Origin of the sequence: Paraburkholderia kirstenboschensis (assembly GCF_032806925.1) — a bacterium.
GTDB lineage: Bacteria > Pseudomonadota > Gammaproteobacteria > Burkholderiales > Burkholderiaceae > Paraburkholderia > Paraburkholderia kirstenboschensis.
This window is the reverse complement of record NZ_CP136512.1, coordinates 2,594,730-2,709,728: the sequence shown is the minus strand read 5'-3', so window position 1 is coordinate 2,709,728 and position 114,999 is coordinate 2,594,730. Positions and strand designations below refer to the sequence as shown.

98 protein-coding genes, 4 pseudogenes and 1 riboswitch (1 of these 103 cut by a window edge) are annotated in these 114,999 nt (G+C 63.4%); of the genes and pseudogenes, 40 read left to right on the top strand and 62 right to left on the bottom strand.

What is annotated here, in order from left to right:
• Window positions 1-52 precede the first annotated feature (52 nt).
• Window positions 53-325, bottom strand: coding sequence for a DUF1488 family protein (locus RW095_RS21105; protein ID WP_128586116.1), 273 nt, complete (start codon window positions 323-325; stop codon window positions 53-55).
• A 212-nt stretch (window positions 326-537) separates the two neighbouring features.
• Here RW095_RS21105 and RW095_RS21100 point away from each other — a divergent pair, with 212 nt between their 5' ends.
• Complete coding sequence (locus tag RW095_RS21100; RefSeq protein WP_317018123.1) at window positions 538-2,031, top strand: MDR family MFS transporter; 1,494 nt, start codon at window positions 538-540, stop codon at window positions 2,029-2,031.
• 107 nt (window positions 2,032-2,138) lie between these two features.
• Here the strand turns inward: RW095_RS21100 and cobM are convergent, their stop codons facing one another.
• Genes cobM through cbiE form a run of 4 tightly spaced genes read right to left on the bottom strand, consistent with a single transcriptional unit; the run spans window position 2,139 to window position 5,965 of the window.
• Window positions 2,139-2,864 carry a precorrin-4 C(11)-methyltransferase gene (cobM, locus tag RW095_RS21095; protein ID WP_317018121.1) on the bottom strand — a complete coding sequence of 242 codons (726 nt, stop codon included), beginning with the start codon at window positions 2,862-2,864 and terminating at the stop codon, window positions 2,139-2,141.
• A 28-nt stretch (window positions 2,865-2,892) separates the two neighbouring features.
• Window positions 2,893-3,615, bottom strand: a complete 723-nt coding sequence (locus tag RW095_RS21090) for a cobalt-precorrin-6A reductase (protein ID WP_317018120.1) — start codon at window positions 3,613-3,615, stop codon at window positions 2,893-2,895.
• The gene (locus RW095_RS21085) at window positions 3,612-4,700 is read right to left on the bottom strand and encodes a cobalt-precorrin-5B (C(1))-methyltransferase (RefSeq protein WP_317018118.1); all 1,089 of its coding nucleotides are present in this window, start codon (window positions 4,698-4,700) and stop codon (window positions 3,612-3,614) included. The genes RW095_RS21090 and RW095_RS21085 overlap by 4 nt, the downstream gene beginning before the upstream one ends.
• 5 nt (window positions 4,701-4,705) lie before the next feature.
• Window positions 4,706-5,965 (bottom strand): precorrin-6y C5,15-methyltransferase (decarboxylating) subunit CbiE, encoded by a 1,260-nt coding sequence (cbiE, locus tag RW095_RS21080; protein ID WP_317018117.1) that lies wholly within the window; start codon window positions 5,963-5,965, stop codon window positions 4,706-4,708.
• 83 nt (window positions 5,966-6,048) lie between these two features.
• A riboswitch (cobalamin riboswitch) is annotated at window positions 6,049-6,236 on the top strand.
• 82 nt (window positions 6,237-6,318) lie between these two features.
• On the opposite strand from cbiE, the gene RW095_RS21075 reads away from it, so the two are divergent.
• From RW095_RS21075 to cobJ, 4 genes are read left to right on the top strand one after another with little or no spacing between them, the layout of a single operon-like run.
• On the top strand, window positions 6,319-7,878 hold the full coding sequence (locus tag RW095_RS21075; RefSeq protein ID WP_317019919.1) for an oxidoreductase: 1,560 nt from the start codon (window positions 6,319-6,321) through the stop codon (window positions 7,876-7,878).
• Window positions 7,879-7,887: 9 nt separating this feature from the next.
• Window positions 7,888-8,514 carry a precorrin-8X methylmutase gene (locus RW095_RS21070; RefSeq protein WP_317018115.1) on the top strand — a complete coding sequence of 209 codons (627 nt, stop codon included), beginning with the start codon at window positions 7,888-7,890 and terminating at the stop codon, window positions 8,512-8,514.
• Window positions 8,515-9,255: a precorrin-2 C(20)-methyltransferase gene (locus tag RW095_RS21065; protein WP_128588580.1), complete on the top strand. Its 741-nt coding sequence runs from the start codon at window positions 8,515-8,517 to the stop codon at window positions 9,253-9,255.
• The gene (cobJ, locus tag RW095_RS21060) at window positions 9,252-11,009 is read left to right on the top strand and encodes a precorrin-3B C(17)-methyltransferase (protein ID WP_317019918.1); all 1,758 of its coding nucleotides are present in this window, start codon (window positions 9,252-9,254) and stop codon (window positions 11,007-11,009) included. The genes RW095_RS21065 and cobJ overlap by 4 nt, the downstream gene beginning before the upstream one ends.
• A gap of 12 nt (window positions 11,010-11,021) precedes the next feature.
• Here cobJ and RW095_RS21055 read toward each other — a convergent pair whose 3' ends face one another.
• On the bottom strand, window positions 11,022-13,646 hold the full coding sequence (locus tag RW095_RS21055) for an AAA family ATPase (protein WP_317018113.1): 2,625 nt from the start codon (window positions 13,644-13,646) through the stop codon (window positions 11,022-11,024).
• Window positions 13,643-14,785, bottom strand: coding sequence for a metallophosphoesterase family protein (locus tag RW095_RS21050; RefSeq protein WP_317018111.1), 1,143 nt, complete (start codon window positions 14,783-14,785; stop codon window positions 13,643-13,645). Before RW095_RS21050 ends, RW095_RS21055 begins: the two co-directional genes overlap by 4 nt.
• Before the next feature lie 246 nt (window positions 14,786-15,031).
• On the opposite strand from RW095_RS21050, the gene RW095_RS21045 reads away from it, so the two are divergent.
• The 4 genes from RW095_RS21045 to RW095_RS21030 all read left to right on the top strand — a co-directional run bounded on the left by RW095_RS21045 (window position 15,032) and on the right by RW095_RS21030 (window position 20,587).
• Entirely contained in the window at window positions 15,032-16,312 is a 1,281-nt protein-coding gene (locus tag RW095_RS21045) for a DUF445 domain-containing protein (protein WP_317018110.1), read from the top strand.
• 164 nt (window positions 16,313-16,476) lie between these two features.
• A complete protein-coding gene (locus RW095_RS21040) occupies window positions 16,477-18,426 on the top strand; it encodes an AI-2E family transporter (RefSeq protein ID WP_317018108.1) in 1,950 nt (649 codons plus the stop codon).
• Window positions 18,427-18,617: 191 nt separating this feature from the next.
• On the top strand, window positions 18,618-20,390 hold the full coding sequence (locus RW095_RS21035) for an FAD-dependent oxidoreductase (RefSeq protein ID WP_317018106.1): 1,773 nt from the start codon (window positions 18,618-18,620) through the stop codon (window positions 20,388-20,390).
• Entirely contained in the window at window positions 20,387-20,587 is a 201-nt protein-coding gene (locus RW095_RS21030; protein ID WP_317018105.1) for a hypothetical protein, read from the top strand. The genes RW095_RS21035 and RW095_RS21030 overlap by 4 nt, the downstream gene beginning before the upstream one ends.
• 93 nt (window positions 20,588-20,680) lie before the next feature.
• Here the strand turns inward: RW095_RS21030 and RW095_RS21025 are convergent, their stop codons facing one another.
• The 3 genes from RW095_RS21025 to RW095_RS21015 are packed head-to-tail and all read right to left on the bottom strand — an operon-like array spanning window position 20,681 to window position 23,701.
• A complete protein-coding gene (locus tag RW095_RS21025) occupies window positions 20,681-21,655 on the bottom strand; it encodes a 2-dehydropantoate 2-reductase (RefSeq protein ID WP_317018103.1) in 975 nt (324 codons plus the stop codon).
• 4 nt (window positions 21,656-21,659) lie between these two features.
• A complete protein-coding gene (locus RW095_RS21020) occupies window positions 21,660-22,451 on the bottom strand; it encodes a class II aldolase/adducin family protein (RefSeq protein WP_317018102.1) in 792 nt (263 codons plus the stop codon).
• Between the two features lie 50 nt (window positions 22,452-22,501).
• Window positions 22,502-23,701: an amino acid aminotransferase gene (locus tag RW095_RS21015; protein ID WP_317018100.1), complete on the bottom strand. Its 1,200-nt coding sequence runs from the start codon at window positions 23,699-23,701 to the stop codon at window positions 22,502-22,504.
• Between the two features lie 177 nt (window positions 23,702-23,878).
• On the opposite strand from RW095_RS21015, the gene RW095_RS21010 reads away from it, so the two are divergent.
• Window positions 23,879-24,820: a LysR family transcriptional regulator gene (locus RW095_RS21010; protein ID WP_317018099.1), complete on the top strand. Its 942-nt coding sequence runs from the start codon at window positions 23,879-23,881 to the stop codon at window positions 24,818-24,820.
• A 33-nt stretch (window positions 24,821-24,853) separates the two neighbouring features.
• On the opposite strand, the gene RW095_RS21005 is transcribed toward RW095_RS21010, so the two are convergent.
• The 5 genes from RW095_RS21005 to RW095_RS20985 all read right to left on the bottom strand — a co-directional run bounded on the left by RW095_RS21005 (window position 24,854) and on the right by RW095_RS20985 (window position 32,092).
• A complete protein-coding gene (locus tag RW095_RS21005; protein WP_317019917.1) occupies window positions 24,854-25,672 on the bottom strand; it encodes a helix-turn-helix transcriptional regulator in 819 nt (272 codons plus the stop codon).
• A 143-nt stretch (window positions 25,673-25,815) separates the two neighbouring features.
• Window positions 25,816-26,943 (bottom strand): hybrid sensor histidine kinase/response regulator, encoded by a 1,128-nt coding sequence (locus RW095_RS21000; protein ID WP_317018097.1) that lies wholly within the window; start codon window positions 26,941-26,943, stop codon window positions 25,816-25,818.
• A gap of 9 nt (window positions 26,944-26,952) precedes the next feature.
• Window positions 26,953-27,579, bottom strand: a complete 627-nt coding sequence (locus RW095_RS20995) for a chemotaxis protein CheB (protein ID WP_317019916.1) — start codon at window positions 27,577-27,579, stop codon at window positions 26,953-26,955.
• 10 nt (window positions 27,580-27,589) lie between these two features.
• Complete coding sequence (locus RW095_RS20990; protein ID WP_317018095.1) at window positions 27,590-28,435, bottom strand: CheR family methyltransferase; 846 nt, start codon at window positions 28,433-28,435, stop codon at window positions 27,590-27,592.
• Between the two features lie 42 nt (window positions 28,436-28,477).
• On the bottom strand, window positions 28,478-32,092 hold the full coding sequence (locus RW095_RS20985) for a response regulator (protein WP_317018094.1): 3,615 nt from the start codon (window positions 32,090-32,092) through the stop codon (window positions 28,478-28,480).
• A 251-nt stretch (window positions 32,093-32,343) separates the two neighbouring features.
• Here RW095_RS20985 and treF point away from each other — a divergent pair, with 251 nt between their 5' ends.
• Window positions 32,344-34,218 carry an alpha,alpha-trehalase TreF gene (gene treF, locus RW095_RS20980; protein WP_317018093.1) on the top strand — a complete coding sequence of 625 codons (1,875 nt, stop codon included), beginning with the start codon at window positions 32,344-32,346 and terminating at the stop codon, window positions 34,216-34,218.
• 37 nt (window positions 34,219-34,255) lie between these two features.
• Here treF and RW095_RS20975 read toward each other — a convergent pair whose 3' ends face one another.
• The 3 genes from RW095_RS20975 to RW095_RS20965 all read right to left on the bottom strand — a co-directional run bounded on the left by RW095_RS20975 (window position 34,256) and on the right by RW095_RS20965 (window position 36,999).
• The gene (locus RW095_RS20975; RefSeq protein ID WP_317018091.1) at window positions 34,256-35,152 is read right to left on the bottom strand and encodes a MipA/OmpV family protein; all 897 of its coding nucleotides are present in this window, start codon (window positions 35,150-35,152) and stop codon (window positions 34,256-34,258) included.
• A gap of 418 nt (window positions 35,153-35,570) precedes the next feature.
• Entirely contained in the window at window positions 35,571-36,314 is a 744-nt protein-coding gene (gene msrA / locus RW095_RS20970) for a peptide-methionine (S)-S-oxide reductase MsrA (RefSeq protein WP_317018089.1), read from the bottom strand.
• A gap of 157 nt (window positions 36,315-36,471) precedes the next feature.
• On the bottom strand, window positions 36,472-36,999 hold the full coding sequence (locus RW095_RS20965) for an Lrp/AsnC family transcriptional regulator (RefSeq protein ID WP_317018088.1): 528 nt from the start codon (window positions 36,997-36,999) through the stop codon (window positions 36,472-36,474).
• Between the two features lie 160 nt (window positions 37,000-37,159).
• Between RW095_RS20965 and RW095_RS20960 the strand changes: the two genes are divergently transcribed.
• Window positions 37,160-38,176 (top strand): 1-aminocyclopropane-1-carboxylate deaminase, encoded by a 1,017-nt coding sequence (locus tag RW095_RS20960; protein WP_128596931.1) that lies wholly within the window; start codon window positions 37,160-37,162, stop codon window positions 38,174-38,176.
• Window positions 38,177-38,236: 60 nt separating this feature from the next.
• On the opposite strand, the gene RW095_RS20955 is transcribed toward RW095_RS20960, so the two are convergent.
• Window positions 38,237-39,127 (bottom strand): LysR family transcriptional regulator, encoded by an 891-nt coding sequence (locus tag RW095_RS20955; RefSeq protein ID WP_317018086.1) that lies wholly within the window; start codon window positions 39,125-39,127, stop codon window positions 38,237-38,239.
• A gap of 181 nt (window positions 39,128-39,308) precedes the next feature.
• Between RW095_RS20955 and RW095_RS20950 the strand changes: the two genes are divergently transcribed.
• A complete protein-coding gene (locus RW095_RS20950) occupies window positions 39,309-40,034 on the top strand; it encodes a pirin family protein (protein ID WP_317018084.1) in 726 nt (241 codons plus the stop codon).
• A gap of 182 nt (window positions 40,035-40,216) precedes the next feature.
• Here RW095_RS20950 and ahpF read toward each other — a convergent pair whose 3' ends face one another.
• The 3 genes from ahpF to prpR form a co-directional block, all read right to left on the bottom strand.
• Window positions 40,217-41,809, bottom strand: coding sequence for an alkyl hydroperoxide reductase subunit F (ahpF, locus tag RW095_RS20945; RefSeq protein WP_317018083.1), 1,593 nt, complete (start codon window positions 41,807-41,809; stop codon window positions 40,217-40,219).
• 166 nt (window positions 41,810-41,975) lie between these two features.
• Window positions 41,976-42,539 (bottom strand): alkyl hydroperoxide reductase subunit C, encoded by a 564-nt coding sequence (gene ahpC / locus RW095_RS20940; protein ID WP_020067922.1) that lies wholly within the window; start codon window positions 42,537-42,539, stop codon window positions 41,976-41,978.
• Between the two features lie 123 nt (window positions 42,540-42,662).
• Window positions 42,663-44,663 (bottom strand): propionate catabolism operon regulatory protein PrpR, encoded by a 2,001-nt coding sequence (gene prpR / locus RW095_RS20935; protein WP_317018081.1) that lies wholly within the window; start codon window positions 44,661-44,663, stop codon window positions 42,663-42,665.
• 207 nt (window positions 44,664-44,870) lie between these two features.
• Here prpR and RW095_RS20930 point away from each other — a divergent pair, with 207 nt between their 5' ends.
• The 3 genes from RW095_RS20930 to RW095_RS20920 all read left to right on the top strand — a co-directional run bounded on the left by RW095_RS20930 (window position 44,871) and on the right by RW095_RS20920 (window position 48,047).
• Window positions 44,871-45,752, top strand: a complete 882-nt coding sequence (locus RW095_RS20930) for an isocitrate lyase/PEP mutase family protein (RefSeq protein ID WP_317018080.1) — start codon at window positions 44,871-44,873, stop codon at window positions 45,750-45,752.
• Window positions 45,753-46,142: 390 nt separating this feature from the next.
• The gene (locus RW095_RS20925) at window positions 46,143-47,582 is read left to right on the top strand and encodes an MFS transporter (protein WP_317018079.1); all 1,440 of its coding nucleotides are present in this window, start codon (window positions 46,143-46,145) and stop codon (window positions 47,580-47,582) included.
• An 84-nt stretch (window positions 47,583-47,666) separates the two neighbouring features.
• Entirely contained in the window at window positions 47,667-48,047 is a 381-nt protein-coding gene (locus tag RW095_RS20920; RefSeq protein ID WP_317019915.1) for a GNAT family N-acetyltransferase, read from the top strand.
• A gap of 42 nt (window positions 48,048-48,089) precedes the next feature.
• Here the strand turns inward: RW095_RS20920 and RW095_RS20915 are convergent, their stop codons facing one another.
• From RW095_RS20915 to RW095_RS20900, 4 genes are all read right to left on the bottom strand, one after another.
• Window positions 48,090-48,977 carry a 2OG-Fe(II) oxygenase gene (locus tag RW095_RS20915; protein ID WP_317019914.1) on the bottom strand — a complete coding sequence of 296 codons (888 nt, stop codon included), beginning with the start codon at window positions 48,975-48,977 and terminating at the stop codon, window positions 48,090-48,092.
• Window positions 48,978-49,033: 56 nt separating this feature from the next.
• Window positions 49,034-49,513 (bottom strand): nuclear transport factor 2 family protein, encoded by a 480-nt coding sequence (locus RW095_RS20910; protein WP_317018077.1) that lies wholly within the window; start codon window positions 49,511-49,513, stop codon window positions 49,034-49,036.
• 132 nt (window positions 49,514-49,645) lie between these two features.
• On the bottom strand, window positions 49,646-51,094 hold the full coding sequence (locus RW095_RS20905) for a nicotinate phosphoribosyltransferase (RefSeq protein WP_317019913.1): 1,449 nt from the start codon (window positions 51,092-51,094) through the stop codon (window positions 49,646-49,648).
• Window positions 51,095-51,242: 148 nt separating this feature from the next.
• A complete protein-coding gene (locus tag RW095_RS20900) occupies window positions 51,243-51,542 on the bottom strand; it encodes a hypothetical protein (protein WP_317018075.1) in 300 nt (99 codons plus the stop codon).
• Between the two features lie 1,413 nt (window positions 51,543-52,955).
• Here RW095_RS20900 and RW095_RS20895 point away from each other — a divergent pair.
• Window positions 52,956-54,413 (top strand): sigma-54 dependent transcriptional regulator, encoded by a 1,458-nt coding sequence (locus tag RW095_RS20895; protein WP_317018074.1) that lies wholly within the window; start codon window positions 52,956-52,958, stop codon window positions 54,411-54,413.
• A 388-nt stretch (window positions 54,414-54,801) separates the two neighbouring features.
• Entirely contained in the window at window positions 54,802-57,501 is a 2,700-nt protein-coding gene (locus RW095_RS20890; protein ID WP_317018073.1) for a mechanosensitive ion channel family protein, read from the top strand.
• Window positions 57,502-57,527: 26 nt separating this feature from the next.
• On the opposite strand, the gene RW095_RS20885 is transcribed toward RW095_RS20890, so the two are convergent.
• The 5 genes from RW095_RS20885 to RW095_RS20865 are packed head-to-tail and all read right to left on the bottom strand — an operon-like array spanning window position 57,528 to window position 64,366.
• Window positions 57,528-59,792, bottom strand: a complete 2,265-nt coding sequence (locus RW095_RS20885; RefSeq protein WP_317018071.1) for an ATP-dependent DNA helicase — start codon at window positions 59,790-59,792, stop codon at window positions 57,528-57,530.
• Window positions 59,789-61,603, bottom strand: a complete 1,815-nt coding sequence (locus tag RW095_RS20880; protein WP_317018070.1) for a VRR-NUC domain-containing protein — start codon at window positions 61,601-61,603, stop codon at window positions 59,789-59,791. Before RW095_RS20880 ends, RW095_RS20885 begins: the two co-directional genes overlap by 4 nt.
• Window positions 61,604-61,660: 57 nt before the next feature.
• The gene (locus tag RW095_RS20875) at window positions 61,661-62,248 is read right to left on the bottom strand and encodes a LutC/YkgG family protein (RefSeq protein WP_317018069.1); all 588 of its coding nucleotides are present in this window, start codon (window positions 62,246-62,248) and stop codon (window positions 61,661-61,663) included.
• On the bottom strand, window positions 62,235-63,626 hold the full coding sequence (locus RW095_RS20870; RefSeq protein WP_317018067.1) for a lactate utilization protein B: 1,392 nt from the start codon (window positions 63,624-63,626) through the stop codon (window positions 62,235-62,237). Before RW095_RS20870 ends, RW095_RS20875 begins: the two co-directional genes overlap by 14 nt.
• Window positions 63,623-64,366 (bottom strand): (Fe-S)-binding protein, encoded by a 744-nt coding sequence (locus RW095_RS20865; protein ID WP_317018066.1) that lies wholly within the window; start codon window positions 64,364-64,366, stop codon window positions 63,623-63,625. Before RW095_RS20865 ends, RW095_RS20870 begins: the two co-directional genes overlap by 4 nt.
• A 492-nt stretch (window positions 64,367-64,858) precedes the next feature.
• Here RW095_RS20865 and RW095_RS20860 point away from each other — a divergent pair, with 492 nt between their 5' ends.
• From RW095_RS20860 to RW095_RS20845, 4 genes are all read left to right on the top strand, one after another.
• A complete protein-coding gene (locus RW095_RS20860) occupies window positions 64,859-65,092 on the top strand; it encodes a hypothetical protein (RefSeq protein WP_087754404.1) in 234 nt (77 codons plus the stop codon).
• 129 nt (window positions 65,093-65,221) lie between these two features.
• The gene (locus tag RW095_RS20855; RefSeq protein WP_317018063.1) at window positions 65,222-65,455 is read left to right on the top strand and encodes a hypothetical protein; all 234 of its coding nucleotides are present in this window, start codon (window positions 65,222-65,224) and stop codon (window positions 65,453-65,455) included.
• A gap of 128 nt (window positions 65,456-65,583) precedes the next feature.
• Window positions 65,584-65,817 carry a hypothetical protein gene (locus RW095_RS20850; RefSeq protein WP_201702970.1) on the top strand — a complete coding sequence of 78 codons (234 nt, stop codon included), beginning with the start codon at window positions 65,584-65,586 and terminating at the stop codon, window positions 65,815-65,817.
• A 128-nt stretch (window positions 65,818-65,945) separates the two neighbouring features.
• Window positions 65,946-66,179 carry a hypothetical protein gene (locus tag RW095_RS20845; RefSeq protein WP_317018061.1) on the top strand — a complete coding sequence of 78 codons (234 nt, stop codon included), beginning with the start codon at window positions 65,946-65,948 and terminating at the stop codon, window positions 66,177-66,179.
• 506 nt (window positions 66,180-66,685) lie between these two features.
• On the opposite strand, the gene RW095_RS20840 is transcribed toward RW095_RS20845, so the two are convergent.
• From RW095_RS20840 to RW095_RS20830, 3 genes are all read right to left on the bottom strand, one after another.
• On the bottom strand, window positions 66,686-67,414 hold the full coding sequence (locus tag RW095_RS20840; protein ID WP_317018059.1) for a FadR/GntR family transcriptional regulator: 729 nt from the start codon (window positions 67,412-67,414) through the stop codon (window positions 66,686-66,688).
• Window positions 67,415-67,558: 144 nt separating this feature from the next.
• Window positions 67,559-68,746: a pyridoxal phosphate-dependent aminotransferase gene (locus tag RW095_RS20835; protein WP_317018058.1), complete on the bottom strand. Its 1,188-nt coding sequence runs from the start codon at window positions 68,744-68,746 to the stop codon at window positions 67,559-67,561.
• 150 nt (window positions 68,747-68,896) lie between these two features.
• Entirely contained in the window at window positions 68,897-70,378 is a 1,482-nt protein-coding gene (locus RW095_RS20830) for an RNA polymerase factor sigma-54 (RefSeq protein WP_317018057.1), read from the bottom strand.
• Window positions 70,379-70,871: 493 nt separating this feature from the next.
• On the opposite strand from RW095_RS20830, the gene RW095_RS20825 reads away from it, so the two are divergent.
• Window positions 70,872-71,210 carry a BON domain-containing protein gene (locus RW095_RS20825; protein ID WP_128589548.1) on the top strand — a complete coding sequence of 113 codons (339 nt, stop codon included), beginning with the start codon at window positions 70,872-70,874 and terminating at the stop codon, window positions 71,208-71,210.
• 115 nt (window positions 71,211-71,325) lie between these two features.
• On the opposite strand, the gene RW095_RS20820 is transcribed toward RW095_RS20825, so the two are convergent.
• On the bottom strand, window positions 71,326-71,775 hold the full coding sequence (locus RW095_RS20820) for a ferritin-like domain-containing protein (RefSeq protein ID WP_128589546.1): 450 nt from the start codon (window positions 71,773-71,775) through the stop codon (window positions 71,326-71,328).
• Window positions 71,776-72,169: 394 nt separating this feature from the next.
• On the opposite strand from RW095_RS20820, the gene RW095_RS20815 reads away from it, so the two are divergent.
• Window positions 72,170-72,424, top strand: coding sequence for a hypothetical protein (locus RW095_RS20815; protein WP_317018055.1), 255 nt, complete (start codon window positions 72,170-72,172; stop codon window positions 72,422-72,424).
• 117 nt (window positions 72,425-72,541) lie between these two features.
• Here RW095_RS20815 and RW095_RS20810 read toward each other — a convergent pair whose 3' ends face one another.
• The 5 genes from RW095_RS20810 to RW095_RS20790 all read right to left on the bottom strand — a co-directional run bounded on the left by RW095_RS20810 (window position 72,542) and on the right by RW095_RS20790 (window position 75,253).
• Entirely contained in the window at window positions 72,542-73,123 is a 582-nt protein-coding gene (locus RW095_RS20810; protein WP_317018053.1) for a hypothetical protein, read from the bottom strand.
• 82 nt (window positions 73,124-73,205) lie between these two features.
• A complete protein-coding gene (locus RW095_RS20805) occupies window positions 73,206-73,550 on the bottom strand; it encodes a DUF1488 family protein (RefSeq protein ID WP_087754887.1) in 345 nt (114 codons plus the stop codon).
• On the bottom strand, window positions 73,547-74,113 hold the full coding sequence (locus tag RW095_RS20800) for a DUF4142 domain-containing protein (protein ID WP_128596948.1): 567 nt from the start codon (window positions 74,111-74,113) through the stop codon (window positions 73,547-73,549). Before RW095_RS20800 ends, RW095_RS20805 begins: the two co-directional genes overlap by 4 nt.
• A gap of 57 nt (window positions 74,114-74,170) precedes the next feature.
• Window positions 74,171-74,722, bottom strand: coding sequence for a type 1 glutamine amidotransferase domain-containing protein (locus RW095_RS20795; RefSeq protein ID WP_317018051.1), 552 nt, complete (start codon window positions 74,720-74,722; stop codon window positions 74,171-74,173).
• 183 nt (window positions 74,723-74,905) lie between these two features.
• Complete coding sequence (locus RW095_RS20790) at window positions 74,906-75,253, bottom strand: chemotaxis protein (RefSeq protein WP_317018049.1); 348 nt, start codon at window positions 75,251-75,253, stop codon at window positions 74,906-74,908.
• A gap of 155 nt (window positions 75,254-75,408) precedes the next feature.
• On the opposite strand from RW095_RS20790, the gene RW095_RS20785 reads away from it, so the two are divergent.
• From RW095_RS20785 to RW095_RS20765, 5 genes are all read left to right on the top strand, one after another.
• Window positions 75,409-76,746: a DNA topoisomerase IB gene (locus RW095_RS20785; RefSeq protein ID WP_394365111.1), complete on the top strand. Its 1,338-nt coding sequence runs from the start codon at window positions 75,409-75,411 to the stop codon at window positions 76,744-76,746.
• A gap of 244 nt (window positions 76,747-76,990) precedes the next feature.
• Complete coding sequence (locus tag RW095_RS20780; protein ID WP_128596952.1) at window positions 76,991-77,506, top strand: PRC-barrel domain-containing protein; 516 nt, start codon at window positions 76,991-76,993, stop codon at window positions 77,504-77,506.
• A 196-nt stretch (window positions 77,507-77,702) separates the two neighbouring features.
• Entirely contained in the window at window positions 77,703-78,122 is a 420-nt protein-coding gene (locus tag RW095_RS20775; protein WP_317018048.1) for a DUF3175 domain-containing protein, read from the top strand.
• A 110-nt stretch (window positions 78,123-78,232) separates the two neighbouring features.
• Entirely contained in the window at window positions 78,233-79,552 is a 1,320-nt protein-coding gene (locus RW095_RS20770; RefSeq protein ID WP_317018046.1) for a cation:proton antiporter, read from the top strand.
• Window positions 79,553-79,628: 76 nt separating this feature from the next.
• Window positions 79,629-80,201: an FUSC family protein gene (locus RW095_RS20765; RefSeq protein WP_128589817.1), complete on the top strand. Its 573-nt coding sequence runs from the start codon at window positions 79,629-79,631 to the stop codon at window positions 80,199-80,201.
• A 15-nt stretch (window positions 80,202-80,216) separates the two neighbouring features.
• On the opposite strand, the pseudogene RW095_RS20760 reads toward RW095_RS20765, so the two are convergent.
• A pseudogene (locus RW095_RS20760) lies at window positions 80,217-81,289 on the bottom strand (AraC family transcriptional regulator).
• Window positions 81,290-81,405: 116 nt separating this feature from the next.
• Between RW095_RS20760 and RW095_RS20755 the strand changes: the two are divergent.
• Window positions 81,406-81,756, top strand: a complete 351-nt coding sequence (locus RW095_RS20755) for a carboxymuconolactone decarboxylase family protein (RefSeq protein ID WP_317018044.1) — start codon at window positions 81,406-81,408, stop codon at window positions 81,754-81,756.
• 135 nt (window positions 81,757-81,891) lie between these two features.
• Here the strand turns inward: RW095_RS20755 and RW095_RS20750 are convergent, their stop codons facing one another.
• Entirely contained in the window at window positions 81,892-82,944 is a 1,053-nt protein-coding gene (locus RW095_RS20750; RefSeq protein WP_317018043.1) for an aldo/keto reductase, read from the bottom strand.
• Window positions 82,945-83,213: 269 nt separating this feature from the next.
• On the opposite strand from RW095_RS20750, the gene RW095_RS20745 reads away from it, so the two are divergent.
• Both RW095_RS20745 and pdeR read left to right on the top strand, forming a co-directional pair.
• Window positions 83,214-87,848, top strand: coding sequence for a DEAD/DEAH box helicase (locus RW095_RS20745; protein WP_317018041.1), 4,635 nt, complete (start codon window positions 83,214-83,216; stop codon window positions 87,846-87,848).
• A 206-nt stretch (window positions 87,849-88,054) separates the two neighbouring features.
• Window positions 88,055-90,058, top strand: a complete 2,004-nt coding sequence (pdeR, locus tag RW095_RS20740) for a cyclic di-GMP phosphodiesterase (RefSeq protein ID WP_317018040.1) — start codon at window positions 88,055-88,057, stop codon at window positions 90,056-90,058.
• Between the two features lie 52 nt (window positions 90,059-90,110).
• Here the strand turns inward: pdeR and RW095_RS20735 are convergent, their stop codons facing one another.
• The 3 genes and pseudogenes from RW095_RS20735 to RW095_RS20725 form a co-directional block, all read right to left on the bottom strand.
• The gene (locus tag RW095_RS20735) at window positions 90,111-90,998 is read right to left on the bottom strand and encodes a crotonase/enoyl-CoA hydratase family protein (protein WP_128596959.1); all 888 of its coding nucleotides are present in this window, start codon (window positions 90,996-90,998) and stop codon (window positions 90,111-90,113) included.
• A gap of 401 nt (window positions 90,999-91,399) precedes the next feature.
• Window positions 91,400-92,504 (bottom strand): annotated as a pseudogene (locus RW095_RS20730) (malate/lactate/ureidoglycolate dehydrogenase).
• Between the two features lie 68 nt (window positions 92,505-92,572).
• Window positions 92,573-94,036: a M20 family metallopeptidase gene (locus RW095_RS20725; protein ID WP_317019911.1), complete on the bottom strand. Its 1,464-nt coding sequence runs from the start codon at window positions 94,034-94,036 to the stop codon at window positions 92,573-92,575.
• 281 nt (window positions 94,037-94,317) lie between these two features.
• Between RW095_RS20725 and RW095_RS20720 the strand changes: the two genes are divergently transcribed.
• Window positions 94,318-94,629 (top strand): superinfection immunity protein, encoded by a 312-nt coding sequence (locus RW095_RS20720; protein ID WP_317018038.1) that lies wholly within the window; start codon window positions 94,318-94,320, stop codon window positions 94,627-94,629.
• 32 nt (window positions 94,630-94,661) lie between these two features.
• Here RW095_RS20720 and RW095_RS20715 read toward each other — a convergent pair whose 3' ends face one another.
• The 17 genes and pseudogenes from RW095_RS20715 to RW095_RS20635 all read right to left on the bottom strand — a co-directional run bounded on the left by RW095_RS20715 (window position 94,662) and on the right by RW095_RS20635 (window position 109,987).
• On the bottom strand, window positions 94,662-94,931 hold the full coding sequence (locus tag RW095_RS20715; protein WP_317018036.1) for a YodC family protein: 270 nt from the start codon (window positions 94,929-94,931) through the stop codon (window positions 94,662-94,664).
• A 463-nt stretch (window positions 94,932-95,394) separates the two neighbouring features.
• Entirely contained in the window at window positions 95,395-97,014 is a 1,620-nt protein-coding gene (locus tag RW095_RS20710; protein ID WP_317018035.1) for an MFS transporter, read from the bottom strand.
• Window positions 97,015-97,045: 31 nt separating this feature from the next.
• Complete coding sequence (locus RW095_RS20705) at window positions 97,046-97,696, bottom strand: TetR/AcrR family transcriptional regulator (protein ID WP_317018033.1); 651 nt, start codon at window positions 97,694-97,696, stop codon at window positions 97,046-97,048.
• 658 nt (window positions 97,697-98,354) lie between these two features.
• Window positions 98,355-98,675 (bottom strand): hypothetical protein, encoded by a 321-nt coding sequence (locus RW095_RS20700; protein WP_317018032.1) that lies wholly within the window; start codon window positions 98,673-98,675, stop codon window positions 98,355-98,357.
• Between the two features lie 85 nt (window positions 98,676-98,760).
• Window positions 98,761-99,152, bottom strand: a pseudogene (locus RW095_RS20695) (ester cyclase); the annotation flags it as partial.
• Window positions 99,153-99,378: 226 nt separating this feature from the next.
• Window positions 99,379-100,446 (bottom strand): TadG family pilus assembly protein, encoded by a 1,068-nt coding sequence (locus RW095_RS20690; protein ID WP_394365110.1) that lies wholly within the window; start codon window positions 100,444-100,446, stop codon window positions 99,379-99,381.
• Window positions 100,439-100,867: a TadE/TadG family type IV pilus assembly protein gene (locus tag RW095_RS20685; RefSeq protein ID WP_317018029.1), complete on the bottom strand. Its 429-nt coding sequence runs from the start codon at window positions 100,865-100,867 to the stop codon at window positions 100,439-100,441. Before RW095_RS20685 ends, RW095_RS20690 begins: the two co-directional genes overlap by 8 nt.
• Window positions 100,864-101,730 (bottom strand): tetratricopeptide repeat protein, encoded by an 867-nt coding sequence (locus RW095_RS20680; protein WP_317018027.1) that lies wholly within the window; start codon window positions 101,728-101,730, stop codon window positions 100,864-100,866. The genes RW095_RS20685 and RW095_RS20680 overlap by 4 nt, the downstream gene beginning before the upstream one ends.
• Entirely contained in the window at window positions 101,727-102,674 is a 948-nt protein-coding gene (locus tag RW095_RS20675) for a type II secretion system F family protein (RefSeq protein ID WP_317018026.1), read from the bottom strand. Before RW095_RS20675 ends, RW095_RS20680 begins: the two co-directional genes overlap by 4 nt.
• Window positions 102,671-103,663, bottom strand: a complete 993-nt coding sequence (locus tag RW095_RS20670) for a type II secretion system F family protein (RefSeq protein WP_317018025.1) — start codon at window positions 103,661-103,663, stop codon at window positions 102,671-102,673. The genes RW095_RS20675 and RW095_RS20670 overlap by 4 nt, the downstream gene beginning before the upstream one ends.
• Window positions 103,660-105,072 carry a CpaF family protein gene (locus RW095_RS20665; protein ID WP_394365109.1) on the bottom strand — a complete coding sequence of 471 codons (1,413 nt, stop codon included), beginning with the start codon at window positions 105,070-105,072 and terminating at the stop codon, window positions 103,660-103,662. The genes RW095_RS20670 and RW095_RS20665 overlap by 4 nt, the downstream gene beginning before the upstream one ends.
• A complete protein-coding gene (locus RW095_RS20660) occupies window positions 105,069-106,289 on the bottom strand; it encodes an AAA family ATPase (RefSeq protein WP_317018023.1) in 1,221 nt (406 codons plus the stop codon). The genes RW095_RS20665 and RW095_RS20660 overlap by 4 nt, the downstream gene beginning before the upstream one ends.
• 15 nt (window positions 106,290-106,304) lie before the next feature.
• Complete coding sequence (locus RW095_RS20655; RefSeq protein WP_317018022.1) at window positions 106,305-106,676, bottom strand: CpaD family pilus assembly lipoprotein; 372 nt, start codon at window positions 106,674-106,676, stop codon at window positions 106,305-106,307.
• A 15-nt stretch (window positions 106,677-106,691) separates the two neighbouring features.
• Complete coding sequence (locus tag RW095_RS20650) at window positions 106,692-107,999, bottom strand: type II and III secretion system protein family protein (RefSeq protein WP_317018020.1); 1,308 nt, start codon at window positions 107,997-107,999, stop codon at window positions 106,692-106,694.
• Window positions 108,000-108,179: 180 nt separating this feature from the next.
• Complete coding sequence (cpaB, locus tag RW095_RS20645; protein WP_317018019.1) at window positions 108,180-109,214, bottom strand: Flp pilus assembly protein CpaB; 1,035 nt, start codon at window positions 109,212-109,214, stop codon at window positions 108,180-108,182.
• A 14-nt stretch (window positions 109,215-109,228) separates the two neighbouring features.
• Window positions 109,229-109,720, bottom strand: coding sequence for an A24 family peptidase (locus RW095_RS20640; RefSeq protein WP_317018017.1), 492 nt, complete (start codon window positions 109,718-109,720; stop codon window positions 109,229-109,231).
• 93 nt (window positions 109,721-109,813) lie between these two features.
• Window positions 109,814-109,987, bottom strand: a complete 174-nt coding sequence (locus RW095_RS20635; RefSeq protein ID WP_317018016.1) for a Flp family type IVb pilin — start codon at window positions 109,985-109,987, stop codon at window positions 109,814-109,816.
• 707 nt (window positions 109,988-110,694) lie between these two features.
• Between RW095_RS20635 and RW095_RS20630 the strand changes: the two genes are divergently transcribed.
• From RW095_RS20630 to RW095_RS20600, 7 genes and pseudogenes are all read left to right on the top strand, one after another.
• Window positions 110,695-110,958 carry a GmrSD restriction endonuclease domain-containing protein gene (locus RW095_RS20630; protein ID WP_317018014.1) on the top strand — a complete coding sequence of 88 codons (264 nt, stop codon included), beginning with the start codon at window positions 110,695-110,697 and terminating at the stop codon, window positions 110,956-110,958.
• 39 nt (window positions 110,959-110,997) lie between these two features.
• Window positions 110,998-111,201, top strand: a pseudogene (locus tag RW095_RS20625) (erythritol/L-threitol dehydrogenase); the annotation flags it as partial.
• A gap of 347 nt (window positions 111,202-111,548) precedes the next feature.
• Entirely contained in the window at window positions 111,549-112,382 is an 834-nt protein-coding gene (locus tag RW095_RS20620) for an ABC transporter substrate-binding protein (RefSeq protein ID WP_317018013.1), read from the top strand.
• A 49-nt stretch (window positions 112,383-112,431) separates the two neighbouring features.
• Window positions 112,432-113,151 (top strand): amino acid ABC transporter permease, encoded by a 720-nt coding sequence (locus RW095_RS20615; protein WP_317018011.1) that lies wholly within the window; start codon window positions 112,432-112,434, stop codon window positions 113,149-113,151.
• Between the two features lie 22 nt (window positions 113,152-113,173).
• Window positions 113,174-113,821 (top strand): amino acid ABC transporter permease, encoded by a 648-nt coding sequence (locus RW095_RS20610; protein ID WP_317018010.1) that lies wholly within the window; start codon window positions 113,174-113,176, stop codon window positions 113,819-113,821.
• Window positions 113,818-114,570: an amino acid ABC transporter ATP-binding protein gene (locus RW095_RS20605; RefSeq protein WP_317018008.1), complete on the top strand. Its 753-nt coding sequence runs from the start codon at window positions 113,818-113,820 to the stop codon at window positions 114,568-114,570. The genes RW095_RS20610 and RW095_RS20605 overlap by 4 nt, the downstream gene beginning before the upstream one ends.
• Window positions 114,571-114,650: 80 nt before the next feature.
• Window positions 114,651-114,999, top strand: the 5' portion of a protein-coding gene (locus tag RW095_RS20600; RefSeq protein WP_317018006.1) for an IclR family transcriptional regulator. Its footprint extends 413 nt past the window's final position; the window shows 349 of its 762 coding nt (coding positions 1-349); the start codon lies at window positions 114,651-114,653; its stop codon lies beyond the right edge, outside the window.

The following is a 114,999-nucleotide window of genomic DNA, read 5'->3' as shown; positions in this document are numbered from 1 at the left end:
AATGACAATGACAATGGCAATGACAACGGCAGCGGCAGCGGCAGCGGCAATGCTAAGGGCCCGTCTTGTCGAAGTCGCGCGTTTCGAGCTCCACCGATTGCCCGCCGTTTTTTTCCAGCACCCGCTTGGTAGCCTTTTCAATCTGCGCGCGATTGGCCTCGAACGTACCTACGAGGTCGTGAGCCGACGGCCCGCCGTTACCGAAATGGTCGTTTAGCGCGTCGAGCGATACGCTGCACCAGACGCCTTTTCCATCGACATTGGCCTCGAAGGCGACGCGTGCCGCCGCCACCACTTCACGGCGTCCGGTGAATTCGATCCTCATAATGATCCTCCATGTGTCGAAAGAACCTTGTAAGTCGCAAGTGCTGTGCCAAACGGCGCAGAGCGCCGATGCCGCCGCTCGCGTGCGAAGATTCTGTGCAAGGTGCATACTCGGGGTCGGCCGCCTCCGAACGGCCGTGCTCATGCGTCGCAGCGTGCAGGTCAAGCGCCAGGCGGCCGGACGCACCCACTATTCTGATCCAACTTCGTCCCATGTCCCGCAATCCGCAATCGTCGCGTCCCTTGGTCATTGCCGCCGTGATGGCTTCCATGGCGATGGTCGCCATCGAAGCCACCATCGTTTCCACCGCCATGCCGCAGATCGTCGCGCAACTCGGCGATCTGCATCTGTATAGCTGGGTATTTTCTTCGTTCCTGCTCGCGCAAACGGCCATGACCGTGGTGTTCGGCAAACTCGCCGATCTGTACGGCCGCAAGCCTGTCATGCTGGCCGGCATTGCGATCTTCCTGATCGGCTCCGTGCTCGCGGGCTTCGCATGGTCGATGCCGGCCATGATCGCGTTCCGGCTGATTCAAGGCATCGGCGCGGGCGCGATCCAGCCGGTCACGCTGACCATCGTCGCGGACCTCTACCCTGCGCGCGAACGCGGCAAGGTGCAAGGTTATCTTGCAAGCGTGTGGGCGATTTCAGCGGTCGTGGGACCGATGGTCGGCGGCTTCATCATCCACAACTTGTCGTGGGCGTGGATCTTCTGGATGAACGTGCCGATCGGCGTCGCATCCGCAGCAGGGTTTATCGCGTTTCTCCGAGAGTCCGAGCGGCATGCTAGCCCTTCCATCGACTTCGCGGGCGCGGCGCTCTTCATGGCCGCGATAGCCGCGTTGATGACCGCGCTTACCTGTGCCGGCGACGACGACCTCGCGCATGCATCGATGGCCGGCGTCGCATTCGTCGTGTGCCTGCTGCTGTTCGTGCTGCAGGAGCGCCGCGCAAAAGAACCAATGATCTCGTTTGCGCTATGGAGCCGCCGCCCGATTGCCGCGTGCAACGGCGCGACCTTGCTGTCTGGCATGATCCTGATGGGATCGACCACGTTCCTGCCGATGTACGTGCAAGGCGTACTCAATCGCTCGCCGGTGATAGCGGGCCTCGCGCTCACGATGATGATGGTCGGCTGGCCGGCCGGCGCCACGCTCGCCGCCAAGTCGTTTCATCGCATTGGCTTGCGGCGCATGCTGATCGGCGGCAGTGCTTTTATTCCGGTCGGCGCGGTGCTGCTGCTGTTTCTCGCGCCTGGCGGCTCGCCGCTCGTCGCCGGATTCGGCTCGCTGATCATGGGTTTCGGCATGGGCACCTCGAGCGTCAGCTGTCTCATCCTGATCCAGGAAATCGTGAAGATGGATGAACGCGGCAGCGCAACGGCGTCGAACCTGTTCTCGCGCAATCTGGGGAGCACGCTCGGCGCCACGCTGTTCGGCGCGGTGCTCAACTTCGGGCTGAGCCATTCGCATGGCGTCGCCGTCGTCACGTCCGACCAGCTAAAAAGCCTGCTGCAAAACCAGGCCGCGAGCCTTGGCAGTGGCGAAGCGATCCGCATGGTGCTGCATCAATCGCTGCACCTCACGTTCATTTCAATCTTCGCAATTGCGATTTTCGTGGTGTTGCTGCTGACTCTCGTGCCGACGATCACCATCGGCGCGGAGAAAAAGATGCCGCTCGAAGCGCTCGCGCCGCTTGAAGATTAAGCCGCTGGCGGTAGCTGGTTGCGCGGTTCGCCGTTGCGCAAGTGCGCGTGCGCCGTGTATGTGGAATGGGCGACGCGCGAATGCAAGGGATACCGCCGTCTCACACGTCACGCTTTCGCGTACAGCGTCGAATTTGCAAAGCCTTCGGCCGCGAGCACCTGCCCGACCAGAATCAACGCGGTGCGCTCGATCTGCGTGGACTCTACCTTGCCGAGAATGTCGTCCAGTGTGCCCGTGATCTTTTCCTCGTCGGGCCAACTCGCGCGATAGATCACCGCGATCGGGCACGCGCCGCCATAATGCGGCCGCAGTTCTTCGACTATGCGCGCAAGGTGCCGCACGCCGAGGTGAATCGCCATCGTCGCGCGATGCCTTGCCAGATCGGCCAGCTGTTCGCCTTCGGGCATCGTCGTTTTCGTTGCGTAGCGCGTGAGAATCAGCGTCTGCGAAATGTCGGGCAATGTGAGTTCGCAGCCGAGCGCCGCCGCGCAAGCAGCCGTTGCAGTCACCCCCGGTACGATTTCGTAGGGAATCGCGAGCTCGCGCAACCTGCGAATCTGTTCGCCGATCGCGCCGTACAGCGCCGGGTCGCCGGAGTGCACGCGAGCTACGTCCTGACCTTTGTCGTGCGCGCTTTTCAGTAACGCCACGATGTTATCGAGGTCGAGTTCGGCCGTGTTCACAACCTGCACCGCCGAATGCCCTTCGAGCACTGCAGCCGGCACTAAAGAACCCGCATACAGAATCACGGGACAACTGCGCACGAGACGCTGCCCCTTCACCGTGATCAGTTCCGGATCGCCGGGACCGGCGCCGATAAAAAACACCGTCATTCAATACTCCATGATTCAAACGGACGACTCAAACTGACAGATGCAGCGCTTCGAGCAACTCCGCCACGCTTTCGAATTCACGATCCGCTGCGGGCAATGACGGCCGACGCAGCATCACGACGGGCAAGCGGCGCTCACGTGCGACTTCGAGCTTGGCCTCAGTCGCGCTGCCACCGCTATTTTTGCTGACCACGACGTCGACGCGTTGCAACGCGAACAGCGCACGCTCGCCTTCGAGCGTAAACGGTCCGCGCGCCGCGAGTATGCGGGAGCGTTCCGTGTCTGCGTGCGAGTCGAGACAGCGCACAAGCCAGAATTGATGCGCGGGAATTTCGTCGAGATGCGAGAGCGGTTCGCGTCCGAGCGTGAAGAGCGGCCGCCTGAATGGCGCGAGCGCCGTTGTGAGTTCGTCCCAGCCGCCGACGATGCGCCAGTCGTCGCCGGCACGCGGCTGCCACGCCGGTCGACGCAGCGCCCAGCACGGCACCCGCGCGTGACGAGCCGCCTTCACTGCGTTCGCGCTGATCTGCGCCGCGTAAGGATGCGTCGCATCGATCACGAGGCCGATGTCTTCATCTGCGATGTATCGCGCCATGCCTTCGCTGCCGCCAAAGCCGCCGACCCGCACGCTGCATGGCAGATCGTCGGGCACCTTGCCGAGTCCCGCGAGACTGTACACGTCGCGGGAAGTGAGCTGCCGGGCGATCCGCAATGCGTCGCCGGTGCCGCCGAGCAGCAGGACTCTCGTCATCGCGCGACTCCGATCAGCTTGCCCGCGCGGTCGATTGCAAACATCTCGACGTTCACCTGCGGCGGCACGATTTCGCGTGCGACGGCAAGCGCGTGCGCGCAGACGATATCGCCGAGCGGCACCTGCTCCGCATGCGCTAGCGCGACCGCTTGCTGGCTCGTATTGGCTGCGCGAATTGCGGATTGCAGCGCGTCGTTCGCACCCTGTTCGGCGGCCCATTCGGCGAGCCGTTGCAGATCGATGCTCGAGTTGCGGCTATGCAGATCGAGATGGCCCGCCGCGAGCTTGCTCAGCTTGCCGAAGCCGCCGCAAATACTGAGGCGCTCGACCGGCGCGCGCTTCATATGCTTGAGCACCGCGCCGACGAAGTCGCCCATTTCGATCAGTGCAATGTCGGGTAATCCGTAGTGTGAGCGCATCGCGTCTTCGCTCGCATTGCCTGTGCACGCGGCAAGATGCGTGTAGCCGTTAGCGCGCGCAACGTCGATGCCCTGATGAATCGACGCAATATAAGCCGAGCACGAAAACGGCCGCACGATGCCGGTCGTGCCCAATATCGACAGGCCGCCCACAATCCCGAGCCGCGGGTTCATCGTCTTGAGCGCAAGCGCTTCGCCGTCTTCAACGCCAATGGTCACTTCGAAGCCGCCGCCATATGCATGCTCGCTGGCGAGTTCTGCAAGATGCTCGCTCATCATTTTGCGCGGCACCGGGTTGATCGCCGGCTCGCCGACGGCGAGCGTCAGCCCCGCGCGCGTCACCGTGCCCACGCCCGGTCCGGCTCGGAACACAACGCCTGGCCCGGGGACCAGACGCACGCGCGCGAACACCACAGCGCCGTGCGTGACGTCGGGATCGTCGCCGGCATCCTTGATCGTGCCGGCTTCTGCGCCGTCATCGGTCAGCCGGCAGAAGACGAGCGGCATCGGCACATGCTGGCCTTTGGGCAACACGATTTCGGCTACCTCGCTGACCACACCCGCGAGCAGCAGACGGGCCGCCGCCAGCGACGTCGCGGTTGCGCAACTGCCGGTCGTGTAGCCGCTGCGCAGCGGCGCGGGTTGTTCGGGCGTTTCGTCGCGCATTAGCGTCACGCCGGTGAAGCAGCGTTGGGGTAGCCAACAACACTCTGGGCACCATCGGCAGCGCAACGCTTCACCACGTCGAACAAGGTGATCGGCAGCGCCTGCCGCCACGTATCGAATCCGCCGAGCGGTTGAGCGTCCGAAAGCGCGATTCGCGTGAGCGTGCCGCCATATTTGTCGCGCCATGCTGCGAGCGCCGCCTCGCCTTGCAACGTGACCGCATTCGCAACCAGCCGGCCGCCGTCGCGCAAATTTTCCCAGCACGTTTCAAGCACGTCCGGCACCGTCACGCCTCCGCCGATAAACACCGCGTGCGGCGCGGCCAACCCTTCGAGCGCTTGCGGCGCACGGCCCGCCACGAGCTGCAGTCCAGGCACGCCCAACGCATCGCGATTGTGCTCGATGAAGCGCTGACGCTCCGCGTGCCCTTCGATCGCGATCGCCCGGCAAGTCGGATGCGCGCGCATCCATTCGATGCCGATCGAGCCGCTCCCCGCACCCACGTCCCACAACAATTCGCCGGGCGTCGGCGCGAGTCGCGCGAGCGTGATCGCTCGCACATCGCGTTTGGTGAGCTGGCCGTCGTGACGAAACGCGTCGTCCGGCAAGCCGCAGGTGAGCGGCAGACGCGGCGCGCCTTCGGTGGCGCGGCATTCGAGCGCGACCAGATTCAGCGCGGCGACATCGCCCGCGGACCATTGATCCGCGCGGCCGTCGATGTGCCGCTCGTCGTCGCCGCCAAGATGTTCTAGCACGGTCATCCGTGTTGCGCCGAAACCGCGCGCGTTCAGCAGATCGGCGAGCGCGGCGGGTGTGCGCCCGTCCGCGCTGAGCACGAACACGCGGGCGCCGTCGTGCAAACAAGCGTTCAAGGTGGGCAGCGGCCGCCCAACCAGCGACACGGTGGCCACGTCCTGCAACGGCCAGCCGAGCCGCGCGGCAGCGAGCGATAACGACGACGGCGCGGGCAACACGCGCAGTTCGTCGGCCGGCAACTGTCTAGCCAGCGTCGCGCCGACGCCGAACAGCATCGGATCGCCGCTCGCCAGCACGCACACGGAGCCGCCGCGCTCGGCCAGCAGCGGCGCGAGATCGAACGGGCGCGGCCACGCGGCGCGGCGCGCGGCCAGCCGCGCGGGCAACATCGACAGATGACGTTCGCCGCCGTAAATCACCGACGCTTCGAGCAACGCACGCCGCGCGGGCCGCCCCAAACCGGCGAAGCCGTCATCGCCTATGCCCACCACCGTCAGCCACGCCGACATGCACCCTTCCTCATTTTGTATCTCAAACAATGCACTGCGCCACGCCGGTCAAAGCGTCCAGCCTCGTTGTGCTATCCGAAAAAAGGCATAATACAGCCGCCGGTGCCCTTCGGGGCCTAACAGGGAACACAGCGGGAACATTGCCGCTGTGGCTGCCCCCGCAACTGTATGCAGCGAGTCCGCCTGCGCTTGGCGCCACTGGTTCAACCGGGAAGGCCGCGGCGGACGACGACCTGCCAGCCAGGAGACCTGCCGGCGAGACTGTTCGTGCCAGCCAACATCGGGCGGGGTGTACCGATGCCGCAGCAATGCCGCTTGATCGCTTGCTCGGGCCGTCGCGCGACGCTAACCCGGTGTCCGTCTTGAATCCAGCTTCGCCCTCCACCGTCTTGCCTGACGCGGCATCTGCGCTGCGGCCCTCGGCGTGTCCGGGCCTGCTGCGGATCGTCGCCGCGCGCGATGGCGGCATCTGCCGGATCAAGCTGCCAGGCGGCGAGTTGAGCGCGGCTCAGGCCGAGGCAATCGCGAATGCGAGCGCGCAGCATGCGGCGGGCGCAATCGAACTGACGAATCGCGCGAATCTGCAGTTGCGCGGCGTTCGTGCCGGACATGAAGCTGCGCTTGTTGCCGCGCTACTCGATGCGGGGCTCGGACCGAGCGCTGCAAGCGGCTCTGCAGGAATGGGCGGTGCAGCGCCGACCGATTCCGCCGCAGACGATCACGATGGAGATCGAAACGCGCACGCACTCAAAGCATCCGCTGCTGACGACGTGCGCAACGTCATGATCAGCCCGACTGCGGGACGCGACCCGTCCGCACTGTTCGACACCAGACCTCTGTGCACCGCGCTTCTCGCGCTGCTGCAAAGCGAAGCGCGTTTCGCGGCGCTATCGCCGAAATTCGCGTTGTTGCTCGACGGCGGCGAGCGGCTCGCAAGAGTGGACCACCCGCATGACGTGTGGCTCGCGGCGGCGCAAGATTCTGGCGGTGACGTGCGCTTCATATTTGGACTTGCGGGCTGCCCGTCCGTTGATGCAAGCGCGAGCGCGAACACGCACATCGGCGGGAACTCGACATCGCCGTCACCATCATCAGGCAAAGCTGAGGGCTCGTCTGAAAAACCGCATGCGGATGCGACAGGCGCGTTGGCCTCGGTACTGCCCTCGCAAGTTCCGGCGCTCGTGCGCGCGCTGCTGCATACGTTTCTCGATCTTGCCGCTGCCGACGCCACGCGTATGCGCCATCTGCTCGACACGCATTCGGCGGACGCAATATTGCAGCATGCACAAACGTACGTGGATTTTCCATTGACACGCGACGCGACGCTCGCCGACTGGCGCCGCAGCACGACCGCCGATGCTTCATTGCGCCTCGGCGCACACACGCAACGCGTCGCGGATACTTGGCATGCCGGCGGTCAGCCGCCGCTCGGCCGCATCGACGCGGCCACACTGCACGGCCTCGCCGCACTCGCGCAACAACACGGCGACGGCACGCTGCGCATCACGCCGTGGCAAAGCGTATTGCTGCCCGACATCCGAACGCCCGCAGTGCCCGCGGTGCTTGCGGCGCTGAACGCGCTGGGCCTCGCATGCGATTCCGCCGATGCCATGACACGCCTGATCGCGTGCGCCGGTTCCACCGGCTGCGCGAAAAGCCTCGCGGATACCAAAGCCGATGCATTGGCTCTCGCGAAGCGCCTGCCGGCCGGCGTCGACGTGCATTTGAGCGGTTGTCCGCGCTCGTGTGCAGCCGCGCATTGCGCACCGTACACGCTGCTCGCCGCGGCGCCCGGCATCTACGACCTTTTCCGACGCGACCAGGGCCCCGGCTTCGGTCAATGCGTCGCGCGCCAACTGACAGTCGAACAGGCCGCCGATACGCTCGCGCGCCTTGTCCGAAGCGACACATGAGTGACACCGATGCTTGATTACATTCGCGACGGTCAGGAGATCTATCGCCAATCTTTCGCGACGATCCGCGCCGAAGCCGACCTGTCGCGCATTCCCGCCGACCTCGAAAAACTCGCGGTGCGTGTGATCCACGCTTGCGGGATGGTCGATGTGATCGACGATCTCGCGTTCTCCGATAATGCCGGCACAGCAGGCCGCACGGCGCTCGCGCAAGGCGCGCCGATTCTCTGCGACGCCGGCATGGTCGCGCAAGGCATCACGCGCGCGCGGTTGCCGGCGAACAACGACGTGATCTGCACGCTCACGCATGAGCGAGTGCCCGCGCTCGCTCGCGAACTCGGCAATACGCGCTCGGCCGCCGCGCTCGAATTGTGGCCCCCGCATCTGGCCTGCAGCGTCGTCGTGATCGGCAACGCGCCGACTGCCCTCTTTCATCTGCTCGATATGCTCGACGCAGGCGCGCCGAAGCCCGCGCTGATTCTGGGCTTCCCGGTCGGCTTTGTCGGCGCGGCGGAATCGAAAGCGATGCTCGCCGCGAACAGCCGCGGCGTGCCGTATGTCGTCGTGCATGGCCGACGCGGCGGCAGTGCGATGGCTGCGGCCGCTGTCAACGCGCTGGCAACGGAGGTTGAATAAATGACAGCGCAACAACGTGCAGGGCGTCTGTATGGGCTCGGTGTCGGTCCCGGAGATCCGGAACTCATCACGCTGAAGGCATTGCGTCTGCTCAAGGCGGCGGCCGTGGTCGCCTACTTCGTGGCGAAGGGCAAGAAGGGCAACGCGTTCAGCATCATCGAAGCGCATTTGCACGACGCGCAGCAGCAACTGCCGCTCGTGTATCCCGTCACGACCGAAGCGCTGGAGCCGCCGCTGTCGTATGAAGCGATCATCGCCGACTTCTACGATACCGCCGCTGAAATCGTCGGGGCACATCTCGATGCGGGGCGCGACGTCGCCGTGATCTGTGAAGGCGATCCGTTCTTCTACGGCTCGTACATGTATCTGCACGACCGGCTCGCGGCGCGCTATGAGAGCGAAGTGGTGCCGGGCGTTTGCTCGATGCTCGGCGGCGCGGCCGTGCTCGGTGCGCCGCTCGTATATCGCAACCAGAGCCTGTCGGTGCTCTCGGGCGTGCTGCCGGAAGACGAACTGCGCCGCCGTCTCGCGGATGCGGACGCCGCTGTCGTGATGAAACTCGGGCGCAATTTCGACAAGGTGCGGCGCGTGCTCGGCGAACTCGGGCTCGCGCACCGCGCGCTGTACGTCGAGCGGGCGACGATGGGCAACCAGCGCATCGTCCCGCTCGCCGAGGTGGATCCGATGGCGTCGCCGTATTTTTCGCTGCTCGTCGTGCCGGGGGAAAAATGGCAAGGATGATGCCGCCCGCCATCGTCATTCTCGGCGCGGGTGCGTTGGATACCGCGCGGCGCATTCAGGCGCTGTATGCGGATTCGCAGGTGCATGCGCTGCAAGGCCGTGCCGAAGCCGATGTCGCCTACACCGAACTGAGCTCGCATCTACGCGACCTGTATGCACGGGGCACGCCGATTGTCGCGCTGTGCGCAGCCGGCATCGTGATTCGCTGCGTGGCGCCGCTCCTGTCGAACAAGGGCGCCGAGCCGCCGGTGCTTGCCGTCGCCGAAGACGGCAGCGCGGTCGTGCCGTTGCTCGGCGGCCTCGCCGGCGTCAACGTGATGGCACGCGAGATTGCCGCCGCGCTCGCTGTATCGCCTGCAATCACCACGAGTGGCGAGTTGCGCTTCGACACCTGTGTGCTCAATCCGCCGGATGGTTATGCGCTCGCCGATATCGGTCAGGGCAAGCGTTTCGTGTCGGACCTGCTCGCTGGCGAAAGCACGCGCATAGAGGGCGAGGCGCCGTGGCTCGACGACGCGCAACTGCCGCGCTCGCCATCGGCGCGGCTTGCGATTCGCGTCACGCCTCGCGCATGGACTGGACGCGAGGACGAGCTCGTGATTCATCCTCGCAGTGTCGTCGCGGCGGTGGTGCCGAGGGCTGTGGCTTCAACGCCCGCACAAGCAGACAGCCCCGCAGCGTCAACCGCAAGCAAGAACGCCGCCGCCGAAATCGCGGCTCGCGTGCACGCGTCACTCGACGCCCACGGCCTCGCTCCTCTTTCGCTTGCGGCATTGCTTGCGTCGTCGGAACACATGGCCGAACCGGCGCTCGCCGAAGCCGCGGCGGCGTTGAATGTGCCGCTACGTTTCACCGAAGCCAATGCAGGAAGCAGCAACTCACCGGAGAGCCTCCTGCACGCCGCCCTGCGCATTCCCTACGAAACCCTGCACGACGATCGTGTGCAAGGCATCGCCCTCGCTCTATCGCCGTTGGCGGTCGATCCCGACACGATAGGACGGGCGCGCGGCCGGCTGACGGTAATCGGCCTCGGCCCCGGCAGCGCGGAACTGATGGTGCCCGCGGCGCGCACGGCGCTCGACCGGGCCACCGATATTCTCGGCTACGAAACCTACGTGAAAATGGCCGGCCCGCTGCACGTCGGCCAACGAGTACACGGCACCGATAACCGCGAGGAGATGCAGCGCGCGCGCCATGCGTTCGAACTCGCGAGCGCGGGACGTTCAGTGGTGATGGTGTCGTCCGGCGACCCGGGCGTATTCGCGATGGCCGCGGCCGTGCTCGAAGCGCTCGACGCCTCGGAGAACAGCGAGTGGGCCGCTGTCGAGCTCAGCATCGTGCCGGGCATATCGGCGGCAATGGCTACCGCCGCGCAAGCCGGCGCGCCGCTCGGCCACGACTTCTGCATGCTGTCGCTGTCGGATAATCTGAAGCCCTGGAGCATCATCGAGAAACGCTTGCGGCATGCCGCGCAAGCGGACCTCGTCATGGCGTTCTACAACCCGATCTCGCGCGCACGTCCGTGGCAACTCGATAAGGCGCTCGATATCGTTCGTGAATATCGCACGGCGCATACGCAGGTCGTGCTCGGCCGCGACATTGGCAGACCGGGTGCAACGCTGCGCACCGTAACGCTGGGCGAACTGCGTTCCGCGGATGTCGATATGCGCACGATGCTGATCGTGGGCTCCTCCACCACGCGCCGCTTCACCAGGGGCGCGCAGTGGGTCTACACGCCGCGCTGGTACGAGTAAGCGAACTGATAATCACGCCGCGGCCTTCATATCGTCGATGGCGCGCTGCCTCACGCCCAGGTCGTCCCATAGTTCCGGATGACAGGTGAACACCAGAATCTGATGCCGCGTGGCGGCGTCGATCAGCGCCCGCTTGATCGCGTCCCGCCGTGCAGCGTCGGTATGCACGGCTGCATCGTCGAGCATCAGCAACGTGGGCCGGCCGGACGCCTTCAGCAGATCGGCATACGCGAGCCGCGTAAGAATGCCGAGTTGCTCGCGCGTGCCGAAGCTCAACGCTTCGAGCGTATCGGCGCGACCATAGCGATCGAGCGTCGCGGGACTCAGATCGTCGCCGAGCGCGATGGTCGACTGCGGAAAGATCCGCTTCAGATAATGGCCGAGCCGTTCCGTCAACGGCGCGCGCAATTGCGCCACCGCCGCATCGCGTTCCGCGACGAGCACTTCGTCGAGCAGACTCAACGCGCCGGCGCGCAAGCTCAGTTCGTCCTTGCGGCGCGTGGCCTGCTCCACTTTCGCGTCGAGCGCTGCAAGACGCTCACCGAGCCCCGACGCGCCCACTGTCTCCAACTGGCTGCGCAAACGCGTGATGCTGACCTGCCGCTCGTGTTGATCCTGACGCGCAAGTTCCGCCGACGCGCGATAGCGCTTTGCCTCGGCCGCCGGGTCGTCCAGACGCACGGCATCGAGTTCGCGCTCCCGTGCTTCGCGCTGCTTCGTCAGCGCCTCGACCTGCACGCGTTGTTCGACGATCTTCGCCTGCCACTGTGCGCGGTTGCGGCAGAACGCTGCGTCGCTCAATTGCGCTTCCTTGCGCTGCAATTGAAGCGCGAGCGATTCGGCCGTCGCAATGCCGGTGGAACGCTTCTCGGTTGCCTCGTTCAGTATCTTGCGGGCGCTCTCCAGCGTGGAGGCCGCGATTTCGGCGCTGCGCCGCGCTTCGTCGAGCGGCAGCGCGGCCGAAACGTCGGGCAAACTCGTCAAACGCTCGTTGGCGGCCTGCGAGCGCGCGGCGGCCGAAGCCAACGCGGCTCGCAGCGCGTCGATGCCCTGCGGTGCGTACGCTTCCAGCACCTTCGCGTAACTCTTCTGCTGCGCGACGAGCGCCTTCCACTGTTCGTGCCTCGATTCGGCCTCAGCGTGCGAAGCCACGCCGAGCGCTTGCAACAACTGTGCATGCTGCGCTTCGAGCGCGGCGAGTTCCGACAATCGCGCGGGCAGATCCGACACGCCCGGAATCACGCGCAATTCGCCAAGCTCGCCGAGGCCGATCCGCTTTTCTTCGTCGACACGCAATACGCCCGCACCGCTGATGGACTCATCGCCCACCGTAATCGTGCCGCTCAACCGGTATTCGATGCGCGTCATCGCCGCTTCGGTTCGTGCACGCAACACGGTCAGCGACGCATCGAGCGCAGCGAGGCGCTTGAGCTTCGCCTCGTCGATTTCAACGGCGGCTGCGGCGCGCGCGGCTTCTACGAGCGCTTCGTTGGCTTCGCTCGCGGCGGCAATGGCCGCTTCGAGCCGTTCCAGTTCCGCGCGATAAAGACCGATCTGGTTGCGCAGATCCGCGGCGCTCACCGCCGCATTCGCCAGTTCGAGCGCGCGGTTTGCATCGGTAAAAGCCTGCTCCAGTTGCGCGACGCGGCTTGCCGCCTGTGCATATTCCGTCTCGACCGTCGCCACGTTCGCGCGTGCCGTGTCGAGTTGCTGACGCTCGCGCGCCACCGCCGTTTCCAGTTCCACCGCGGCCTGTTCGTGCTGCAACGGCAGCGCGAGTTCAGCCTCGCTGACTTTCAACGCCTGCACGAGCCCCTGAACGCTGCGCTCCAGTTCCGCAGCCGCATCGGCGCGCTGTTGCGCCAGCACGGCCTTCTGCTCGTGAAGCTCCCAGGGCCGCTTGCGTTCGGTTTCTTCGAAGGCCTGCTGCTGCGCGGCAAGTCGTGCGATGTTTTCATCGAACTGTTCGCGTTGCCGGTTCAGATCGTCACGCTCCGCGATCAGCGCGGCGAGCGCGGCTTCGGCTTCCGCGAGCGGCCCCGTGGATTTCTGCGTGCGCGCGGTCAGCAGTTGCCGAAGCTCGCGTTGCACGGCGGCGATCAACGCATCTTCGCCAGCCGATTCGCGGCTACCGGACAATTGCGACAACGCATCGCGCAGATACTGCGCCGCGTGACCGGTCGAGTCACGCATGTCCTGCGTGCCGCCCTGCTGCACCCACAGCAGACCGGGAACGCCCGCGTTTTCCGCCTTCAACGGCCCGCGCGCGGCACGCGAAAAGCCGAGCAATGCGGCCAGCTTGTCTTCCGCTTCGTCTTCACCGAATACGGCCTGGCCGATCTTCAACTCACAGCGCTGACGCGTGACGAACTGCTTCGCCAGGCGGCATGCGACGCCGTCGAGATCGAAGCTGACTTCGACCGACGGCTGCCCGCTCGCCTTGCCCCAAGGCAGCAACTCCTTCAGATGCGAGGCCTTGTAGCGTTCGAGAAACACCGCACGCACGGCCTCGGCAATCGTGCTCTTGCCGGCCTCGTTCGGCCCCACGAAAAGATTGAGACCGGGCTGCAGGTCGTCGATAAAAAGACGTCCGGTGAACTGTTTGAATTCCTGTATCGCGATGCTCTGAAGCTTCATGCGGACCTCGCCTCACGCGGCAATTCGCGTTGAAAGCGCGCCAGCAGCAATAAAGCCTCTGCCGCGCGCTTGACCTGTTGCGGGTCGGACTGCGGGTCCTCCTGCATGCCGCGCAAACGCGCGACGACTTTGGCCAGATAGCCGCTTTGCGCGCCGAGTTCGGCGAGATCCTCGGTAGTAGGCAGCACTTGCAAACCGCTCAGATCGACACGCAATGCACGCACGCGCGCGCGGGTTTCCTCGACGGCGACATGAAGCGCTTCGGCGTCGGCCAGCGCGGCCGTGCCGCTCACGGAGACGCGCAGCACGTCGCTGCCGCCCAACGTGGCGAGGCGCGCCTTCAGCGAGTCGACATCGGTCGGCACGGAGATCGATTCGTCCCAGCGATGCCACTGATATTGACCGACCCGCACCGCGTCGACCAAGGGTTGCGCGCCGGGCTCGCTCAGCGTGACGTCGAGCATGAAGCCGGGATCGTTCGCGCGAAAACGGTCCTGCTCGTGCGTGCCGGCGTACCAGGTGCGCTCGTCGACGCGAAAGTGGCCGTGCCAGTCGCCGAGCGCCAGATAGTCGAGGCGCGCGCTCGCGGCGCGCGTCGGCGAAATCGGGTTCGACGAGTCGATGCCTTCCTGCAGAATGCCGCTCACGCTGCCATGCGCAAGCCCCACACGGTGATAATCCGGCGGCGTTTCGACGGTATCGAAGAAGCCGGTGGTGTCGTCGTAAGTGATGCGCTGCGTGAGCGGCGCGCACAGCACCGCGCAACGGCATGCGTCGAGCAACACGACGCCGGGCGCGAGCACGAGGCGCACGTTCGGCGGCACGCAATTCAGGCGCTGTGCACGCGTCCAGACGCTTTCCACGAGCGCCGCGTCGTGATTGCCAGGCAGCATGATCCATGGGCCCGTGAAGGCTTGCAGCGCGGCGAACAGGCGGCGGATTACCGTGTCGGACACCGTCTGCAGGTCGAACACGTCGCCCGCCACCAGCACCGCGTCGACCTTGCGCGCGGCTGCGTCGTCGGCGATGCGGCGCACGGTGTCGAAGCGCGCCTGTGCGAGATGCGCTGCCTCGTCCGGCTCGAACTGGCCGAACTGCGTGCCGATCTGCCAGTCCGCGGTATGCAGAAACCTGATCACTGTGCCTCCATTGCGTTCAAATGCATTGCCGCGTGGCGCACGCTGCTCGGGTCGCCGCCGCGGTTCAACCTTGAATGTTACCGCGCCGGCGGGGCAAAAAGAGACCAATGCGGCCGGATCGCGGTCAAGCGGCGCCATTCCGCGCTGTGCGGCATCATTCACCCTCATCCAGCAAGACTCGACAAGCCTCACACAACGCGGCGCACGGCGCTAAACTCGCGTTTCCCGACCCTGGCTCTCTCGCCGATGAACAAAGCACTCGAACTGAAGAAGGCCAAACGCACACCGTTGCTGCTCCTCGCCGCGGCGGCCTGCGTTTTCGTCGTCACGGCATTGATGCCGCGCGGCGTCTGGATCGACGGTATCAAGGCAGTGGCCGAAGCCGCCATGGTCGGCGCGCTCGCCGACTGGTTCGCAGTCGCCGCGCTGTTCAGGCGCGTGCCGATTCCGATGGTATCGGCGCACACGGCGATCATTCCGCGCAACAAGCACAAGATTGCCGACAACCTTGCCGTGTTCGTACAGGACAAGTTTCTCGACGTGCCGTCGCTCGTCGGCCTGATCAAGAAACATGATCCGGCACAGAGCATCACGCGCTGGCTGACCGAGCCCGCCAACACCGCGCGCCTCGGCGATTACGTGGTGAAACTGACGAGCGGCATTCTCGATCTGACCGACGACGTGCGCATCCAGGTGTTCATCAAGGACGCGTTGCGCGATGTGCTCGCGAAGGTCGACCTTTCGCAGTCGATGGGCGCGATTCTCGACACGCTCACCAAAGACGGCCGCCACCAGGAACTGCTCGACGCCGGCATCGAACAGGTCGTCGCACTGCTGCGCGAACCGCAGGCGCGCGAGTTTATCGCGGAACGTATTGTCGATTGGGTAAAGAGCGAGTATCCGACGATGGAGAAGATCCTGCCCTCCGCGTGGCTCGGTGAGAAAGGCGCCGAGGCTATCGCGAACGCGGTGAACCGGATGCTCGAACAGATCAGCGAAAACCCCACGCACCAGTTGCGCCAGAAGTTCGACGACGCCGCGCACAAGCTGATCGTGAAGCTTAAAAGCGATCCGGGCTTTCTGCAAAAAGGCGAGGAATTCAAGCGTTATCTGGTGGAAGGCGAAGCGCTCGCCTCCTATGTGAAGGACATGTGGGGCGAACTGCGCGCGTGGCTCAAACGCGATCTGCAAAGCAGCGACTCGGCATTGCACGCGCGAGTCGTCGCGGCGGGTCAATGGGTGGGCCGCGAGCTCGCGAACGATCCGGCGCTGCGCCAGTCGCTCAACGATCACCTCGAAGAAGCGGCACGCGCAATGGCGCCCGAGTTTGCGCAATTCCTTACACGGCATATCAGCGACACCGTGAAGAACTGGGACCCGCATGAGATGTCGCGGCAGATCGAATTGAACATCGGCAAGGACCTGCAATATATCCGCATCAACGGGACCGTGGTCGGCGGCTTCATCGGCTTGCTGCTGTATGGAAGCTCGCTAGTGTTCGACTTGCTGCGCATGCATATCGGATGAGCGGCCCATTGTGGCAAAGCGCGACGCAAAGCGCCTACAATCCGGGCATATGGTTTGCTTAGCCGCAGTGGCCCATATGGCACCATGCCGCCGCCGCATTTACCGCGCGCGAGACTAGAAGCGATCGCGGAAGCGGCCGCGCCACTCAAACGGACAGTGTGCTCATGAAAATATCCTTACCGCCGCATGGGCGGTCGAATCGCGTTTATCCGCCTGCCGCTCCGAGTTTGCATGGTCTTGCGTCGGTGATTACCGGCGTGGTCGTGGTTTGCGCGCTTTACTTCGGCCGCGCGGTGCTGATTCCGATCACGCTCTCCGTGCTGCTCAGTTTTTTGCTCGCGCCGCTCGTGCAGATGTTGCGGCGGCTGCATATGGGGCAGTTGCCGTCCATCTTTATCGCGGTGCTGTTCGCGTTGGCCGCACTGCTTGCCGTGGGGGCGCTGATCGGCGCGCAGCTCGTGCAACTGGCGGGCGACCTGCCGCAGTACCAGGTCGCGATCGAGCGGAAGATCGAGACAGTGCAGGAGAAAACGATCGGCCGCGCCGATTCGCTGATGAGCCGCGCGGCCGCCACGCTGCAGCGTGTTGCGCCTTCAAAGCCGCCGCCGCGCCCTACCGGCCGCGCGGCGCGCAACGCGCCCGCCGTGCCCACGCCTGTCGAAGTTCACGAGCCTTCGCCCACGCCGTTGCAGCTCGCACAGCGTGCGCTTTCGCCAGCCATCGCGCCGATTGAAACCACCTTCATCGTGCTGGTGGTGACGATCTTCATTCTGCTGCAGCGTGAGGATCTGCGCGACCGGCTGATCAGTCTCTTCGGCTCGCGCGACCTGCATCGCACGACGACTGCGATCAACGACGCCGCCGTGCGCCTGAGCCGCTATTTCGTCGCACAACTCGGCGTGAACCTGAGCGCGGGCGGCGTGATTGCGATTGGTCTTGCGATCATCGGCGTGCCTGGCGCGCTGCTGTTCGGCGTGATCGCGGCGCTGCTGCGCTTCGTGCCCTACATCGGCATCTGGATCGCGGCGATTCTCGCGGTGTTTCTCGCCGCAGCCATCCAGCCGCAATGGACGATGGCGGTCTACACACTGATTCTCTTTATCGTCGTGGATGTGGTGGCCGGGCAGATCGCGGAGCCGCTGCTGTATGGACACCGTTCGGGGCTGTCGCCGCTCGCGGTCGTCGTCGCGGCTATTTTCTGGAGCTGGCTGTGGGGGCCGGTCGGCCTCGTACTGTCCACGCCGCTCACGCTGTGCGTCGTGACGCTTGGGCGCTACGCCGATCGTCTGAACTTTCTCACGGTGCTGCTCGGCGACCAGCCGGCGCTCACGCCCGCGCAGAACTTCTATCAGCGGCTTCTCGCCGACGACCCGCATGAGGCAATCGTGCAGGCGGAGCGCCTGTTGCGCGAGATGTCGCTGATCGACTACTACGACACCGTCGCGCTCGAAGGGCTCAAGCTCGCACGCAACGACGCGATGCGCGGCGTGCTGATGCCCGACCAGTTGGCGCGCGTGAACGAAGCGCTCGTGGACATCGTCGAAAATCTGGAAATCGCCGATGGTTTGCCGGATCGGCTGATCCGCGCCGAGTCTCCAGAGGCGCTCCTCGCTGCTTCGTCAGCGGATCTTTCCGAGCGGCACGACAGTCCGACGCGAGCGCATTCTTCGGCACATAGCGACAGCGAAAAAACGGCGGTGCTTTGCGTGCCGGGACGCGGCGCGTTCGACGAAGTCACGACGGCCATCGCGGTGCAACTGCTCGGCCGCCTCGGTTTCGCGCCGATCATGGCGACGCACTCGGGCTACCGCAGCGCGCACGCCGACGAGCCGAGCTACAAGAATGCGCCGATCATCTGCATCGTTACGCTCGACGCTCCTGAATCGCCGCCGTATCTGCGCAATATGCTTCGACGCACACGCGAATGGCGGCCGAGAGCGGCGCTCGTGGTCGGCGTCGGCGGCACTGCTGAAAACAGGCATGAGACAAGCGTGGGCGCGACTGCCGCTTCACATTCGGCGCCGACCTTCCGCGCGATGATCGAGGAATGCCAGGTGGCCGCGTCGTCGCTGCACACGCGTCAGCATTCGCACGTCGCGGGCGGCGCAGATTGAGCGTCGCTATGGACCAACCGCGCGCCGACTCGGCGCTGATAAAAACGTGGCGCGCCTGTACCCAAAATGAGGACAGGCGCGCGTAAGCGCTCCTCCATACTTCGCTTACCGCTTTTTTTGTATCGCCCCGCGTCTAAAAAACTCAATGACGCGGCGCACGTGAAAATGCGGCGAAAATCGAGGAGACATGCATGACGCGCAGCTTCAAACCCTACCCCTTTGCGCCGCGCCACTACGATGGCGCGGTGCCCCCGCTCATCGACGGACACGATCCCGTGCGGCGGCCCGTGGCGATAGTCGGCGGCGGCCCGGTCGGCATGACGCTCGCGCTTGCTCTTGCCCGGCAAGGCGTGCGCTCGGTGCTGATCGAGGCCGACGACAGCGTATGCACCGGCAGCCGCGCCATCTGCATCTCACGGCGCAGTCTGGAGATACTCAAGCGCCTTGGCGCCGTGCAGGGCTTCCTGCAAAAAGGTCTGCCGTGGACAGGAGGCCGTAGCTTCTATCGCGACGCAGAAGTGTTCCGCTTCACGATGCATCAGGACGAAGAGCAATCGTTGCCGCCGATGATCAACATCGCGCAATATCAGATCGAACAGTTCCTGCTCGACGAACTGGAGCGGCACGCGGATCTGATCGACATCCGCTGGCAAACTCGTGTGACCGGCATCGAGCAATCCGATGGTTCCGACGCTCAACGCGGCGCAACACTGGCGCTGCGCACCGGCGACACCACGTGGCGCATGCACGCCGATTGGGTCGTCGCGTGCGACGGCGGGCGCAGCACCGTACGGGAAGCGCTCGGCCTGAAGCTCACCGGCACCACGTACGAAGGCCGCTATGTGATCGTCGATATCGCATTGCACAGCGAACGCGCGACCGAACGCCTCGCCTATTTCGATCCGCCGTCCAATCCGGGTTCCACGGTGCTCGTGCACAAACAGCCGGACGACGTATGGCGCATCGACTACCAGCTTCGCGACGACGAAGATCCACAAGCGGCCGTCGAGCCGGACAACGTCATTCCACGCGTTCAGAGCGTGCTCGACGCAATGGGCGAACGAGGCGAATGGTCGCCGATCTGGATTACTGTCTACAAGGCAAACGCGTTGACGCTGGAGCGTTATCGCCACGGCTCGGTACTGTTCGCCGGCGACGCGGCGCATCTAGTGCCGATCTTCGGTGTGCGCGGCGCGAATTCTGGCATTGACGACGCCGACAATCTCGGCTGGAAACTCGGCTGTGTGGTCAACGGCATTGCATCGCCCGACCTTCTCGACAGTTATAGCGACGAGCGCGTGTTCGCCGCGCGCGAGAACCTGAGCTACGGGATGAAAAGCACCGAGTTCATGGCGCCGCCCACGTTCGGGTTCGAGTTGATGAGAACAGCGGTGCTCGGGCTTGCCGAACATCATGCCGCCGTTCGGCCGCTGATCAATCCGCGGCAAACGCACCCGATCGCGTATGTGGAATCGCCGCTCAATCGCGTTGCAGCGGACTGCGCGCAAACAGCAGGCGCAGTGCACGCGGCGAGCCAATTTGCTAGCGGTCCCGCGCCGGGCAGCGTATTACCGGAGTGCAGGCTGAAGCGCATCAGCGATGGCAAGACGACCGATATACACGTTACCGATCTGCTGACACCCTGCTTCACAGCGCTGCGCTTCGGCACGGACTCGTCGCAAGATGCCGAGTGGCAGCGCATACAGGACGATCTGGCGAGCCGTGCGATTCCGTTCAAAACGATCACCGTCGTCGACACGAACGTCAAGCTGGGCGCAGACAGCACTGCCGTTATCGATCACAGCGGGCGCCTGCATCACATGCTCGACGCAACACCGGGCACGGTCTATCTGATCCGCCCGGATGGCCACGTGCTCGCCCGCTGGCGCAATGGCAGCGCAGTCGCGACACACAGCGCGCTTATCGCCACACTGAACATTCGGAGCAAGGAGAGTCTGTCATGATCGATAGCGGCCTCGAGCGCATCTACACGACGCTTTGCCAAACCATCACGGCCGAAGGTGAAGCGCAGGCTCCGCTCTATCTCGCCCGCCTCGCGCTGCTCTGCATGACTGAACTCGATGACACGCAACGCGCTTTGTCTCTGATCGAGGCGGCTCGACTGCCTTCGCCCGGGGCAGTCACGGCGACGGCTGCATAGCTTGAAAAGAGCACGACGAACCCGGCGCAAAAAAGCCGCCGCGAGTTGCCCCGCGGCGGCCTTCTTCAGCGAAGCATTACTGCTACACCGGATTCAGTACAAACCCAGCGTACTCGCATGCAAACGCGCGAGACCGAGCAGCGCGTCCGTGTATGGCGTTTGAACACCGGTCAGTTGTCCGAGTTCGCGCACCGCGCTCACGAGTGCGTCCAGTTCCACGGGCTTGCGCGCCTGCACGTCCTGCAGCATCGACGTTTTCATCGCACCGAGTTTGAGCGTGACCGCATGCCGATCCTGCGGCGCCTGATCGATCGGAATGCCGAAGCGCGCGCCGATCTCCTTCGCTTCGAGCATGACGCTCGTGACGAAGTTGCGCACCAGCTCGTCGCTGAGAATGCGGTCGGTGGTCGCGCCGGTCATTGCGCTGATGGGGTTCATCGTCATATTGCCCCACAGCTTGTACCAGACATCGCGCTGGATCTGCTCCGACATCGACGCATTGAAACCCGCGGCGACCAGCGCTTCGGTCAGCGCCTTGACGCGTTCGCTCGGCCGCCCGGCAGCCTCGCCGACGATCAACCCATTGCCCTGATGATGCCGGATCACGCCAGGCGCCTCGACGAGGCAGCTCGCATGCACCACGCAGCCCACCGTCTGCTCGCCCGGAATCGCCTCGGCGATAGCGCCGTCGGGATCGACGGACTTGAGCCGCTTGCCGGCGAAATTGCCGCCGAGCCCGTCGCAGAACCACCACGGCACGCCGTTCATCGCCGTGAGCACGATGGTTTGCGGCCCGAGCAGCGGCGCGATATGCGCGGCCACCGACGCCATGGCAGGACCCTTGACCGCCACCACCACGAGATCCTGAACGCCGAGTTCCGCTGGATCTTCAACCGCTCTCACGCGAACAGCCCGCGTCTCGCCGCCTTCGATCAAACGCAAGCCGTGCTCGCGCAAAGCGGCGAGCGTCGCGCCGCGCGCCACCGCGCCGAGATCGTGGCCTGCTTGCGCGAGCTTGACGCCCATCCATCCGCCAATCGCGCCTGCGCCGTAAATCACTGCTTTCATTGATTCAGTCCCTGTAACTCGCGTCGATGCGCTCCACGCGCCGCACCAGCGCATCGTACACATCCTGCCCCGCGCCGTGACGCGGATCGAACTGGAGCGCGTCGCGCGAACAGCGGATCGCCACTTCTTCCGGGACCGGCCGGGCCTTGCCCATCGAGAACGTCGCCATCTGAATTTCGCACGCGCGGTTCAGTGTCCAGAGAATCGCAAAAGTCTGCGGCACCGTGCGGCCCCACGCAAGCAGTCCGTGGTTGCGCAGAATCACTGCCTGCCTGTTGCCGATATGTTCGACGAGCCGCGGCCCTTCTTCCGCATGCACGGTGATGCCCTCGAAATCGTGATACGCGATGCGATCGTGCAACTGCGCGCTGTAAAAATTGGTCTGCTGCAAGCCGTCTTCGAGGCACGCCACCGCGACGCCCGCCGTGGTGTGTGTGTGCATCACACAATGCGCGTCGGGCACGCCTTCGTGGATCGCCGCATGCACGACGAAACCGGCCGGATTGACCGGATAATGCGAGTCGTCCAGCACGCGGCCCTGGGCGTCGATCTTCACGAGATTGCTCGCCGTGACTTCGCTGTAGTGCAAGCCGAACGGATTGATCAGGAACTGGCGCTCGCCGCCGCTCACGCTCGCCGGCACGCGCAACGTGATGTGGTTGTAGATCATCTCCGTCCAGCCGAGCATGTCGAAAATGCGGTAGCACGCAGCCAGTTGGACGCGCGACTGCCATTCGGCGGGGTGCATGTCGGTACTCTTCGGCGCACTCGCCGCTGGCATATCAAGTGTCGTCATCGATCTCTCCATGGGTATCTGCTGGCTGCGCGCGGTGCTTGTCGCCGCCGTTATGCGCCGGACACGACGGCAGCAATGGACGACGCCACGTAGTCCGCATTGCGCGCATTCAAGCCGGCCACGCACATGCGCCCTGAGCGCAGTACGTACACGGCGTGTTCGTTGCGAAGACGCTCGACCTGGCTAACGGTCAAGCCCGTATAGGTGAACATGCCGCGTTGCGCCACGTAACGTGCACGCATCACTTCGTCGACGCGGCCGGCGAGTCCCGCGTGGATCGTGCCGCGCATCGCAAGAATGCGTTCGCGCATGGTGGCGAGTTCCGCTTCCCACGAAGCGCGCAACGACATATCGGACAGCACGTTCGCGACGAGGCGCGCGCCGTGCGTCGGCGGATTGCTGTAGTTCGCACGCACGGCGGACATCAGCTGACCGAGCACACGGCTCGCTTCGTCGGCGTTCTTGCAGACAACGCTCAGTGCGCCGCACCGCTCGCCGTACAGCGAAAAATTCTTCGAGAACGAATTGGCTGCGATCAGCGGTATGCCGGCCTCGGCCAGCATGCGAACACAAGCGGCGTCTTCTTCGAGGCCCGCGCCAAAGCCCTGATAAGCCATATCGACAAACGCGATCAGCTTGCGACGCTGCAATACCGGCACGAGCTCGGCCCATTGCTCGACGCTGAGATCGACGCCGGTGGGGTTGTGGCAGCACGCATGCAGCAAGACAATGCTGCGCTCGGGCAAACGGCCGATGGTGTCGATCATATCGGCGAAACGCAGGCCGCCCGTCTGTTCGTCGTAATACGGATAGGTGTTGACCGTTAGACCCGCGCCCTCGAATACGACCCGGTGATTCTCCCAGCTCGGGTCGCTGATCCACATTTGCGAACCCGGAAAATAGCGCCGCAGGAAATCGGCGCCGACCTTGAGCGCACCGGAGCCGCCTATGGTCTGCAACGTCGCGATGCGACCAGCGGCGCGCGCTTCGCTGTCCGCGCCGAACACGAGCGCCTGTGCGGTCTCGCGATAGAGCGGCAAGCCCGCCATCGGCAGATAGGAACGCGGGCCGATTGCGTCGAGCAACGCGGTTTCGGCGCGGCGCACCGCGTCCATGACGGGCAGCTTGCCCGCGTCGTCGAAATAGATGCCGATGCTCAGGTTGACTTTGTTCTGGCGTGGATCGAGCTGGAAGTCTTCGTTGAGGCTCAGAATCGGATCGCCGGGATAAGCGGGGATATCTTCGAACATGGCATTTCCTTGAAGGAGCCCTGAGGCGGTGCCGACATTGCGTCGACGGCCGGGCGAGACTGAAAGTCTAAGCGTCTTTTTGTGCTCCCGTCGATTGGGACAAGTGTCGATCAGCGCGCCTCGATCCACAATCAACGGATTTTTCACGATTCGTAAGTTTTTCTTTAGAATCGGGTCATGGCACTTACTCGCGTCACCATCCGTCAATTCGAGGCGTTTCTCGCCATTGTCGATCTTCACAGCATCGGCGCGGCGGCGGAGCGGCTCGGGCTCACTTCGTCGGCAGTCAGTCAACTGCTCGCCGAGCTTGAAACCGAACTCGGCTTTCGCCTGTTCGACCGGACCACGCGGCGCGTGAATCTGTCGAGCGCGGGGCAAGACTTCCTCGCGTCGGCGGAATCCGTGTTGCGTCACGTGCGCGCCGCCGCCCAATCCGCCGACGATATCCGTAACCGCGCCGCCGGCATCGTTCGGATCGGCGCGCCGCTTGTGCTGGCGTCGACTGCGTTGCCCGCGGCGATCGCCGAGTACGCGCGCGACAAGCCGAAGGTAGTCGTGCGCATTTGCGACACGGTGGTCGAGCAACTCGTCGAGCGTGTGGAAAGCGCGGACGTGGACCTCGCGGTCGGGCCCGACAGGCAAAGCGGTGCACGCGTGCGCCGCGACTGCGCGTTCGCAAGTCCATGGGTGATGTGGTGCGCGCCGTCACATCCGCTCGGCACGCGGCGGCGTGTGCAGTGGCAGCAGTTGCGCGATATACCTATCGTCGCTACAGGCCGCGATCACGAACGCGCGGTCGACCAGATGCTCGCAAATCTGCCGGTCGAGGCGCGCATCGTTCCAGTCGATGTGGTGGACAACGTCACCACCGCTTTTGGCATCGCTTCGCGCGGACTGGCCGTGACGCTCGCGCCGGCTTACGTCGCACCGCTTGCGCGCACTTTCGGGCTGGTGATGAAGCGGATTGTCGAACCGGAGACCATCCGCGAGGTTTGCGTGTATCGCTCGACCGAACGCGCGCTGTCACCGCCCGCGGCCGGTTTTGTGGATTTCCTGTTGCCGTGGCTCAAACGCTGGGATCGCGAGACGCAAGCCGATGCGCGCGCAAGACGCGGTTGAAAATGCGTGACTACAGCGCGCAAAATAACAATCTCAGCCACATTGCGGCGCCATGCACAGCGCGAACAGTTGCCGCTGGCTGGAGATGCCGAGCCGCACATACGCGCGCTTCTGATAAGTGATAACGCTCGTGGGCTTCACGCCCATCTGTGCGGCTATTTCCACTGCTGTCGCGCCTTCGAGCGTGCCGCGCAGCACGTCGAGCTCGCGTGGCGTAAGCGCGGGACAAATTTGTCTGATGCGTAAGAGCATTGCCGCTGCCGGGCCTTCCTGATGCGGCCCATGAAGCGCGTAATGCCCTTTCGCTGCGTGCGCAAACAGATGCGCGAGACTTTCGACGCGTTCCATCTCGCCCGCGGTGAACGTGCCGTATGCGCGGTCACGGTACAGATTGATTGATAGCCACACGCTTTCCACAGGTTGCACGAGCAGCGACAAGCGGTCGGATACGTTGGGCTGCGAGTAGCACGCTGCGTGATACGCTTCGTTCGAGATTTCTTCGCTTTGCTGCTGATGCAGAACTAGCGCGTCGTGCGATCGCGCACTACTCGCGCTTCCAATAATCGCCCTATTACCGTCCAGTGCGTAAAAGTGCGTCGCGTAGCGGTCCGCAACGTCACGCAGAAAACGTCCACCCCGATGATCGGCGGCGGAAATAGTGCGGGGTCGCGCGTCGAGTTCATACGCAAAGACGGTGCACTGCGAAACCGGCAGCATATCGCCTACGGTTTTGAGCATGCTGGCGGCGAGTGAGTCAGCGTCGCTGTGCGAAATCGACATGACGAGTTCGGCCGCACGCGCGGTGCTGATCTGTTCGCTTTGATGCGGCGGGGAAATGCGCCATGAACGCATGATGGCTTCGTACTCGCGCGGCGTGGGTTGGGTCTGCCAAGCGTAGCACAGCGCGGCGTTGGCATCGGTGCTCGCGCGGACCATGCGCCGAGCACAGTATGCGCAGCGCCGTTGCCGCATAGGCGCCGCATTTATCGTCGCGCTTATTTCCCTGAAAACGAGCCGCGTTGCAGCGTTACCATTCGCGGCAGTTCGATCGTGAAGACCGTGCCGTCCGCTTCGTCCGACTTGACGCTGACACCGCCGCCGTGCATCCGCGCAATTTCCTGCACGATATGCAAACCGAGCCCGAGGCCCTCGCGCGAGCGGGAGCCGCTGTTATTGGGGCCGAAGGCCTTGAACAGATGCGGGAAAACCTCGGGCGGAATGACGCCGCGGTTGGCCACCTTCAGGCGGACGAAGTCGGCGGCTTCGCCGTCCACCTCGACGCTGACGTCACCGCCCTCCGCGCCATGGTGCAGCGCGTTGCTCACGAGATTCGACACGGCCTGCCAGACGAGATCGGTGTCCCACGCGCCTGCCGTATTGCCGCGGCTCGTGAAGACGATACGCTTGCCGTTCTCGCGCGAAGCGAATTCGTCGATTACCGATCTGCATAGCGTCGCGAGCTCGATCGAGCGCGGCTGCAACGGCAGGCGTCCGCCTTGCAGACGCGCGAGGTTGAGCAGCTGCTCGACCATGCGCGCCATGCGCAGAGAACTGTTTTTCACGCGCGCGGCAACCGTCGCCGATTGCTGGTCGGCGGCGGTGCGCATCAGATATTCCGCAGACGCGAGCACAGCCCCGAGCGGCGTGCGCAAATCGTGGCTAAGCACCGCCATCAACATCTCATTCGCTTCGAGCATCTGACGTGTGGTCACGAGTTGCGCGGCGAGCTGGCGCTTCTGCTGTTCGAGCTGAACGAACACGTCCACCTTCGATTGCAGAATGCGCGGGTCGAACGGCTTGTAGAGGAAATCCACCGCACCTGCTTCATAGCCGCGAAACGTGCGCGACGCGTCATGCGCGGTTGCGGTCAAAAAGATAATCGGCACATGCGACGTGCGAGGGCTGCCACGCATGAGCGCCGCCAGTTCGAAACCGTTCATGCCGGGCATGTTGACGTCGAGAATCGCGAGCGCGACCTCGTGCTTGAGCAGCAGATCGAGCGCGGCGGTGCCCGAATCGGCTACGAGCACAGCGACATCGGGCCGTGTCAGCAACGCCTTGAGCGCGGTGATGTTGTGAGCGATGTCGTCGACAATCAGAATGTTCACGGGTGGGTTCGACATGGCATCGGGTCAGAGAGAGGCCGGCAAAGCTGCAAGCTGCCGGGCCATTGTTTCGGGAGAGAAGATGTAATCGGCCGCACCGCGTTCAATTGCGGTACGCGGCATTTCCGGCGAAGCGGCGGTGTCCGGTTCCTGCACCCACGTAAGGCCGCCAAACGCGCGCACTCGCTGCAAACCGCGCGCGCCGTCGTCGTTGGCGCCGGAGAGCAGCATGGCCAGCAGTTGCTCGCGATATACGGCCGCCGCGGACTCGAACAACACGTCGATGGAAGGCCGGGAGAAGCGCACTGCCGCATCCGTTGAAAGTGCAACGGTCCGGTCCACTTCCACCAGCATGTGATAGCCGGGCGGCGCGACATGCACGCGGCCCGGCATGATCTGCTCGCCCGCGTCGGGCTCGACCACGGGAAGCCGGCAGCGGTGCGCCAATGCGTGCACGAGATAGCTCGGCGGATCGGGCGGCAGATGCATGACGACCATCACGGCGGGCGCAAAGCTCGCTGGCAGCGCGGCAAGCAGCAGGTTGAGAACTTCCATGCCGCCTGCCGAGCCGCCAATCACTACAAGCTCGCAGGCGCGCCCATTTCGTGCGCCCCGCGGAGCGTCGGCGGCTGGCTGGATCGTTGTGCGTGGGATCACGGTGCTTTCAGCGTTTCTGGTAAATACGCTCGCCCGGACGGAATTCGTCGAAGGCTTCGTAATGGCGGGAAAAACGCAGCGTTTCCTTGCTGCCGAGGCCGAGAAAACCGCGCCGTACCAGCGCGTTCTCGAACAGCCCCAACGCGCGGTCCTGCAAACCGCGATCGAAATAGATCAGCACGTTGCGGCACGACACGAGATGCGCTTCGAGAAAGACCTCGTCAGTCGAGAGGCTATGGTCGGCGAACACCACGCGGCCTTTGAGCGAGCCCGCAAAGCGCGCACCGTTATAGGCCGCGTGATAGTAGTCCGACAGCGAGCGCTTGCCGCCCGCCGCCAGGTAATTCTGTGTGAAGCCCTGAATGCGATCCAGCGCGTAGATCCCGGCTTCGGCGCGCGCGAGCGCGTCCGGGCTGATATCGGTCGCATAGAACAGCGTGCGCTCGGTCAAGCCCTCTTCGTCGAAGAGGATTTTTAGCGACCACAGTTCCTCGCCGGTGCTGCAACCTGCTACCCACACCTTGATGGACGGATACGTGCGAAGACGAGGCAACACATGCTCGCGCAGCGCCAGAAAATACGCAGGATCGCGAAACATATCGCTGACCTGCACGGTGAGGTACTGGAACAACCGCGAGAACTGGTCGCCGTCGCGCATGATGCGGTCCTGCAATTGCGACAGCGTGCTCAGGCCGAATTCGTCCAGTGCCTGAGACAGACGGCGACGCAACGACGACATCGCATATTGACGGAAATCGTGCTGGTATTTGAGGTAAATAGCTTCCAGCAGCAATTTCAACTCGATGTCGAAATCGCTTATGCGTTGCCATGCGTCGAGTTCGAACTGGCTCATTGCTTTTTCCGTGTCTGGACCGTTGTCTAAGCCTGTTGAATGCTAGCGTTGGCGCAGCCAGACACGGCAGAGCGCAACGAGCTTGTCCACGTCGATCGGCTTGGAGACGTAGTCGTCGGCACCTGCTTCGAGACAACGCAGGCGATCGTTCGCCATTGCCTTTGCTGTCAACGCGATAATCGGCAGATGCGCATGGCGCGGATTGCGCCGAATCTCGCCCATTGCGGTCAAACCGTCCATCTCAGGCATCATGATGTCCATCAGTATGAGATGCACCTCCGGGCCGTTTTCCAGTGCGTCGAGCGCTTCGCGGCCATTGCGCGCGATCTGCAATTTCGCGCCGAGCGGTTCGATCACATGCGAGAGCGCGAAGATATTGCGCACGTCGTCTTCGGCCAGCAGGATCGTGCGGCCTTCGAAGGCGTTATCGCGTTGCCGCACGGTGCGCAGCATGCGCTGCTGCTCCGGCGCGAGCGACGACTCCACGCTGTGCAGGAACAGCGTCACTTCGTCGAGCAGGCGCTCCGGCGACTTTGCACCTTTGATAATGATCGATTTCGAATAGCGCCGCAGGCGGTGTTCGTCCTCATCGGAGAGCATGCGCCCCGTGTAGACGATCACCGGCAATGATGCATGCCCGGCGTTCCCGGCGAGGCGTTCGAGCAGATCGTAGCCGGTGCCGTCGGGCAGCGCGAGATCGGTTACCACGCAATCGAACGAGAAATTTTCGATGTGTTCGAGCGCCTCGGCCAACGTGGCGACCGCAACGATTTCGGTGTTTTCGCTTTGCAGCAGCGCGCGGATGCTTTCGCGCATCGCCGCGTCGTCTTCGATCACCAATACGCGTTTGAGGTGCTGCTGCAAGCGCGCTTCGAGCCGGCGGATCGCGGCTTCCATCGTGGAGCGCGCGGTCGGCTTGAGCGTATAGCCGATTGCGCCGAGATGCAGCGCCTTGTCCGCGTGGTCGGTGGCAGACACGATATGGATCGGAATATGACGCGTGAGCGGATCGTTTTTCAGCCATTCGAGCACAGTGAGCCCCGAACGATCCGGCAAGCCCACGTCGAGCAGCACCGCCGCCGGACGCATGTCGCGCACGAGAGCGAGACCGCTCGCCGCGCTGCTTGCATGCACGAAGTCGAAGTCGAGTTCATGCACGAGATCGCGAAGGATTTCGGCGAACGCAAGATCGTCTTCCACCACGACAATCAGACGGCCGGCACGCGTGCGGTTGTCGCGATCGTCGGCAATCGACACCATGGCCGAATCTTGTGCGCTCGCCGCATTGCCCGCATGCACAACGCTTGTGCCGTTGTGTCGCGCTTCTGTCATCAGTCCGTTGGCCGCAGTGATGACCGTCGAGGCAGCGCCGCCCCATGACGTAGCAGAAAGCAGCGGCTCGCCCCGCGAGTCGCCGGCGGCCGCTGCGTCGCCTGCCGCCTGAGCCTGCGCCTGCGCCGTGGCCGGAGCAACCGCGGCTGTGCTCTCGCCGTCGGCCGCCAGCGCTGCACGCGCGTCGAGCGGCAACCACAGGGTGAAGACGCTGCCCTTGCCCACTTCGCTGACAACGGTGATCCGGCCGCCCATCAACCGCGCGAATTCCCGCGAAATGGACAGACCGAGTCCGCTGCCGCCGTACTGACGACTGGTGGATCCGTCAGCCTGCTGGAACGCTTCGAAAATCATCTCCAGCTTGTCGGCCGCGATGCCGATGCCGGAATCGCGCACATCGATACGCAGCATGTCGCCATCCGCAGACGCGACCGATAGCGCAACCTCGCCGCGATGGGTGAACTTCACCGCGTTGGACAGCAGATTACGCAGTATCTGTGTGACACGTTGGCCGTCGCCGATGAACGTATCCGGCACGCCCGGCGAGCGGTCGAACGCGAGGCTCAGGTGCTTTGCACCCGCCATCGGCTTGAACATCTCTTCGAGCGATTGCAGCGTTGCGTCGAGCGACACGGTTTCGAGCTCGACAGTCACCTGCCCCGCCTCGACCTTCGACAGATCGAGAATGTCGTTGATCAGCACCAGCAGGTCGCTATTGGATGCGTGGATGGTTTCCGCATAGCGCACCTGCTCCTCGGTCAGATTGCCGCTGCGGTTCTGCTGCAGCAGCTTGGCGAGAATCAGCGAACTGTTTAGCGGCGTGCGCAACTCGTGCGACATGTTGGCGAGGAACTCCGACTTGTAGCGGCTCGATTGCTCGAGGCGCTCGGCGTTCGCCGCAAGATCGTCCTGCGCGCGCAGCAGATCCGCTTTCTGCCGCTCGAGGCGCTGCGCATATTCCTCGAGTTGCACATTGGTCTGTTCGAGTTCGGCCTGCTGCGCTTCGAGGCGCGTTTGCGAGTCGAGCAGCGCGCGGCCGCGCTCTTCGAGCCCTTCGTTCGAAACACGCAACTCCTCCTGCTGAACCTGAAGCTCTTCGTTCAACTGCTGCGTTTCGATCAGCGCATCTTGCAGGCGCTCGCGATAAAGCGCCGCTTCGATGAAATCGCCCATGCTCTCGCTGACGAGTTCGATGAACTCTTCGTCACGCGACGCGAGTGCGCGGATAAAGCCCAACTCCACGACGCCGTTGACTTCGCCTTCGCTCCTGATCGGCATGATGATCAGGTTCTTCGGTGCAGCTTTGCCGGTTGCGGAAACCACTTGCACATAATTGTCCGGCACGTCGTGCATCACGACCATACGGCGCGAGAGCGCGGCCTCGCCGACAAGCGTGTCGGCCTCGCCGAGATCGCGCCCAGTGGCCTGCTCGCTCTCGCGGCTGAAGCCATAAGTCGCGATGCGGCGCAACGTGCCGTGCCGCTTGTCGCGCACATAGATGGCGCCGACGGCAGCTTCCATGTACTGCGCGAGGCAGTCGAGCATCGCGCGGCCGACGAGCTGCGGAGTGGCCTGGCCGACCACTCTCTCGGCCAGCATGCGCTGCCCCGAGCGCAGCCACACCTGTTTTTCCAGCACTTCAGTCTGTTCGGCTTGCTGGCGTATAGCTCTGTCGTAAGTCCCCGCCAGGTTGAGCAATTCGCGTCGGCCCATCCATGCAAGCAGGCTGTTCACGCCGATGCTGAAGATCAGGAACACGCTCACCAATATTGCGGTGACGCGGCGCGATGCCTCGCCGCGCTCCTGACGCAAGCGCAATTCGACTTCGAGAAAGTCGCCGAACTCTTTTCGGGTCTCGTCGAATTCCATCTTGCCGCGGCCGCTCGCCACGGCACTCGTGACGTCCTGCATTCTGCGGCGCGCGTCGATCATGCTTTCGGCAAAGCGGGTCCAGCGGTCCTGAATCGCCTCAATCTGCCTGAGTTTCTCGACTTGCGGCGGATTGTCGGCAACGAGACGCTGCAGGTCTTCCATTTGCGCCTTGAACTGCGGTCCGCCGTTTTCGTACTGGGCGAGAAATCTCTCGTCTCCAGTGATCAGAAAGCCGCGCATCGACGATTCGCGATCGACGGCAAGCCGCAACATTTGATTGGCCTTGCCGACCACGCGCTCGGAATGCTCGGCCCAATTCGTGGTGGACACCAGATAAGCAATCAGCCCGACGAACACGGCTATCGTGATCAGGCCGACAAAAAGAGGCAAGGCGATGTTGCGGCGGACAATGCCGCGAAAGTAACGTTCGTCGACAACCTGGGATGCGGTCATTTTTTCTATATTCAGCAAGACGGATCATTGCGATCCGGAATATTTTTCGGGTTTTCCGCGTGGCGTTTTCGGGTTCTTACACAGCCGCATAATCATACAGGACGGGTCTTGTCTTTTGCGTGTAGCACCGCGCTCGGCCTTGCTGGGAAAGGCCGCGCAGATACGCGCAACTTGCCGGGGCGCGCGCGGTCAATGTTGCGACAATGCAATTTCGCTTACCCATTGATGCCTCGACGTCCTTTCTCCAGCCGATGACCGATCACGCCTTCGCCGCTTTTACCCGTCTCCGATTGCGTAACGCGCTGACTGCCCGGCGACTTGCTTCGCCTGGTGCCACGCTTATTGCCGCGCTCGCCGCCGCGCTTGCCGCCGCGCTCATGCTGCAAGCGTCCCTCGCGGCTGCTGCCCCGGCTGCCGATGCAGCGCCGCGAGCGAGCGGTATCACGCACGTCGCAGTGCATGTCGAGCCCCCCGTGCTGGCGTCGCCGGTTGTGCCAGTGCCGCCCTCCGAGCAATACCCCGACCTCTATCGGGACGTGCAACTCGCTCACCTCTATCCGGACAGCAAGACCTTCGCCGACATGGTGCCGCTCGCGCCGCCGGCACAGATCGCCGCTGCGTATGAAACCGCGAAGCAGCAACCGGGCTTCAACCTCGGCGACTTCGTGAAACGCAATTTCACGCTGTCCGTTCGTACGGCGAAGAGCTATGTCTCCGATCCCAACCAGGACGTGGTGAGTCATATCGATACGCTGTGGAATGTGCTGCGCCGTGAGCCGGATGCCACGGCGAGTCCGTGGTCCTCGCTGCTGCCGCTGCCCGATGCCTACATCGTGCCGGGCGACCGCTTCGACGAGATCTACTATTGGGACTCGTACTTCATCATGCTGGGTCTGGAAGCGAGCGGACACCATGCGTGGGTCGTCGACGATCTGAAGAACTTTGCGACGCTGATCAATCGCTACGGCCATATACCGAACGGCAATCGCACTTACTACCTGAGCCGCTCGCAGCCGCCGTTCTTCGCGCAGATGGTGCGGCTCGTGGCCGAGAAAGACGGCGACGCCGTGTACGCGCAATACCTGCCGGAACTGCAACGCGAATACGCTTACTGGATGGACGGCAGCGAGGGGCTAGCCGCCGGCCATGCAAGCCGCCATGTGGTGCGCCTCACGGACGGCTCGCTTCTCAACCGTTACTGGGACGAACGCGCGGCGCCGCGCGACGAGTCGTATCGCGAAGACGTCGCGACCTCGCAGCAAACGCCGCAACGCAATGCGGACGATTTGTGGCGCAATCTGCGCGCAGGCGGTGAAACGGGCTGGGATTTCAGCTCGCGCTGGTTTGCCGACGGCAAGACACTTGCCACGGTCGACGTGACGTCGCTCGCGCCGATCGACCTGAATTGCCTGATCGTCGATCTCGAACGCGCGCTCGCGAAGGCGTACCGCGTGCGCGGCGACGTCACGCATGCGGAGAACATGTCGCAGCGCGCCGCCACGCGAGCCGACACGATTCGACGCGTGCTGTGGGACCCGCAATTGCAGGCATTCGGCGACTACGACTTCGTGCATCGCACGCTCACGCACAGACTCACCGCGGCCACCGTTCATCCGTTGTACACGGGGGTTGCGAGCCGTCAGCAGGCGAAGGCCGTCGCCGCGACCTTGCAGCGCGAGCTGCTGCGCCCAGGCGGCCTTGCTACCACCAAGGTCGCGAGCGGTCAGCAATGGGACGCGCCGAACGGCTGGGCGCCGTTGCAATACCTGGCGGTGATCGGCCTGCGTCGTTATAGCGAACCCGCGCTCGCGCAAACCATCGCGACGCGCTGGATCAGAACCAACGTCTCGTACTATCAGCACACAGGCAAGCTCGTCGAAAAATATGATGTGGACGCGGCGTCGCCCGGTGTGTCCGCGGGCGGCGGCGAGTATCCGTTGCAGGACGGCTTCGGCTGGACGAACGGCGTGTTGCGTTCGTTGCTCGCGCTGTATCCGCAAGCCGCGGGCACTTCACGCCCGAGCGATATTCCAGCCGGGCCGGCGGGCGTATCGGCAGCGGCAGCGTCTGCCGCCGCCGCGTCCAAAAACACGCACCGGCTACAGGGCACGCGCGTGAATCCGTAACCGTGGCGGTTGCGCAACCGCGACGGTCGCACTTCGCTCAGAACCGGTAGTTGATCGATACGTCCGCAACGCCATTGCCTTTGCGGTGCGTGATCGGACTATTCCCGGCGCTGCCGACGAGTTGCTGGAAAGCGCCGTCGGCGGTAGCGAACCAGTGCTTGTCGAATAGCCATACTGCACTGATGCCGAAGCCGACCGACTTGAAACCCGCACTCGCGTGGTACTGCGAGTAGTTGGAATGGGCGGCCTGGTTCTGATTCACGCCGAACCAGCTATTCATATAGGTGGAGTCCGCGAGCGTCACGTTGGGGCCGGCAAACCAGAAGAATTTCTTCGAGCTGCCCGGCATCGGCATGTACGCGCCGAGATCGCCGATCCATCCATTTGAACCGCCGAAATAGCGGCGCACGTCTGCACGCAGCACGAGCGGAAAGTCTCTCGACACGACGTACTCGCCCGAGAGCTTCAGACCCGGCGCCGGATTGATGTTGCCCAGACCGTTCAGTTCCTGCGGATCGTCGTGAGCGCGACGACCGAGGTCGTAAACCACCGCGAGGCTTGCGCGCCAGTTCTCGCCTTGCGCGAAGTTGCCCCCGAAACCTTCGCCGCTCGACAGGAAGAACAGATCTTTATAACGCACGTCGATGCTCGGTCCCGCCATCAGGTGATACCGCTCCGAGCCTTCATAGCGTGGCTGGAAAGACGTCGCGGCGCCGACGCGCACCTGCCAGTCGGGAATGTTCGGCTGCCACATCTTTTGCAGCGGAATGCCGACCGAGTATTGCCACTCGCCCAACGGCGAAGGCGTTTGCGCCGACGCGCCCCCCGGTAGCGCGGCGAGGCCGCCTATAGGGATGGCCACCAACGAAGTAGCCGCGATGCCTGTTTGTTTATTGCGGATCTTGCCGATCCGCTTTCTACGGCTGTTCAACACCAATGCCTCCAATCTCGCGTATCGCGAAGAGGGTTTATCTTTTTCGCCCAGGCTCACCCGCGCAGCGCAAGAGCCCGGCCGACCGCCGCGTTGCTACGCGCAGCATGTAAGTTTTTCAGCAACCGACACGCATTTGCACGGCAAAACGCGCACGATTGAGAGTCTGCCCACAGCAGGAACAAGCTTCCTGCAAAGGTATTCGTCATAACAGACTATGCGAAAGTTTTGCCGACGGACGTGCTAGTGCAAGCTATGGGCCTACGTAGTGGAGGCACGCCTCGACCGCGTTGCAGCTGTGCAAGGCGGGCCTCCGTTGAAGGCTGCGGGCTGCGCTCGTCGTTAGAAAAGCATTGGGATGAAAGCGCCGCCGCAGCGACGGCGCGCCTACACGCGAACAACGGGCACGACGTCAACCTCTCTATTGCGCTGCCTGAACGAGCACCGGCGTGTCGCGATACAGATTGGGGAACATACGCTTCAGATTGGCCACCTTCGGCATGTCATAGAGCGCGATGTACGCCGAGTTCGGATGCTGCGTCAAATAGTTCTGGTGATAGAACTCCGCGGGGTAGAAGCCTTTGAACGGCTCCGCCCTGGTCACGATCGGCGCTGCGAACGCATGCGCCTTCTCGAGTTGCGCGATGTAGCCCTGTGCGACGCGCCGCTGCATATCGTTCAGGGGAAACACCGCTGAACGATATTGCGTGCCGCTATCCGGCCCCTGGCGATCGAGTTGCGTCGGGTCGTGAATCACCGAGAAATACACCTGCAACAACTGGCCGTAGGTGACCTGCGTGGGGTCGAACGTGACCTGCACGGATTCCGCGTGGCCGGTCGCGCCGCCACTGACCGTTTCATACCTGGCGGTGTCGCGCTGGCCGCCCGAATAGCCCGACACCGCCTGCGTCACGCCGCGCACATGCTGGAACACGCCCTGCACGCCCCAGAAGCAGCCGCCTGCGAACACGGCGGTTTCCTCGTGAGCCGTGGCTGCGGCGACCGGCTCATCGAGCGCGGGCGGCGCGATCGCTACCGCGCCCTCAGATGAAAATGCCATTCGTTGCGCCAGCAGCAGCGCGAGCGCGCCGAAGCCAACGGAGAGTGAAAGCCTGGCCGCGCGCGAGCGGACGCGCTTGCCGTCGATATGTTTGTCCATGTTCATGATGTCCTGTCCTGATTCCGCCTTCGTAAAGGCACGCGGTTCACTCTTGCCGGCGCGGGTTGCGTATGACTCGAGTGTCCACAGTGTTAGTCGCACATGCGCCGCGTTAATGACAGCATGCGCGCCTTTCTCGCTTCGTGCCTGATCACGACGAGCCTCAGAGCGGAAATCGGGTGGTCGACAAAATCTCCTTGAGCACCATGAACGAGCGGATCTGCCGCACGCCCGGCAAATAAAGCAGCTGTTCCGCGTGAAGACGATTGAAGCTGTCGCTGTCGCGCGTGCGGATCGTCATGAAGTAATCGAATTCGCCGGTCACGACGTGGCACTCCATGCAACCCGCCACTTTCTGCGCGGCTTTCTCGAACTCGGCAAACGATTCGGGCGTTGAGCGATCGAGCACCACGCCGATGATGACGAGCATGCCGGCGCCCGCTGCTTTCGGGTCGATCAACGCGACAACGCCACGAATCAACCCCGATTCCTTGAGCCGCTCGACTCGCCGCAAGCAAGCGGGCGCGCTCAGTTTCACCTTCGCAGCGAGAGCGACGTTCGAGATCGACGCGTCCGTTTGCAATTGACGCAGGATCGCCCGGTCGATGCGATCGAGCGATTGGAGCGGATCTGCGTGGGTGCTTGCCGTGACGCGCGTTGCCGCGAGGTTGCGAACTTTTGTTTTGTTCATTCGGAGTTATGCACAATTATGATAGGTGTTCTGCATTGTCGCACTACCAAAATTTCGCCTGCGTGAATTTCTTCGCAAGCTCATTTCCCGGCGTTTTTTCTACCATGTGTTGAACGCGGCTCCCGCTCACCGCGCCGAACTCACCGACCACGGAGATACCATGAACCTGCAACGATTCCCCCGCTATCCGCTCACTTTCGGGCCGACACCCATCCAGCCGCTCAAGCGGCTCAGCGATCATCTGGGCGGTAAGGTGCATCTCTATGCCAAGCGCGAGGATTGCAACAGCGGCTTCGCGTTCGGCGGCAACAAGACGCGCAAGCTCGAATACCTGATTCCCGAAGCGCTCGCGCAAGGTTGCGACACGCTGGTGTCGATCGGCGGCATCCAGTCGAATCAGACGCGCCAGGTCGCGGCCGTGGCCGCGCATCTCGGCATGAAGTGCGTGCTCGTGCAGGAGAACTGGGTCAACTATTCGGACGCGGTGTACGACCGCGTCGGCAACATCCAGATGTCGCGCATTCTCGGCGCGGACGTGCGCCTCGTGCCGGACGGCTTCGACATTGGTTTTCGCAAGAGCTGGGAAGACGCGCTCGAAAGCGTGCGCGCCGCCGGCGGCAAGCCATACGCGATTCCGGCAGGCTGCTCGGACCATCCGCTGGGCGGTCTCGGCTTTGTCGGTTTCGCAGAGGAAGTGCGCCAGCAGGAAGCGGAACTCGGCTTCAAGTTCGACTACATCGTGGTGTGCTCGGTGACGGGCAGCACGCAAGCGGGCATGGTGGTGGGTTTCGCCGCCGACGGCCGCGCGGATCGGGTGATCGGCATCGACGCGTCAGCGAAACCGGCGCAGACCCGCGAGCAGATCACGCGAATCGCCAGTCGAACCGCCGAGAAAGTGGGCCTCGGGCGAGATATCACGGCAAACGACGTCGTGCTCGACGAACGCTTCGGCGGCCCCGAATACGGTCTGCCGAACGACGGCACGCTGCAAGCGATCCGCCTATGCGCCCGCCTGGAAGGCGTGCTCACCGATCCGGTGTACGAAGGCAAGTCGATGCACGGAATGATCGACATGGTGCGCAACGGCGAATTTCCCGAGGGCTCGCGCGTGCTCTATGCCCATCTTGGCGGCGTGCCTGCCCTGAACGGCTACAGCTTTATCTTCCGCGACGGCTGATCGCAGAGCCATGCAGCGGCCCGAGTTCGTTCTCGAACGTTGGGCCGTTGCTGCTGATAACTACGTTGCAAGACGCTTTTTCAGATGCTTGCGCAGAAAGTCGACGAAAGCACGAATGGTCAGCGAGCTTTGCCGATGCTGAGGGTAGACGGCATAGACACCCGTCGGGCTCGGCAGGAATTCATCGAGCACCGTGACCAGCTGGCCGCTTCGGAGCGCGTCGGCGACAATAAAATCAGGAAGCCGAACTATTCCGAGCCCGGCCACCGCCGCATCGCGGATCAGGTCGCCATTGTTGGCGCGCAGCGGCCCGTGTACCTCAAAGCCCTTCAACGCGCCCTCCACTGCAAAATCCCACGTCACCACGCCGCCGTGCCCGTACAGCAGGCATGAATGGCGCGCGAGATCGGCAGGCGTGGCGGGCGCGCCGCGACGGCGCAGATAGCCCGGGCTGCAACACGCGACGAGACTCACATCCACCAGTTTTTGCGCGATGAGCGTGGAATCAGGCAACACGCCGATTCGTACAGCCATGTCGAAGCCCTCGCCGACCACGTCGACGGTGCGGTCGCTCAACTCCATGTCGAAGCGCACGTCGCCATGCTCGCGCAGAAAGTCCGCGACGAGCGGCGACAGATGCATCATGCCGAACGACATCGGCGCGCTCACCTTGAGCAGCCCACGCGGCCCGGCTCGCCGCAGCGACATGGCCTGCTCCGCTTCCTCCACCTCGCCCAGGATGCGTTTGGCCCGCTCGTAGAACTCCTGCCCCAGCTCCGTGACGGCCAGCTTGCGCGTGTTGCGGACGAGGAGCGGCACGCCGAGCGCTTCTTCGAGCGCCATGACGCGACGGCTGACGAATTGCTTCGACAGCGAGAGGCGCTTTGCGGCAGCGGTGAAGTTGTGAGCGTCGACCGCAGCGACGAAGATGCGCATGTCATCGAGTTGCATTGGTTATTGTCCACTTTGACGCGACGGTGTTTCCATTTTCCTGCCGATTATAGCCCTCGGAGTTGACCTAAACTGTCGTTCATGGATCACGGACAAGCACTTGCCCGGATCGCCCGCAACGCAAGTTGCATGGACCCCAGAACATGCGCTTCACGCAGACTCTGGTCGACAGGAGAAAAAGATGCTTGAAATCAGACATGCCAATCAACGCGGCCGCGCGGAACACGGCTGGCTCAGTTCGCGTCATACGTTTTCGTTCGCGAACTACCATGATCCGAAGCAGAACGGCTTCTCCGATCTGCTCGTGATCAACGACGACCGTGTCGCACCGGCCCAAGGCTTCGGCAAGCACCCGCATCGCGATATGGAAATCTTCTCGTACGTGCTGGAAGGCGCACTTGAGCATAAGGACACAATGGGCACCGGCTCGGTGATCGTGCCGGGCGACATCCAGTTGATGAGCGCGGGAACCGGGGTGGCGCACAGCGAATACAACCATTCGAAGAGCGAGCCGGTGCACTTTCTGCAGATCTGGATAGCACCGGCGCAAAAAGGCACCCCGCCGCGCTATCAGCAACAGCACTTCAGCGCGGACGACAAGCGCGGTGCGCTGCGCCTCGTTCTGTCGCCGGACGGCGCGAACGGTTCGCTGGTGTTGCAACAGGACGCACGCGTTTATGCCGGACTCTTCAACGGCGACGAAACCGCGCAACTGCATCTGGCGAGCAACCGTTATGCGTACGTGCATGTGGCGCGCGGCAGTGTGACGGTCAACGGCGTGGAACTCGGCGAAGGCGACGGCGCCCGTGTGCGCGGTGAGGAAGCGCTGACCTTCGCCCACGGCCGCGACGCGGAAGTGCTGGTGTTCGATCTGCGCGATAACGAAGTGTCGGAGTTGTGGGCCTAAGCCGTTCGCCTCCAGAGGCTTATGCTTGAGCAAGAGCCGCCCGGTTTCACAACCGGGCGGCTTTTTTGCGGCTTGCGCCGGCTCTCAACGCAATTTGCCGGGGAGCCGTGTACACATCCGCCCACCAAATAAAAACGGCGGCCCGCGGGCCGCCGTCGTTCACTACATGCGAAGCCTTATCGTCAAACCGCAGCTTCGGCTTCGACCTCGCTAACGGCTTCCGTTTCCTCGCTGTTGCGGATCAGATGATCGAACGCGCTGAGCGATGCCTTCGCGCCCTCGCCGACCGCAATCACGATCTGCTTGAACGGCACCGTGGTTACGTCGCCGGCCGCGAACACGCCCGGCACCGACGTCGCACCGCGTGCGTCGACGACGATCTCGCCGTGCTTCGACAACTCCACCGTGCCCTTCAGCCACTCGGTATTCGGCACCAGACCGATCTGCACGAATACGCCTTCCAGTTCGACGCTCTTCACTTCGCCCGAACGCAGGTCCTTGTAGACGAGACCGTTGACCTTCTTGCCGTCGCCGGTGATTTCGGTAGTCTGCGCCTGCGTGACGATGGTCACATTAGCGAGGCTGCGCAACTTGCGTTGCAGCACTTCGTCGGCACGCAGCGTAGCGCCGAATTCGAACAGCGTGACATCACGGACGATACCCGCGAGGTCGATTGCCGCTTCCACGCCCGAGTTGCCGCCACCGATCACCGCGACGCGCTGGCCCTTGAACAGCGGTCCATCGCAGTGCGGGCAGTACGCCACGCCGTGATTGCGGTACTCGCGCTCGCCCGGCACGTTGATTTCGCGCCAGCGTGCGCCCGTGGCGAGAATGATCGTTTTGGCCTTCAGCACCGCGCCGTTCGCGAGACGCACCTCGTTGATGCGACCGGGGATCAGCGCTTCGGCACGCTGCACGTCCATGATGTCGACTTCATACGTTTTCACGTGCTGTTCGAGCGCCGTGGCGAACTTCGGCCCTTCGGTCTCCGTTACGGAGACGAAGTTCTCGATAGCCAGCGTGTCGAGCACCTGACCGCCGAAGCGTTCCGCGACAACGCCGGTCGCAATGCCCTTGCGCGCCGAATAAATCGCGGCAGCCGCGCCGGCGGGGCCGCCGCCGACGATCAGCGTGTCGAACACCGGCTTCTTTTCGAGTTCCTTCGCGGCACGCGCACCGGCGTTGGTGTCGAGCTTCGCGAGGATTTCCTTCACGCCGCTACGGCCCTGGCCGAACACTTCGCCGTTGAGAAACATGGTCGGCACAGCCATGATCTGGCGTGCGTCGACTTCGTTCTGGAACAGCGCGCCGTCGATCGCCACGTGGCGAATGCGCGGGTTGATGAGCGCCATTACGTTCAGCGCCTGCACGACTTCCGGGCAGTTCTGGCACGACAGCGAGAAATACGTTTCGAATTGATAGTCGCCGTCGAGACTGCGGATCTGTTCGATCACCGCGTCGTCGAGTTTGACCGGATGGCCTCCGACCTGCAGCAATGCGAGGACAAGCGACGTGAATTCATGCCCCATCGGAATGCCCGCGAAGCGGATGCCGATGTCCTTGCCCGGCTCGCCGATCGAAAACGACGGCTTGCGTTCGCTGTCATCGCGACGCTCGATCACGGTGACGCGTTCCGACAACGTCGCGATATCGTTCAGCAATGCCAGCAGCTCTTGCGATTTTGCGCTGTCGTCAAGCGACGCGACGATCTCGATAGGCCTGCTAACCTTTTCGAGGTACGTTTTCAACTGAGTCTTGAGATTGGCATCAAGCATGGCTATTCGATTCCGTGACGATGGGGTGTTGGGTTCCCGGTCCCGCTCGTGTCCGATAGGACACGGGCGAATCGGGGACGCGCGAACCGCTGTATGAAGCGGCCCGCACGCCGATGCGCCGCGAAGGCGCTACAACTACTGCCTGAGGCTTTGAAGCTGCTAGACCTTAGATCTTGCCGATCAGGTCGAGCGACGGGGTCAGCGTTTCAGCGCCCGGCGTCCACTTGGCGGGGCAGACTTCACCCGGATGCGCCGCGATGTATTGCGCAGCTTGCACCTTGCGCAGCAGTTCGCCCGCGTCACGGCCGATGCCGTTGTCGTGGACTTCGCACAGCTTGATCTCGCCTTCCGGATTGATCACGAACGTGCCACGCAGCGCCAGACCTTCTTCTTCGATCAGCACGTCGAAGTTGCGCGAGATTGCGAGAGTCGGGTCAGCGATCATCGGGTACTTGATCTTCTGGATCGTGTCCGACGTGTCGTGCCACGCCTTGTGCGTGAAGTGCGTGTCGGTCGACACGCTGTAGATTTCAACGCCGAGCTTCTGGAAATCGGCGTAGCGATCGGCCAGGTCACCCAGTTCGGTCGGGCAAACGAACGTGAAGTCGGCCGGATAGAAAACGAAAACCGACCACTTGCCCTTCAGGCTTTCTTCAGTGACGGTCACGAAATCGCCATTGTGATAAGCCTGTGCCTTGAACGGTTTGACTTGACTATTGATGATCGGCATTTACTGAGTCCTCTTTCTGAGTGGTTGGAAAGTGGAGTCAGTATGTCAGACAGCGCTTAATAGGTAAAGTGGATTGTTTTAATTATATTGATAGATTTGTACTATCTGATCCGGCCCCGCCGGCTATCGCACGCCTTCTGCTTTCAGCAGCCGCCAGAGCGTAGTGCGTCCGATGCCCAGCGCCCGGCTTGCCGCTGCGCGGTTGCCGCCGCAGCGTTCGAGCGCCTTCAATACGTCGTCACGGCTTGGCGCGACGCGGCCGGCGCCCGAGGTGGCGGCATCCGCGGAAGTTTCGGTAAGCCTCGCGCTCACGCCTGCATGTCCCATACGGCTGAATTCGGGGAAGAGCGCCAGCAAATCGGGCTGGATGCTGCCGTCCGGATCGTCGCGCTGATCACTTGCAGCATCGCCGAGATAGATCGCTGCGCGCGCCAGCAGATTTTCCAGTTCGCGTACGTTGCCCGGCCACGCGTAGCGCTCGAAGAGCGGCGCCAGAAACTTCAGCGCGCGCCCGATCGCCGCTTCAGACAACCCATATTGGAGCGCACTGCGGCTTAACAAGTGCCGCGCGAGCGGAGCGACGTCCGCGCGCCGCTCGCGCAGCGGCGGCAATTCTATCTGAAGCAGATTCAGACGAAAATACAGATCCGCGCGAAACGCGCCCTCGTCGACGAGCCCGTGCAGGTCGCGGTGCGTGGCGGCTATCACCCGCACGTCGATGGGCGTCGCGCGGCCCGAGCCGAGTTTCATCACCTCGCGTTCCTGGAGCACGCGCAGCAGCCGGCTTTGCAGCGCGGGCGGCATTTCGCCGATTTCATCGAGGAAAATGGTTCCCGTGTGGGCCATTTCGAACAGGCCCGGCTTGCCACCGCGCCGCGCGCCGGTGAACGCGCCTTCCTCGTGGCCGAACAGTTCGCTTTCGATCAGCCCCTCAGGCAGCGCCGCGCAATTGAACGCGACGAAGGGATTGCCGCGCCGTGGGCTCGCATTGTGGATGCCCTGCGCGACCAGTTCCTTGCCGGTGCCGCTCTCGCCGGTCAATAAGACGGTGGCGTCGTGCGCCGCGCCGGCCCGCGCGAGCCGGCGCACACGTTCGAGCGCCGCCGACTCGCCGATCAGATCGTCCAGCCGATGCCGCGCAACCAGATGCTTGGGCCGCTGACTGGTGCGCAGCGACCGGTCGATCCGCTGTGCAACCAGCGCGTCCTGCGCGGTCACGACGAACCCCGAGCGCGCGCCCTGCTCGACTATCGGCACACAATTGACGATCACCGAACGCTCGCCGATCTGCTCGACGCGCTCCTCGAGCGCGCCGTCACCTTGCAGCGCCTTGCGCAGCCACGGGCCGATCGTCCGCGCGAGTTGCGCCGGGAGGTCCCGGTCGCGCTCGAGGCCCAGCAGATCGAGCATGGCCGGGTTGACGGCTTCGAGCTGACCGGCGTCGTCGAAGGCCGCCACGCCGTCGCGCAGATGCGCCACGATCGTGTTCAGGCGCACGCGCTTGGACTCCTTCTGCCGGCTCACGCGCGCCAGTTCGACCGAGCGCTCGAATGCTTCCTCGACGGCGCCGAGCGAGTACAGGAACACGCTTTCCAGACCCGCCTGCTGCGCCAGATCGCAAGCCATGCCCGGTCCGATGATCACGCGACAGCCTTCGGCGGCGAGGTTACTCACTGCGGTTCTGACTTCATCGACCGAGCGGTACCCGCGCTGTTTCATGCCGACGCTCAACCAGCCGCTGAGATCGGCCAGTTCATGCGAGATCGTTTCGTGCAGCACGAGCCCGATCGGCCCGCTGGGCCAGAGGGTGGTGGCGCGGGTGATCGCGCTCAGCACGTCGAAGCCGTTCACCTTCACCATGACGACCGGCACGCTCAGGTGGTCGCGCAAATAGGCGCCGTTCGAGCCCGCCGCGAGGACGACGTCGACGGAGCCCGCATCGAGGTGCGCCTGTAGCGCGGTGACAGCCGCGCCATAGCCTTCGCGGATCGAGAAAAATCTCGCGCGGCCGGCGTAGCGCGGCGCAATAGTCTCGCAAAGCGACTCCAGGCGACTGATACTGACTAATGCAATGCCCGGGCGGGCCGGATCTGCGTTGATAAGAGACGGAGCAAAGGTCGACACGTGAGACGCTCCAAGACAGAAAGTTGAAACGTTCCGCGAAACGTTTCATGGAACGCTCACGTATTCTGCCACGAAACGCCGGCCGCGCGCTCGCCTCACCCAAGCGCTTGATTCCGCTTGGATAGTTCCCCGCGCCCAGGTATTGGCATACTTTCTGCAACTTCCAGCCCGTTCGCCTTACTCACCTTTTCCCCGGAGACAACCGTCATGACAACTTCCGCCACGCGCCGCGCCGCCTTCCGCGCCAAGGTCAACGAGCGCCAGGGCCTGTTGGTGCCCGGCGCCTTCAATGCGATGAGCGCTCGCGTTATCGAGGACGCAGGTTTCGAGGCGATCTACATCACCGGCGCGGGCGTCACCAACATGTCGCTCGGCTTGCCCGATCTCGGCTTCATTGGTCTCGCCGAAGTCGCCGAGCACACCGCGCGAATCCGCGATGCGGTCGCGCTGCCGCTGATCGTCGACGCCGACACCGGCTTCGGCAACGCGTTGAACGTACGCCAGACCGTGCGCGTGCTGGAACGCAGCGGCGCCGACGTCATCCAGTTCGAAGATCAGGTGATGCCGAAGAAGTGCGGCCACTTTTCCGGCAAGGAAGTGATCGGCACGAGCGAAATGGCCGGCAAGATCCGCGCGGCGGTCGACGCCCGCGAGGACGGCAATCTGCAGATCATGGCGCGCACCGACGCCGCGGCCGTCCACGGTATCGAAGACGCGATCGAGCGCGGCCATCGCTTCATCGAAGCGGGTGCCGACATTCTCTTCATCGAGGCGACGGAGTCGCTGGCGGACATCGAGCGTTTGCCCTCGCTGTTCGACAAGCCGCAGCTGATCAACATCGTGATCGGCGGCAAGACGCCGGTGCAATCGCGTGAAGCGCTCGGGAAGCTCGGCTACGGCATCGTGTTATATGCGAACGCCGCTTTGCAAGGTGCGGTGCTCGGGATGCAACGCGCGCTCGGGACCCTGAAGGGCAACGGCCGCCTCGACGAGGACGCGACGCTCGTCGCTCCGTTCAGCGAGCGCCAGCGTCTCGTGAACAAGCCGTTGTACGACCGGCTGGATCGCGAATACGCGGCGAAGGACTGAACCGCGCGTCGCATCGAAACGTGTTTGCTGACAGCGGCGCACGGCACGCGCCGTGCTCTGCGTGAGTGGCGCGCTTTTTTGGCCGGGGCGCATTTCATTTGTCTGTGCCACGCTCGCCGATGCAGCGCTCGTGATTGCGATAGGATTCAGGGCCGGCGATATATCACCGCGATACGCGTCCCGGCGCTCGTCATTCCGCTCGCGGCATGACCGACGCGCTGCCCCGGCCCCGCTCCTGTCGCTCGTCCGCTTTGTATGGACGGCGCAAACACGTCTTCGAAAGGTAGTCGAAAACATGAAGTGCATAGCATTGCGTATCTCGCGTGGAATTCGCCCGGGCGTTCGCGGCCTTCACGACGCACGCGCGCGCGCGCTGCCGGGAGCCGTGCAATGAACGCGAGCAGCACGCCTCTGAAGCATGCCGCCTGGTTGCCGTATATCGTCGCGGCGACGTTTTTCATGGAATATCTCGACACCACGGTGATCGCGACTGCGCTGCCGCAGATGGCGCACTCGTTCGGCGTCGGGCCCAACAGCATCAGTCTCGGCATGACGGCCTACATGCTGGCGCTGGCGATTTTCATCCCCGCGAGCGGTTGGGTTGCCGACCGCTGCGGCTCGCGCACCGTGTTCTTCAGCGCGATCGGCGTGTTCACGGTCGCCTCGGTGCTGTGCGGGCTGTCGCAGAACGTCGCGGAATTCACCGCCGCACGTTTGCTGCAAGGCATCGGCGGCGCGATGATGGTGCCGGTTGGCCGGCTGATCGTGGTTCGCAGCACCGAAAAAAGCCGCATGATGCAGGCCATTTCAACGATTACATGGCCCGCGATTGCCGCGCCGGTGATCGGCCCGCCCGTCGGCGGCTTCATTACCACGTATGCGTCATGGCGCTGGATTTTCCTGCTCAATGTGCCGTTCGGTCTCGTGGCAATGGCCGTGGCGCTCGCGTTGGTGCCCAACCTGCGCGGCAGCGAACGCAAGCCGCTCGACGTGGTCGGTTTGCTGCTCAGCGGCACCGCGCTCACCGCGATTCTGTACGGCGCGGAACTGGCGAGCCAGCCCGCCGAGAACCCGTGGATAGCCGGGGCGGTCATCGCCGCCGGTCTTTTGGTGGGCGCCGTTGCGTTCCAGCATGCGAAGCGGCATCCGCATCCGTTAATCGACGTTTCCACACTGAAGATCCCGACGTTTTCAGTGACAGTGATAACGGGCTCCTTCACGCGCATTGGCATCGGCGCCGTACCTTATCTGATGCCGCTGCTGTTCCAGGTCGGCTTCGGCTTGTCTGCGTTCAAGTCGGGACTGCTGCTGCTCGCCAGCGCGCTGGGCAATCTCGGCATGAAAGCGCTGACCACGAGGATCCTGCAGCGTTTCGGCTTCCGTATGGTGTCGATCGTCGATGTAACCGTGGCGGGCATCTTCATCATTGCGTGCGGGTTGCTGACGCCGGACGTGCCGCTTGCGCTCGTGCTGATCGTTGTGTTCGTGTACGGCGTTGCGCGCTCGATGCAGTTTTCGACACTCGCCACCCTTGCCTACGCCGACGTCGCGCAGCCGCAAATGAGCGCGGCCAGCACGCTATGGAGCGCGGCGGCCCAAATGACGATAGGCCTCGGCATTGCGTTCGGCGCGGTCTCGCTGCGGGCTGCGGCGTTTTTCAACGGCGAGACGACCGGCCGCGTGTTCACGCTCGACGATTTCCGCCTCGCGTTTCTGCTTGCGGGCGTCCTGACGCTCGTGTCCGTGATCGGCTACATGGGTCTTTCACGCGATGCGGGCCAGAGCATCGGCGGCGGTTCGCGCGGCGCGGAAGGTCCCGCCAAGGGTTAACGGACATCGGGAGACGGCGTGGCAACCCCTAACGAACTGAGCGAACTGAGAATCTCCAGCAACAAGGACGAACTCGACATCGCAATGGTGCACGCGTTTCTGTCGCAGGAAACGCCGTGGGCGAAGGGCATGCCGCGCGAAACGCTCGAACGCGCCATTGCCGGGTCGCTGTGTTTCGGTGGCTATGTCGCAGGCAAGCAGGTCGCGTTTGCGCGCGTCGTCACGGATCACGCGACTTTCGCGTACCTGTGCGATGTTTTCGTGCTGCCCGAGTATCGCGGCAAGGGATACGCGCACGCGTTGCTCGCGCAACTCTTCGCGAGCGAGTCGCTGCAGGGCTTGAGAAGAATCATGCTGGCGACCACAGACGCGCACCACGTGTATCGCCCGCACGGGTTCGAGGCCTTGTCGAACCCGGCGCTTTTCATGGAAGTGCACGACCCGGACGTTTACCGGAGCAATTGAGCAGGGAGTTCGAAGGCGCCCCTCGCGCCCCTTGGTACGGAATCAGACGTACGCGCGTTCGCGCACCCACTTCGTCATGATCCACTTCTCGCCGGCAAGCACCGGCGCGCCGCCGTGCAAGGTCAGCGGATCGAGTTGACGCTGGCCGTTCATGTAGCGGAAATACACGGCACCGCCCCGGTTCGCCGCCACCGACAAGCCCGCTTCAGGGAAAATCGTTTCGCCGCCTTCGGGCACGTCGTTCAGATAGATGACGAGCGTAGCCACGCGCTGGCCGCCGCGCGCCGTATGTACCGCGCTGCCCGGTTGATCGGGCGGGAAATAGTCGAAATGCGGCCGGTATTCGCCGGTCGGGCCATAGTGCAGAACCTGCAGACCTTCGCCGTTCTCGACCGGCCAGTTCATCAGGCTTGCAATGCGCTGCTCCAACCGTTCGATCAACGCGTCTTCTCCGCGTTGATACCAGATGCCCTCACTCGTCCGGTTGCGGATCACGTCTTCGCGACCGGTCGCGGGATTGACGGTGGTCGATCGTTTCAGCCGATGTCGCGAACGCTCGATCATCTCGCTGCATTCTTGCGCGGACAGCACGTTCGCGAACACGATCACCTGCGGCCGCTCACAGCGCGTCAACACCTGCACGTCGCGGTCGTGGGCGCGGATCGTGTTGCCGCGCGCGACCGGCGCGTCGTCGTACCGGTACGCTTGCGGCGCCTTTTGCGGCAACGCGGCCTCGGTGCCGCCCGCCGCTGAAACCGGCGCCGTTGCTGCGCTCGTCATACTCGAGCGGAAGGCGGCGCGCACTGATTCGCGGGCTGCGTCGGCGGCAAAACCCGCTTGCGTCATGGCCTCGATCATCGAGTCCATCGTGCAGCCGCGCGCTGCGTTGGTGCGCAGCCATTCGTGCCATGCGGCATCCACTACCGGCATACCTGTCCCCGCTGATGGATGAAACAAGGATACTGCATCGGCCCGAACCCTCGCGTTCAGGTGTTATGGTCCTGGCGCCGATAGAGCGCGAGCCCTCGTCTCGCCCGCGAACGGATCGAGCGATGCACGAGCGGCGACCATCCGAGCAGCGCGCCTCGTGCGCCTAACGCCTGACGCATCCACGCCCACAAATCGAAACTGTCGCGATGCTCGACGATCAGCCCATCGCGGAACGCAAAGCGCGCATCGATCTGGTTGACCACCGGGCGGCCGGTCTGGCTGAACACGTAGCCTGCCGTCCAATGCGCGCGGCCGCTATGTTCGTCGGCTTCGATGCTGTCGAATGTCAGCGAAAAATCCTGCGCGCGCGTGACGAGCATGCGCCACATGTCGCGCACTTCGTCGCCGTGCAATTCACCGAATGCGGGGTCGCTGAATACGACGTCGTCGGCGTAGCAGGCAATCATGGTGTCGGCGTCGCGCCGCTGGAACGCGGTGTAGAAGCGCTCGATCAGTTCAGTGTTGGAATGGCTCATTGTTCTGGTATTTGCGTTGCCTGTATTGAAGCGCGTGTCGAAGCCGTGTCGAAGCCGTATCACAGCCCGCGATGACCGCGGTTCGCCGGATTGTATCGAATCATTGCGCCTGCGGGCCTGGATGCGCAGCCGCTATGCTTCGTGCGCATGCGCGCGAGCGCGGATCTCCGACAGCGATACGTCGACCAGCAGTTTGCCGGAATCGAACACGGTGATCATCGCATCTTCCCAATCGGCTTCGCCTGAGTCCGCGTCCACAGTCGGCGCGAGCGGCAGCGTCGCCGTGCGATAGTCGCCCGTTCGACGATTGCGCAACAGCGTGAGGCGTCCTTTCATCGAGCGTTTGGTCATGTCCGTGACCGGATCTTTCGACACATCGTGCCATGCGTCGCCGAGGCGGATCGCCGAGCACTTCATCGCAAAGCGCTGCGTGTCGCGATTGATTTGCTGCAACAGCGCGCCGCCCATGCCGAACACGATGTTGTCCGCCGCGAAACCCGCATGGTCCATCGCGGCGAGAATGTCCTCGAGCGAGTCGGGATTCACGCCGTCGCCCTGTATTACTCGCACGTTGTTGAGCACGCGCCGCCCCTTGCTGTTCAGCGCCGATCCAAACGACGCCTCCAGCGCATGCAAAGTCTGCAACACGATAGTCTGCGGATCGCCCGAATCCGGCCTGATTACAAGCGTGCCGCCGGACTCGAGCACGCCCTGCTTCAGATCGGTGCCCCAAACCTTCAGCGCGGCGTACAGATCGTAGGAGTCGGATACCACGGAAACGATTGCGCCCGGCCTTGCGAACTTCGCGATCATGTTCCGATACGCGTCGGTCTCGCGCTCGCGGCCCCACGAGGTGATCGTGCTGTGCTCGGCGGCCGGCACCGAAAAAGCCGCCATGCTCTCGTTGTAATAATGGTTGGCGGCGACCACGCCGAGTACCGTGTCCGAGCCCATGAAGCTCACGAGATGCGCGGCGCCGCCGATTGCCGCCGACTCCGCGCTCGACACGCCGCGCGCACCGAAGTCGTGCAGTTTGAACGGCAGTTGCGTGAGGTCGTCGCTCGTCTTTGCCAGATAGGCGCGAATCGTCTTGCGCAGATGCCAGCTTTGCGTCGCTACCGTGATCGGATACCACACGCGCAACAGCATGGTTTCCAGATATGAGGCCAGCCAGAATACTTGCGGATCGTCGCATTCGACGGTGACGAGCACGTTGTGCGTGGGCACCACCGAGCCCTCGGGCACTGCGCGAATCCGCACCGGCAGATACCCGTTGTGCCGCTCGACGATGTGACGCCAGCCGGCTTCGTTGAACGGCTCGCCATGCGCGCTGAAAAACGCCTTCGCCTGTTCGATCATCGCCGCTGTGACGGGCCGGCACAGATACTCCTTGATCAGCATCTGCAAGCCGAAAAAGAGCGTGCAATCGTAGCGCCCGCCGCGCGATTCGATGTACGAGAACATCGCCGACGCTTCGGGCGGGTACTGCAGATAGTGCGATGCCTTGTACGAATCCGTGTTGAGAATCGGATTCGAGAGGATCGAAGAAACGCCGCTAAAACCGCTGGAATCGTTGGCCATGAAGGACGCCGCGCCCGGCTCGCTGACTGTGGCTGGCTTTACATGATGCCACGAAGCGTGAAGCGGCCATCGCGCGGGCGCGACAATTTCAGCGTCCATTCATCGTTCGTGATACTCGCGCGAGCCGCCCGCAACTCACGAACAGCGCTCAATCCGATTCGCCGTATTCCCGCTGACGGATTTTCGAATCGCGATCGTAGTTCCTGTCATGCGAAACCGGCATCTCGTATGCATCGTGCAACGCTGGGCGCTGGATCTCCGCCTGCGCCTTGCGCTTCATTGCGTCGGCGATAACGAGCGTGAGCAGATCAACCGGCGGCGCGGCAAATAACGCGCGCGGCGCACCGGCGTGCGCCCGGTAACGAAGACGGATAACTTTTGCAATATGTGCCGTGGCTGGCCGGTCGTGGCCTGGCCCGCAGACCGAGTCGATAACGTGTGCTTTCATGACATCCCCGTTCGGTGACATGCCGACGGCTGCATGGCAGCCTTCCAGGTCCGCCGTGCTCACGCAATACACGCGAACACGGCGCCCGGTCCACCTCGCTTGTACGCTTCTCTGTGGAAGCTCTGGCCTTCTCCCCGTTTCGTCGCGCCGGTTGGTCCGGACCGTGCGCTGCCCCTTCCCTGTTTGCATGTCGCTCGCGCAAACGTTGCCGCGCGAGGTACCTGTCGTTATGTCTCCACCACGTCCACCTCCACAGACGAAAAAATCGACGAGGTCAGAGCTTTGCGTCGTCGGGTGGCGAAACAACCGTTTCGCATCGGTCATTCGCCCCGTGTTATGTGACGTCCGCTTGCCCATGGCCCCGTCGCAGCCTCGTAGGACGCATTGGCTTTCCCCGGCCGCGTCCTCGAAGTCGTTGTGCCGCCGGTCGTTTTTGACTTCCCCTCTCCCTCGCCGACCGGCAGCAACAGATTCGCTGTGACTCGCTTATTGCAATGGCTATGCCATGCATGCCGAAGTCCTGCCGCGCGGGGCGTTTGCCGGCACGCGCGGCTATCGCCGGTTTTTCGTCGACGCGCCGAAGCTCCAATGATTCGTATTCGAGACGCTTTTCGAGGCTGCGGCCGCGTGTAAAACGCAGATTGAACCCACGGAATACGCGCTTTGCATAAGCGTCGAATCCGGCTACACCGCGCCCCTTCGCGGTTTGCGTTCAAGTTCGGATCGAATCTGCCGACATAGCAGCACATGGAGGCGGTCGAGATGCGGTCGAAAACGCACTGTCGATTCTGTTGCATTGCTGAAACATCGAAAATGGCGGAATGGACATGCGCTTGCGGGGTTCGCTCACGCGCTTTGTACTCCACCGCGCATAACGGGGCTTGACGTGTCGTGTCCGAACGGCTTCTGGTTATCCGCGCAGTGTGCCGTATATCGGGCGACTATACGGCCACTATGAGGCCACTACGGGGCCACTATCAGCCGGCAATCGAATAAACGCCCGTCAGGAGGGCAACCTGTCAGGTTCCTGATTTGTTTGTATAGCATTCCAAAGCGCTTTCGCTTATGTTTAAGTCACGCGCCGTTTAGAGCGCGATCAAAAGAGCCAACGAGATAAGAAACGGTACAAGTGATTCGGGGATGAAATACTCCGGCGGTTGCAATGTGCAACGTTCACCCGTCTGCCGCGAATGTGCGGCACCTCGCAGTTCACGCTGCGCTGCTTGCCCCGCTATAACGTTACGGTGAATTGGCCATTGCCCGAGTTGCGCGCAATAGCGCCGGCGATGGCCCAGAGCTTCATGCCCGGTTTCGCAACCAGGCTGCTGGCTCGTTTATTCCGCAGGCCGGGTCTGGCTTGCGATCCTTACAACGTCGAACAGCAGTCTTGAAAGCAGCATCGAATCGGGGGTAATGAAAATGACTTTCGCATCTGCGGACACCGAACGCACCGTTCTTTACGTGTCGAACTCGCCCGATAAGAAACTTGCCGACTTCCTCGCCGCATCCGCCTGGCACGCCGTACACGCGAAAAGCACCGCAAGCGCGGAACGCATGATCGAGCGCGACAATATCAAGGTCGGCCTCGTCGAACTGCCGCAAGACTGCACGTCGCAGCAACTGTCCGCGCTTGCCTCGTGCATGCGCCGGCCAGAAACGAACTGGGTCGCTCAAATCGCGCCGGGCCAGGCGGATGACGAACTGGTCAGCCGTTTCATCCTCGATTACTGCTTCGACTTCGTCACGCGGCCGTGGCTCAACGAGCGGCTCGTATTCGCGCTGGGCCATGCGCATGGGCTGTCGGCGCTGCGGCAGGCGCCCGCAACGCCGGAACCGTCGCTCGGACGGCACGGCATGGTCGGCCAGTGCGAGGCTATGCAGCAGTTGTACCGGCGCATCGACAAATGCGGCGCGACCGAAGCGCCGGTGTTCGTCGCCGGTGAGTCGGGCACGGGCAAAGAGTTGACCGCGCGCGCGATCCACGAGCGCTCGCCGCGCGCCGGCCGGCCGTTCGTCGCTATCAATTGCGCGGCGATTCCGCCGAGCCTGTTGCAGGCGGAACTCTTCGGCCATGAGCGCGGCGCCTTTACCGGCGCGCTTCAACGCAAGATCGGGCGAATCGAAAGCGCTCATGAAGGCACGCTCTTTCTCGATGAAATCGGCGACATGCCGCACGAATGCCAGGCCGTGTTGCTGCGTTTTCTGCAGGAAGGCACGATCGAGCGGCTCGGCGGCAATGGGCCGATACACGTGAATGTGCGGGTTATTTCGGCAACGCACGTCGACCTCGACAAGGCGGTCGAAGAAGGCCGTTTCCGGGCCGACCTGTATCACCGGCTGTGCGTGCTGCGCCTCGTCGAGCCGCCGTTGCGCGAGCGCGGCGGCGACATCAAGCTGCTCGCGAACTATGCGCTGAGCATGTACAGGCAGGACGGCGCGCGCAAGCTGCGCGGACTGTCTAGCGACGCAATCGTCGCAATGTCGAACTATGCGTGGCCGGGCAACGTGCGCGAACTGATCAACTGCGTGCGCCGCGCCGTCGTGATGAGCGAGGGCCGCTTCATCAACGCGAGCGACCTGGGCTTGCCCGAGACGGACAACGGGCCGGCCGTCACGCTCGCGGAAATTCGCAGCAAAGCCGAGAAAGACGCGATCGAACATGCGCTGCAGCGGCATGGTTACAAGTTGTCGGAGGCGGCGGCCGAGCTTGGTATTTCCCGCGCCACGCTGTACCGGCTGATGCATGCGGACAGGCTGCATGCGGAGCCTTCAGGTGGCCGCACGTCGAGCGCGGGTACCGACGGGGATGCGGATGCGGACGGCGACCGCGAGCGGCGCGCGCCTACGCTGATGTCGGCGGCTTCTGCTTAGTTTTTGGCCTGGTTTTTTTATCTGGTTTTGGCCTTGTTTTCGGCTTGGTTTGGCCCGGCCCCAGCGCTCTGGCGCGCGGCTGCGACAAATCCGCCCCTGACAGCGGCAAGCCCGCACCGACCTGGACTGTCGGTCCGGGCAGTAACCCCTCCACGTCGCCGCCAAGCGGCGCCCCGGCCCGGCACCTCCACGATCCCCGCAGGCAAGCAATTTGCTTCCGCCTGTTGCCTACGCCATATCACGCCCACTCGACCGGTCGTCATCCACAACGCGGCCGCAGTCCAAAGGAACTTGTGCGACAAAAGCCCTGTCGGTTAAGGTCGATCAAACCGCCAGACCGGCCGATGCACCGCACGCCATCGGCTCCCGCAGCCCCGTCTTACACCCTATGCGCAAATTACTACACGCCTGCTTCCTCGTTTTCCTCCTTCTCGCCGCCCCGGCCGTTTCCGCGGCGGTGACCCCGGCCACTGCCGCCTCGGGCGCTGCCGTCAGCCTGACCCCTGAACAGGCGCGGCAAGCGCTCTCAGTCCTCAACGATCCCAAGCGCCGCGCCCAGGTGGCGGATACCTTGCAGGCCATCGCCGCAGCCGGCGCGCTGAGCACACCGGCCTCCGCCGCGCCGGCCGCCTCGGCGCCGGCCGCCGCGAGCGGCGCCGCGGCTCTCGTGCCGAGCGCGTTCAAATCCAACGGGCTCGCGTCGCAACTGGCTCGTCAGGGCGCGCACTGGGCCGTCAACCTCGGCACGTCGCTGCGCAACTCGATCACGGCGCTCCTCGACGTCGCTTCGGTGCGCGCGTGGTGGAACTGGCAGTCGACGAATCCGCACGCGCGCTCCGTTCTCGCGCACGTCGCGTGGTCGCTGCTGGCCGCACTGCTGCCCGCGCTCGTGCTCGAATGGCTCGCGCGTCGCCTGTTGCGTCGCGCGTATTTCGCGCTCGCCGCGCGCCGCGAACGTGGCGATGCCGCAGACGCACCGCGCACCGATTTGCCGGTCGACGTGGAACCGCAGCCCGCCGACGCTCCGAACGCCGCGCCGCCGCTGCCCGCCCCGCCGGTCGCCGAGGTACGGGCCGAGGCGCAGGCGGGAGCGCAGGCAAAAACGGAACACGCAGCAAGCGCGGCAACGACACCGGCAACCGGCCAGCCCGCCGTCACGCCCGCGCCGTCAGCCACGGCCGCGAGCGGCAAAGCCACTGAAGCCAAGGGCAAGCAGAACGCCACGCATCACTGGACGCTCCTGCAGCGCCTGCCGCGCGCGCTGTTGATCACGGTTCTGCGCCTGCTGCCGCTCGCGGTATTCATCGGCGCGGCGAGCGCGCTCATGTCGATCTTCACCAACGACGGCACGCCGCAAGACCGCGCGCTCGATTCGCTCGTCGATATCTACGTGCTGTGCCGCGTGATCGTGATCGTCAGCGGCTTTTTCCTGCAGCCCACTGCGCCGCGTTTGCGCCTCTTGCGGATGAGCGATGCATGGGCCGCGTTCGTACACCGCTGGGTGATACAGATTGTCAGCGTCGTAGGCGTGGGCTCCGCAATTGCGGAAATCGCGCACTCGCTCGGCCTGAGCGACGCGGCGCATCTCGCGCTGATGAAGGTCGTGGCGCTTGCCGGCCACCTGATGATCTCGATTCTGATTCTGCAATGCGCGAAACCGGTCGGCGAACTCATCCGCCAGCGCATGGCCGCGCGCAAGTCGCTCGAAATGGTCGGCAATGCACTCGCCGATGCATGGGCGTGGCTCTCGGCCTTCGTCGTGATGGCGCTATGGTTCATCTGGGCGCTCGACGTGCAGAACGGTTATCAAGCGCTGCTGCATCTCGGCGGCATGTCGCTCGCGGTGCTGGTGGGCGCGCGGGTGCTCGCGATCGTCGTCTTCGGCGGGCTCGCGCGGCTCTTCAGCGGACGGGAGGACGCCGCCGGCAAGTCGCTCGTGCATCAGCATGCGTACCGCTATTACCCGCTGCTGCGGCGTGTGATCTCGTGGATCATCGGCATCGTCACCGCGCTCGCGTTGCTCCAGGTGTGGGGCGTCGATGTGGGCGAGCTGTTCCGCGCTGGCAGCGTCGGCCACCGCCTTGCGTCGGCCATCGTGACGATCGGCGTCGCGGCGATGATCGCGCTCATCGTGTGGGAAAGCGTGAATGTGTCGGTCGAGCAGCGGCTGGATCGCTGGACCACGAGCGGCGATCTCGTGCGCGCCGCGCGTCTGCGCACGCTGCTGCCCATGCTGCGCACCGGTCTTTTCTGCGTGATCGCACTGGTGGTCGTGCTCACGGGCCTGAGCGAACTCGGTGTGAACATCGGGCCGCTTCTTGCGGGCGCGAGTATCTTCGGCGTGGCGCTCGGCTTCGGCTCGCAGAAGCTCGTGCAGGATTTCATCACGGGCATCTTCCTGCTGATGGAAAACGCGATGCAAGTCGGCGACTGGGTGACGCTCGCGGGCGTGTCCGGCACCGTCGAGTATCTGTCGATCCGCACAGTGCGGCTGCGCGGCAGCGACGGTTCGCTTTTCACCGTGCCGTTCAGTTCGGTATCGACGGTGAACAATACGAATCGCGGCATCGGCAATGCGGCCGTTCGCGTGAACATCGTATTCGGCCAGGACGTGGATCTCGCGATCGGCACGCTCAAGGAAATCGGCGCCGCACTGCGCGAAGACGAGAAGTTCAAGGACGGCATTCTGTCCGACTTCAGCTTCTGGGGCGTGGACGCGGTGGACGGCTCAGCCGTTACGCTAGCCGGACAGATGCAGTGCCGCGATTCCGCGCGCTGGGGCGTGCAGCGCGAATTCAACCGGCGCATTCTCGACCAGTTCCGCGAGCGCGGCATCGAGATCGCGAACCCGCAGCGCAATCTGCTGACGTGGGACCCGGACAGCGTTGCGCCCCGCGTCGAAGCGGGCGAGCCTCCGAAACAGGCGCCTGAGCAAACGCCTTCGAGCGGCCCGTCCGCCGACGGTGCATCGCCCGACGGCGCTTCGAAGGGCGACGCGCCGGTGGAAGACCAGATTCCTGTCGACTCGAAGCCCGCGGGCGGGCCCGGCACACCGGCGAATCCGGGATCGACGTCGCCTCACGAATAAGGCATGGGCTGCGCGCGTCGATTGAATTACCGGACCTGCCACCACCGAGGCAACAGGCGGCGCACCTCTGGCCGCCTGTACCGGTCGTCGATCAGATGCACGACGCCCTCGTCGAGTTCGGTGCGGATCACGCGCCCCGCCGCCTGCACCACCTTTTGCAAACCGGGGTACAGGTACATGTATTCGTAGCCGTTGCCAAAACGCGCGTCCATCGTGCGCCGCATCTGTTCGTTGACTTCGTTCATTTGCGGCAGGCCCAACGTCGCGATGAAGGCGCCGATCAGCTGCTGCCCGACCAGATCGACACCTTCCGAAAAGGCGCCGCCAAGCACCGCAAAGCCGATGCCCCGGTTCGCGCTACGAAACCGCGCGAGAAACGCGTCGCGGGCCGCTTCGTCCATGCCCGGTTCCTGCGCCCAGACCGGCAGTCCGGGATGACGCTCGCGCATCAGCGCGACCACCTGTTGCAGGTAATCGAAACTGCTCAGGAACCCCAGGTAATTGCCGGGTTGCGCCGTGTACTGCTTTGCGATCAGATCGACGATGGGTTCGAGCGAACGTTCGCGATCGCGCCAGCGCGTCGACACGTTCCCGGCTACACGCACCTGTAGCTGCTCCGCGCGAAACGGCCCTTCGACGTCGAGCCATTGCGTCTCCTGCGCAAGACCCAACGTATCGCGGTAAAAATGATGCGGACTAAGCGTGCCCGAAAACATGACGGTCGTGCGCGCCGCCGCATAACGCGGCGCGAGAAACGGAGCGGGAATCACATTGCGCACGCATAGCGTGCAACTGGTCTTGTCGCGTGGTGCGTGGCCGTCTGTTGTCAGCGTGATGTCGAAAATCGAATGCTCGCCGAACTGCTCCGCGAGCGCGACGAAATGCATCGCGTCGAAGAAAAAGCGCAGCGACGCCTCGTCGAACGAGAGCGGCGCTTCCGCCAGCTGATCCGTCACCGCGCCAATCAGATTTTGCGCGGCCGAGAGCAGCTTGCCGGGCACGTCCGCATAGACCTGATACGACGCGGTTTGCGCGCGCTTGACCGCATTCCATTCGCGCTGCAACCGTTCGAGCGGCTTGCGCAAGCTGGGCGGCGCCGTCTTGCGCGCGAGCCGCAACGCCGCCTGATCGAGCGACGCCGTGTACATGCGGCGCGCACGGTCGAGCAGGTTATGCGCTTCGTCCACCAGTACGCCGATGCGCCACTGGTTGATCTGCGTGAGCGCGTAGAGCATTGCGCTGCTGTCGTAGTAGTAGTTGTAGTCGCCCACCACGACGTCGGCCCAGCGCGCGAGTTCCTGGCCCAGATAATAGGGGCACACGTCATGCGCGAGCGCCGCTTCGCGCACCGCGGCGCGATCGAGCCTCTGGCCCGCGAGCGCCGTGCTTCGCGCCGCGTCGAGCCGGTCATAGAAGCCGCGCGCGAGCGGACAGGACTCGCCGTTGCACGCTTTGTCGGGATGCTCACAGGCTTTGTCGCGTGCCACCAGTTCAAGCGTTCTCAACGGTAAAGTCCCCGCGCTCCGGCGAAGCGTTTCGATCGCGTCGAGCGCGAGCGCACGGCCAGGCGTTTTCGCGGTCAGAAAAATCACGCGATCGATCTGCTCCGTCGCGCACGCCTTCAACAACGGAAAGATCGTGGCGAGTGTCTTACCGATGCCGGTTGGCGCCTGCGCCATCAGCGGCTTGCCGTCGCGCGCCGCGCGGTAGACCGACACCGCCAGCTCGCGCTGCCCGCAGCGAAACTGCGCATGCGGAAACTGCAACGCGTTGAGCGCGGCGTTGCGCGCGAAACGATGCGCCTCCTCCTGCACGGACCAATCCAGAAACCGCTCGCATTGGTCGACAAAAAATATCTCCAGTTCGCGCGCGGTATGCGTTTGCGTGAGCAACGTTTCCTTCTGACTGCCGATGTCGAAGTAAACCAGCCCGACGGTCAACTCGTTGAACCCGCGTGCGCGGCACAGCAAATGTCCGTACACCAGCGCCTGCGCCCAATGTAGCGCGCGGTGATTGTCAGGCATGCGCTCGAGATCGCCACGATGCGTCTTGACCTCTTCCAGGCGGTGCGCCACCGGATCGTAGCCGTCCGCACGGCCCCGCACGGTGAGATTGCGATGCGTACCGGTCAGCGTGATTTCGGTTTCGTAGCCGCTTGTACGGCGGCCCGCGACCGTGACGTGGCCCGCCATGCCTTCCAGCGAGGTTGGCGCGGGTGTGAATCGCAGATCGAGGTCGCCGCGTCGCGCGGTGAACTCGCACATGGCTCGCACGGCAACGACGTAGCTCATGCCGTGCGCTCCGCGGTGAACGTGGCGTGCGCCAGGGCGCCCGCGGTTGGATCGGCGACGGCATGCTCAAGTGCTTCGTCGGCCCAGCGCACGTCGAGCACGCGTACCGGCATGCCGTGCTGCACGCAGTAAGCTAGCCAGCGAATCTGGTTGTCCTGCAAGCGGTCGCCGGGCCCTTTCACTTCGATCAGTTCATAACGCCGCTCGGCGGGCCAGAAGCGTATCAGATCGGGCAGACCCGAGCGATTGCCGCGAATATCGAGCAGCAAACGCTCGAACCACAATTTCAGATGCGCGGCGGGCAGGCAGTCGAGCGCTGTCGCGACAAGCTCGGGCGTAAGCAGTCCCCAGAACACAAACGGCGACTGCACGCCGGCCTTGTCGTGCAGATGCCGCGCAATCGTCTCGCGATACGCGCCGCTTTCGAGTTGCGCAAGGCACGCAGCGAACTGTTCGGCTCGACGCGCATGAAAGTCCGGCGCGTGAAGATCGGCGGGACCACGCTGGAACGGATGGAAAAACGCACCGGGTAGTGCCGCAAATACCGGTTCCCAGCAGAGCAGTCCGAACAGCGAGTTGATCAATGCGTTCTCGACGTAATGCACCGGCGCTGACTCGCAACTCAGATGATCGCGCACCACGTATTCAACGGGCTGCGGCGCTTGCGGCCTGGCCAATGTCAACGTGCTGCGTTCAGCCGCTCGTGCAGCGGCTGCGCGCACCGCCGGCTCACCGAGCTTGCGCCGCAGGCGCGGAAGCATGCGCGCAACGCGCTGCGCCTCTTCCTCGCTTTCGGGCGATGCTGCAGCTCGTAGCGCTAGCGAAAGCGCTGCGTCGAAACGCTCGGCCCGTTCAAGCACGCGTACGCGCCGATGACGCGCGCCAGGCCATGCGCAAATCTCGTACACGGCGAGCGCGGTGGGCCACATCTGCCGCCGCTCGCAATGCTGGCCGATGCGAAAGAGTAGCTTGGCGCGCCGCATTTCGAGCCACGAGTTGGGCGTTTCGACTCTTTGGACCCGAGCCACGAGCTCATTGAGCGCGGCACTTTCCACTTCCAGATCAATCAGCGATCCGAACGTTTCTATCGAATCCAGTTCGTCACGACATGCGTGCAACGCGAGATAAACATCGACATCCGCCCGCTGCTGAAACGCACGCGACGACGGCCCGAAAGCCACCTTCTCGTACTGGAACACGCCGAGATCGGCGAGCACGAATTCTGACCAGTCCTGTTGCAGATTGCCAAAGAACATCAGACGCAGACGCTCGCACAGCGCCGCAATGTCGACGCGAAACACGCAATCGGTTGTTTGACGGTGCCATGCGGACAACGGGCGCGCGATGCAGCTATCGGTGTCGTGCTCGTCCCGTTCGCGATAGAACGGGCGTAATGCTTCCAGCAGATCGGGCTTGCGCAGACTCCGTGCGCCCGGAATCAGCGCAAGCGCCTCCGCGAAAATGTCCAGCAATTCGGGGCGCGTAGTGAGGGCGAACAGATCGTCGAGTGTCAGGTGCGGCGCGGAATCTAACCAGCCGAGCGCCGTGATGGGCGCGGCGGCTTGCAATGGGCAGCCGATTTCGTCGTAAGCGAGGCGACTTGCGCGAAACAACGCGCCTTTGCGCATGAGCATCCGCACCAGCAACGCGCGCGACGCCTGCGGCAAGCGCGCGAATGTGCCGAGAAAAGCGCGCTCGCTCGCATCGAGCAGATCGTCGTAGCGTTGCGCGAGCCAGGCAAGCGCACGCTCGAAATTCAGCAGATAATAAGGGACACCGGCGAGGGAATCCGGCGGAGCATCGGTTGCCACAGAGTTTGCATGACCTGTACGTTTATACAGTAATGATAGCAAACTCCGCTTCCGCGCCTACTCACCGGCCAACCACATCACCGTCAGCGACCGCACGCCCTGCGCGCCGCGAATCAGCACGCCTTCTATATCCGCGGTCGCGGAAGGTCCCGTGACGAGTGCCGCATAACGGGCATCGCGAAAATCGTCGCGGCGATAAACGTCCTGCAAGCCGTCGACGAGTTGCGCCGGATCGAGCAATACCACGAGATGCTGCACGATATAGCCCAACGCATTGACCACGTACTCGCGTTCGCTGAACCACACCGAGCCGGTCTCGGCCACACCGAAACGCGCACGCACCACGCCGACGTCGACATCCTGCAACGACGAAGGTTCGGTGTCCGCCGTGAGCAGGCGCGTGCCGGGCACCTCGGCAGTGGCCGAAGCGATCGACACCGTTGCGCCGAATCGCTCGCGGATCAGACTCGCAACCTCCGACGCCGCGCCTGCTTCGACGCAGGTGCCCCCCATAGTTTGCAATGCCGACGTGAAGCGTGCGCGCAAATCGCCGCCGACCGCGCTAAACAACGGCACGTCAGGGCGCGGGCGCGCCGCCGGTTGCGCCTGCCGCACCTTCGCGATAAAGGCCTCACGCGTTGCCATCGCCACCTCCGCGGTTTTGCTTGTACCACGCATGGAAGGTCTGCTTCGGCGCCTCGGGCAACTCGCGTTGTCTGCCCCAGATATTCAGCGGGTTATAGAGTACGAAGTTCGGCAGCCGCCGCAACGCACCGCTCATCGACGCTACCGTTGCGCGATACAGCGTCGGGCTCGCGAGCAGCCGCCCTGCCATTTTCAATACTTCCTGCTTCACGAACGGCACTTCGTGGCGCTCGGCAATCACGGTGCGCCATTTGTAGATCTGCTCGTGAATATTGATCTTCACCGGACACACGTTCGTGCAACTGCCGTTGAGTGTGGACGCGAACGGCAGCGCGCTATAACGCTTCAAGTCGAAGGTCGGGTTAATGATCGCGCCGATCGGCCCCGAGTAAGTACCGCCATACGACAGTCCGCCGCTGCGCCGATACACGGGACACGTGTTCATGCAGGCGCCGCAGCGGATGCATTTGAGCGAGTACCAGAAGTCTTCCATCCCGAGCCGTTCCGAGCGGCCATGATCGACGAGGATGAAATGCATCTCCGTGCCCGGACGCGGCGCGCGGAAATGCGATGTGTATTGCGTGATCGGCGAACCCAGCGCACTTCGCGAGAGCATGCGAATAAATACGCCGAGATCCGAGACCTTTGGAATCAGCTTCTCGATACCGATCGATGCGATATGCAGCGGCGGCACATTTGCGGAGAGATCGGCGTTGCCTTCGTTCGTGCAAACCACGACCGTGCCCGTTTCCGCGACCGCAAAATTGCAGCCGGTCATGCCGGCCGTTTTCTCGCGTACGAAATACGGCCGCGTATTCATGCGCTGACTTTCCGCGAGGTAATGAATGTCGCTATTGTGCGGATCGGTGCCGATGGTTCGGCCGAACAGTTCGGCGACATCGGCGCGCAGCTTGTGGACCGCTGGCACCACCATGTGACTCGGGTCCTGATGATCGAGCTGCTGGATGCGCTCGCCAAGATCCGTTTCCATCACCGTGATGCCGCGCGGTTCGAGGTACTCGCGCATCTTGCATTCGTCGGTGAGCATCGACTTGCTTTTGACTAGCGTGGTCATGCCGCGCTCGGACATGATCTTGTGTACGAGCGCGTTGTGCTCTTCCGCCGTCGCTGCCCAGTGGACCACGACACCGTTCGCCTCTGCCGCGGCCGCGAACTGTTCGAGGTACTCGAACAAATGCGACAGCGTATGCTCCTTGATACCGGATGCCAGTTCGCGCAGCGTCTCCCACTCGGCAATGCCGTGCGCCTGTGCGTCGCGTTTCTCGCGCAAATCCCACAGACGCTTGTCGTGAAACGCCACATGCTCCGTCTTTTTGATGAACTCGCCTGCTGCTTTCGCGTGGTCGATCCGGCTCATGCGCGCGCCCCGTTCAACACTTGTGCGATATGAATGAAGCGTGCGTCGGCCTTCATGCGTTCCGCGCAGCCTTGTTGATGCATCAGGCACGACATGTCGCCCGACACAATGTATTGCGCGCCCGCATTCAGATGATCGCAGACCTTGTCCTGCCCCATGCGCACCGACACCGGCTCTTCGGTCACCGAGAACGTGCCGCCGAAACCGCAGCATTCGTCGGGTCGCGACGGCTTGACGAACTCGATGCCCTTCACGCCTTCAAGCAATGCGCGCGGTTTTGAAAACGGCTGGCCGGCCACTTCCGATACCGACGCCTCCTTCAAATGCCGCAACGCGCTGCAACTGTTGTGCAGGCCGACGCGGTACGGAAACTCGGCCCACGGAAATTCGCGCGCACCGACCACGTCGTGCAGAAACTCGACGAGCTCATAGGCGCTCGCCCGCACCTTTTTGACTTCGTCGGTCTGATCGATGGCGGTGAGATGCTCGCGCACGTGGTGAATGCAGCTCGCCGAAGGTCCGACGATGTAGTCGTAGCCCGCAAAGTTGCGCGCGAACACCCGCTCCGCGCCGGCCGCTTCTGCATGCGCGCCGCTGTTGCCCATGGGCTGGCCACAGCACGTCTGCTCCTGCGGGTAATCGACCTGGATGCCAAAGCGTTCCAGCAATTCGAGCGTGGCGATGCCGACCTCGGGATAAAACGCGTCGATGAAGCAAGGGATAAAGAGGGCTACTTTCACAAGCTCATTGCAGGGAATGGGGCACGCGGGAACGGGGCGCGCAAAAAACGCCGCCAGTCATACTGGTATTGTTGGTCTGACCAAAATATAAGGAACTCGCCAGAGCGTGTCAATCGTTAGATCGCCACGCGAAATGCGCGTGCGGCGGCGAAGCTGCGCGAGTCGCTGTCGGGGAACTGAACTGCTTGGACTCGCCAACTAACTGACGAGTCCAAGTCATTCAAACAAGTTTCTGATCGCACCGCCGTTTTCTCGAAGCAGACAGTCGCCCGAAAACGTGTTTGCTATAGCACGACACCTTTTGCTGCCTCGCGCCTCGCAATCGCATGAACAGCGCTGCGGGATATTTTAATTTTCCCTTTATTTTCAGTGCTTTATATAAGCATCGCCAGCTTGCACGGTTGAGGTTGGCACACCCTATGCAAATACCGCTGTGAGCGCGACGAATAGTGCTCTTCCATCCAGACTGAAGACCCTCACAGGAGATTTACCATGAGCTCACTGACCATCAAAGACATCGCCCACACCGAAGAACTGTCTGCCAAGGCGCTGTCCGCTGTGCGCGGCGGCAGCAACTACAACGCAGGAAACCTCAACCTTGCCTACGGTGGCGGCTTCGCCAGCCCGGGCGTCGTGGTGGCGCCCGTCACCCAGACTGACACGTATACGAAGGTCGAGATTCCCACGATCCAGAATTTCGGCGGCCTGCAGTTTGCCAAAGCATGAGTTAAGCGCCGCGGAGAGTCGCGCTGATGGCGGATGCCGTTTATTCCCATAGAGGTGCGCTCTCCCCGCTTGCACATCGCAACCGTACTCTTTAAACCGAAACAGAGAAACAGCTCCAGGAGACCTACCATGAACTCGCTGATCATCAAAGACATCGCCCATACCGAAGAACTGTCCGCCAAGGCGCTGTCCGCTGTACGCGGCGGCAGCAACTACAACTTTGGAAACCTCAACCTTGCCTATGGCGGCGGCTTCGCCAGCCCGGGCGTCGTGGTGGCACCGGTCACCCAGACTGACACATACACGAAGGTCGAGATTCCCACGATCCAGAATTTCGGCGGCCTGCAGTTTGCCAAAGCGTGAGTTAAGCGCCGCGGAGAGTCGCGCTGATAGCGGATGCCGTTCAATCCCATAGAGGTGCGCTCTCCCCGCTTGCACGTCGAACCGTACTCTTTAAACCGAAACAGAGAAACAGCTCCAGGAGACCTACCATGACCTCACTGATCATCAAAGACATCGCCCACACCGAAGAACTGTCCGCCAAGGCGCTGTCCGCTGTACGCGGCGGCAGCAACTACAACGCAGGAAACCTCAACCTTGCCTACGGTGGCGGCTTCGCCAGCCCGGGCGTCGTGGTGGCGCCGGTCACCCAGACTGACACGTACACGAAGGTCGAGATTCCCACGATCCAGAATTTCGGCGGCCTGCAGTTTGCCAAAGCGTGAGTTAAGCGCCGCGGAGAGTCGCGCTGATAGCGGATGCCGTTCAATCCCATAGAGGTGCGCTCTCCCCGCTTGCACGTCGAACCGTACTCTTTAAACCGAAACAGAGAAACAGCTCCAGGAGACCTACCATGACCTCACTGACCATCAAAGACATCGCCCACACCGAAGAACTGTCCGCCAAGGCGCTGTCCGCTGTACGCGGCGGCAGCAACTACAACGCAGGAAACGTCAATGCCGCTTACGGCGGCGGCTTTGCCAGCCCCAGTATCGTGGTCGCCCCGGTCACCCAGATTGGCACGTACACGAAAGTCGACATTCCCACGATCCAGAATTTCGGCGGCCTGCAATTTGTCAAGGCATGAGTCCAGGGCTCGAGAGTCGCAAGCCCGGATCGCATCACGCGTGCTCCCGCAGGATCACGGCGAGAGCTTCGTCGAGAGGACAGCGGGCGCTATATCTGCTGACAGTTTTCATAACAGGGGAGCGCAGTGGGCAGGCCAAGCGGTTGGTCGAGTCAACGTAGTTCGTCCTCCTTCCGAACCCTCCGGACTTGTCACCGAGGTTTGGATCTAAGGGCCCGCCGGTACTCCGCCCGGCGGGCTTTTTTTCACGCGCTCTCATGTTTTATATCAACGGCCGCTGCACAGACCGTCACGGTGCTGAACGTCGTGCATGCGCGGCGGAATCGCAATACGTTGCTCATTGCGCTTTTGAATACCATTTGGGACGACGGTAATTAGACGCGATACGGACGCTCATGACCGAACGTCGAAGCTCCGTTCATGGCCCAGCCCAATTAATTCCGCTTCCCTACACCGCCGCTGTGATCCGATAGCGATAAAGGTGAAGTGAAAACTGCGCCCGACGCCTAAAGCTTCGCAGCGTCTTCCTGATAGATCTCGCGCACGAAGGCGAGATGACGTTCGGCCGCCTTGCGTGCCTTTTGGGCGTCGCGCGCGACGACGGCATCGTAGATGGCCTGATGCTGGCTCATCAACTGCTTTTCCATCGCTTCGTCGTAATCGATTAGCCGATGGTATTGACGCATGCCTTCGCGAATCAGCGTGTGGATGCCATGCATGACATGGGCGAGCGCGATGTTGTGCGTGGAGTCCGCAATCGCCAGGTGAAAAGCGGCGTCCAGCTCCGCTAGATTGACGCGATCTTGCGACTGCGAGGCCGCCTTCAATGCATCGAACGCGGCCTTGATCTTGCGAAGATCGGCGGCGGTTGCGCGCTCCGCGGCATATACGGTCGAAATCGATTCGAGCCCCTGGCGCAACTCGAGAATGTCGGCACTGGTACGCGGATTTTGCAGAAGCAGTTCGGCGAGCGGCTTCGAAATGATCGGCGCCGTGAGATCGACCACCGTGAAGCCGCCCCGCCCCGACGTGGCGATATATCCATCCGACTCCAGCCTGATCAGCGCTTCGCGCAACGAAGGCCGCGACACCGCCAGCTGCGTCGCCAGGTCGCGCTCAGCGGGCAGCCGGTCGCCCGGCATCAGCGCGCCGTCGGAGATCAATTGCTTGATCTGGTCGGCGACGACGTCGGAGAGCCGTTTGCGCGTGAAAGACTGGATCGGGCGAAAGTGCATAGGCTGCGGCTGGCAAAGCCGGTTATTCAGGATGGTTCGTTAGCCGCAGTGAGCGACGCGAGACAGGCAACTGAGAGGCAACTGAGAGACGAATGAATTATACCGTTGGACGCCCTGCACGAATTTCGCTGCGAGCGCGCGCATTCACGAGTTCGTTCGCGCCGGCAACGCCGCGACGAACGCCGCAATCCGTTCGCACGCATCGGCAAGCCGCGCTTCATCGACGACAAACCCCAGCCGCACGAAACCGTTCGCGGTCTCGCCAAAAGCGCTCGCATCGAGCACCGACACGCCTTGCGCGCGAAACAGCTGCCATGTGAAATCGACGGTATCGAGGCCCGTACCGCTGACGTCGACCATCATGAACATGCCGGCTTCGGGTAGCTGGCAGCGCAACCGCGGGACACGGCTCAAACGCTCGAACACGACGTCGCGACGGCGCCTGTAGATATCTCGCATCTGCGCGACGATTCGCGACTTCTCGTGCAACGCCGTCAATGCGGCCTGCTGGATGAAGCCCGGCAAGCCATACAGCATGGCAAGCGCGAGCCGCCCCATGTGTTCGATTAGTTGCGTGGGTCCGATCGCCCAGCCTACGCGCCAACCCGCCATTGCATGCGATTTAGACAGGCTGCCGAGCGTGACGGTGCGCTCCGCCATGCCGGGCAGCGACATGATGCTCACATGTTCGCGCTCGAACGTGAGATCTGCGTAGACCTCGTCGGACAGCACCCACAGGTCGTGCTCGCATGCGAGCCGCGCAATCCGTTCGAGGTCCGCGCGCGGCATCACGACACCGGTGGGATTGCACGGCGTGGCAAAGAAAATCGCCTTGGTGCGCGTCGTAACCGCTCGTTCGAGCGCATCGCAATTCAGGTGAAATGCACGCGCGGGGTCGACCGGCACCGGCACGAGCGTCGCACCCGCGGCGCGCACGCAAGCTTCGTAGGTTAGGTACATCGGCTCGGGAACGATAACCTCGTCGCCTGCTTCGAGCAGACAAAGCGACGTGGCAAACACGCCGTTTTGCGCGCCCGCCGTGAGGATCACATTCGCCGCGCCGACCGTGCAACCGGTCATGCGAGCCTGTTCCCCGGCAATCGCCGCACGCAGCGGATCGCGCCCGGACACCGCGCTGTAATGCGTATCGCCGCCGCGCAACGCCTCGATGGCACGCTCGACAATCGGCGCGGGCGTAGCGAAGTCGGGGTCCCCCACGCTCAGCACGATGACGTCATCGCCATTCGCCTCCGCCTGCTGCGCCACGCGATGAATTTCCCACGCCGACGTGCGTCTGCCTTGCAAACCCTCGACCCGACTCGAATACTTCATCGCGCTCACCCGTTTCTGATTTGACCCGCCAATGTAATGGGGCGTGCGCAAAACGTCCAGATACGAAAAAGCGCCACCCGGGCAGACAGCCTCGCGTGGCGCTTTGCATTGAAGCCCCGTTTGCAGGGGCTCAGCAAACTTAAACCCGGCTTAAACCTGGCGGCGCAATTCCGCCGGCGGCACCTTCATCAGATGCCGATACTTGGCGACCGTGCGGCGCGCGACGAGCACGCCCTGATCCGCGAGCATCTTTGCAAGCGTCACATCGGAGAGCGGGTCGCGGGTGTTTTCCGCAGCAATCATTTCTTTCAGCAGCGCCCGCACGGCCGCGGCGGAACAGGTGCCGCCGCTTTCGGTGCCGAGCTCACGCGGGAAGAAATGCTTGAATTCGAAAATGCCGCGTGGCGTAGCCATATATTTGTTGCCGGTCGCGCGCGAGATGGTCGATTCGTGCAGGCCGAGTTCGTCGGCGACATCGCGCAACACCATCGGCTTGAGCGCGATTTCACCGTACTGGAAAAACGCCTTCTGATGCGCGACGATGCATTCGGCGACGCGTTGAATCGTGTCGAAGCGCTGCTGCGCATTCCTGATCAACCAGCGCGCTTCCTGAAGCTGCTGGGCGAGCGGCGAACGGCTTGCCCCCGCCGATTGTGCGAACAGCTCGGCATACATGCGGTGAATCCGTGCGCGCGGCTGCACTGCGGGATTGATCGTCACCACCCACTTGTTGCGCACCTGACGCACGATCACATCGGGCACGACGTAGTTGTCCTCGGCGCGGCCGTAGCAGTTGCCGGGCTTCGGATCGAGCTTACGCACGAGTGCGCAGGCTACACGCAGTTCTTCCGCACTACAGCCAATCTGCTTTTGCAGTTCTGCCTGCTCGCGACGCGCGAGCCGCTCGAGATGATGCTCGACGATCTGCCGCGCGACATCGCGCCCGGGCGTGTCCGTGGGCAGCGCATTGACCTGCAGCAGCAGACACTCGGACAGCGAACGCGCGCCGAGGCCGGGCCGGTCGAGCGACTGCACGAGGCGCAGCGCGACCAGCAGTTCTTCTTCCGTCAATTCGGGTTCGAGCTCGACGCTGTCCGCGAGATCCGCCAGGTCCTGGCGCAGATAACCGTCGTCGTCGAGTGCCTCGATAATGAAACGCGCGACCGCGCGATCGCGGTCGTCCAGACGATAGAGACGCAGTGCGTCGTGCAGTTGCTCGCGCAAGGTGGGTTGCGAACGCGCCCATTCGGCGGGATCGCTGCCATCGGAGTCACCGTTCTGGCGGGCCGAACTGCGGCTGCTGTAGTCGCCCGAAAAGTCGCCGGGCATATCGTCGGGGCCGCCACTGTCGAGGGTCTCGCTCGTAACCGCTTCAGCCGGCATCGAGTCGGGCTCGGCTGCCGCGACTGCGTCGGTTGCCGGCAACGCGCCCTGCTCTTCGCCGGACGTGGCTGTTGCGAGCGCAACGTCCTCCGTATCCGACGAGTCGTATTCGAGGAACGGATTGGTATCGAGCGCAGTTCTCAATTCCTGCTGGAACTCGAGGGACGATAGCTGCAACAGACGCACCGACTGCTGCAGACGCGGCGTAAGTGCAAGAGACTGCCTTGTGCGAAGTTCAATTGAAGGCATCGTGTTGAGATCCGGTTGAAAGCTGAGGTAAGGAGTGCCCTCATTAGAGCAACACGCGTACCAGCTTTTGCAAGGCACTGTTTTCCTTAGCCTTTATTTTTCCAGGCCCGCGAATTGCGGCACCGCGCGGCGCCTTTTTTACAAGCGACCCGGCAAATTCCGGGTCCGCTTCACAGCAGTCGACGTGTACGCAAATGTCGCGCGTCTTCACTATTCATCTGCGGAAAAGCGCCCGCCGGCGCGGGCTTTGCCCCTTTTATGGTCCACGAAAGGAATGGGCAGGCACACACTTTGCGCTGAGGAGGATGTGGACGGACGGCTCTCTTCGCATCCCGCGCGAACGCGCAATGACTGTGAAGACCCGCCCGGTGTCGAAAACGGGCCCTGACGGAACCGTAGCGGCAACGACCCCACGCGAGTCATCGGCGGCTTCGGCCGCGATCGACCGCAGGCAACAAGACCGCAATTTCATCAACACCCGAAGGAGAAAACCATGAAGACCATCCAATTCCTGAAGACTGCCGGCAGCATCGCGTGCGTTGCGTTCGCACTGAACGCGACCGCGCAAACGAGCGCCTCGGCTCCGTCGGCTTCGTCTGAGACCATCGGCCAGCACGTCGACGACGGCACTATCACCACGAAGGTCAAGGCCGAATTGCTCGGCGCGAAGAACGTGAAGTCCACGCATATCCATGTGAAGACCCGCAAGGGCGTCGTGTGGCTCACGGGCTCGGTGCCTTCGGCCGAGGACAAGACCGCCGCCCAGGACGTCGTGGAAGGCGTGAAGGGCGTGAGCAGCGTGAAGAACCGCCTGAAGATCGCCGCCGAATAAGTTCGTCGGGCCCGGCGTTCTGCGCCGGGCGCAGCACCGCGTGAAAAAAGGCCGTCCGCACGTGTGCGGACGGCCTTTCTGCAATTGGAGGCCGGCCTGACGGCCGGCTATCCGATTAGCTCTTTGCCGCGTATTGATCGCGCAGATCGCGAACGCGGTCGTGATTCTGCAGCACGCCCTGGTACTGACGCTCGACAATCGCGCGGACGTCGGCGGGCAGTTCTTTTTCCAGCGCGTCGTGATAGTTCTTCTTCGCGACGTCCTCGCCCTTTTCCACCTCGACGAGAATCTGATGGTCGCTGCGGTCCGTCACCGCCGACTTCACATCGACCCACCCCCGATGCAGCGCACCGCTCACACTGCCGCCCGTTTCCGGCTTACCGCCCAGGCGCTGAACCACATCCTGCAGCTCGCGTGCGCCGCGGGCGCAATCTTCGGCGCGCGCGAGAAACATCGTCTTCAGCTGTGTGTCACGCGCATCTTCCGCTGCCTTGCGAAAGCCCTTTTCACCATCTTTCGATGTTTCGACGAGATCGTTCAGCACGGAAACAACATTCGTAGCCATTCAATACCTCCAGGGTTTCGTTAATCGCGGAATCCGTTGCCGGCACGCCCGCATGCGTCGCGGTGCGCGTGCCGCCGGCTTTGCCACCGCCTGCGCATGGCAACGGGGTTCATCGGTAACCACGCATGGCGCGTGCCCGAAGCATCGCGCGATGCCTCGGACAGGCACGCCGCTTTGCACCGCCCTCTTTGTTGCAGTCGTGGGTAAATGTTGCGCGGCGCGAACATGCATCAGCGGCGTGAAAGCCTTTCCCGGTGCGGCTTTCGCACGTGGCACAGGCGTTGCTCTCGTTGCTTCGCCCGCGTAATGCCATGCAGCGCACCAGCAATGAAGCTGCATGACACATCGACGAATTGAAAAGAATGGGCAGGCAACAACGACAGGGAGAAACATCATGAAGATTCGCAGCGCAGAACTTCTGGCCGTCGTCGCGATAGTCACGTCGGCCAGCGTATTGCAGATTCGCGAGCATATGCAGCCGCCCGATAGCACTGCGGCCAGCGCGCGCGCAAGCGCGCAAGCCGCGCCTTCGACGTGCGAGAGTTCTCGCAAAGGCGTAATGCCAGCCTCATGCGAGCCCACGCGCGACGAACGTCCTGCACACCATGCGCCCGTGCCGCAACGCGGCGCGGCGCGCACCTGGGTATGACTTCGTAGTGCCCAGCGGGATTGCGTTTCCGGTGCGCCAATGAAAAGGGCCCGACGTCTGTCGGGCCCTTTCCGCTTTGCTGCCCTTCGCTGCCATTTGTTGCCAGTGGCTACTATGTCAAGCGCGCTTTTCGTTGTACTCGTTGAGCGGGACGGGCGTCTTGAGCGGGTCGAAGTCGGCCCAGCGGCCTTGCTGCCAACGGCCCGTTGCACGTTCGATCGACACGCCACCTGCTTCGCGCAGCAAGCGCGCGGCGTCGAACTGGTTGTCCGGCGAGACGTGCACCGCGACGAGCACGCCCGAATCGCGCGCCTCTTCGTGGAACGGCGTGCGATGCCCGGCTTCGTTGCTATCGCGAGTGCGCCACATGGCACCGGCCAGCGAGCCAATATAGGCGCCGACGCCCGCGGCTATCGCCGAGACAAGCAGCGGCGCGGAAAACGCCGCGAAGATGCCGACGCCGACAATAGCGCCCGCCACCGCGCCGATCGTCACGCCGAGGCCCGCGCCCTTCGGCGCACCTTTCGCACCGGCATCGGTGTGAGTGTCGCCGCCAATCGGGAACCGCGCGTGCTGGCCACGTGGATTGACAAAGAAGAGCGTCACGTCTTCCTCGACGAAGCCTGCATTGAACAGTTTTTGCGCCGCTTCTTCCGCGGCTGGGAATGTCGTAAAGCGTGCTGCGACGATGAGTGACATGAGGCCTCCTTGCATCGTGATTGCGTTTTGACGGACGACGCCCGCGAGTAGTCGAGGTGGGTAATCAGACGAAGCGGTGGCGCTAGACCGCCGTGCCGCGGTCGGGCTCCATGCCTTCCACTCTGAACAATCCGCTATGCAAGACTACGCCCTCGCCGTCGTTCTGGTCGAGCGCCTCGGCGCATACCGAACGGATCCGGTTGCGGCCCTTGTCGAAGGCCTCCATCAACTCGCTTTCGAGCGGCGACCCGGCGCCGAAGTGATCTTCCAGCGCCTCGACCGTGATGGCGCAGACAACCGGTTCGCCGTCCACGCGCGCCATGAAGCGAACCATCAGGTTGGCGCCGTCGAAGGTCGGTTTGTCGTCGGAAAAAGTGATCTGCATAAGGGAATCCTCATAGGCAGGCCGCGGCAGGATCGCGTTCATGATGACGCGCCCTTCATTGCACCGGCGAGCTGCTGCGCCATCTCCAGATGATGCTTGATGATCGGCAGCGCGCGCGCGGCCGCGGCCTTCAATTGCGAGTCAGTGCCGCTCTGGCTCTCCTGCTGAAACAGATCGACTGCCCGCTGATGCGCCTCGAGGCCGACCTGCTCGACATACGCCTCGTCGAACTTCTGGCCTTTGAGCGTTTGCAGCTTGCCAACGAGCGCGGAGTCGGCCGACGGCGTCGTGGCAAACCCCTTCTTCGCCGCGAGCGCCCCCATGCTGCGCGAGAGCTTCGTATGATCGGCGATCATCTGCTGCGCGAATTTCTTCACGCGCGGATCGCTGGAATTCTTCAACGCGATCTTGCTTGCCGCGATTTCGGTAGCGTCGGATTGTGAAGCGTCCTGGATGAACTGCTGGTCCGCGGGCGAGAGCTTCGTGCCGCCGGCGGGCGCATCGCTCGCGGGAGCGTCGCTTGCCTGCGCATACACCATCCCGGCCGGCGCCGTGCCAAGAGCAAGCGCCACAGTCATCGCTTGTAGGGGATACCGTAATTTCATGCGTTTTCTCCCTTGTTCACGGAGTCACCGGCGCGTCTCATTGCCCGCCCGCGCCGCTCATGCAGCCTTGCGTTTCGACAGTTGCCCGATCAACGCCTTGTTGAATGCGGGAATGTCGTCCGGCTTGCGGCTCGAAATCAGATTGTTGTCTTCGACCACTTCCTGATCGACCCATGTGCCGCCCGCGTTGCGGATATCGTCCTGCAGACTCGGCCAGCTCGTCACGGTGCGTCCCTTGATGATTCCGGCCGATACGGGCAGCCACGTGCCGTGGCAAATCACCGCGATCGGCTTCTTCGCGCTGTCGGCCGCTTTGACGAATGCCTGCGCCTGCGGCAGCAGGCGAATCGCGTCGCCGTTCACCACGCCGCCCGGCAAGACGACGGCGTCATAGTCGTCGGCGATGGCCTTGTCGAAAGTCGAATCGACCTCGACCGTGTCGCCTTTATCAACGTGCCTGAAGCCCTGGATCTTGCCGGGCTTCGCTGAAATCACGTGCACGGTCGCGCCGGCCTCGGCGAGCGCGCGTTTCGGCTCCGCCAGTTCAGCCTGTTCAAAACCGTCTACCGCGAGGATCGCTACCTTCAGACCGTCGAGGCTGCTTGCCATGATTCTCTCCTTCGTTCTAATGCCGGGGCCGCGCGTGTCATGCGCGCCGGCCCGTTCATCTTTGATTAACGATGCGGCAGCAAGGCGTGTGCCTGATGTTTGACTAGCTACCGCGTGATGCAGCCCGGCCCCGCCGCCCGCTGTGACGGGCTTAGGGCTCGGGTGCGTGAAGCGCGACGCGATTTATAGACCGGTCGGGTCCTCGTCGAGACCGTCGTCGTCATCGTCGGCTGTCGGCGGCGTCAGAATGCGATCAGGCTCGATGTCGCTGTCCGGGTCCAGCGTCGAATCGCCGTCCGCCGCCGCGCGCTCACCGGTGCCCGCCCGGTCGGTGTCGCTGCCCATTTCCGCGTCGCCCAATTCGAGCGCGTGATTGTCGAGTTCCGTTTCGACGTCGAACTCGTGGCGCTTCGCGCCCGCGACGTCGCTGCCGCTATCGGACGAATCGCTCGGTCCCAACGCGCCCGTCGTGCCTGACGTCTGTTTGACGACCTGTTGCGGCTCTTCATCGGGGTTCAGCGTACTGCTCATGGCGCTCTCCTTTCTCGGGTTGATACGTATGACGTTCGTCGCAAGGACTGTTCCGCCCGCTGCATCAAGCGGACAGTACCGGGCACCGGCTTTGCTCTGGGCCATCACTAGCCCAACGCGCTTCACGCTTGAAAGTTCTACCTGCAAAGATAGCCATGGCAAACATCACAACGACAAGCACTGCGAGCACGATGCAAAACGGTCATGCATCGACCGGCGACAGCGAGAAGCAGCCCGCGACACCCGCGATGCCGCCCGGCTTGCGCCATGCCGACGACAGCAAGCCGGGCTACACGCGCAAGCGCGAAAAAGACGGCTTCGCGTATTTCGACGTGCAAGGAAAGCGCATTGAAGACGAAGCGGAGATTCAACGCATCAACTCGCTCGCGATTCCGCCCGCGTATGAAGACGTATGGATCTGTCCAGACCCGCGCGGACATATTCAGGCGACCGGCCGCGACGTGCGCGGGCGCAAGCAATACCGTTATCACCCGCGTTGGCGCGAAACGCGCGACGCCGACAAATACGAACGCATGGCCGAGTTCGGGCGGGCACTGCCACGAATCCGAGCGCGCGTCGCCCGCGATCTCGAACTGCCCGGCATGCCATGCGACAAAGTGATTGCGGCAGTCGTGCGGCTGCTCGATACCACGCTCGTTCGCATCGGCAGCGTCGAATACGCGCGCGAAAACCAGTCATACGGCTTGACGACGCTGCGTAAGAAACACGTGAAGGTGGAAGCGGGACAGTTGCGCTTCAAGTTTCGCGGCAAGAGCGGCATCGAACATGACGTGACGGTGGACGACCAGCGCGTGAAGCGCATCGTGCGGCGCTGCGCTGATCTGCCGGGTCACGACCTGTTCCAGTATCTCGACGACGACGGCACACGCCGTACCGTCGGTTCAGCCGACATCAACGATTATCTGCGCCGCGCAAGCGGCGCGGACTTCACCGCGAAGGACTATCGGACATGGGCGGGCAGCGTCTACGCGCTCGCGGCGCTGCGGCGCCTCGTGTGCGGCAACGCTGCCGAAGCGCGGCGTCATATCGTGGCGACCGTCAAGGAAGTCGCGGGCTTGCTGCGCAACACGCCCGCGGTGTGCCGGCGTTGCTATATCCATCCTGCAGTGATTAGCGCATTCGAAACCGACCAGTTGCAAACCTTGCCGCCGGGTCAGTCGCGCCGCGGCCTGAAAGTGGACGAAGTAGCGTTCGCCGCATTGCTCGCGCATGCCGAAAAGCGCGCCGCCAGGCTCGCGCGTCAGGCGGGAGCAAAAGGTCGCAAGTTGCGCGAAGCGGACACCGCTGAGAGCATCAACGGCTCCATCACGACGTTGCTGAAGAAGTCGCGCACCATCCGCAACGAAGCGAACAAGGCGGCAGCGAAAGCCGGTGCCAATGCCAGCGCAAAAGCCGGCGCGCGAACCGCACGGCGAACCGCGAGCACGGCCGTTAGATCCGCGCAGCGCGCGGAGAAGACGGCCGCAAGCTAACTGCGATTACAGGACGCAGGAATTTCAACGGCGCGCGCATCATTTACGCGGGCAAAGATCGTATGCCCGCAGACGCCGGCGGCATCGCACGATGTTTGTACGGGCATCGCCGAAGCGGCTTGTGTAAGCACTGTCCATGCTCGCGAATACGCTTTCCGCAACGCCTCTATATCAACCGTCACACCGGGCGAGGAACGCGCGTTGCTGCATCGATCGTCACCCTAACCTGCAAAGGAGGCACATCATGGTCATGCAAAGTCAGACGCAAAGCATGCAAGGCGCACGTATCGTCGGCAAAGGCAGCGCGACCGCGGAAGGCCCGGGCCCGGACGTGATGGCGGCAGACACGCTCGACGGCAACAGAGTGCTCAGCAGCGACGGCGAGGATATCGGCAAGATCAAGGACATCATGCTCGACGTGCGCTCGGGCCGCGTTGCGTACGCGGTGCTTTCGAGCGGCGGCTTCCTCGGCATCGGCGACAAGCTGCTCGCGATTCCATGGCGCGCGCTCACGCTCGACACCGAGCAGAAGTGCTTCATGCTGGACATGACGGCCGAACGCGTGAAAAGCGCCCCGGGTTTCGACAAGGATCACTGGCCGTCGATGGCGGACGAGACGTGGGCCACCTCCGTTCACCAGTACTACGGCAAGGAGCCGTACTGGGGCCGCGACCGGTTCGATTTGCGCGATGACGCGGACATAGGCGATATTCCGGCCGGTTCGTCGGATGCGCCCGAAGCCGGTGGAGTCAAACTGTAATTGGCGAGCCGCGGCGAGTGCGTGAAGCGGTTCGCGCTTCGCGCACCGTCCTGACCTGCGCCGGCACGCCGCCATCGCGGCGGCCGGCGCGTTTGACTTTCAGCGCGTTGGATTCGATGACGCGAACAGCCTGGCGAATCGCGCGCAATCCTGCGAGCAGGGCTGCGCCACAAAGACTAAAAAAGGAGGCTGTCGAATGGCGGCCAGAAAAGCGGCAAGAAAAGCAACCAGGAAATCGCGGCGCTCGCCGGCACGCGGCAAGTCGGGACGGCCGCCGCGTCAGCGCCATGCGCAAGCGCATGCCGCTGAGCAGAAGAATGCATCGCGCGCAGGCGGCAAGAGTTCGCACAGGTGGTCGCATCATGTGATGGAAACGAGCGACGCGATGGACCTCCAGCGCGACATCTTCAAGACCGGCAACGCCGAAGAGATTGCGCAATCGCTGAAACAGTCGTCGACGAAAAGCAGCCGCCGCAAAGGCACACCGTTTCAATCGGCGATGTCGATGCTCAATTTCTACATCAACCGCGCGGGCAGGAACCTGCCGAAAACCCGCCGCGCGACGCTGGAGCAAGCCAAGCGCAAGCTGCGCGAAGCATTTGGACGCGCGCCCTGAAATTCATGCGCTGTCACGCGTCGACTGTCGCGACGTGACACACCCGGGCGGTCGTCCATCCACCCCGGCCTGTCATGCGCCGTTCGCATGTCGGCCCTAACCGGATGCTCATGCACGAAACTTTGTGGTTCCTCATCGTCGGCGCCGTGCTCGTTTTCATGGGCGTGGCCGCGACGACCCTACGCCGGCTGCCCGTCAGCGCGGCCATGTTCTATGTTGCGCTCGGCTACGCGCTCGGCCCGCCCGGCTTCGATCTGCTGCATCTCGACATGGTCGCCGACGCGCACCTGCTGCGCACCGTCACCGAAATCGCGCTGCTGGTGTCGCTCTTCGCCATCGGACTGCGCCTGCGCGTGGGCGTGCTCGACAAACTGTGGATGGTGCCGCTGCGCCTCGGCTTTCTCGCGATGCTGGCGACTGTGCCGCTCCTCGCACTCTTCGGCGTCTACGTGCTGCATCTCGGCTGGGGCCCTGCCGTCCTGCTCGCCGCGATTCTCGCGCCGACCGACCCGGTGCTGGCCCACGACGTCCAGGTGCACAACCCTGGCGACCACGATCTGCTGCGCTTCGCGCTTTCGGGCGAAGGCGGTCTGAACGACGGCATCGCGTTGCCGTTTGCGATGGTGGGTCTCACCTTCTGCGCAATGCATGGAGCCGACGCTGGCGACGTGCTGAACCTGAAGTTTGCCGGCACGGTCGTGTGGGGTGTATTGGGTGCAATCGCAATCGGCGGTGTGCTCGGCTGGGTCACCACGCACGCGGTCGCCTGGCTGCGCACGCGCCATGCGCACGCGCTCGGCCTGGAAGGCTTCTTTGCGCTCGGGCTGATCGGCTTGTCGTTCGGCGCGGCGCAGTTTGCTCAGACTTACGGCTTTCTCGCCGTGTTCGCGGCCGGCGTGTCGATGCGTCGCGTCGAATATCAGGCGAGCGGCGGGGCCTCGCCCCGCGAGACGATCGGCACCGTGGATTCGGAGAATGTCGAAGCCACTGCGTCCGATCCCGAGAAAGCCCACGCGTTCATGACCGAGTCCGTGCTGGGCTTCACGATCGAGCTCGAACGCATCGCGGAAGTCGTTATCATGGCCATGGTCGGCAACGTGCTCGCGACGCTGAATGCGCCGCTTTTCACATGGCAGGCGCTTGCGCTTACCGTCGCGCTATTCGTTTTCGTGCGACCCGCGTCGGTCGAGTTGTCGTTGCTCGGCTCGGACGCCATGCCCACGCAAAGGCGCCTGATGAGCTGGTTCGGCATTCGCGGCGTGGGCTCGTTCTACTATCTGGCTTATTCGCTGGAATACGGCCCGGCCGCGGTTATCAAGCCGCTCGTGCCGCTTGCGCTCGCGGTGGTCACGGCTTCGGTGGTAATCCACGGGGTGTCGGCGACGCCGCTCATGAAACGCTATCGCCGCCTGCGTCATAGCGAAAGCTAGAATACGGGCCCGTCCGCTGCGTTTGCAGCGTCCGACGCCCTTGCAGCTTTCGCAGCTTCTGGAACCCCGCGATTCAATGACTCCTCCCGACGATCCAGCACAAACGACGCGCGCGAGCGCCGCCGAATCGCTTTTCGCGTTCCTCAAATCGCTGCCGTTCGCCGAGCGGCTAACGGAAGGCAGCCTGATGGCGTTCCAGGCCGTGGCGGGCGCGAGCCTCGCGTTCGGAATCGGCCAGGCGCTGCATACCGAGCAGGCGTTCTGGGCGGCGATTACCGCCATTGCAGTGAGCCAGCACAGCTATGTCGACACGCGCAAGCTGTCGCGCGACCAGTTCATCGGCGCGATGGTCGGCGGCTTGTGCGGCCTTGCCGGCGCGACGCTTGGCCACGACTATTTTGCAGCCTACGCGGCGACGGTGGCGGTGGCCATCGTGCTGTGCTGGATCGTGAACGTCGGCAGCGCGGCTCGGCTCGGCGGGATTACGGCCACCATCATGCTGCTGGTACCGGGCCTCGGCCCGGCATGGGACAAGGCCTTGTTGCGCCTCGGCGAAGTCACGCTCGGCACGGTGTGCGCGCTGCTGGTCGCGTGGCTGATGTCGCGTGCGGAACAGCGTTGGTTCAGCACGAGCGGCAAGGCGCGCTGAGCGGCATCGCCCGGTTCATGAAGAGACGGCCGACACGCTTTGCTGTGGATGGCGCCGGTAGCGTCCCGGCGTGACGCCGACGCTTTGCTGAAACGCCTTGCCGAACGCGGCTTCAGACTGATAGCCCACCGCTTCGCCAATTTCCGCCGCGCTGCGCTGCGTGCGGCGCAGCAGGGGTCGCAAGCGATCGTCATGCGAATCTGCGTGAGGAAATCCATGACGGTCATGCCGGCGCGTTCGTTGAGGCGCCGCGCGTAAGTGGCGCGCGACATCGCGGCAAGCTCGCCCAGATCAGCGATGGTCCACGCGCGCTGCGGCGCGCTCAGCATGCCTTGCACCGACGCCGCCAGACGCGCGTCGGCCAGCAGCGCCAGCATGCCGGGAGTCGAATCGGCCTGCTCGCCGTGTACGCGTAACGCCATACCGAAGAGCGCCTGACTCAGCGCTGTGACGATGGCAAGCGCGCCCGGCCGCCGTTGGCCCGCCTCGTCGCGCATCAGCCCGATGAGCGTCTGCAATGGGGCGAGCGTTCGGACGCCGCCGAGCGACACATGGAACGGATCGGGCAGCGCATTCAGCAGCAACGCGGACGAACCCGGCGTGTAGGCAAAGCGGCCGCAGAGCAGGTCGAGATCGACGGTGTTCGCGGTCGTGTGCTCTGGGTCGCCGTAGGTAGTGTCGGTGGGGGCGTCGGTAATGACGTCAGCGTTGACTCCTTCGCCGCTAACGGAATTGCCGTCCATACCTTCGCCCCCCGCCGCTTTGCCAATGCCGCGGCCGTCGTTTCGCTTGACCGGCAGCAGGCCGTCGTGACTCATCGCCAGCGGCGCGCTCGCGGCGCTCAGCTCGACATCCCTCACGCGATGTGCCGCGCCGCGCGGAAACAGCATGAAATCGCCGGTCTGCAGGCGCACTTGCGCGCCGTCCGCCATCTCGATTACGCACGCCCCCGCCAGCACCAGATGGAACGGCGCAATACCCGGTTCCATCGGCGCATGGTCGACATCGAACGCGCCGGTGAGCAGGCATCGCAAATCGAGGCTGGCCTGCGGCCGGGCAAGCTCGAGCAATCGGCTGAGCGTATCCATGAGACGTGCGCGCTAAATGTTGAGCCAGTCGAGTATTCAGGATATCGCCGTCCCGCGCAATACTTTGCCCACGACGCCGGCAACCGCCGACGTGCCTCAGACGAAGGAGCATTGCCATGTTGAACTGGACCGAATACCGCAAGAAGCTGTTTGGCCGCATCGGCGAAATCGGCAAGCTGTCGCCGGACACGCTCAAGGGCTATCAGACGTTGTCCAGCGCCGGTCAGAAGAACGACTTGCTGGGCGCGAAGACGCGCGAACTCATCTCGCTCGCGGTGGCCGTGAGTTTGCGCTGTGACGGCTGTATCACCGTGCATACGGCCGAAGCGCTGAAGCAAGGCGCCACCCGCGAGGAAATCGCCGAAGCGCTCGGCGTAGCGGTCGCGATGAACGCCGGCGCGACCATGGTGTACTCGGCCCGCACGATGGACGCCGTCGCGGCCTATTCCGCCGAAGCATCGGTTTAATGCGCCGGGCGTCTTTTCAGCGCCGGACGTTCGTTGGTGGGCCGGACGTCGGTCGCAGGCGCCGGGAAAGTCTGCCCATACCGGACGTCCGTTGAAATACGCCGGACGACCGCCTGACACGCGCGGCCGGTCGCATCAAACCACCAGACGGCGCGCCTCCTCGAGCTGCTTGCGGCGCGCCTCGCCCTGGCGCGCCAGCATCCAGCCGGGATACTCGGCGGGCAGCGCGCTCACCTGATCGAGCCTTGCCAGCTCGTCCGCGGTGAGCGCGACGCCGGTCGCCGCGATGTTGTCGTCCAATTGCTCGACCTTCTTCGCGCCGACGATCACCGACGTCACCACCCGTTGATGCAGCAGCCACGCAAGAGCAATCTGCGCGACCGACACGCGCTTTGCCTCGGCAATCTCACGCATCGCGTCGATGCAGTCGTACGCACGGTCACGGTTGACCGGCGGAAAGTCGAATGTGGTGCGGCGGCTGCCCGCTTCGCCCTGCTGCTCACGCCCGTATTTGCCGCTCAGCAGTCCACCCGCGAGCGGACTCCAGACCATCAGACCGAGCCCTTCGCTCTGCAGCATCGGCACGAGTTCGCGTTCGAGGTCGCGGCCCGCGACCGTGTAGTACGCCTGCAGCGTTTCGAAGCGCGCGAGTCCCAGCCGCTCCGCTATGCCGAGCGCCTTCACGATCTGCCACGCCGCCCAGTTGGACACGCCGACATAGCGCACGTGACCGTGCTGCACGAGCGTATCGAGCGCGCGCACGGTTTCTTCGATCGGCGTGGCCGGGTCGAAACCGTGGATCTGATACAGATCGACGTGATCGAGCTGCAGGCGCTTCAAACTGGCCTTCATCCCGTCGATGATGTGATAGCGCGACGCGCCGCGCGCGTTCGGAAACTCACCGGTCGGGCCGAAAACCTTGGTTGCCACCACGACCTTGTCGCGCGGCACCTGGAGGTTTTTCAGCGCCTGCCCGGTGATCTGCTCGGACAGGCCTTCGGCATAGACGTCGGCCGTATCGATGAAATTGATGCCCGCGTCGAGCGCCCGGCCAACGAGCCGCTCGGCGTCGGCCTGCTGCAAATCGCCGATCTGCTTCCACATGCCTTCGCCGCCGCCGAAGGTCATCGTGCCCAGACATAGTTCGGAAACAAATACCCCGGTACGGCCAAGCTGGTTGTATCGCATTGTCGAAACTCCATCGTGGATGAGTGGACAGGTGAGCCGTAAAGGGTACTGCAATTGGCGCCGCTGAGCAGGCGGGGGCCGCCGTCGCTTTCGGAACGCTAACGCCCACCGGCGACCGCTGCGAAGCCATTGGGCAAACGCCGCCGAAACCTGCCAGACTGGCCCTCTGATTCCGCGACTTCGGTTTGCGCCGGCAACGGGCGCGGGGAATGCCGTAGTCTGGATGCCGTCGTCTGGATATCGGGCGTCGCGTCCCCATCTAAGCGGGCATGACCTTAGTGAGCACTTCATCGAGCGCTTCAGTGAGCACCACGACCGCGAACCTGGACACCGCAGCCGACGCGCCTCGCGAGCTCCCGTCCTCGCTGCGGGCGGACCGCGCCGCCGCGCAGGACGCGCTGGCGGCCTTTCATCCGGCGGTTGCCGGCTGGTTCCTGAAGACCTTCCCCGCGCCGACCGACGCGCAGGCCGCCGCCTGGCCGCAGATCCGCCGGGGCCGCTCGACCCTGGTCGCCGCACCCACGGGCTCGGGCAAAACGCTCACGGCCTTCCTGTCCGCACTCGACGACCTGGTCCAGCAAGGTCTCGCGAACAACGGCGCGTTGCCCGACGAAACGCTGGTGGTCTATGTATCGCCGCTCAAGGCGCTGTCGAACGACATCCGCCTGAATCTGCAAGTGCCGTTACAGGGCATCGCCGCCGAGCTCGACGCGCGCGGCCTGCCGCCGCTCGACATCCGCACCGCCGTGCGCACCGGCGACACCACGCAGCAGGAACGCAACGCGCTCAGAAAGCGCGCGCCCCATATCCTCGTCACCACGCCGGAATCGCTTTACGTGCTGCTCGGCTCCGACTCCGGCCGGCACATGCTGTGCACGGTGCGAACGGTGATCGTCGACGAAATTCATGCGCTCGCGGGCAGCAAGCGCGGCAGCCACCTCGCGCTCAGTCTCGAACGGCTCGACGCGCTGTGCCGTCGACGCCTGCCGCGCATCGGCCTGTCCGCGACGCAAAAGCCGGTGAGCGCGGTAGCACGATTTCTCGTAGGCGGCGCGCCAGTCGGCAGCGACATACCCGCCGACTGCGCGATCATCGACGTGGGCCACATCCGCGAGCGCGACCTGGCGCTGGAAATTCCGCCGGTGCCGCTCGAAGCCGTGATGCCGAACGAAGTCTGGGAGCGTGTCTATGACCGTCTCGCGGAACTCGTCGCGCTACACAGCACCACGCTGATCTTCGTGAACACGCGGCGCATGGCCGAGCGCGCCGCGCGTCATCTGACCGAGCGGCTTGGCAAGGAGGCGGTCGCCGCGCATCACGGCAGCCTCGCCAAAGAGCATCGTTTCGACGCCGAACAGCGGCTCAAGCGCGGTGAACTGCGGGTGCTGATCGCGACCGCTTCGCTCGAACTGGGCATCGATATCGGCGACGTCGATCTGGTCTGCCAGATGGGTTCGCCGCGCGCGATCGCGCCGTTCCTGCAACGAGTGGGGCGCTCGGGCCACCATGTCGGCGGCATGCCGAAAGGCAGACTCTTCCCCACTTCGCGCGACGACCTGATTGAATGCGCGGCGCTCCTCGATTGCGTGCGGCGCGGTGAACTCGACGCGCTGCGCATTCCGCGTGCGCCGCTCGATGTGCTCGCGCAACAGATCGTCGCTGAAGTATCGAGTGCCGAATGGAGCGAGGACGCGCTATTCGAACTGGTGCGCCGCTCCGCGCCGTACGCGGAGCTCGCGCGCGAGCAGTACGACGCAGTGCTGCGCATGCTTGCAGAGGGCTACACGAGCCGCAACGGACCGCGCGCCGCATACATTCATCGCGACGTGGTAAGCGGCACGTTGCGCGGCCGGCGTGGCGGCAAACTCGTTGCGGTCACTTCGGGCGGCACGATTCCGGAAAACGCCGACTATGCGGTGGTGCTGGAACCGCAGGCGATCAATATAGGCACGGTCAACGAAGACTTCGCGGTCGAAAGTCTCGCCGGCGACGTCTTTCAGCTCGGCAACGCGTCGTACCGGATTCTGCGCATCGAAAGCGGCCGTGTGCGTGTCGAGGACGCACAAGGGCAGCCGCCCAACATCCCGTTCTGGCTCGGTGAAGCGCCGGGCCGCAGCGACGAACTGTCGTTCGGCGTCGCGCGCCTGCGCGAGCAGATCGCGCGTCTGCTCGCATCCGACGACGACGCGGCGACGCCGCTCGTGAACGCACAGGCTGGCGACACCGCTTCGAAAGCGACCGCCTCGGAACACCTGCCGGACGCAACCGCCGCATCACTGAATCCCATGCCCGCGCGGCTCGAACGCGCGATCGACTGGCTCGTCGCCGAACTCGCTCTCGACGAAGCGGCCGCGCGCCAGATCGTCGACTATCTCGCGCGGGCGCGCGCCGCGCTCGGCGTTCTGCCGACGCAAGACACGCTGGTGATGGAGCGTTTCTTCGACGAATCGGGCGGCACGCAGCTCGTCGTTCATTCGCCGTTCGGCAGCCGCGTGAATCGCGCGTGGGGGCTCGCGCTGCGCAAGCGCTTTTGCCGCCAGTTCAATTTCGAACTGCAAGCCGCCGCCACCGAGGACGCGATCGTGCTGTCTCTGACCGGCAGCCATTCATTCGCGCTCGATGAAGTGTGGCGCTATCTCCATTCCAATAGTGCCGAGCGTCTGCTGATTCAGGCACTGCTCGACGCGCCGCTCTTCGGCGTGCGCTGGCGCTGGAACGCGACAACCGCGCTCGGTTTGCCGCGCTATACCGGTGGACGCAAGACGGCCCCGCAATTGCAGCGGATGCGCAGCGAGGATCTGCTGACGAGCGTCTTTCCCGAACAGGCCGCGTGTCTTGAGAACGTGGTCGGCGAGCGTGAAGTGCCGCATCATCCGTTAGTGGACCAGACCATCGACGACTGCCTGCACGACGCGATGGACAGCGAGCGCTGGCTCGCGCTGCTGCGCCGTATTGAAAGCGGCGATGTGCGGCTTGTCGCACGCGATCTGCCGGCGCCCTCGCCGCTTGCCGCAGAAATACTCAACGCAAAACCCTACGCGTATCTCGACGACGCACCGATCGAGGAGCGCCGCACGCAGGCCGTGCTCAATCGCCGCTGGACCGATCCGGCGAGCGCGGACGACCTCGGTGCGCTCGATGCCGACGCAATCGCGAGCGTGCGCGACGAAGCATGGCCGCAGGCACGCAGCATCGACGAAATGCACGAAGCGCTGACAGGCCTTGCGTGCATTACCGAGGCCGAGGCGCAACAGAACGAGAGCTGGCCGGAATGGCTTACGTCGCTCGCTCAATCGGGCCGAGCGACGCGCCTCGACATTGCCGCCGACGCGGCACTGTGGCTCCCCGCCGAACGGCTGACCTGTTTCGACGCGCTCTATCGCAGCACGAACAGCGGCACCACCAACGGCGGCGCCCGCTTCACACCGCCGCTCACCGCGCCGAAGGGCTACACCGACGAATGGAGCGCCGACGACGCGCTGCTCGACATACTGCGCGCCCGGCTGACCGGCTTCGGCCCGCTGCCCGCCGACGCGATTGCAGAAGCGCTGAAGCTGCCGCGGCCATCGGTCGAACAGGCGCTCGGCCGTCTAGAGGCGGAAGGCTATGTGATGCGCGGACGTTTCACGCCGCACACGACGCAAGAGGAATGGTGTGAGCGCCACCTTCTCGCGCGCATTCACCGTTACACCGTCAAGCGGTTACGCCGCGAGATCGAGCCGGTGGAACGGCACGACTTCATGCGCTTTCTGTTCGAATGGCAGCACCTGACGCCCGACACGCGCAGCGAGGGACGCGACGCGCTCGCCGCCGTTCTGGAACAGATGGAAGGCTTCGAGGCCGCGGCAAGCGCCTGGGAAGAAGACATTCTGCCCGCGCGCGTGAAGGCGTATTCGAACACTTCGCTCGACGAACTGTGCCGCGCAGGCAAGATCGTCTGGACGCGACTGACGGAGCGCTCGCGCAGCGCGGCGGGCCCCGTGCGCAGCACGCCTGTCGTGCTGCTGCCGCGCTCGCAGGTACGCGCCTGGAGCGCGCTGATCGACCCCGAGCGGCAGCCCGAGCTATCGGCGCGCGCTCAATCTGTGTACGACGCGCTGTCGCAGCACGGCGCCATGTTCTTCGATGAATTGCTGCACGAACTTCGCGTATTGCGTATCGAACTTGAGAACGCGCTAGGCGAACTGGTGGCGGCCGGTCTCGTCAACTCGGACAGTTTCGCGGGCCTGCGCGCGCTGCTCAAACCGGCAGCGAAGCGCAACGCGTATTCGGGCAGCCGGCGCGCCAGATCGAGTGCTGGATTGGGCGCGCTGATCGGCGGAATGGACGACGCGGGACGCTGGGCGCTCGTCAACCGGCGCGCTTCCGTTGCCGCGAGCGCGGAACTCGCCGCGCAACTGGATCGGCCGCAGCAACAGCAGCAGCGGCGCCGTCAGTTGCCGCCCGACACCCTCGAACATGTCGCGATGACGTTGTTGCGGCGCTACGGTGTCGTGTTCTGGCGCGTGCTCGAACGCGAAGCCGACTGGTTGCCGCCATGGCGCGATCTGCTGCGGGTCTATCAGCGGCTCGAAGCGCGCGGCGTGATCCGCGGCGGACGCTTCGTCAACGGACTCGCTGGCGAACAGTTCGCGTTGCCCGAAGCGATCCCGCTGTTGCGCGAGGTTCGACGGCATGCGAACGATGGTGCTTTTGTGTGCGTCGGCGGCACTGATCCGCTCAACCTGGCGGGCACCCTGCTGGTCGGAGAACGCGTTCCCGCCGTCGCGGGCAATCGCGTGCTGTACCGCGACGGTGTCGTCATCGCAACGCTCGCAGCGGGCGCCTTCTGGTTCGAAGCGTCGGTAGAGGCGAGCCCGATCGAGCGCGAGCGCGCGCGCAGCTGGCTCACGCGCAGGTTCTGACGTAGCGCGTCCGTAAAGAGTGCCTGATGTAACACCTCTAACGGTGCTTTTTTTACCGGCCCGTTTGCCTCAGTCAAACCACACGCCATTCATGTTTATGGCCCGAATTTCAGCCGCTTCGCTACAATGGGCCGTCTTTAAGTATGATGAGACTGTCTGCCGTAATCCGCCATCAGGGCCGAAACGGCAAACCGCCCGGGGATCCCATGAATGACGACCATCACGAGCAGGTGCTTTATGCGCAGTTCGGCACAAGCAGCCCTTGCTGGCGTCTGTCGAGCGACAGCAACGCGCTCGAACTGACGCCAGTCACTGGCGATATGCCAGCCAACGTTGCCATTCCGCTCAATCCTCAGCAGGCATCGCAAATCCGTTGCCTCACTGGCATTACGTCTCACCTGGTTCTCGACGTGCGGCTCTTCGGCGAGCCTCTGCGTTTGCACCTCGTCGGCAGAAAGATCAACAGCAGCAGTTGGGCCGGCACCGCGTCCGCCTATGACGACACCGAATCTGTCGCGCGCGATCTGATGCATGGCCTGTCGTTCGCCGAGCAAGTCGTGTCCGAAGTGAATTCCGTTGTCGTGATCGTCGACCGGCACGGGCGAGTCCAGCGCTTTAACCGGCTCGCGGAGGAACTCACGGGCGTCAAGGAAGAGAACATCGTCGGGCGCAATGTGTGGGCGCTTTTCATGTCCTCGGAAGACGGCGCGGCGTCGAGTCAGAACATAGCGGGCTTCTTCAATCGCGGGGTGTCGTACGAAGTCGAGCGGCGCATCAAGACACTGCACGGCGAACGGCTCTTTCTGTTTCGCAACAAGTTCGTGCAGAGCGGCAGCGGCGTAGACGAGCAGTACCTGATCTGCTCGGGCACGGACATCACCGAGGAACGTCTTGCGCAGGAGCGTCTCACGCAACTTGCCAACACCGATTCGCTCACGGGCCTGCCCAATCGCAATGCGATCCAGGACAAGATCCGCACCGCGATCGAGGAGACGTCGCCGGGCGAATCGGTGGGTGTGCTTTTTCTCGATCTGGATAACTTCAAGAAGGTCAACGATCACTACGGCCACGTATTCGGCGACCGTCTGATCCGCGACGTGTCGGCCGCCATCGGCATGTGCCTGACCGAAGGCGACACGCTCGCGCGGCTCGGCGGCGACGAGTTCATCGTGCTCGCGGCAAAAGACACGGCGCACGAACTCGAGGCAACCGCGCAGCGCATTCTCGAACGCATGCGCACGCCGTTTAGCCTCGGGCTCGTCGAAGTCTATACGGGCTGCTCGATCGGCATTGCGCGCTATCCGGAACACGGCGACAACCTGGAGTCGCTGATCCGCTCGGCCGATACCGCCATGTACGTCGCGAAAGACGAAGGCAAGCGCACGCACCGCGTATTTTCGCCGGATATGAACCGCAAGGTCGCCGAGTACATGTGGCTCGACACGAACCTGCGGCGCGGCCTCGAAGAAGGCCAGCTGACGCTGCACTATCAGCCCAAGCTGCTGCTCTCAACCGGCGCGGTGCAAGGCGTGGAAGCGCTGGTGCGCTGGAATTCGCCGGAACGCGGGCAGATCATGCCGGCGGAGTTCATTCGTTATGCCGAAGAGTCCGGTTTGATCGGCGTGCTCGGCCGCTGGGTGATGCAAACGGCCGCGAAACAGGCGGCCAAATGGCAAGCGGACGGCTACAACCTGCGCATCGCGATCAATGTGTCGGCGCGGCAACTGGTGGATACGGCGGTGGTCCGGCATTTCACCGAAGCGCTCGAGCAGGCGAAGCTCGAACCATGCCTCGTCGACGTGGAACTCACCGAGAGCTGCCTGATCGAGGACGAAGCCGCGGCCATCGACCTGATCAAGCAGTTCCGTCAACTTGGCGCGCAAGTGCATCTGGACGACTTCGGCACCGGCTATTCGTCGCTATCGCAGTTGGGCCGCATTCCGCTCGATGTGATCAAGCTGGACCGCAGCTTCGTGCGTTCAATCAATGCCGACACCAAAGCGCAAGCACTGGTCCGCTCCATGGTGGTGGTTGCGCAGGAACTCGATTTCAAGGTCGTCGCCGAAGGAATCGAAACCGAGTCCGAAGAGGCTTTCATGAAAGGGCTGGGCGTCGAATACGTGCAGGGCTACCTGTACGCTCATCCAATGCCGGCCGCGGACTTCGAGCGCTGGTTGCAGGACAGGCAGAAGCTCAGGCTGATCGCCTGAGCTTGCGGCTTGCGCGTCGCAACGGGCGCACTTTGGCCGCGGGTGGATTGAGTCAGCCGAAATTGGCCGCGCTAGCAGCCGTCTGCCGCAAGTTGGACGTGCGGCGGTTTTGCAGCATCACGAGCCGCTCCATGAAGGCAAGGTCCTTCTCTTCGATCATGAAGGCGGCGTCCACCCAATCCTCGGTAATTTCCATCAGTTCGGCCCGCGGCAACTGCAGCACGCGTTGGCGCGCCCGCAGCATCGCGCGGATGCCGTTCATCTTAGGCTTGAGCGTGTCGATGAACGTGCGGGTGGCCACGTACGCGTCGCCCGGTTCGAACAACTGGTCGACGAGACCCTTCTCCCGATGCCATTCCGCCGTGTGCGGTTCGCCCACGCCGATCAGCTCCTCGGCGAGACGCATGCCGGCCTTGCGCGCAACGAGCGAATAGCCGCCCATGCCGGGGAACAGATTGAACGCGATCTCGGGAAAGCCCATCCGGGCGTCCGATTGCGCGAGCAGGAAATGATGCGCAAGCGCCGCCTCGAAGCCGCCGCCGAGCGCCGTGCCCTCGACCATCGCAATCGAGATCGCGCCCGTATCGAAGCCGCGCGCCGCCGCATGCACGCAGTCGACACACGCACGTGCATACGCCAACAGCGCCTGGCGCTTGCCCGAGCGAATCGCATCGGCGAAGAAATCCAGGTCGCCGCCCACGTTGTAAATGTTGGGGATCAGCGAGCCGGTCACCCAGAAGTCGATCGGCAAGCCGGACTCCCGTGCTGCCTGCGCGAGCCCGAGAATGTCGTGGACCAGATCCAGATTGAAACAGGGACGCGGCTGCGCGCGCAGCATCATCCACATGACATTGCGGCCTTCTTCGTAATAAGCGGAGACTTGCGACAGATTGCCGGCTTCGAGGAACGGGCGGCAGGCGTGGTGGTTATGCAGATTCATTTTGAACGGTCCTTTAGGGTTAAACACTGATATTGCAATGCGAGCCTAAAGCAGACCGGAATCGGATGGGAGCGGGATAACCAACAGATCAATGCAACGAAATCACGAAGCCTTGCGCGACGGGCGTCACAGCGGCGCGTGACAGCGGTGCGGCGTGCGCCGCACCGCAAACGCTTGCGCGGCGAAGATGCACGACAATGCGCGACATTGCGTGCCGGCGGGCAATGCAATTAGCGGACGAGCAGAGGCGGAATTCGCTTGCGAATTCGAAAGGAAAAGCAAGGCGCGCCGATTAGGCGACGCAGTCGAAAATGCCGCTTGCGAATATTTTTTTATTCGTGGGCCAACAGACGGAATATCTATATTGCATAAACGGCAATCTGCCCATTATCCAGGAGATGCTATTTGAGCAACGCCGACCAGCGCGCGACCTCTTCTGCGCTCATGCCGACAGCGAGCGCGGCCGTGCAGATCTGCGTCCATGTGGCGGCATCGACCGGAATGCCTCGGGCTTCGCGCTCCGCGCGCGTCGCGCGCTCCGGCTCGCCGGGCTCATAGATGCGCTCGACGCCCGCTGCGAGCGGCGAAGCCTTGACCCACGCGATAAACGCGTCGGCTTCCGCTTGTGCGTCAGGGGCGTCGAACGCCGCCGGGTCGATGATGACCGACAGCATGCAATTGATGATTGCATTGGTGGTGCCGAGCGTGTCCGCGTGCGTGGTGAAGCCGCCCGCCAGCGCGCCGCTGAATATCTCGCACATGGCGGCAAGCCCGAAACCCTTATGGCCGCCGAACGGCGTCAGCGAACCGAACGGCGCCTCGTGCATGACTTTGGGATCGGCCGTCGGCACCCCTTCATGGTCGATCAAGGCGCCCGGCGGCACCTGCTTGCCCTGGTTGTAAGCGACGCGCGTCTTGCCGTACGCAACCGTGCTCGTCGCGAAGTCGAGCACGAGCGGCGGCTTGCCGGGCCGCGGATAAGCCGCGCAAAACGGGTTGGTGCCGATGCGGCGGTCCGCGCCGCCAAACGGTGCGACGAGCGGGTCGCCCGCCACATTGACGAAGTGAAACGACACGAGCCCCGCTCGCGCGCATTGCTCAGCCCAGTGACCGACGCGGCCGATATGATGCGCATCGCGCAGCCCGACTGCGCAAATGCCGATGCGCTGGGCTCGGGCGATGCCCTCTTCCATCGCCTCGAACGCGACCACCTGGCCGAAGCCTTTGCGGCCTTCCACAGTGAGTACGGCGCCCGCGTCTTTTACGACATCGGCATGCAGATTCAGCCGCAGTTGCCCATCGGCAAGCGACGCCACGTAGCGTGGAATCATGCCGACGCCGTGCGAATCGTGCCCTGTCAGGTTCGCGGCCACCAGATGATCCGCGACCAGTTCGGCTTCGCGCGGCGCGCTGCCCGCCTGCTCCCAGATCGCCCCGGACTAAGGCGTGTAGTTGATCGGCCGCGATGCGGGGCGTGGTGGATTGAGCGAGCTCTTTATAGGTCATTCGAATCGGGGCGCTAGTGAATGGCAACGCAAGCGGAACAGGAACCGCGACTGGTCGGCAGAAAACGGTCAGGGCGCGGCGGCAATTACCTGCGCAACAGCGGCCGTGAGCCTCTTGCCGTACGGCACATGCAAGAATTCGTTCGGCCCGTGCGCATTCGACTTCGGTCCCAGCACGCCGCATACCATGAACTGCGACTTCGGAAAGCCCGCCTTCAGCACGTTCATTAGCGGGATCGTGCCGCCCTGCCCCATGTACGCGACGTCGGCGCCGTAATGCTCGCGCGATGCACTGTTGAGCGCGGTCGCGAGCCACGGCGCGAGGTCGGGCGCGCTCCAGCCGCTCGCCGCTCCGGCGTCCGGCTTGAATGTCACCTTCGCGTTGTACGGCGGGTCGAGTTCGAGCAGCGCCTTGAGTTCCGCAACGGCCTTTTCCGCTTCGATCAGCGGCGGCAGGCGCAGCGACAGCTTGAACGCGGTGCGCGGGCGCAGCACGTTGCCGGCGTCGGCGAGTGCGGGCAAGCCGGCTGCACCTGTCACCGACAATGACGGACGCCACGTGGAGTTGAGCAACGCCTCCTTCGGATCGGTCGTGGTGGGCAGCACCTGACGGCCGTCCTGACCGCATGCCCACGGCAGCTTCTTCCACACGTCGTCGCCGAGAATTTGTGCGGTCGCTTCGGCTTCGCGCAGACGGTCGGCGGGAATCGGGCTGTGAAAGCCCTTGGGCAGCAGCGTTCCGTTGGCGGAGTCCTCCAGACGGTCGAACAGCTGCCGCATGATGCGGAAGCTCGACGGCGCAATGCCGCCGTAGCCGCCCGAGTGAATGCCTTCGTCCAGCACCTGCACTTCCAGGTCACCGGCGACGAGCCCGCGCAGCGACGTGGTGAGCCACAGCTGATCGTAATTGCCCGCCCCCGAGTCGAGGCAGACCACGAGACCCACGTTGCCGAGCCGTTCGCGCAATGCGTCCACGTAAGGCAGCAGATCGTAGCTGCCCGACTCTTCGCAGGTTTCGATCAGGCCGACGCAGCGCGGCCTCTCGATACCTTGCGCGTCGAGCGCGGCGAGCGCGGTGATGCTCGCGTAGATCGCATAGCCGTCGTCGGCGCCGCCGCGGCCGTAGAGCTTGTCGTTTTCGAGCTTCGGCGTCCACGGGCCGAGATCCTTGCGCCAGCCGTCGAATTCCGGCTGCTTGTCGAGGTGGCCGTACAGCACGATGGTTTCGTCGCTGCCTGAACGCGTCGCCGGCGTCTCGAAGAAAATCACCGGCGTGCGGCCCGGCAAGCGGACGATCTCGAGTTTCAGGCCGCGCACCGGCTGCTGCTCGACCCATTGGGCGGCGTCGGTAATCACGCGTTCCAGGTAGCCGTGCTTGACCCACTCGGGATCGAATGCCGGGCTCTTGGCCGGCACCGCAATGTAGTCGGTCAACGCAGGCACGATCTCGTCGTTCCATTTGCGGTCCACGAATTCGCGGAGCGTGTCGGGGTTCAGGCGTTGAGCCTGCTGGGTCGTATCGTCGGAGATCATGATGGCGGTCCGTAACAGGGTTCGGTTTCGTTCGAGCGAAACGAACATGATAGACCTGATGCCCGCGGTGCTGAAGTCCTCGTCGCTTGCCGGCGTGCCGTCGGGCTGCTGGATGGCGGCGCGTATGACTCCCGTCTGCATCCGCAGGCTTTCGTTCAGGCTGCACGCATCACACAATTGCGCGACAATTGGTAGATGAGCTGCGCGTGCAGGCTCGCTTCGTCATGCGGAGCGTTGACCCTGGCCGCCGTGCGGCGAGCCGTATTTCCGGGAGGCGACATATGAATGACAAGATCGTCGTTCAGATCATCGCCGTGATTTTCGCGCTGGCGCTCTATTTCCTGCCGGCGATTCTGGCCGATCGGCGCAAACGCGTCGACGTGCTGACGCTCGCGCTATTCAACGCGTGCGTTGGGTGGACCGTTCTTGGCTGGCTGTTCGCGCTCTACTGGTCGTTGCAGCCGAACCCGCCGAAGAACCTTGCGGGCGACGTGGTGGAAAAACGCAAGCTGGTACGCATGCGCGCGTTTTCGTCCGCGCTGCTCCTGCGCGTGCAACAGCGCAGCACAACGCGGGATGGTTCGCAGGAATAACCGCGGGAGAGCCGGAGCAGAAACAGCAGCCGTTATGCCGCGCGGCCCATCCGGTTCCACTGCACGGAGCCCGCCGGAATGGAGCGCGGCTCGGCGCGCACGCTGGAAGGTGCGAATACTTCGCGGCGCAGTTCGCCGTGGTCGTCGAACCACTCGCAGATCAGCCAGTCGCCGGGATTGAGCGCCACCGGGCCCGCATATGTAACGGTCATGCGCGGGCCGCCGTCTTTCAACGTGACGACGTCGCCGGTTGAGAACCGGGCGGGAGGCGGTGCGAGTGCGTCAATGGTAGCGGTCAGCATATCAATCCTCTACGGAACCGTTAGCAGTATTCAAGTCATTGCGCCGTCTATCGACTAAGACCTATTGAGGGATACCTCTAAACGCGCTCAGATTAACAATTGAAATTAAAGACGGCAAGCGCTTTTTTATTGATACCGATTTCATAAAACCGGGAACGACAATTTGACGCACTGCAATTCCGGGTTAAACCGGAGCAACCCCATGGCGGCGCCCGGACCGCCACAGTGCGGCAACGCACAGACCGCAAGACTTACTGCTCCGGCTGTGGCATGGGTAGAAAATGCGTGTGCGAAAATGCTTCAATACTGAAACAAATTTTAATCCGGCCGGGTAGTCGCAACTTGGGCAACCTCGCCGGATTACCTGTGAACTGCTCAATCATCGGTAAATGCAACTGTAATTAAAATGAATTCCGTGTGAAAAGCATAATCATTTTCCGCAGCGGCACAGCTATGAAAACGATTACCTGGGCAGCGTTTTTCGCACGGCCGCGGCGGCCCGCCGCAACGCGAGTTGCTGATGCCGCACGAGCAGCACGCTCAAGCCGATGCAGACGAACATCAGCACGGCGTTGATCGCAAGGCTCAACTGGAACGCGTGGGCGTAGCGGGCAGGCGTCGCCTGTGCTCCCGCCGCTCCCACAGCGCCGAAGAACGCGCCGCTTATAGCGGCCGTGCCGAACGCCGAGCCGATCTGCAACGTCGACGAAACCACACCCGACGCGAGCCCCGCCTTCTCGGGCACGACTTCCAGCAGCACGATGCGCATGATCGACGGCAGCAGCAACCCCTGACCGACGCCCGCGCAGACCAGGCCCGCGTAGAACGGCAGGTCCGGCGCGGACCCCTCGCCTGCGGCCCAGCCTGTCACCGTGAAGCCTAGCGTCATCATCGAAAATCCGAGCGTGAGGACATGAGCGCCGATGCGCTTCACCACCGCGGGCGAAGCGAGCGGTCCGATCACGAAGCCGATGGCGAACGGCATGATCGCGACACCCGACGCGAGCGGCGTCCAGTGCAAGCCCGTTTGCAAGAAGATGCCGTAGGTCAGGAAGAACGCGCTGTTGCAATAAAAGAGGAAGGCGAGCACGAGGCCGAGCGCGAACGCCGGGTTGCGGAACAGTTGCAGATCGACGAGCGGATGGCCGCCGCCGCGCTCCACACGCCGCTCCGTGACGACGAAGAGCGCGAAGGCGGGCACGGCGAGCGCGAACATCGCGAAGGTCCATGCGGGCCAGCCGGCTTCGCGGCCATGCGTCGTTGGATAGATTACGAGCAGCAGCACGGCGGACAGCAGCGAGACGCCCTTCAGGTCGAGGCCGGTGCGCGTAGCCGGCTGGTTCTCGGGCACGAACTTCCATGTGCCGAGAAACGCGGCAATCCCGATCGGAATATTGATCAGAAAGATGATCCGCCAGTCGAGCCCGAGCGGATGGTACGTGATAAGCGCGCCGCCGCCCAGTTGCCCGACGATCGACGAGAGTCCGAACACGAAGCCGTAAAAACTCATGACCCGCGTCTGCTGATGCAGCGGCACCACGGCGCGGATCGTCGCGAGCACCTGCGGCGCCATGATCGCTGCCGCCATGCCCTGCACGATGCGCGAGATCACGAGCATGTGACCGCTCGTCGCGAAGCCGCACAGCGCCGACGCCACCACGAACGCGGCCATGCCCGTCATGAACATGCGGCGCCGGCCGAACAGATCGCCAAGCCGCCCCCCGGTGATGAGCAGCACCGCGTACACGGACGCATAGGCCGACACCACGAGTTGCAACTGCGCGTCGCTCGCGTTCAAGCCGGTGCGGATCGACGGCAGCGCTAGGTTGACGATGAAGTAATCGAGCGGCGCAAGGAAAGCGCCGACGAACAACACAGCAAGCGCGAGCCCCTGACGTTCGAAGCGCGGCGCCGGCTGTTCGCCGGCCGGCGCGCTTCGGGTTGCGCCGCCCGCAACGCTCTTCGTCGCGGCGGTTGCAGCGACGGAGCCGGGGCAAACCGCGACGCTCGCAGCCGGGCAAGCTTTCACGACGCCCGCACCGGCGAATGCCGCAGGCACAGACTGGTTTGGTTCTGATTTCATGACTGACCGTTCAATAATTCGGCAAAAAAATTTAGACGAGGGCTCGCATTGCGACGTCCACGATGCCGGTCAAAGCGTCTTCCTTATGGGCGACTCGTCCTAGCACGCGCAGGCCTTGCATGACGCACAGCAGAAAATCGCCGACGGCTTTTTCGTCGAGCGTCGAGTTGAATGCGCCGCTCGCCTGGCCGCGGATCACCGACGCTGCCAGCAACGTCGCCATGCGGCGCTGAACTGCGGCAACGCGGCTGCGTAGTTCCTCGTCGCCGGGTTGCATTTCGAGCGTGGTGTTAGTAATGAAGCAACTGCGCTCGCCCGTTAGTGCACAAGCAACGCGCGCATAGTGGAGCAACGCGTTGCGTAGCGCTTCTTCAGGCGGCACCGGCGCATTGAGCCGCTCGGCGAGACGCGCGACCGAGCCCTCGGCGTAGTGGTCGAGCGCGGCGAGCAGGATGCCGTGCTTGTCGCCGAACACGCCATACAGGCTGCCGCGCAACAGGCCGGTGGCCTTGCACAGGTCCTCGATCGAGGTGGCGTGGTAGCCGTGGTTCCAGAACACCTGGCTCGCGCTAGCCAGCACGGCCTCAGTGTCGAACTCGCGCGGACGGCCGCGCGGGCAGATTTCGCCTGCTTTCCTGGATGCGGGCTTTGACGACGATTGCGGATGGGCGGTTGACTTCATTTACGGATATTATGACTAACCGTTCAATAAATCAATGCGAGATTTCGCAGGGAGCGGCCGTTCGTTTGTCTCTGGACAATAGACCAGAAAATTGAGCGATAGACTGGAAGCCGCGACCGAGGCTCGATCAGCGCCGCCTTGTTTGCTCCGCAGCTACCTCGCTGCTCTCGCACATCACAACTGACTCGCGATGCACGAGCGTGCGCGGGCGTGCGCGGGCGACAACAACTCTGCGTTAGATGAAACGCAGTGATATCGCCATCACACTATGCACATTAGGTCCTGGAATCGGGGTGCCTCTTGTCCCATCACATTCGATCGTTGCGTAGCCGAACACTATGAGGAAAATAAACACCCGAGGCTGCAAGCAGTTCCAACTTCGATCTCCGGAATCGAACAATCAAAATGGGTGCGTGCCAACCCACAACCGACACTGCGAGATTGAGACTTGAAATTTTCATGGCGTTGGAAACATTCGGACTCTTTGCCGCCTTCAGCTGACGCCGGACGATTTCAGACACCGCTAATCAAAGCGGGCGTGGAAGGATGGAAGGATGCGCCCCAGGATCCGAGGCCTCTGCGCTTCCCAAACAGGACGACGTCGTCGCCTGCCGGGCGCGGCCAGCACGACCGCGGCGCTCTGTCGCCGCCGCACGCGTCAAACACCGCCTGTGACGAGGGGCAGCACGGTGAGATCAGGATGCGTGCCGTGGACGATGCTGCGTCCCACGTGCACGCCTTCGTAAAGGGCGTCGTCCTTGCTGCCGAAATTTTCTTCGCCGTCTGCGTGAAACGGCACCGCATGTCCCGGAATCGCCGGATCGGCGCCCGGATGACAGACGTAGCCCACATACGTGTAGCGGTTCTCCACCGCGTTGGACGCATTAACTTCGCCCGGCGCATTTTTCACGAATGGCGCCACGTGAATCTCGAAGCCCTCGTACTCGACCATTTGCCAAGGTGCGGTTTCGTCGGGCATACCTGCCTCCGTCTTCGTCGCGCATATCAAAAAGTCTAGGTGATTTCATCACGAAGCGCGCTGATGGACGGCTACGGCAAAACCACTACGGCTTGATCGCGCCGAGTTGCCTAAGCAGCGTCAGATTGTCTTCGAGATGCGAGTTTCGACGATGCGTCCATCCTTCACTCGATAAAGGTCGAATGCCTGGAAGTCGACGCTCCGGCCGTCGCCTTTCAGATTCCGGAACTGGCCTGTGAAATGCCCACGGAAATGCAGATTGACAGAAGCGCGGTCGCCGGAACCGACAAGGTCGTCGATTTCCGCGCGCAGGTCGGGCACCGCCGCGCGAGAGCCCTTCGACGACGCGAGCGGACCTTCCGGACCTTTGGGCCGTCCATCGGGCAAGGTGCGGTCGACGAACGCGGGAGAGAGCGCGAGCTTCGCGCAAGACTCGTCGCCAGTGTTCCAGAACGCGGCATGGCGCCTACGAGGAAGTCCAAGCCTGCTCACACCCCAACTGCACTCACGCAGCCCTTCGAACGTCGGCTTCACCTCGACAACGGTCGCACGGATACATGTGGTGTTCATGGGTATAAGTAATGCAAGTGGAAGAGTATTAAATAGTTCTGCCACGCCTTAACGGTCAACGCGGGCTTGGCTCAGTGCTGACATGCAAAAGCGCCCCGGCGCTTAGGTACGCACCGCGGGCAGTGTTCGCGAGTCAAAAAGCGAGGCGAGGCGGCACATACCCACCATAGCCCGGACCCACGCCCGAAGACTGCGGTATGTTGTAGCCGGTGAGGAAATGGCCCGAGATGTACTTGCCGCTGCCGCCCACCGCATAGTCGACGTAGAACGCCGCGAAGGCAACGATAGGCTGAAAGGTCTTCGTGAGGATTTTGCTCACAATGGGAACATAGATGACCGTGTTGCTCGGCACGGAGCTATAGAGCGTCGTCTTTGCACCCGGTTGAATGTAGATGTTGTCACCAATGCTGAGCGAGGTAGGGTTGCCGTTTTCAATCAGTCCGCGAATCGTCGGGACATCGTTCGCGACGCTGGTAAACGAGGTCCATTGACCCGCATCGCAGCCACCGCCGTAAGCATAGTCACTGCCAATCTGGAACTCGTACGCCTTGCCGGTTGAAGGATCGATTTTCGGCTGATTGGTGCTCGAATCCCAATACGTTTGATATAGGCATTGCCCCAAGGCGACGGGAAAGAGTCCTCCTGCCACGGTGCCCGGCGGAGCCGCGACCGCGATCGCCGTGGCGCTTGCCGCCACGCTAGGCACGCCTAGCAGTGCGCCGAAGGCAAGGCTGACCAATCCGCCGTTCTGGCTCGCGCTGCGGCCTATTTTGACCTGCACCGCAGGGGCGTCGTTGGTGCCGGGCGTAATCGTGGTTGGCTGCAACGTAGACGGAGACCCTGCCAGGTTCCAATAGCCCGTTGTCACCGTTGCGCTCGACAACTGGATCCTGTCCGACGCATTGAGCGCGACGGCGGCAGTCGTCGCGGACGCCGCCCCTGCCCAGTCGGGCGTACCCGCGCCATTTGCAATGAAGTGCGAGGCGCCCGCAAGCGCTGCGGCGTCTGCCGCATTCTGCAACTCGTTGCGCACCACGCTAAGCCGTGCCATGTTGATCGCGAACGCGGCGAATATGAGCAAAGGGATCAGGATGGCAACGAAGAACATAACAACCGATCCTCGCTGCTGCGTTCGCGACGACAATGCACGACGTTGCGGATACGCGCGAGAGGTTCGGCGGGGCATCACCCGGTCACTCATAGTTCATCACGGTGATCGCACGGATCGTAACCGGGCCTGTGAGCGCGCTGAATATGGAACCGAGTACGAACCCCTGGTACCGATAGGTGACCGTTACCGTCAGGGGCGAGCCCGATGTCTGAGTCCCGACTTGGGCGACGGCGCTCGCGGACGTCGCCGGCCCTCCTGTCACCAGGCTGCTTTGCGTGTAGTTGAGCGCGATGTTCTGGATCTGCGTGCTGGTCAACGGCGTCACGCGCAGCACGACGCCCGCCCGCGCGGCTTCACGGCTCGCATTCGTGATCACTGCCTTGTCGCACAGAATCATGCTCACGTCGATGATGCCGAAGAGCACCATCAGCAGGAAAGGAAGCACGAGCACGAACTCGAGCGCGGCAATGCCTCTTTCCTCACGAAGGCATCGAGGGCCGCGCACCTTCATTTCGCAGTCTCCACGTCACGCGCTATATGATCCGCGGGCAGCGCGCCCACACGAGTGGCGGCTGGCGCTCCAGTCGGCGGCCCAAGTCTCGAGCGAAGCGTCTCATAGAAGCGCAGATTGTCCTCGACCGATCCGGGGGGCAGGTCGGCCTGCAAGATCTGTTTCGCCGCGTTCCTGTTGCCGAGCAGCGCATACGCGAGCGCAAGGTTCTGGCGCGCCTGCGGCGGCGCATTGGCGAGCCCCGCAATCTCTAGCAGCACGTTCGCGGCTTCTCGTGGCTTGTTAGCGAGGATCAGCGACAACCCGAGGTCGGTCGTCAGGCCCTGCACTTCCGGATGCGCGCGCAACGCGGCGCGATAGACGGCCTGCGCTTCATCGTGGCGGCCTTGCAGATCGAGCACCGTACCGAGACCCTCGGCCGTGACGGGATTGTCTGGAAGCTGGGCCGCGAGCGAACGGTAAAGCGCTGACGCATCGTCGAGCCGGCGCTGCCGCAGGGCTACCCGGGCAAGACCGAGCTTTGACCTCAGATTCGACGGTGCGGAGTCCGCCGTGCGCGCATACAGCACGCGTGCGCGTTCGAGGTCACCGGCCTGGTACACGGTATCGGCCAAACCCAGTTGCGCTTCAATCGAGTCGGGTTTGGCTTGCAAGGCTTTGTCGTACAAGGTCAGGGCGAGCTCAGTATTGCCCGACGAGAGCGCGCTGTCGGCAATGTGCAGATCGCTCGCAGGGCCGAGTTTCTGCTGCGCTGATACAGGCCACGAATTGATAGCGCCCGGGCTTCCACATCCTGCAAGGGCAAAGGCCGTGACAACCGAAGCCACAGCGAGCGAACGGCAAGACGAAATGACGTGTTTCATTTGAACACCGCAATGAGTTGAATGACGGCAGGGCCGGCCGCGATCAGGCCCACCGTCGGCAACACGAACAGCATCATGGGCAAGGTCATTTTCGGGGCGAGCTTAGCGGCCTTTTCTTCAAGTGCGAATATTTGGGCGGCACGTTCGGCGCGCGACAGCATTCGCAGCGACTGGGTGATCGGCGTGCCGTACTGCTGCGATTGAATCAGCGTCGTGACCAGTCCGCGTACCGACGCAAGACCGATACGGTCCGCCATATTCCGCAGTGCGGTGGCGCTGTCGGTGCCCATTTGCAACTCGTCTGCTGCAACGGAAAGTTCGTCCGCGAGCGGCGGGCAGATAGGCGTCAATTCGTGCGCAACGCGCTTGATCGCGACGACGAGGCTGTTGCCCGCATTCGTGCAGATTACGAGCAGATCGAGCGCGTCCGGCAGGCACGATGAGATCGCCCTCTGCCTGCGGCTGATCAGAAATCCGAGCGCGTACTCCGGCACAATCATGCCGACGATGAAAGCAGCGGCCAGCATCAGCACCCGAAAGACAAAGTATTCGCCGACGCGAGGCACGTTCGCGCCGAACACGATGGCGACGAGCGCAAGCAGCGACCCCACGACGATTTTCAGACCCACCAGTCCTGCCACCGTGCGCCGGTCGCGAAAGCCGGCAGCCGCGAGCTGCCTGGCGAGCTTCTCGCGTTGAAACGCATTGAGAATTGGCACGCGTTCGCCGATCAGTGCTACGCGCCCCGTCAGCCGCTGCCGCATGTTCGCAAGCGTGCGGTCGTCTGCGGCCAGATCGGCGACCCGGTGCACGGCGGCTTGCCGCACGCGCTGCGCAATCCGATGACGTGTGCTCCCGGTGCGAAGCAGGATCAGGAGAACGGCGCTGATCAGCACGATGAGCAGCGCGAGGTTCGTAAGAGTACCGGCATCCGGCATGTTCATCGCGAGGTATCCAGTTGCGAGATTTTCCGCACCATCCAGAGTCCGATCGTCAGCAATACTGCGGAAAGCGTGAGGATCTTGTGCCCGGCGCGTGTAATGAAGAGCAGTTCGATGTAGGGCCGGTTGACGATGTAAAGCATGCCCGTGATCGCGAACGGCACAGCCGAAATGATGTTGGTCGCAAGCCGGCCCTCCGCGGTCAGCGCCTTGGTCTTCAGGCGGATATCGCGCCGGCTGCGGATGATCGACGCGAGGTTTTCAAGCGTCTCCGCGAGGTTGCCGCCCGTCTCACGCTGCAGCAGCAGACAGACAGAAAAGAACGCAAAGTCGGCGATCTGCAGCCGCTTCACGGCCTGGTCCAGCACCTCGGGCAGATCCGCGCCGAGGCGCAGCGCATCGCCCATCGTGCGAAACGTCGAGCGTACCGGCTCGTCGGCCTCGCGACCCGCCGTGCTGATGGCCTGCACGACCGGAATGCCGGCCCGCACCGCTCGAATGATTAAATCCAGCGTGTCGGGAAATGCGGTCAGGAAGCGGGTGCGGAACCGCTCGATCAGAAAACGATACGTCGCCCGCACGGCAAAGAGCGGCAGACCGATGACAGCGATAGCGGCCGCCCATTCAGGAGCCGAAGCCAGCTTGACGCCCACGAGCACAGCGATGAAGGTGGCGATCGCGACGGCCGCGATCAGCCGGAAACCGCCCCCGCCGCTCACCACGCGCACGCGTTGCGCGTGTTTCTGCAACCACGAGAGCAACGCCCCGCTATCCCCAGTGTGACGCCGCCGGCTAAAGAGTTCCTGCTCCTGCTCCGGCTTGCGAGGGCCCGCTTTGCGCTGGCGAGCGACGTCGGCGCCCAGTTCGTCGATCCGACTGCGAATGCGTGGCGCTGTCCGGCGCCGCGCCATATCGCGCAGCGACGACACCATCATGCCCGCAATCAGGATCGCGAAAAATGCGCCGGCGGCGACGACATCGGCGGGCGTCATGGCCGCATCGCCTCAAGCAGTTGCTCTTCGAGCCCGTAGTAGGCAGCTCGCGCCGAGAACACCGGGCGCAACGACGACGACTCAAACGCGCCGCGTACCTCGTCCTGATATGCGGTCGTGTCGAAGCGGAACGTAAAGAGGTCTTGAGTAATGACGACGTCGCCTTCCATTCCGGCGACCTCGGTGATGCGCGTCACGCGACGCATGCCGTCACGCATCCGCTCGATCTGCAGGATCAGGTGCACCGCGCTCGCGATCTGCCGGCGTATGGACAGCAGCGGGAGATTGCCGTTCGCCATCATCACCATGCTCTCGAGCCGGGTGATCGCATCGCGCGGCGTGTTCGCGTGGATCGTCGTCATGGAGCCGTCGTGCCCAGTGTTCATTGCCTGCAGCACGTCGAACGCCTCCGCCCCGCGTGTTTCGCCGAGGATGATGCGGTCGGGACGCATCCGCAGCGCATTGCGCACCAGGTCGCGCTGCGAAACGGAGCCAAGTCCCTCGGCGTTCTCCGGACGCGTCTCGAGGCTCACGACATGCGGCTGCTGCAATTGAAGCTCGGCCGCGTCTTCAATGGTGACGATCCGCTCATGCTCGTCGATATGATGGGACAGCGCGTTGAGAAGCGTCGTCTTGCCAGACCCCGTGCCGCCGGAGATCACGACATTGAGCCTGCACGCGCCGGCGATTTTCAGCATCCGCGTCATTGCAGGCGACATGTTGCCCTGCTGCGCCATCCGCGCGAGCGTGATGTTGCGCTTCGCGAACTTGCGGATCGAGATCGACGCGCCCCGAATTGCGATGGGCGGAAGGACGACGTTGACGCGACTGCCGTCGGCGAGACGCGCGTCGACCATCGGACTGCTTTCATCGACGCGGCGCCCGACCGCCGCGGCGATGCGCTGCGCGACGTTGATCACATGCGCGTTGTCGCGGAACTTGAGCGGCGTCAGTTCCAGCCGGCCATGCCGCTCCGCGTACACCTGATCCGGCCCGTTGACGAGGATGTCGGTCACCGATTCGTCGGCGAGCAGCGGCTCGATTGGGCCGACACCAAACATGTCATTGAGTATTTCGTTGACGATCAGCGTTTGCTCGGCCGTCGTCACATTGAGCCGCTCGCGCATGACCACTTCCGCGGCGATCTGCTCGATGCCCGCGCGCACCTGCTCGCGCGACATCATCAACGCGGCCGACATGTTCATCGAAGCGAAGACGACAGTGCGTATCTTCTTGAAGTTGTCCGAGCGGATGAGCGCTTCATGCTTGTCGATCGGAGCGGCCGCGCGCACCGGCGTCGCCTCGACTTGCGACGGCTCTGCGCTCATCCTGGCGCCTGACCTGGCGGCCGCTTCACTATCGGCCACGGGCGGCACGATGGCGGTGCAGGTCCTTTTGCCGAACGTCATGTGCGGCCCCTGTTGCCGACAAGACGCTCATACCAGCGCTTGCGCGGCGCCGTCTCCGTTCGGCCGGTCAACATGTTGGCCAGCTCGACTACCGCCGAGGTAAAAGGCGTCGGCTTGCCGGCCGCGACCGGTTCGCTGAGATTCTCCGCAACCGCGAGCGTTTTCGGTTCGTAGGGAAACTCGTACATGGATGCACGACCGAGCGCGCGCTGGAAGTCGGCGGCGGCGACCCGGCCCGCCACGGGTTCATGCGGATTGTTCAGCAGCAACGTGATCGTCGGATCGCTGTCGCGTTCTTCGGCGAACCGCAGCAGGCGCGCCGTTTGGCGGGCCGCATGGACGGAGCGGTCCGACGTGATATAGACGAATGCGGACGCGTCGAGTGCTTCTTCAGCGAGCATTCCGGTGACGCCCGACAAGTCGAGCATCACGTAATGGAAATGCCGCTTCAGCGCATTGACGAGCTCGGAGATCGCACCCGGACGACACACGAACTCGTTGCCGTATGGCAGTTCGGACGACAGTACGAGAAGCTGGTTGCTCTTCGCGACGAGCATCCGGCCGATTAGCGGCGCATCGATGCGCTGCGGGTTCTGCAACAGTTCGGTCAACCCGTTATTGGTGGTCAGTCCCAACATGGAGTTGGCGGCCCCGCCGCGGAAATCGAGGTCGACATACGCGATGCGTCGACGCGTGACGTCGGCCAGATGGCGCGCGAGCGACACTGCGATGGTGGTCGTGCCAACTCCCCCGCGGGCACCGACGAAGCTGACGGCGTTGCCGGTGCGCACGGCGGCGGCCGGGTCGCGTGCCGTCAGCGCGCGCTGCAGAAGGCCGACCGAAAGCGGCTTGAAAAGATAGTCGTGGACTCCAGCGCCGAGCAGACTGCGATAAAGGTCCACGTCATTGCGCTCTCCCACCACCACCACGGCGACGGACGGGTCGCAGACGTCCGAAAGACGAGCGAGATCGCTGATCGGCATCTCGGAGCCGGAGACGTCGACGATCAGTTGCCTCGGAGAATGATCGAGATTCCTCAGCAACCGGATCGCGTCGTCGATGGTTCCTCTGCGCACGCATGCGCTCTCTATCGATTGATCGACAATCAGGTTCTTCACCGCGATCTCACTGTCGCGATCGGACACGACCGCCAGCAGATCATCAGCGTTGATTTCGCTACTGCTGGTGATTCGGAGGAACGATTCGATGGCGCTCACTGGAATGCTCCGTGATCAATGAACCACGTTGTTGGTTGTCGAGGTCGAATTGAGCGGAGTCGCGCGCCCTTCTTCGTAACGGCGCACCGCGCTCGCTCCGAGCGCTGCATCGGCTCCCGCGTAAGGAATTGGCGCGACCAGGTCCGCCGGGCGCGCAAGCATGACTGCCAGGTTCGTGTACGTGGCACAGCCAAAAGCGACACCAGGACGGCCGAATCCCGCATCCACCAGATGCGACGGCTGCATGAGTGCCGCGCAGTCGGGCGGCACGGCATGCGAGCCGTCGAACCCGATCACCGATGGATCGGGCATGCCGAGCGGCGGATGCGCCGACATGCAGCCCGCTATCGCAGCGAGCAGGGCGAGAGAGAAAAGGCGCGCAATCATGGCATGACTCCCGGTTCAATAAACAAAGCCCGCTGCTCCGACGAGACGCGGGGCGTCGCCGGACAGCGGATCGATGCCGAGCGAACGCTGCAGCGCGTATTCGACATCGCCGGCTGCGTGCGTCACGCCGTCGAGCGGCTGGCGCAGTTGTCCGGGACCAGTGGGTTGCACGATGTAAGGCGTGACAATGACGATGACTTCGCTCTTGTTGTTTATGTAGTTTTTGGACGAGAACAGCTTGCCGAGGATCGGCAGGCGGCCGAGACCTGGAAGCTCGGCGAGTATGTCGCTCGTCTTGCTTTGCAGCAGACCGCCGATGGCGAAGCTTTGCCCGCTCGACAGTTCGACGGTGGTGTCCACCCGCCGCACGGTCAGCGCGGGAATCTTGATGCTGTCCAGCGTGACCGAGTTGCTCGGGTCGATGTCGCTGACTTCCGGACGTACTTTCAGGCTGATCCGGTTATCGGCCAGTACGGTTGGGGTGAAGTCCAGCGACACGCCGTAAGGCTTGAAGGCAACGGTAATGGCCCCCGTCGTGTCCTGCGCGACCGGGACCGGAAACTCTCCGCCCGCAAGAAAGCTTGCGGTCTGGCCGGACATCGCGGTCAGGTTCGGCTCGGCGAGCATTGTGATGAGCCCTTCCTGATCGAGCGCATCTAGTACGGCCTCGATACTGACGTTCTTCGTATGGAAACCCGCCAAGGTCGAGAACGCGCCGGTCGACGACAGGAGGAAACGATTGGTGACCGAATCGAACAACTGGCGCCCGCTGAAAAGGCCACCAACGAAATTGCCGACCGAACCGAGCGAGCTCCAGTTGATGCCGAGTTCCTGCGTGATGTTTCGGTCTACTTCGGTAACCCGCACGCGCAGATTCACCTGGATTGGATGATCCAATGTGAGGCGGTTGACCAGCGTTTCCTTGTCGCGCAGCGACGGTTTGAGCGACTCGACGACCGCATCGGCATCCGCCGCGCCTGGCACGCTGCCGGCGACCATCAGCGATCCCGGCGCGCTGGTGAGGGTGAGGTGCAATTGCGGGAAACGCGCATCCAGCATGCGTTGCACCGACTGCGTATCGACGTTGACCTCGATGGTCTTGCGAAGGATCGTGCGATTGTTTGCACCCAGTGCGAAAAGCGTCGTCGTGCCCGCTTTCTTGCCGAGCACGAATACCGTTTCCGGCGTCGGCACATGCACGTCGGCGACATCTGGATCGGCAACGAATACGGCGACGGCCGGCGCTGGCAGCTTCACCATCTCGCCCTTACCCGCGGGTATGACCAGCGTCCCTTGGCCGTCTGCCGCATACGCGCAGTTCATGCATGCGACGCAGCACAGGACGGCAGCGCACGCAAAGAGCGTCGATGCGAACCGACGCCACGGGCGATGAAATGAGAAAACAACGTGCAACATAGCCTTTCCTGTATGAATCCTGCACACCCTTCGCGTGGGCGAGCCCGTTTGAGTCGGCAAACCACGCCAGCGTCGCGGGCTCCTGCGCTACTGCATGCGCGCCTGCCCGCCGTTCCCGGTTTGCGCGGCTTCGAGCGGGCGTGCGGGTGGCGCGGCGGACGATTGCAGTTGCGGCTGGCCCGGCGGCAACGGTGGCAGTCCCGGTACGCCCGTTGGCCCACCCAATGACGCAGCGCCCGAGGCCTCGCTCGACTTCGAGCCGCGATAGACGATCACAGCTGGTGCGGCAGAACGCACCACTGCGGCGCGCTTCGTAGTGATTTGCGTCGCATGCAAGGCGCGGGACACGTCGCCGCCCCATACCGGGGGCGTCTGCGGCGCTGTAGTGTCGGCTGGCTGCTCCTGACGGTCCTTGGTCGCGAAGCTGCGCAACGCGAGCGACAGCGTGCCCAGGTGGGTCGCCACTGCAATCACCTGGGCGTTGTGCGGCGTCACCTCGAAAGTGACGGTGCGCGCGCGCGTATCGGCTTGCGCGGCGTTGTCCTTCGGGCGCTGAAAGGCTGAGCCGACCGCGAGCACACGTACGCGATTGACCACGGTCTCCGCTTCGACCGATCGACCGGCCTCGACGGTGTTCTTTTCGGAATCGCTCAGCGTTTGGGTGAGCAGCACGTCCACGTAGTCGCCAGGCTGAATCAGCCCCGCATTGCCCGTTACGTCGTCGATCGCAACGGAGATCGCGCGCATGTCGGGCTTGAGTGCCGCGGCGAGAAAGCCCGGCGCGTTAGGCGAGATTACATCGCCGGGACCAAGCACTGTGCCGGCTCGTACGGCATGACGCAGTACGTCGCCCTTGAGGTCGCTGTCCGCGTCGCCGTTGCCCGTCTGGCCTTCGACGAGCGCCCCCGCCGGAGCCTGTCCGCGCGGCACGCTTTTCCAGACGAGGTCGCTATCGCGCAGCAGCAGACCGTCGGGCAGATCGGCGGCAGCGGCGCGAATGCGCTGCGTCCCGCGTGAACCTGCGGCCCCCGGATGCGACGCCGAGATATAAAGCGTGCGCAGAACGAGCGCGCCAATGATCGCGACGACGACGAGTCCGGCAAATTTGAGGATTCGCGACATGTAGGCGAATTGTCCTAGACGATGTGGGAGCTATGCGCGAGCGGCGCCCACACTGCCGCGCCCCCACCCAGCGCCAGCGCTACGCCGTAAGGCACGCCGCGCGCGCGAGACAGACATGACAGCCAGTGCAACGCCCGAATGCGGCGGTACAGGGGATCGGCCGCGATGATGGCAAGGCCCAATACCAGGCCGCAAACCGACACGATGACGAAGACGGGCGCCGCGAGCGACGGGCCCGCCCAAAGGAAGACCGCTGCGGCGAGTTTCACGTCACCGCCTGCGATCCATCCGAACCGGAACAGAAGAGCGGATGAAACAAATGCGCTCGCCGCCATGCCGAGGTGGCCGAAAAATGTGGAAACGCCGACTCCAACAAGCGCTGCGGCGACGCAATAAAGACCGGCGACGACGAGCACCGCACTGTTGGGCAGGCGCCGGAACAGCAGATCGGACACTGCCAGTGAACCCAACGCAAGGCAGGTCGCCAGCTTTACCGTGTACAGCATGTTGGTTTGCCTACGCTCAGCTATGCATTTGCGCGAGGGATGCGGCGGGAACATTGGAAAACCAATGCTCCCGCCAATTCGATCGCGATGCGGTTAGATTGCCGCTGCCACTTTGCCGGTCAGAGTAGTAAATAGGCCCGACAGAGCCGGGCTGAATACGGTGCCCACGGCCACAACCGCAACGATGACGATGCCCGCGAGCACGGCGTACTCGAGTGCGCTGACGCCGCGTTCATCACGCGACAGGGACTTGATGAATTGCAGCATAAGTAGCTCCTGTGTTGAGTCCGTTTACTTGGGAAAACGAGACAACGGAAATGCGGATCGCACCCGTCCAGATGTGCTATCGGCAGATCGAGGGAAGTCTTTAATCTCCGAAACCGTGACCTCGCAGATCTGCTACTGCACATTGGAGCACTCGCAGCGGCAAGTCGAATCACCGATGTACGGCCAAAAAGCGTCGCAATTTGACTGTATGTGTTCCGTAAGATATCGAGCGTTGGTATAGCCGAAATAAGCGGCCGCATCGCGGCGCAAATTGGCTGAATTAAAAAGTCGGCGGCACACAGGCCGACAACACGCCGTAGATCTCGCCTATGCGGATGTCCGCTCTACTTTGATACTGTTGAAAAAGTCGCCGAGGAGGTTTTAGCAGTTGTTCTGCGCGAATATTGACCTCTCAGATCGGCCTATAAGCCGCTCGCACATGCCGCCCAGGGGTAAGAGGACCCCTGAAAACCTCATGAAATAGACGACCAGCGACTTTTTCAACAGTATCCTTTTCAACCAGCCGTTCGCGCTGGAAGCCGACCACCGGCTGCAACGGGTCGTCGAGACTCATTCGCCGTTCTCGGGAGCCGACGTTCGACAACATCCCATCGCGAACCGCGGCGGGCGCCGCGGTCGACCCACAAGGAACGGTCGATCGCGCCCGAAGCGTCCCTTCAATCGAGTTCGCTCGTTATTGTTAAACGATGGTTTTGCCGGTCCCGTACAGTCGACGCATTACTCGGTACTTGCTGCTCCAGTTGGACTTTCAGTACCACGATCACGCCCACCGCATGCCTTTCGGTTCGCCGTCGGTCGAACACGTGCTTCCACAAAAGCCTGCCGCTAGCAGAAAATGGCGTGCAGACTTCTCCGACGAGCAGTGCAAGGAATCGACTAACCGAATCCAGAACTCGGTGCTGACCACCGCGAAGAAGAAGAAGAAGAAGAAGAAAAAGCCGGCGATATAGTTCGTGACGCCGAACTGCCGGTCCGGCAGCGACACGACGACGAACTGCTCCATCATCGGCGACCGCAAGGAATTCGACGCGCGCGGCGCGCATCTCGGCCTGTATTGCTATCCGATCGCAATCGATCCGCTCGCCCGCGGGCACCTCACGTCGAAACGCATCGCCACGCATGGCCTCCCACTCGAAGAATGCGACGAGGCGATCAGGATCGCGAATTCACTCGACTCGATCCGGTGCTGCTAAAGCTCCGCGTGTAATGGGCAGCAACTGGTCGCGCCGCGATCACTCCATCCGTCGACTACAGATCTCCCTGCAAATCCTCACGGTCGCGACGACGGCCGCCTGGTTGAATGCCCTCCCCGAGACTTTCTCCGCGCCTCCGCATGCCCACACCGACGCGCGTGTATACCCGCTTGTCATGCGATTTTTTCCATGGAACACTGGGTCGCATCCGCTGTGCCGGATTCGATTCCGATATACCGGACACACAGCCAGTTCTGCGATCTATTCGGTTTTCACGCCGGCGTGCAGCCATAACCGCTCAGGTCGCGACTTCCGTCCAGCATGGGATTCCTTTCACAGGGCCGAAAATGAAACTGTTCAGAAAAAGCGTAAGGTTCGCGTGTTTGTCCGCTGTCGTCGGCCTGCTGGCACTCACCGGTTGCACCAAGGTCGCGACGACCGGCCAGGATGTCGCTGCGGGTTCTACCTTGCAGGCCGTCCTGCAACGCGGCACGCTTCGCGTCGGCGATTGTCTGACCTTCGCGCCATTCGGCTTTTACGACAAGGCCGGGCAGCCGGACGGCTACGACGTCGATCTCGCGAAAGAACTGGCAAAGCAGATGGGCGTGAAGCTCGAAATGGTCAACACCACGAGCGCAAACCGCATTCCGAATCTGCAGACCGCCAAGGTCGACGTGGTCTTCTGCAACTTCACGCGCAACCTCGAGCGTGCCAAGGAAATCGCGTTCACGACGCCGTATGTCGTCGCAAGCGAGGCGCTGCTCGTCAAGAAGAGCAGCGGCATCCAGTCGGTCAAGGACATGGCGGGCCATACGATCGCGACCGTGAAGGGCTCGACGAACGGCGACGAAGTACGCGCGCTGGGCATCCCCGTGAAGATCCAGGAATACGACAGTTCGGAAGCCGCGATCCTCGCCGTCAAGCAGGGCCAAGCCGATGCGATGATCGAGGACAACAACTTCCTTGCCTATCAGGCGAAGCTGGACCCCGAACTGACCGTGACCAACGAAGCCCTCGTGCCGCTCGAATACAACGCGTTCGGTGTGAAGGCGGGCGATCAGGTCTGGCTGAATTACCTGAACCTGTTCCTGTTCAACATCAACGCGTCGAAACAGAACGCGCAGTTGTACACGAAGTGGTTCGGCACCCCGCCCCGCTATCCGCTCAACCCGCAGTTCTGAACACGAACGCGCGGCGCCCGCGACGGTACGGCTTTGCGAAGGAATGGCGATGAGTTATCAATGGCTGACACTGTGGGGCTATGTGCCCGAATTCTTTCAGGCCGCGTGGCTCACGTTGCAGATCACGCTGCTCGCATTTTGCGTCGCGCTGATCCTCGGACTGCTGACGGCGCTCGCGGGCGCTTCGCATCTCGCGCCGCTACGTGTCGTCGCGCGCGGCTATATCGAGCTGATCCGCAATACGCCTGTTTTGCTGCAGATATTCATCGTGTTCTTCGGGCTGCCGTCGCTGGGCTTGAATCTGACCGCGTACACGGCAGGCGTGATTGCGCTCGGCGTGAATGTGGGTGCGTATATGGCGGAGGTTTTCCGCGCCGGCATTCAGTCGGTGCCGCGCGGACAGATCGAAGCGGCCGGCATTCTCGGCCTGGGCCGTTCGCAGGTCTTTGTCGAAGTCGTATTGCCGCAAGCGGCACGCGCCGTCTATCCCGCCATCGTCAACAACCTGATCCAGTTGCTGCTCGGCACGTCGCTGCTGTCCGCGATTGCGTTGCCTGAATTGACGGGCACGGCGACCGTGATCAATGCACGCACCCTTCTCTATATCCAGACGTTCTCGGTTACGTTGATCGCGTATCTGATCCTGAGCAACTGCCTGTCATGGATCGCGGAACAGATCGGCGCGCGCGTGTTCCACCCGCCCCTCATGCTCAGGCAGCGCACGCGCCGCCGGCTTCTGCTGATTCCGCGTCAGGCGAACCGCACCTGAACCGTCGAAGGGGAAACTGCCCATGTCAATCGAACTGCTGACAACCAGCCTGTCGATCCTGCTTCAGGGACTGGTCGCGACCTTGCTTCTCTCCGCGGCATCGATTGCCGGCGGCACGCTGATCGGCCTGCTCGCCGCCGTATTGCGCTCCTTCGGACCGTGGGGCAGCGCGCGCGTCGCAAAGCTCTACACCGAACTGTTTCGAGGCACACCCGTGCTCATCACGCTGATGTTCATCTATTTCGGCGTGTCGTACTTCGGCTATGCGATCGATGTGTTCGCGGCGGGTGTCGTCGGCTTGAGCGTGTACCAGGGCGCTTATATCGCCGAAGTATTCCGCTCGGGCATCGAAGCCGTGCCCAAGGGGCAATGGGAAGTCTCGCAGATTCTCGGCCTCGGCAAGATGCAGACGTTCTTCTCGGTCGTGTTGCCGCAGACGGGCAAGATCGTATTGCCGCCGCTGATCGGTCAGTACCTGTCGCTGATCAAGGATACGTCGATCGTCAGCATGATCGGCATGTCGGAATTGATGCATGGCGGACAGGCCATCGTCGATCGCGTCGGCAAGCCGGTCGAAATCTATGGACTCGTCGCCGTACTGTATTTCGTCGTGTGTTTCCCGCTGTCGCAGTGGGTGCGCCACCATGATCGTAGGAGCCTGTTGTCATGACCACATCCGTCGGGTCGAAGCCGGTCATCAATCTGAACGGCGTCAGCAAGTCTTTCGGCGACACGAAGGTGCTGAAGGAAATCAATCTCGAAGTGCGCCCCGGCGAAGTGCTCGTGCTCATCGGCGCATCCGGTTCCGGAAAGAGCACAGTGCTGCGCATCATGGCCGGTCTCGAAACGGCCGATTCGGGCGAAGTGTGGGTCAACGAAGTTCCGCTGCACGATGTGCGCCGCGCGAAGGAGATCCGCGGTCATGTCGGCATGGTGTTCCAGCAGTTCAATCTGTTTCCGCACAAGACTGCGCTCGGCAACGTGACGCTCGCGCTGATCAAGGCGCGCAAGATGAGTCCCGCCGACGCGCGCAAACGCGCGATGGACGTGCTCGACCGCGTGGGCCTCGCCGACCGCGCCGAACACTATCCGAGCCAGTTGTCGGGCGGCCAGCAGCAGCGTGTAGCCATCGCGCGGGCGCTGGCTGTCGAGCCCGGCATCATGTTCTTCGACGAAGCGACCTCCGCGCTCGACCCGGAACTGGTCGGCGAGGTCACAGAGGTCATGCGTGGGCTCGCGCGCGACGGCATGACGATGGTCGTCGTCACGCATGAAATGGGTTTCGCGCGCAAGACGGCAGACCGCGTCGTGTTCATGGACAAAGGCGTGATCGCCGAACAGGGCGTGCCGGAGGAGATTTTCGTCATGCCGCAGAACGAGCGGACAAGGCAGTTCCTGCACCGCGTGCTCGATCATTGATCGCGTCGCCTGTCGCGAAACAACGAATGACAACAACACAGGAACGAACTGAGATCCCTATCGGCGACGGAGTCTACGGAATGTCTGCATCAGAATCGACACGGGCCCGGGGCGTGGACCGCGTGATCGGCATTTTCAGGGAACTGCATACCGCGCGGCGTCCACTGACGATGCGCGAACTGATCGAGGCCACGCGTGCGCCCCGTTCGAGCGTCTACGAGCTGGTCACGATTCTCACGGAGGCAGGTTGGCTCGACACGGCGGCGGACGGCAGCGTGTTTTTCGGGCGCGAGATGCACTACTACGGCGCCGATTACGCGATGCACAACGATCTGATCAGTCGCGCGCATCAAACCATACTCGGTCTCGTCCGCAAGTACGACGAGACGACGCAACTGTGCATGCTGGAAGGCAACAAGTACACGGTAG

Bases quoted from the DNA above. Each gene is read 5' to 3' on its own strand.
- RW095_RS21105 (WP_128586116.1), bottom strand. From the start codon at position 325: ATGAGGATCGAATTCACCGGACGCCGTGAAGTGGTGGCGGCGGCACGC.
- RW095_RS21100 (WP_317018123.1), top strand. From the start codon at position 538: ATGTCCCGCAATCCGCAATCGTCGCGTCCCTTGGTCATTGCCGCCGTG.
- cobM (WP_317018121.1), bottom strand. From the start codon at position 2,864: ATGACGGTGTTTTTTATCGGCGCCGGTCCCGGCGATCCGGAACTGATC.
- RW095_RS21090 (WP_317018120.1), bottom strand. From the start codon at position 3,615: ATGACGAGAGTCCTGCTGCTCGGCGGCACCGGCGACGCATTGCGGATC.
- RW095_RS21085 (WP_317018118.1), bottom strand. From the start codon at position 4,700: ATGCGCGACGAAACGCCCGAACAACCCGCGCCGCTGCGCAGCGGCTAC.
- cbiE (WP_317018117.1), bottom strand. From the start codon at position 5,965: ATGTCGGCGTGGCTGACGGTGGTGGGCATAGGCGATGACGGCTTCGCC.
- RW095_RS21070 (WP_317018115.1), top strand. From the start codon at position 7,888: ATGCTTGATTACATTCGCGACGGTCAGGAGATCTATCGCCAATCTTTC.
- RW095_RS21065 (WP_128588580.1), top strand. From the start codon at position 8,515: ATGACAGCGCAACAACGTGCAGGGCGTCTGTATGGGCTCGGTGTCGGT.
- cobJ (WP_317019918.1), top strand. From the start codon at position 9,252: ATGATGCCGCCCGCCATCGTCATTCTCGGCGCGGGTGCGTTGGATACC.
- RW095_RS21055 (WP_317018113.1), bottom strand. From the start codon at position 13,646: ATGAAGCTTCAGAGCATCGCGATACAGGAATTCAAACAGTTCACCGGA.
- RW095_RS21045 (WP_317018110.1), top strand. From the start codon at position 15,032: ATGAACAAAGCACTCGAACTGAAGAAGGCCAAACGCACACCGTTGCTG.
- RW095_RS21040 (WP_317018108.1), top strand. From the start codon at position 16,477: ATGAAAATATCCTTACCGCCGCATGGGCGGTCGAATCGCGTTTATCCG.
- RW095_RS21035 (WP_317018106.1), top strand. From the start codon at position 18,618: ATGACGCGCAGCTTCAAACCCTACCCCTTTGCGCCGCGCCACTACGAT.
- RW095_RS21030 (WP_317018105.1), top strand. From the start codon at position 20,387: ATGATCGATAGCGGCCTCGAGCGCATCTACACGACGCTTTGCCAAACC.
- RW095_RS21025 (WP_317018103.1), bottom strand. From the start codon at position 21,655: ATGAAAGCAGTGATTTACGGCGCAGGCGCGATTGGCGGATGGATGGGC.
- RW095_RS21020 (WP_317018102.1), bottom strand. From the start codon at position 22,451: ATGACGACACTTGATATGCCAGCGGCGAGTGCGCCGAAGAGTACCGAC.
- RW095_RS21015 (WP_317018100.1), bottom strand. From the start codon at position 23,701: ATGTTCGAAGATATCCCCGCTTATCCCGGCGATCCGATTCTGAGCCTC.
- RW095_RS21010 (WP_317018099.1), top strand. From the start codon at position 23,879: ATGGCACTTACTCGCGTCACCATCCGTCAATTCGAGGCGTTTCTCGCC.
- RW095_RS21005 (WP_317019917.1), bottom strand. From the start codon at position 25,672: ATGCGTTCATGGCGCATTTCCCCGCCGCATCAAAGCGAACAGATCAGC.
- RW095_RS21000 (WP_317018097.1), bottom strand. From the start codon at position 26,943: ATGTCGAACCCACCCGTGAACATTCTGATTGTCGACGACATCGCTCAC.
- RW095_RS20990 (WP_317018095.1), bottom strand. From the start codon at position 28,435: ATGAGCCAGTTCGAACTCGACGCATGGCAACGCATAAGCGATTTCGAC.
- RW095_RS20985 (WP_317018094.1), bottom strand. From the start codon at position 32,092: ATGACCGCATCCCAGGTTGTCGACGAACGTTACTTTCGCGGCATTGTC.
- treF (WP_317018093.1), top strand. From the start codon at position 32,344: ATGACCGATCACGCCTTCGCCGCTTTTACCCGTCTCCGATTGCGTAAC.
- msrA (WP_317018089.1), bottom strand. From the start codon at position 36,314: ATGAACATGGACAAACATATCGACGGCAAGCGCGTCCGCTCGCGCGCG.
- RW095_RS20965 (WP_317018088.1), bottom strand. From the start codon at position 36,999: ATGAACAAAACAAAAGTTCGCAACCTCGCGGCAACGCGCGTCACGGCA.
- RW095_RS20960 (WP_128596931.1), top strand. From the start codon at position 37,160: ATGAACCTGCAACGATTCCCCCGCTATCCGCTCACTTTCGGGCCGACA.
- RW095_RS20955 (WP_317018086.1), bottom strand. From the start codon at position 39,127: ATGCAACTCGATGACATGCGCATCTTCGTCGCTGCGGTCGACGCTCAC.
- RW095_RS20950 (WP_317018084.1), top strand. From the start codon at position 39,309: ATGCTTGAAATCAGACATGCCAATCAACGCGGCCGCGCGGAACACGGC.
- ahpF (WP_317018083.1), bottom strand. From the start codon at position 41,809: ATGCTTGATGCCAATCTCAAGACTCAGTTGAAAACGTACCTCGAAAAG.
- ahpC (WP_020067922.1), bottom strand. From the start codon at position 42,539: ATGCCGATCATCAATAGTCAAGTCAAACCGTTCAAGGCACAGGCTTAT.
- RW095_RS20930 (WP_317018080.1), top strand. From the start codon at position 44,871: ATGACAACTTCCGCCACGCGCCGCGCCGCCTTCCGCGCCAAGGTCAAC.
- RW095_RS20925 (WP_317018079.1), top strand. From the start codon at position 46,143: ATGAACGCGAGCAGCACGCCTCTGAAGCATGCCGCCTGGTTGCCGTAT.
- RW095_RS20920 (WP_317019915.1), top strand. From the start codon at position 47,667: ATGGTGCACGCGTTTCTGTCGCAGGAAACGCCGTGGGCGAAGGGCATG.
- RW095_RS20915 (WP_317019914.1), bottom strand. From the start codon at position 48,977: ATGCCGGTAGTGGATGCCGCATGGCACGAATGGCTGCGCACCAACGCA.
- RW095_RS20910 (WP_317018077.1), bottom strand. From the start codon at position 49,513: ATGAGCCATTCCAACACTGAACTGATCGAGCGCTTCTACACCGCGTTC.
- RW095_RS20905 (WP_317019913.1), bottom strand. From the start codon at position 51,094: ATGGCCAACGATTCCAGCGGTTTTAGCGGCGTTTCTTCGATCCTCTCG.
- RW095_RS20900 (WP_317018075.1), bottom strand. From the start codon at position 51,542: ATGAAAGCACACGTTATCGACTCGGTCTGCGGGCCAGGCCACGACCGG.
- RW095_RS20895 (WP_317018074.1), top strand. From the start codon at position 52,956: ATGAAAATGACTTTCGCATCTGCGGACACCGAACGCACCGTTCTTTAC.
- RW095_RS20890 (WP_317018073.1), top strand. From the start codon at position 54,802: ATGCGCAAATTACTACACGCCTGCTTCCTCGTTTTCCTCCTTCTCGCC.
- RW095_RS20885 (WP_317018071.1), bottom strand. From the start codon at position 59,792: ATGAGCTACGTCGTTGCCGTGCGAGCCATGTGCGAGTTCACCGCGCGA.
- RW095_RS20875 (WP_317018069.1), bottom strand. From the start codon at position 62,248: ATGGCAACGCGTGAGGCCTTTATCGCGAAGGTGCGGCAGGCGCAACCG.
- RW095_RS20870 (WP_317018067.1), bottom strand. From the start codon at position 63,626: ATGAGCCGGATCGACCACGCGAAAGCAGCAGGCGAGTTCATCAAAAAG.
- RW095_RS20860 (WP_087754404.1), top strand. From the start codon at position 64,859: ATGAGCTCACTGACCATCAAAGACATCGCCCACACCGAAGAACTGTCT.
- RW095_RS20855 (WP_317018063.1), top strand. From the start codon at position 65,222: ATGAACTCGCTGATCATCAAAGACATCGCCCATACCGAAGAACTGTCC.
- RW095_RS20850 (WP_201702970.1), top strand. From the start codon at position 65,584: ATGACCTCACTGATCATCAAAGACATCGCCCACACCGAAGAACTGTCC.
- RW095_RS20845 (WP_317018061.1), top strand. From the start codon at position 65,946: ATGACCTCACTGACCATCAAAGACATCGCCCACACCGAAGAACTGTCC.
- RW095_RS20840 (WP_317018059.1), bottom strand. From the start codon at position 67,414: ATGCACTTTCGCCCGATCCAGTCTTTCACGCGCAAACGGCTCTCCGAC.
- RW095_RS20835 (WP_317018058.1), bottom strand. From the start codon at position 68,746: ATGAAGTATTCGAGTCGGGTCGAGGGTTTGCAAGGCAGACGCACGTCG.
- RW095_RS20830 (WP_317018057.1), bottom strand. From the start codon at position 70,378: ATGCCTTCAATTGAACTTCGCACAAGGCAGTCTCTTGCACTTACGCCG.
- RW095_RS20825 (WP_128589548.1), top strand. From the start codon at position 70,872: ATGAAGACCATCCAATTCCTGAAGACTGCCGGCAGCATCGCGTGCGTT.
- RW095_RS20820 (WP_128589546.1), bottom strand. From the start codon at position 71,775: ATGGCTACGAATGTTGTTTCCGTGCTGAACGATCTCGTCGAAACATCG.
- RW095_RS20815 (WP_317018055.1), top strand. From the start codon at position 72,170: ATGAAGATTCGCAGCGCAGAACTTCTGGCCGTCGTCGCGATAGTCACG.
- RW095_RS20810 (WP_317018053.1), bottom strand. From the start codon at position 73,123: ATGTCACTCATCGTCGCAGCACGCTTTACGACATTCCCAGCCGCGGAA.
- RW095_RS20805 (WP_087754887.1), bottom strand. From the start codon at position 73,550: ATGAACGCGATCCTGCCGCGGCCTGCCTATGAGGATTCCCTTATGCAG.
- RW095_RS20800 (WP_128596948.1), bottom strand. From the start codon at position 74,113: ATGAAATTACGGTATCCCCTACAAGCGATGACTGTGGCGCTTGCTCTT.
- RW095_RS20795 (WP_317018051.1), bottom strand. From the start codon at position 74,722: ATGGCAAGCAGCCTCGACGGTCTGAAGGTAGCGATCCTCGCGGTAGAC.
- RW095_RS20790 (WP_317018049.1), bottom strand. From the start codon at position 75,253: ATGAGCAGTACGCTGAACCCCGATGAAGAGCCGCAACAGGTCGTCAAA.
- RW095_RS20785 (WP_394365111.1), top strand. From the start codon at position 75,409: ATGGCAAACATCACAACGACAAGCACTGCGAGCACGATGCAAAACGGT.
- RW095_RS20780 (WP_128596952.1), top strand. From the start codon at position 76,991: ATGGTCATGCAAAGTCAGACGCAAAGCATGCAAGGCGCACGTATCGTC.
- RW095_RS20775 (WP_317018048.1), top strand. From the start codon at position 77,703: ATGGCGGCCAGAAAAGCGGCAAGAAAAGCAACCAGGAAATCGCGGCGC.
- RW095_RS20770 (WP_317018046.1), top strand. From the start codon at position 78,233: ATGCACGAAACTTTGTGGTTCCTCATCGTCGGCGCCGTGCTCGTTTTC.
- RW095_RS20765 (WP_128589817.1), top strand. From the start codon at position 79,629: ATGACTCCTCCCGACGATCCAGCACAAACGACGCGCGCGAGCGCCGCC.
- RW095_RS20755 (WP_317018044.1), top strand. From the start codon at position 81,406: ATGTTGAACTGGACCGAATACCGCAAGAAGCTGTTTGGCCGCATCGGC.
- RW095_RS20750 (WP_317018043.1), bottom strand. From the start codon at position 82,944: ATGCGATACAACCAGCTTGGCCGTACCGGGGTATTTGTTTCCGAACTA.
- RW095_RS20745 (WP_317018041.1), top strand. From the start codon at position 83,214: ATGACCTTAGTGAGCACTTCATCGAGCGCTTCAGTGAGCACCACGACC.
- pdeR (WP_317018040.1), top strand. From the start codon at position 88,055: ATGAATGACGACCATCACGAGCAGGTGCTTTATGCGCAGTTCGGCACA.
- RW095_RS20735 (WP_128596959.1), bottom strand. From the start codon at position 90,998: ATGAATCTGCATAACCACCACGCCTGCCGCCCGTTCCTCGAAGCCGGC.
- RW095_RS20725 (WP_317019911.1), bottom strand. From the start codon at position 94,036: ATGATCTCCGACGATACGACCCAGCAGGCTCAACGCCTGAACCCCGAC.
- RW095_RS20720 (WP_317018038.1), top strand. From the start codon at position 94,318: ATGAATGACAAGATCGTCGTTCAGATCATCGCCGTGATTTTCGCGCTG.
- RW095_RS20715 (WP_317018036.1), bottom strand. From the start codon at position 94,931: ATGCTGACCGCTACCATTGACGCACTCGCACCGCCTCCCGCCCGGTTC.
- RW095_RS20710 (WP_317018035.1), bottom strand. From the start codon at position 97,014: ATGAAATCAGAACCAAACCAGTCTGTGCCTGCGGCATTCGCCGGTGCG.
- RW095_RS20705 (WP_317018033.1), bottom strand. From the start codon at position 97,696: ATGAAGTCAACCGCCCATCCGCAATCGTCGTCAAAGCCCGCATCCAGG.
- RW095_RS20700 (WP_317018032.1), bottom strand. From the start codon at position 98,675: ATGCCCGACGAAACCGCACCTTGGCAAATGGTCGAGTACGAGGGCTTC.
- RW095_RS20690 (WP_394365110.1), bottom strand. From the start codon at position 100,446: ATGAGTGACCGGGTGATGCCCCGCCGAACCTCTCGCGCGTATCCGCAA.
- RW095_RS20685 (WP_317018029.1), bottom strand. From the start codon at position 100,867: ATGAAGGTGCGCGGCCCTCGATGCCTTCGTGAGGAAAGAGGCATTGCC.
- RW095_RS20680 (WP_317018027.1), bottom strand. From the start codon at position 101,730: ATGAAACACGTCATTTCGTCTTGCCGTTCGCTCGCTGTGGCTTCGGTT.
- RW095_RS20675 (WP_317018026.1), bottom strand. From the start codon at position 102,674: ATGAACATGCCGGATGCCGGTACTCTTACGAACCTCGCGCTGCTCATC.
- RW095_RS20670 (WP_317018025.1), bottom strand. From the start codon at position 103,663: ATGACGCCCGCCGATGTCGTCGCCGCCGGCGCATTTTTCGCGATCCTG.
- RW095_RS20665 (WP_394365109.1), bottom strand. From the start codon at position 105,072: ATGACGTTCGGCAAAAGGACCTGCACCGCCATCGTGCCGCCCGTGGCC.
- RW095_RS20655 (WP_317018022.1), bottom strand. From the start codon at position 106,676: ATGATTGCGCGCCTTTTCTCTCTCGCCCTGCTCGCTGCGATAGCGGGC.
- RW095_RS20650 (WP_317018020.1), bottom strand. From the start codon at position 107,999: ATGAACTGCGCGTATGCGGCAGACGGCCAAGGGACGCTGGTCATACCC.
- cpaB (WP_317018019.1), bottom strand. From the start codon at position 109,214: ATGTCGCGAATCCTCAAATTTGCCGGACTCGTCGTCGTCGCGATCATT.
- RW095_RS20640 (WP_317018017.1), bottom strand. From the start codon at position 109,720: ATGCTGTACACGGTAAAGCTGGCGACCTGCCTTGCGTTGGGTTCACTG.
- RW095_RS20635 (WP_317018016.1), bottom strand. From the start codon at position 109,987: ATGCTGCAATTCATCAAGTCCCTGTCGCGTGATGAACGCGGCGTCAGC.
- RW095_RS20630 (WP_317018014.1), top strand. From the start codon at position 110,695: ATGGTTTTGCCGGTCCCGTACAGTCGACGCATTACTCGGTACTTGCTG.
- RW095_RS20620 (WP_317018013.1), top strand. From the start codon at position 111,549: ATGAAACTGTTCAGAAAAAGCGTAAGGTTCGCGTGTTTGTCCGCTGTC.
- RW095_RS20615 (WP_317018011.1), top strand. From the start codon at position 112,432: ATGAGTTATCAATGGCTGACACTGTGGGGCTATGTGCCCGAATTCTTT.
- RW095_RS20610 (WP_317018010.1), top strand. From the start codon at position 113,174: ATGTCAATCGAACTGCTGACAACCAGCCTGTCGATCCTGCTTCAGGGA.
- RW095_RS20605 (WP_317018008.1), top strand. From the start codon at position 113,818: ATGACCACATCCGTCGGGTCGAAGCCGGTCATCAATCTGAACGGCGTC.